Origin of the sequence: Exiguobacterium sp. UBA3968, assembly GCF_002385115.1 — a bacterium.
Taxonomy (GTDB): domain Bacteria; phylum Bacillota; class Bacilli; order Exiguobacteriales; family Exiguobacteriaceae; genus Exiguobacterium_A.
The window spans coordinates 197475-312126 of the sequence record NZ_DGCW01000005.1 but is presented as its reverse complement, the minus strand read 5'-3'; the positions used below and the strand labels follow the sequence as shown (position 1 = coordinate 312126).

Sequence of the window (114652 nt, the reverse complement as noted above, 5' to 3'; positions counted from 1 at the left end):
TATATCGTCTCCCTGATCGCGATGATCTATCAAACGACAGGGCAAGCGAGTCTCGCTGCCCTGTTTCCTGTTCTCGTCACAGCAGGCATGACAGGAAGCGGCTTCTTATTCGCCCAAGTCGCTCAACGTGTTCCCCATGCCTCGTTGTTGTTCGGCAGTCAACTCCTCAAGACGATTCTCTTAGGCATCATCTGGGGACTTGATTTACCACTGCCACTTATCCTCGCACTCGTTGGATGTATCGCTTTCTTCGACGGATTTGCTCGTCCGATCGAAAGTGCCTTCATCCCTCGACTGTGTCAGGATGTCCAAAAGGCTAACAGTCTCGTACAAGGTTCGAATCAAGTGATTCAGCTCATCATGTGGCCGCTCGGCGCCATTCTGGTCAGCCTGTTATCGCCGCTTTCCGTCTTGTCCGTCTCGGCCGGTCTGTTTTTAGGTGCGAGTCTCATCAGCTATCTGTTCTATCGAAGCGTCCGCTCTCTACCCGACCCTTCGATGGAAGGGGAAGACGTTTCCTTCCGGTCGAGTATTCGCTACACGCGAGCGCATCCATTCGCGAAAGCCAACACGTATCTCGTCGGAATCGATGCGTTCGTCAGTACGGCTTGGATTTCTGCTCTGTTCCTCGTCTACATCGATACACATTTCCAGCTATCGGAACGCTGGTGGGGCATTCTAAATGCCTTCTATCTGCTGAGCATGATCGCCGGTAGTTACATGATGTTACGTCATCGTGGAACGCGTTCGTTGCTTTATCGCAGCATCGGCTTTTCGATTGTTGCGACCTTCTTGTTTGCTTTCGCTCCAATCGTCACACTTGCCGTGATCGCTTGTCTGATCCAAGGGTTTGCGAGTCAAGTCCGGGCGATTGAGCTGAATACGTTGTTGCAAAAGACGACACCACTCGAACGGTTACCGTATGTCTATAGCGTGCAACAAACCGTTTATGCACTCTGTTTCTGCCTCGGCAGTCTATTGTTCGGATGGCTTGCCGATGTGTTTGCGATCGAGCTTGTCTATGCGCTCGCAGGAGCCCTCTCCTTGTTGATGTGGCAACCGGCTCGCCAGCTATTGGCACATTCCTCTCAGGAGCAACGACACGTGTCGTAATAAATGACAGTCAAAAGGACAAAGGTCAATGCACCTTTGTCCTTTTTTTGATTCAGTTCTGACGCGTGCGCGTCACACTATACAACAGAAGCAACATAAGTGAGACGAGTCCGAGCGCGGCATAGGTCATCTGAAGCGAGAAGACACGTTCGACGAAGACGAACAGCGTACCGGTTCCAAGCACAGCTAAACGTTCAATGACTGAGATCAGCGACGTAAACGTTGCGCGCCCATTTGTCGGCGCAACATCTTGGATAACCGTGGTCACATAAGGCTCAGCCCAACCATAGCACAAGTACAGCATACCGAGTAAACCGATACTGACGAGCGGAGAGGCAACCGACAATCCGGCAAGACACACGATATAGATCATCGCCCATCCGACCGGCGATCGGAACCGAGATAAGGACGCACCAATCGCCTGCATGATTTGGAATAACACGAAGACGAATCCGAAATGGACCATCGGTATCGTTTGATCCCGTAGATAGAGTTGCCAAAACTCATCGACGAAATCAATCGTCGCCCCGTATAACAAGACAAGACAAAGAATTCGGACGTAGACGCGTCGAAACGAGAGTCCTATTAGCAATGTCTTCAACGAACTCGTCTCTCCGTCTTGTTCTCGCGCTGCTTCCTTTAAGAAAAACGTCAGGAGTACTGTTCCGAGCAAAACCCACCAAGACACGTGATAGTGCCAAATCAAGTCTACCGATCGCACGGCGTAACTCCCGACGAGTGCCGCAAGTCCAGACGTCAACAAACCACCGATTGAAATCACTCGCCAGACCGTCTCGAATCGCTCTTCTCTCCTATGCATTCGTAACGTTTCATAGACGTGGGCTTCAAGCGCTCCACTAAGTGCTGCGCCACCGATGCCGGCAAGGACCATCGCCAAGAGGAAAGCAGGTAATGAGTAGGCTTCAAGCAACACCGTAAACGATAACCACTCACATACGAAACCAGCCAGAATGAACGTCTTTCTGCCCCACCGGTCGGATAACAAACCGAACGGGACCTCACCAATCAACATGACCCAAGCAAAGACGATTTCTGCGATGACGACGTCGGCAATGCTCATTCCCCGGTCTTCCCAGTAAAAGCGTTCAATCACATAAGCTGGAATGAACGAACTACTGGCTTCGATCAGGATCCAAAGAATGAGTGATCGTCGGACTTAACAAGGCCATCTGCTTCGCCGCATCTCCTCACTTCCTTTCTATTTGGTAGTAGTTAATTCCCGTTTTGCAGATGAAACCAACAAAAAAACGCCCTTTGATTAAAAAATCAAAGAACGCTTTTGACATTAACATTCATCTGCCGATTCCGTGACCGGTACGACGGACTGGACGATCGGTAGTTCGACGATGAACGCGGACCCGACACCTTCCGTTGATTCGACATGAATCATTCCTTCGTGCGAACGAACGATTTCCTGACAAATCGCAAGACCAAGTCCGGTACCACCGATTTTTCGACTATCCGAATTATCGACTCGGTAAAACTTACTAAACAGTTGTGGTAACGCGTGACGCGGAATGCCGATTCCCTCATCTTCAATCTTCAGCTGGACACGATCTTCGACTTGACGCATCGTGATCGTGATTTGACCACCATCCGGTGAATACTTGATTGCATTGTTGATCAGGTTCGTGAACAGCTGACGCATTTTTTGTTCATCAGCATGAATCCGCCCCGTCGTCGTTTCTTCAAAATCAAGGACTAGCTCGTGATCTTTTGCCGAAGCCGTATGGAACTCGACCGTTTCCTGAATGACTTTCGTCAAATCAAGCGGTTTGAAGTCATACTGCTGCTGACTCGATTCCATGCGCTGGACATCGAGGAAGTCGTTGACGAGGTTCGTCAACCGTTCGGTTTCCGCATGAATCGTCTCGAGATACCGTTGACGTTTTGATTCCTGGACGTCGCGCGCGAGCATCAGTTCCGTATAGCCGTAAATCGAGGCAAGCGGTGTCCGCAACTCATGCGAGACGGTCGAGACGAATTCCGATTTCATCCGGTCGATCGCAGTCTCTGCCGTCACGTCACGTAAGACGAGCATCGTACCGCGGAAACAACCACCGTAATGAATTTCCTCTGCATACAGCGTGACGAATCGCTCTTCCTTGTTCAAGGACAACGCCAAGCTCTCCGTCGGAATTTCCTGACTGCAGACATGATCCATGTAGGTTAAGAACGCCTCATGTTGATCGACTTGCACTGCCAACTCTTCGATTTTGACGTCGAGCGTCATCAATCCTTCTTCCGCCACTTGATCGTGCGCCGGATGATGGAATAAAGCGAGCAATGGTTTATTGGCAAAAATCGTCTCTCCTTCGATATAGATGACCGCTTCCCGAATCGAATGGAGAAGTTTGGACGTCTTTTCCCGTTCTCGTTCGACTTCTTCAAAGACACGCATCCGGAGCAAGGAGAGTGCCAATTGACGGGAGAACGACCAGATTTCGTTCGTCTGCTCTTCCGTAAAGGCATCCCGGTAACGGACGAGATAAATGCTTGCAATCATTGTGTTCGTCGCTGGATCCATCACCGGTACGACGATTTCGTACATCGCGTACGGATATGGGAGCGGATGATGACTCGCGACTTGTTTCGTCGAGCGAACAGCACGCTTGTTTTGACGTGTGCGTTCGAGTAATGACGTCGAAGCATGTAATAACTGGTGCTCCTGAGCTGCCGTCATCCCGTAAGAGACGAGATCCGTATAGCGGTCTTGCTCTAGGAAGACGATTGCTCCGAACTCCGCATCGGTGATCGTAATCAATTTTTCGATGATCGCCGGATACGCCGTCAACGTTTCGCGAGACGCAAGTGTCTCGGTCAACTCATTGCGATAACGCAAATGGGTCTCATTACGTAACGTGATGTCGAGTGCTTCTTCGAGTTCTTCCTGTTGCGATTGAAGTTCTTCTTGCTGGGCAATTAATTCTTCCTGTTGACTTTGTAGTTCGTCGTTACTTGCGACGAGTTGATGTTTTTGCCCGGAAATGGCGGCTGCCATCTGGTTGAACGTCGTCGTCAACTCACCAATCTCATCTTGACGATTCGTGATGACGATCGGTGTCGCATCCTCACCTTTAGCGAGTCGTCCACTTTCCCGGTTCAACTGACGCAACTGACGCGTCAAGCGGCGGACGAATGGTCGGACGAAAACGAGAGTAATCAATAAGAGGATTGCAATATTGACGGCTCCGAGAATTTGCGACGAGTTGACTTGTTTACCAAGCTGCTCTTGCGCCGCCATCTCTTGATCGTTTAAGGAATTACGATATTTTGTGAAGACCGTCTCCATATCAACGATACTTGAACTCATATCAGCCGCACTCTTCGTCTTGATGTTGAACTTCCGCTGTGGATCGAGTGGTTTTGATTTCGTGACCTTTCCAAGCGTCGGCATCTTCAAGAACGGTTCCGTCACTTTGCCGTCTTTTTTCGCCGCGACATAATTGACGAGGCTCGGCATGACGCGTTGGGTATACGCTGTATAGAGTTCCCGTGCGTCCGTTGCATACTGCCGTTCTTCTTTGAAGCGTGCATTGCGCTCGAACCATGTCGTTTGTCGATTGATGCCATTTTTCTTTGCTTCGATTTCTTTTAACATCTCTTCGTCACCAAGCAAGACGAAGCCACGCATCTCGTACTGCATGCTTTGCCATGATTCGTACAAATCGGTCGCCCGTGTCCGATGTTCGTTTAACATCTTTAATTCTTGGCGTGATTCATCCACCTGTTGTTTCGTATATAGGTAGACACCACCTGTCGTTAGCAGCAGTGTCAGAAAAATCACATAAAACGCAGACATGATTTGCCGTCCAATCGTTCGATTCAGCCATGTTTTCATTAAAGGAATTCAACTCCTTTCCCTTTATCTTTCTCCAGCAATAAAGGTATTCCCGTCCATTCATTGTAAACTTTTTTCAATCGATACACAGCATTCTGCTCAAAAAGATTTCAATTTCATACAACTTTAATCTAAATCGTTGTATATGACAATTAGATGTCACGATTCAATCGTTTCCAACAAAAAAAGAGCCCAGCAGGACTCTTTTCAATGATGATGGTGGTGACTATGGCTCCGAACTGGCTGTTCATCCGCTAAATGATCCGCATCCAAAATGCCAAGTCGTAAATACTGGGCTAAGACTTGTTTTTCAGTCGTTTCAGAAATCTGATCTGCTCCTTGAATGAGCCTTAAAATACCGGTCGCAATCCGTAACGGTTCAAGGTTCGTCTTTTCGACCGGAAAACTTGTCAACGTTTCTAAGTAAGCGACGTAATTCAGTGCATCCGATTCATTCGGACTGACGAGACGCGCCGCATGCTCGCGCAGTTGTTGCGTCAATGAATTCGTTGAGATTCCCTTTGAGGCTGCAGAGATAACTCCGAACAGAATGAACCCGATGATGAGAACAAAAAATCCGACCATGAAAATCGGCATGCCCGAGAAGAAGCCGTCGCCTCCCAATTCGCTTTCCATGAATGCTACTGTGAACATGATGAGCCCTCCAAATGAATAGAATAATAACGATCACTTATCCTACGTTATCCTCTTCAAGAAAGTTTCACCTAGTTAGGTAGTTTTTGTAATTCGGCTTGGAACCAGTCTTCAACGAAGAACCGTTCCGTCTCCGTCTCGATTTGATACGAATACAACACCTCAAAGTCACCCTCTGTCAACATCGGTAACGTCAATTCGCGTACGAGTTGACGTAACTCCTCCGTCAGTTCAGCTTCATAGCGGATGAATCCATCTTCCCGGTGCTCGACTTCCGTCAAGTATGGGAGGAGGATATGCTTGCCGAATGATTGTGGATCATCGATGACTTCTGCTGTCACACCGAATAGTTCTTCTGCTTCTTCGACGAGTCCTTCTGCTGACTGCACCTCAATATGATCCGGAAACCAGACCGTTAAGCGGTGCCCTTCCTGTAAAAGTCGTTCAAAGACAGGACGAAACGTTTGATTTTGAATCAGTTCGTATTGCATCAGTCTTCCCCTTTCGTGAATTCAAATTTTAATTGATCGCGTTCGAGATAAAGCATCGCCTTGAACTGGCGGGCATTCTTCTTCATCTCGAGTGGCTTCGTTTTTTGTCCAGCGAGTACCTTTTTGACTTCCGTTTGTGTCAATCGAGCACCAAGGATCGTTTTCGGTAACGTAAAGCCGCAGTTGTTTTTTTGATACCCACTACAACCATAGAACTTCCCACGATCAAGAACCGCTGATTGGCACAGCGGGCATGGCCCGACCGGACGATTCGTCGCACCACGCGGGGACTTACTCTTGACTTGCGTCGGATCAACAGCGAGTTGTTCGATCCGTTGCTTGGCATCAACGACGAGATGCTCCGACAGTTTCTTCGCCTGTTCAATGAACTGGGCGGCAGACGCTTCCCCTTTACCGATTTGCTCGAGACGGCTCTCCCACTTCGCTGTCATCTCTGGCGAAGCAAGAATACTCCCCGTCACGGCATCGATCAAGATCCGACCTTTTGGCGTCGGATGAATCTCTTTTTTGACGAGTTTGATGTATTCCCGCCGTTTTAGTCCGTCGATGATCCCGGCACGGGTCGCTTCCGTCCCGAGTCCCTCGACTTCCTTCATAATCGCTTGCAGCTCATCTTCGAGTAATTTACCAGCTGTTTTCATGCCGAGGATGAGTGTCCCTTCCGTATAGCGTTTCGGCGGCTCCGTTTGTTTCTCAAGCAGACGACAGCCTTTGATCGGCATCTCTTGTCCTCGTTCGACGGCTGGCAATTCGACTTCCTTTGATTCGATTTGTAAGACTTGTTTAAAGCCCGGATCAATCGTCCGACTGCCGCGTGTCAAAAAACGGTCCATCTCACGCGTCGTCACGATTTCCGTTTTCTCCGAGACGGCGTCCGGTGCAAAGGCAGCAAGGAAACGGCGAACGATTAAATCGTAGACTTGCGCATCTCGTCCAGAGAGCTTCGCGACGGCACCCGCCTCTTCTGTGGGAATGATCGCATAGTGGTCGCTGACCTTTGCCGGATTGACGTAGCGTTTATCGTTTGCCGGATTGTTCGTCAGGACATCCTTGATTGGACTATATTCCGCTTGTTTTAATAACCGATCAAGAATGACTGGGAACTGTCCCGCTTCCTCTTTGGTCACGAAGGACGAGTCTGTTCGCGGATAACTGATCCAACCACGAATATACAGTTTTTGCGCAATATCGAGTGTTTCTTTCGCACCGAGACCAAACCGTCGGCTCGCTTCGGTTTGTAGGAGCGATAAACTGAACCAAAATGGCGGTCGTTCCGTCTGCCGTTTTTTCTCGATGGAGGCGACGATTCCGATTCCTTTCGTCCGATCCACGATTGCTTGTGCCTGTTCCCGATCACTCAGCTTCGTCTGTTTCTGCGTATTGATATATTTTCCTTTGTATCGCGTAAAATCCGCCTCGACTTCATAATATGTCTCCGGTCGGAAATCCTCGATCTGTTTTTCCCGTTCGACGATCAGTGCAAGCGTCGGTGTCTGGACTCGTCCGAGGGAAAAGACGTCGGCGATGCCCTTCTTCTTCAGTAACGTCGTATAGGCACGGGACGCATTCATCCCGATCAGCCAATCGGCGCAAGCGCGACTCATCGCCTCATGGAAGATGTTCTCTGTTTCCTTTCCATCAAGCAGATTCGCAAACCCATGGTCAACGGCTTGCGGCGTCAGACTCGAAATCCAGAGTCGTTGCAGTGGTTTTGCGTTGTTCGCGAGACGTAAGATCAATCGGACGATTGCCTCTCCCTCTCGCTCGGCATCCGATGCTATAATGATGGAAGTCGTCGTCCGCTCATTCAATAATTTTTTGATGACTTGGTACGGTTTACTTTTACCTTTTGCCAGTCGGTAATCAAATCGTTCCGGGATAATTGGCAAATGGTCATAGTTCCATCGTTTCCATTTGGCGTCATAATGCGCCGGCTCCTGCAGTTCGCATAAATGTCCGACCGCGTAGGCGAGTTTTGCCCCTTGTGGAAACCGATCACACGGTTTGATTTCGATGTAGCCGTCCCGCTTCACTGACGGATACGGAGCTGCCAGTTTTTCAGCTTGTTTTGGTTTTTCAGCAATGATCAATTGCACACGCTTCACCCTCATTTCCTTACTTCAGACATGTGGAGGTACCCATGCCCTATTTTACGTTATTCATGGCTTTATTCTTTATTTCAACATCGGCAATCTTCGTCAAATGGGCGGAGACCCCGATCGAGGCTGTCGCCTTTTACCGCATGCTGTTCTCGACCTTATTGTTGCTCCCACTCATTCGCTTGAAGGAACTTTTGCAACTCAGTTCGTCGACGATTCGGCATATGCTATTAAGTGGCATTTTGCTCGCCGGGCATTTTTGGCTGTGGTTTCTCTCTCTTGATTATACGACAGTTGCGAGCTCAACGCTCTTCGTGACCGCAAGTCCGATTTTTGTCCTTGCCGGTAACGCGTTATTTTTCAAACAACACCCGTCGCGCAAGGCACTCCTGTTCGTCGCTGTCGCCTTGTTCGGTGGCGGTCTCGTCGCTTACGGAGATATCGCCGTCGGCATGCGCGCCTTGATCGGGGACGGTCTTGCTTTGCTCGCAACGATTTTAGTCGCTGGTTACTGGTTGCTCGGTCAACACGTCCGCACAAGCGTTTCGACGAATCTCTATTCGTTCGGTGTCTACGCTGTCGCGTCGCTCGTCTTGCTTTTGTTATCATTGATTCAATCAACGAATCTCGTCGCTGCGTTCCAACAAGACTGGTGGCTGTATATTCTTCTTGCCGTCTTCCCAACGTTACTCGGTCACAATTTATTCAACTGGGCGCTCGCTCGTGTCAGCGCTAGCATCGTCAGCATCACGATCCTTGGCGAAGCGGTTTGGGGCATGATCTTTGGGTATTATCTGTTTAATGAGAAGTTAACATGGATTCAAATCACCGGTGCTGCTTTACTCTTGATTGGAATTGGATTGTTCCTCCGACGCAATGAACGTGATATTCGTGAACAGCTCGCCCATCGTGAAAGTGCCACTAGTCAATCTTCCTCATGACAAAAGCGAACCAGGATGATGATCATCCTGGTTCGCTTTTTCGTTACGATCGTGGATCGTCAGGTCGAACTTTCGGTAAACGCCATGTCATCGCGAACGCGAGAATGGCACAAACGACTCCACCGATGAAGACGTAACGTAATCCATGTGATAACGCGAGTTCTGCCGCATACTGCACGTCCTGTCCGAACGTTTTTGCCGTACTCGATTGGAAGAATGGATCAATCGCGTACCCTGAAAGCGTGTCCGACGCTGCAAACGAGCGAAGGATTGATAGGTTGAAGATCGTACCGAAAATCGCAACACCGAGCGTCTGTCCCGTCGTACTCAAGAACGAGTTGACGGCCGTCGCTGAACCACGAAGTGACCAATCGACGGATGTCTGCAAGACGACCATGAAGACGGGTTGCGAGAGACCAAAACCAATTCCGATCAGCGAAACGGCAAGATAGATGAAAACATCACTTGATTCGCGCGTGATCAACGATAAAATTACTGTACCGACGATCAGCAGCCCCATTCCTGTCATCGTCCGGTACCGGGGTGAGGCGACACCAATCGTCCGTCCACCGATGATGGCGGTCAGCGTCCAAAAAAGCGACAGTGGCATCAACATGAAACCAGCTTCGGTCGGACTCTTCCCGAGTACCCCTTGGGCAAAAATCGGAATATACGCTGACATCGAGACGAGCACCCAGGCGGAAAAGAAGACCGCTAAGTTGATCACGAGAATGACCGGATGGCGAATGACTGCTGGTGGCAAGAGTGGATCGCTCGCCTTTTTCTCGACCCGATAAAACGTGAACAATAATACGAAACTAATGAAAAAGCTCGCTAGAATGATCGGCCGCAAGAACGTCTCCGACTCACTGCCCGACAATAAACCGTACAGAAACGCACTCATCCCGAGCGCAAACAATAAGGCACCCCGGTAATCGATTTTCCGCTCCGTTTCCCTGACCGTCTCTTTGTAGTAAACGACGATCATGAAAAACGATAATAAGGCAAACGGTACGTTTAGTAAGAAAATATACCGCCACGAAAGCGATTCGACGAGGAATCCACCGACAAGTGGTCCCGCGACACCCGAAATCCCCCACACGGCACTGAGCACTCCTTGGATTTTCCCTCGTTCCTCATATGTATACAAATCACCGATGATCGTCATCGCGATCGGCAATACAGCTCCTGCCCCGATTCCTTGAACGGCGCGGAAGACGATCAACATCTCCATCGATTGAGCGAGTCCACAGGCTAACGAAGCGACGGTGAAGACGCCGATCCCGAATAACAGAACCCGTTTTCGACCATATAAATCTGCCATCTTGCCGTAAATCGGTGTTGATACCGCCATGAACAACAAGAATCCGGCAAAGATCCAACTGACTAATTTCGCCCCGTTCAATTCACTCGCCATGACAGGTGTTGCTGTTGCAACGATCGTCCCCTCGATCGCGGCTAAAAACGTCGCGAGCAACAAGGCGACGGTTACTTTTTTCCTCATTTGTTCCACTTCCCCTCTACTGTTCTATCATACTGGTTGAACCAGTGATAAGAAAAGTAAATGCTTATGAAACAGGATTCGCGGGAACGGTATGGAATGGTATACACTAGACTCAGATTCACGATTTCGAATGGAGGAATGTCCTATGTTACGAAAAACGGCACTGATTACCGGTGCATCAGGTGGAATCGGACTCGATCTAGCTGTCCTTGCAGCGCGAGATGGCTTCGATTGTGTACTCGTTGCCCGCAATGAGAAAAAATTGAAGGAGCTTCAACAGGTCCTTGAAAAACGCTATCAGATCAAGGTCTATGTATTCGCTGCTGATTTATCACTAAGCGACAGCGTTGATCGTCTCGTGCAATACTTAGAGGAACAAGAATTGACAGTCGATCTATTGTTCAATAACGCCGGATTCGCCACGTCGGGACGCTTTGCGGAAATCGATCCAACAGAAGACATTAACTCGATCCAGGTCAACGTCGTCGCCTTGACGGATTTGACGAAACGTCTCTTACCAGGAATGGTTGAACGTGGCTTCGGACGCATCCTGAATGTCGCGTCGGTCGCTGCCTTCATGCCAGGACCTTACATGAGTGTCTACTACGCAACGAAAGCCTATGTCCTGTCGTTCTCGGAAGCACTTGCGACAGAAGTCGACGGCTCGGGTGTCAGTGTGACTTGTCTCTGCCCGGGACCGACCGATACGAACTTCTTCGACCGGGCGAACATCACGCTACCGTTTAAGAGTATGCCGTCACACCTCGTCGCATTCGCCGGGTACCGTGGCATGCTCAAAGGACGCCGCGTCGTCGTTCCAGGTGTAAGCAACCGGGCCATGGTTTCCTTGTCTCGTCTCCTGCCGCGTCGTCTCCTAACGGAAGTAACAGGACGAATCCAAAATCCTGCACGTCAGCAAGAATCCTCGACAGAAGAAGATCTCCTGTACGCGAATTCATGAAAAAACGGAAGAGCCAGATAGCTGGTTCTTCCGTTTTTGTATTTACGCTTCGCGATGACGAAAGCGTCGCGTCACATAACGTTTGACGCGATCAAATGTCATCGTATAATGATACAGATAACGAACGACGAGCGCACCCGTGATTGAGACGAGGTACCCCGTCGATAAGACGAGTAACCAGGAAACAATCGCGAGGAACCATGAACTCTCGAATCGTAAATATTGCCATTGTAATCCTTCTGATGAGGTAATCAACATGGCGCCCGGGAAAACGGAGGCAGCGAGTAGGTAACAAGCGGCGTAGCGTCCTCTAATGGTACCTTTCATCAACAAAATACTACCAAACACTAAGCCGACGCTCGAGACGATGAGTAACATGATGACATAAGCAAGCGAAATCGATGATCCCAGCATATGCCTTCCCTCCTGTTCGGTATGTTACTATTCTGTACCCCTCTTTTCATCGAATGAATGCAAAATTCGTAAAAAAATCGGAAACAATATCCAGATGAATACCGCGTTACTGAATCCATGAAGTAAGTCAAACGTTCCCCCGGTCACAAGTAATGTCAAAAAGGCTTGCCACGAGAATCCCGTCAATACCAAGAACCCGAGATTGCTCACCCATCCATATAAGAAACCAGCGAGAAATCCATACCCAGTCAATACGATCCGGGATCGAAGAAACGGAACGAATCCTAAACTGGCAATCGTTGCATACGCCAGCGCCTGAAAGAGGACGAACGGACCGCTTCCTAAAAATAAACTCGTCAATACGACGATGAGCATCCCAGAGATAGCACCGGCGATTGGATGAACGAAGACGGCTACTAATAAGACGAGTGCCGTTGCCGGCTGGACGTTCGGCAAACTGGAGAACAACAATCGTCCGACGATTGCCGCTGCCGTCATGATGGCGATGAACCGTAATCGTTGATCCGTCATCTGAAGTCTCTCGAACATGACTAAAAACAGACAGACGATCAGAACCGTTGCGACGATCATACGAACAACCGACTTTCTTGTAAAAAGTGCTTCGTTGGTCCATCGAAAGCCACTTCTCCGTGCACGAGATAGATGATCCGCTGTGCTGCCCGAATTAGAACTGGATCATGCGTCGCCATAACGATCAGATTCGTTGGATTCTTCTTCCACGATGCGACAAAATCCATTCGTGCGCTGTCATCAAGTCCAGCCGTCGGTTCATCAAAGTAATAGCTGTCTTTACTCCATTCGATACCGTCCAAGAGACGTTTTTTTTGCGTCGTAAAACTACCGCTTCGATCGTCTAATGGCGCAAGCATCGGATGCGCTGGTACATAATGCGTCTCCCCCGACCGCCGGACTTTTCCGTATAGCGGTCGCTCGACACCGAGCGCGAGCCGGAGTAACGTCGATTTCCCACTACCATTTGCACCAATGATCGCAATCCGTTCGCCTTGATGAAACGACAATTTTTCTGTCACGAGTGCATAGCGTGTCTGTAACGGATAACGGTGTTGGACGTTTTCGATCCGATTCAGGACACGACCTGTCATTTCAGTGGCGCGACTCGTGATCGCCAAGTCGGATTGGATCGTCATCGAGCAATGGATCTGACAATCGAACCGTCGTTCGATTTCTTCAAGCAATCCCATTAATCGCTTGCGTCTGACATGATCAAGAAAGAGAAACGGTTCCGACAAAAAAAGTGTCTTCGGTGACGAAGACAAGGCATGACCGAGTCCGACGAGCTGTTGTTCCCCAGCCGAAAGTTCACTCGACTCCGCTTCAAAAAAGGCTTCTAAGCCAAGTAAGGTCGCGAGTTCTCCGGCTCGAAACAAGGAGACGGTCGCAAGCAAGTCCCGGACACGTCCATGTAGGAGGCGCTCTGGTGTCAAGACTGATTGATCATGCTCGATTGCCTGATGTCGCAGTCGCTCTTCTCGATCGTTGTCGGTATACATGATAGGCATCCCGCATTCCTCCCTTTGTAACTAATAATGATATTGGTAGCAACAGAGCCGAAGCGATTGCCCATGATGTGAAACAAAGCAGGACTCCCATTGTTAGCAGGACTCCGGTCTGAACATCCCGTCGCGCGAACGGTCGTAAACGAGACGGTGCCGCTTCGATCGGGATGATATGATAGGCCGCCATCCGTTCCAGACGAATGCCAAGCGACGCATCAGGATGACTCATCTTAACCTCCGGCCAAGTCCGTAAAAACGAGGGAATTAGTGCCAGGACCATACCCGTCAATCGTGTTAGTCGGGGTAGGAAACGAAACAACGGTCCCATCTGATCAAGTCGAACTAACGTGAAGATCCATTGACTTGAGGTGACGAATAATGTCACCTGGATCGTCGTTTCATATATGGCAAACGAATCGATGCTTGCTCCATATAAGAGTGGTACACACATCATGACGGCATAGAGAGCAGGAAGTAAGAGATATCGAAAAATAGTCCGCTCTTGAACGAATAAGAACAAGAGTAGATGATAGACCACGATGATCGTTTGATCGTGTGTGAGGACGAATGGAATCGTAATCATCCCGATGAAAAAGAGAGCGACGTTCACTGGGTGAAGTCGCTCCCGTTCTGGTTTACTCAAAATAAGCCATTGCATCTTTTTCAAACCGCCATTCGAGACGGTCTCCTTTTTTCAGTTCATAACTCCCGGCACCGACTTCCCCGGGTTTCCCGTTGACACCGAAGACCCAGCCACTCCCTGCTCCAGCTGACTTTTCACGAATCCCATCGACTGCCGTTACATATGCCATCTCACCTTTACCTGTTTTAACGACATCAAGCGTTGTATCTTCAAGCGCATCCAGTGCTGTATCTTTTTTATTTAAACACACGTCTTTATCGAATAACGTCTTATCCTTGACATGATCCACGACCGACACCTTGACTTCGGTCTCACAAGACGCTGTTTGTTGTTCCTCTTTTGCTTCTGCGCAACCGGCAAGTAACACGATACTTGCAGCAAATAACCATTTTTTCATCGTACGACTCCTTTTCGCCTTGAGGTCTCAAAGCTGTAATTGTATAACAGAATGGTTTTGTCTCGTAATGATTGACCGTCAGACCGCAGATAGGTCAGGCGAATCGCATTCGCTAAGACATCGTCCCCTGTATTAACATACGGAATAAGTTTCCCTTTGTCATCAATCAAAAATACTGTCGCATCCTGCAGACTAAACGTTTCGTAGAGCCCATCGAGATCCATCTCGACATAGGGGGTTTTGGAATCATGTAAAATCTCATGCATCGAGAGTTTTCGTAACGTCTCAAACGATTGGTTCGCATCAATCAGTTTTTGATAATACGATATCAATGATTTCGTTGCCAACTCTTCACGTGGTCGATAGGAAATCGTTCCGGTCAACTCTTGATAACTGACATCATAACGAATGAACCGTTTCGGAGTTTGGACGAGCATCTCAAACGAAGCATTCCGTAGATTCCCGCCTCGATCGAACATTAGCTGGCTTTGTTCCAACCGTAATCCGTCTTCTCCTACACGGCGTTCGACTTGTGCGAGAAAGCGATCGAACGAATCATCCGTGATGGTCACGCGACCAATCTGTTGAGTTTCTTCCCGCAACGTTCCAGCATCAAACGGTCCGAGGAACAGTTGAAACAGGAAGAACAAGAACCCGAATAATGCCATGTATCGTTTATAACGTGAATTCTTTTTCGGATGCAACACGATCAAAAAGATGATGATGCCGAGCGGTAATTGAATATCATAGACTGGAAACGACACGGCGCCGAGACACGCATAAAAAATGAACTTCATATACAAGTATGTTTCTTTTTCCGTTCGCCGTTCAAGTAAAAACGCTAAGCCACTAGCAGCCAGTAAAAAGAGTGCCCATAAAATGAGAAAGTCCATCTTTTACCCTTTGACCGGGACGACCCGGTGATCAAACATGAGATGGCTGTTTGCAAATACTTCTCGTGCCTCTTGTTCCAGTACTTCTTCTTGATCGACATAACGCGCAGATACGTGCGTCAAGAGGAGCTTTTTTACCTGCGCCGTATCCGCGATGACAGCTGCCTGTCGAGCGGTCGAGTGACCGAAGCGTCCCGCATGTTCGACTTCTCGATCGGCAAACGTCGCTTCATGGACTAATACATCGACATCTCGCGCGAGCTCTATCGACGCCTCGCACGGCATCGTATCGCCAAGAACCGCTAGCTTGACACCTGGTTTGGGAGATTCTAAAAAGTCAGACGATGCGTAGACCGTGCCATCGAATTCAAAGGTTTCTTCCAGTGTGATTCGGCGATAGAGTGGACCGGAAGGAACTCCAAGTGCCTTCAGTGCATCGACACGCAATGCCCCACGCTCTTCTGGTCCTTCTAGGCGGTACCCGAACGCCGGAAAACGGTGTTCAAGTGACCGCACCGTCACGCGGAAACCATCTTGTTCGTATGTTTGACCATCTTCGACTTCAACGATCTGGAGTGGATAACGTAAATATGTTCCTGTAATCCTTAATGTCGCATCCATCCATTCCTTAATCCCTGTCGGTCCATAGATCGTTAGCGGTGTCGTTCCTTCTAAGGCAGCTCGCGTACTGATAAATCCTGGTAATCCAAAAATATGATCCCCATGTAAATGGGTGATGAAGATCGCGTTGACTTTTCGTGGTTTAATCGGACTGTGTAAGATTTGATGTTGCGTCGCCTCTCCACAATCGAACAACCAGGTCATTTTGGGGTGTAACAAGGCAATCGAAGTAACGTTCCGTTGTTTTGACGGCATACCGGCTCCTGTCCCTAAAAAATAAAATTCCATCTTTTTCCCCTTTTCGTAAAATTAGCATTTTTTATACACAAAATACACCTTTCGTCTGTTGAAGCATGGTAAACTGTACCTATTCAGATTTGGAAGGTGGTTTTTCCATGACTAAGATTGAACGGACATATGCCCGGATCGTCCGGGAAGCCCGTAAACTAAACGAGAGTTATCGGCAAAAATACGGAAAGTCGATTCAAATCGATGAAATCGCTTCGACCTTATTATGTACAGAAGAACTCGTTTTAGAGTCTATGGAATATGTGGATCGTCCTCAAGTAGTTTAATCGTACAATGATAAAGAGTGTATCGCAATGTCGCGATACACTCTTTTTGTGTTCCATCAGCTTATTTGTTCGTGATGTAATCGACTAACGTCACACAAAGTTCCGCTGTTTTGACGAGTTCTTCGATTGGCATCTTCTCATTCGTCGTATGGATATCTTCATATCCGACCGCCAAGTTGACCGTTGGGATACCGAAACCAGCGATGACATTGGCATCTGATCCGCCACCAGAATGCAAGAGACGTGGTGTACGTCCAAGTTGTGTGATGGCTGCTTTTGCGACTTCGACAACTTGATCTCCATCTTCGAACTTGAAGCCTGGGTACATGACTTTGACTTCCACTTCGGCACGACCACCGAGTTCTGCCGCTGCTTCTTCAAACGCCGCTTTCATCTTCTCAGTCTGCGCTTCCATCTTCGGAGCAACAAGTGAACGTGCTTCCGCGAAAATTTCTACATAATCACAAACGATGTTCGTTGATGGACCACCACCGCTGAACCGTCCGATGTTAGCTGTCGTCTCTTCATCAATCCGACCGAGTGGCATCTTCGCGATGGCTTTTGAAGCAATCGTAATCGCCGAGACCCCTTTTTCTGGTGCGACACCAGCGTGAGCTGTTTTTCCAAAAATCTTCGCATTGACTTTTGCTTGGGTTGGAGCAGCGGTGATGATGTCCCCTACTTTTCCATCTGAATCGAGTGCGAAACCGTAATCCGCATCAATTTTCGATGAATCAAGGACCATCGCCCCAACAAGTCCAGATTCTTCACCGACTGTAATGACGAACTGGATTTTTCCGTGTGGTTGTTTTGTCTCATTGAGTACATGAACGAGTTCAATTAGTGAAGCGAGTCCCGTTTTATCATCTGCTCCAAGAATCGTCGTGCCGTCCGTCTTGACATAACCGTCCTCGATGATTGGTTTGATTCCTTGACCCGGGAATACTGTATCCATATGGGAAGTGAAATAAATTTTATCGACCCCGTCTTTTGTTGCCGGAAGCGTGACGATCAAGTTATTTCCTTTGTGTTCCGTCTTAGACGAAGCGTCATCCTCAAAAACGTCACATCCGAGATCCTCAAACGTTTTTTTCAAGTGAGCACAAATCCGTGCTTCCTCTTTTGATTCCGAATCGATCTGGACAAGCTCTAAAAACGTATCCAATACGCGTTGTTCATTGACCATGACAAAAACCTCCTCTAATATACTTCAATCCAATAGCGCTTTATTAGTATACCATCCTGACAGCCATTTGCACTTCTGAAAGGTTGTTTGTACAATGGCAGTAATCAGTCGATATGAGAGAGGAGGACATGACGATATGGCAAGACCATCGAAACAACAACGGATCATTAAATGGACGACGATCGGAATCTTAGCGATTTTCCTACTCGGAACATTCGCTTCAACGATGTTCTATTTCTTTTGATTGACGTAGCGTTGTTTGAGACGCAAATATTGCTCTGCTTCCTGCAGCATATGCAACAAGGCAGATCGAACCTCGAACTCCTCCCGCGTGACGGGTAAGGCAGAGGCACGAAAACGCGTCAATAGCGCTTCTAGTTCTAAAATGTATACCATTGCGTCGGCTTCAGGTCGGACATTGTCGCCAATCGTCCGAAAGAAGGCGGCGACTTTTTTTCCTTCTTCGACGACGAGAACAAGTTCCTCCGCATGATGGACGATGCCACGTAGGAGCTCGAATTGTTGTTCGCGCATCCGGAAATAGGCATAGTCCTCATCGTCATTACGTCGACCGATCGCATTCCCCATCCGTTTTAAGGCAGCATCTTTTCCCTCATGTAACAGACGTTCCGTCTCGTCAAGCGTCAACGCATGATGATTGACTCGCCCTGTCTCGATCGCGGCCGCGACTTCATAGAATAAGGACGCGATCCGTTGATCAATTTTCTCCCGTCGGTCGTCGATCAACAAATCAAGACTTGGCATGTACATGTTGACAAGCATTCCGACACCAACACCAATTCCGAGCAATAAGGATTCATTCAACAGGATGTGTGCGTTGAGCTGACGTTCCGTATACAAATGTGTCAGTATGACGACACTCGTGATGAAACCGTCCTGAAGTCGGAGGCGTTGAACGGATGGAAGGAATAAAATGAAATAGATCAATAACGTAACCGGACGATAACCGATGACTTCGAACAGAATGAATCCAAGTACGATGGCAAGTAATGACGCCATGATCCGTTCGTAAGACGACCGAAACGTCTTCTTTCGTGTCGATTGGATACTCAAGATCGCAATGATCGCAGCGAAGACGTAATAATCGAGCTTAAGTCGCTCCGCAATCCACATCGCGAGCGCGGCAGCGACTGCCGTCTTCAGCGTTCGATAACCGATTTGCATCAGGTTCACCTCCCTTTTGTTTTTCTTTGTTAGACTACCTACGTTGGACACGAATGTCCATTGCTTTTTAAAGGACGTGATTTTCTTTGACGACACGCACTATCCGTCCTGGTCGCCCCGTGCGCCGGACTAGCTCACTGAAAGGGTTACTCTTCTTTTTCCTCATCGGCATTCTCTTGTTCTTTTGGCTTCGTGAGGAACCGAAGACAGTTTTATCCCCACCGGCTCCTTATACAGCTGAGCGCTATGAGAAAGGTACAATCAACGAACAAGACTTTCAGACGTTCGCCGAGGCAAAGGAGTATGCGGGTCAGCGTGGTGCGGTAAAGCGCGCTTCCGATGACCGCTACGTCTATCTCGGTGGACAAGGTACCGGAATCGTCGATGATCGCGGTATTCTGTCGATTCATCATGACGCCGATTTAAAGAAACGGCTTACCTATGTCGCTTCCGGCACACGCGTCCAATTGCTTCAGTTCGGTGAACAGACGAGTCGCGTCAGCGTCGCAGGCGCAACTGGTTATGTTCCAACGGATCGCTTACGTCCGTTCCCGGCAGAACGTGTCTCGAATCCGTCGTACTATCAGACGAAGGGAAATCGACTCCTTCACTACATCGTTGCTGACGGTGGACTTGGTGGATTGATTGTCGCTGGTGAAGCGACGAACGCGACGTCTCGGACGAGCAAATACGTCGAATCGAAGACACTGACACGTGATTTGACGAAACCGACGCGCCTGAGTGCCAAACAACTCGATGCGTTCATCAAGGAGCAAGCGCCGGACAGCCCTTTGGTCGGGAAAGGAAAAGTCTTTAAGTCCGTTGAAAAGAAATACCGGGTCAACGCGGCCTACCTGCTTGCACACGCCATCCACGAATCCGACTATGGACGGTCTGAGATTGCCCGCGAAAAAAATAATCTATTCGGCGTCAATGCGACGGATTCTGCCCCGGGAGAAGATGCAACTGCTTATAAATCCTTGACGGATTCAATCGAGCAGACCGGCCGATTCATCGCAAAGGATTATCTCGATCGGGATGGACGTTATTTCCGTGGGGCGTACCTCGGGAACAAACAAAAAGGCATGAACGTCTTTTACGCGTCAGACCCCTTCTGGAGTGAAAAAATCGCTGGTATCCTAGTGAAAATGAACGCCTTCTAAATCCGAGATATGATACACTATAGGGCGAGACAACAATCATTGAGGAGTGAACACGTCATGGAAAAAGTTTTAGTATTTGGTCATAAAAATCCTGATACCGATACGATCACATCGGCAATCGCTTATGCAGAATTAAAGAAAGCGCTCGGTGTCAATGCCGAAGCAATCCGTCTTGGTGAGATGAATGATGAAACGTTATTCGCGCTCGATACGTTCAAAGTTTCAGCACCACGTCTAGTGACAGAAGTCGCGACAGAAGCGTCACACGTCATCTTAGTCGACCACAACGAACGTCAGCAAAGTGCGAACGATATCGACGCTGTTACCGTAACAGAAGTCATCGACCATCACCGAATCGCAAACTTCGAGACATCGGATCCTGTCTATTACCGGGCAGAACCAGTCGGTTGTACAGCAACGATCCTTAACAAGCTCTACAAAGAGCATGGTGTTGCAATCAAACCAGAAATCGCTGGTCTGATGCTATCAGCGATCATTTCTGACTCGCTTCTGTTCAAATCACCGACTTGCACAGAGCAAGATATCATCGCAGCTCGTGAACTCGCAGAAATCGCTGGTGTCGATGCGAACGTCTACGGTCTTGAGATGCTCAAAGCTGGAGCTGATCTCTCGAAAAAATCCGTTCCTGAATTGATCTCACTTGACGCAAAAGAATTCACGATGGGAACACTCAAAGTCGAAATCGCTCAAGTCAACACGGTCGATACAGCTGAAGTCTTGCTTCGCCAAGAAGAACTCGAAACAGCGATCAACGAAGTCATCCTTGCAAAAGGACTTGATCTGTTCGTTTTCATCGTCACGGATATCTTGACGAACAACTCTGTCGGACTCGTCCTCGGGAAAGAAGCGAATCTCGTCGAACGTGCTTACGGTCTTGAAGCGACGAACAACCTCGTCTACCTCGAAGGTGTCGTTTCACGTAAGAAACAAGTCGTTCCTGTCTTAACAGATACAGCTCTTGCAACACAATAAGTCAGAAAAAGAAGGAGTTCGCTCCTTCTTTTTTGAATAAAGAATATGAATGGCTGTTCATTCATTACATAAAGGAGGAAGCAATATGACACAAACGATCATGGTGACGGGTGGAACGAACGGAATGGGGAAAGCGATGGCGCTCGCCTTAAAGGAAACCGGCTGGAACGTCGTTGTCACAGGACGCGACGCGGAACGCTTGCGACTCATGGATGAAGCATTGGGTCAGATTCAAGGCGAGCATCTGACGATTCAGATGGATGTCCGTGACGCGGACGCTTGTCTTGATGCTGTCAAGCAAGCACGCGAACGGTTCGGTCGTCTCGAGGCATTAATCAACAATGCTGCCGGGAACTTCATCTGTCCGACCGACGAATTATCGCCGAATGGATGGAAGACGGTCATCGATATCGTCCTCAACGGGACATTTAACTGCTGTCACGCTCTTGTCAAGGGTTGGCAGGAAGATCAAGTCGCTGGCGGTCAAATCGTCAATATCGTCGCTTCTTATGCATGGCAGGCCGGCGCTGGTGTCGCTCCGAGTGCTGCTGCAAAAGCCGGCGTGCTGAACTTGACGCGGACGCTTGCCGTCGAATGGGGCTATAAATATCAAGCCCGTGTCAACGCGATCAGTCCGGGACCGATCGAACGAACGGGTGGTGCCGACAAACTCGCTTTATCACCAGAACACGCGGAACGAATTCGCCGCAACGTCCCACTCGGTCGATTCGGAACACCGGAAGAGATCGCGACGCTCGCAACCTGGATGGTATCAGATCAAGCCCGCTACTTGAACGGAGAATGCATCGCTCTTGACGGTGGTCATTGGTTAAATAAACAACCATTCTGATGATTGAGATTTAATTACTTAAGAAGTCGTTCTCCACAAAGATAAGAATGACGCGTTTCACGCCACTCCTACAGGAAAAAGCGCATTTTTGCGCTGTCAGAGACGAACAAGATCTGCTTTCCTGCTTGAATGAAGCAGGAAAACTAGCTTGTGTCTCGCCTGAGGAAAGAGCGTGAAAAGACGCGGCATTCTTTTTTGGAGTCAGCCCCTTACATTCGTCTCGAACTATTTTTCTTTCTTTTCGCTATGTTTATGAATTATATAGAACAGGTAGAAAGTACAAGAAGGAGGCGATCATATGTGGGGTGCGTTCGGTTGGGGTGCGTTAGCAGGTGGCGCCGTTGTCATTGGCGCCTTGTTTGGACTGTACTTACCCTTAAAACAACGACTGATCGGTTACATCATGTCGTTTGGAACAGGAATCTTGATTGGAGCAGCGACATTTGAGTTGCTCGATGAGGCATTAAAGAAATCAACAACGTTCGTCGTCGCGATTTCCTTTATCATCGGGGCACTTGTCTTTACGGGCTTTGACTTGTTCGTCTCTTCACGCGGCGCGAGTAAACGGAAACGCTCGTCTGGTGGGAATGAAGGCACGGGGACGGCGATTTTCTTTGGGACGATTCTTGATGCCATCCCAGAATCAATCATGATCGGTGCCAGTCTGTTATCTGGAAATGTCAGCGCGGCACTCGTCGCGGCAATTTTCGTCAGTAACATCCCGGAAGGTTTATCGAGTACGACGGGGTTACGAAAAGATGGCTTTTCGAAGAAAAAAGTCTTGCTGATGTGGGGAGTCGTCTGGTTAATCTCCGCCCTCGCCTCACTCGCCGGCTATACGGTTCTCGCAGAACTACCAGACATGCAGTTCGCCATGATCGGTGGCTTCGCAAGTGGTGGGATCATCGCGATGCTCGCTTCGACGATGATGCCGGAAGCTCACGAGGAAGGCGGCGCGATCGTTGGTCTGTTCGCAGCACTTGGGTTAATTACTGCCATCATCCTTAGTTAAATACAACATAAGGCGCGTTGTCCGGGAAACGAACCGGACAACACGCCTTATGTGTTAAACAATTTAAAACTCACCTGTTCCTCACGTAACCCCCTCCCATTCCTCCTTAAAACGAGCCACGAACTCTTCCATGTAGCGATGCCGTTCCTCCGCTAAATGATGGGCCGTCTTCGTATTCATTAAATCTTTTAGTCGGAACAACTTTTCTTCAAAATGATTCAGGGCACTTGTCTCGCCTGTTCGATCACCCGGCTTTCGTGGTGTTAGTCCTGGCACATGCATTGGCTCCCCGAACCGACCAGCAAACTGAAACGTTCGCGCAATCCCGATTGCGCCGATCGCATCGAGACGGTCGGCGTCTTGGACGACTTGTCCTTCGATCGTTCGCATTGGTGGACGTGTGCCATCTTTATAGGACAGGCTCGTGATAATGTTTAAAATCTGTTCCTGTTCCTCCTCTGTCACCTTTCCTTGCAAAAAGGTGGCGACCGTCTCTGCCGTTCCCCCGAGTTTGCTATCTGCTACGTCATGAAGTAAGGCTGCTAATTCGATGATCCGGGTATTCCCGCCTTCCTGTTTTGCAATATGTAACGCTAAACGGCGAACTCGTTCAATGTGAGCATAATCATGACCTGAAAAGTCCGTCGCATGAAACGACCGGACGAACGCTTCCGTTTCTTGAATCATTGTCGACCCCTCCATTCCGGTTCAAGTAATCCATACAGTAACATGTCATGCCGCTCTCCGTCTCGTCGTAAAAAAGCACGGTATCTTCCTTCCTGCACGAACCCAAGTCGCTCGTATAATTTAATTGCACGCAAATTATAATCAAAGACCGTCAATTGAATCCGGTACAGATTCAGCTCCAAGAAGGCGTATTCGAGGATCGTCTGTAGCGCATCCGTCGCATACCCTTGCCCTTCACAATCCGGATCGATGCCGATCATCAACCACGCCGTTCCGTGTGTCGGTAAAATATCTTCTAATGCAACGACTCCAATCATCCGTTCATCTTCAAAGTTCCGGATCGCAAATCGAAACGTCTCCGGTGCATCCGTCGCCATCATCTTTTCAATCTTATCCATGGATAAATGACGATATGGCGTTGCACTAAAATGACGGGCGAATGTCGCATCGTCAAGCAATCGTTGCATCACTTCGGTATCTTCCGGTTGAAAACGTGTCAGACGAGTATGATGACCTTCCAGTAGTTTTTTCATTCTTATCCCCCTCTATATTAAAAATCGAAAAACGCTAACCCATTCTCAGAGTTAGCGTACGGTGATCATAAAACTTTTTCGAGGAATTTTTTTGCCCGGTCCGTCTTCGGATTGTCGAAGAGTTCGACTGGTGAACCTTCTTCCATTAAAATTCCTTCATCGAGGAACAAGACACGATCGGCGACTTCTTTTGCGAAGCCCATCTCGTGCGTCACGATGACCATCGTCATTCCACTCTCAGCAAGCTGCTTCATGACGTCTAGCACTTCGTTGACCATCTCTGGGTCAAGGGCTGATGTCGGTTCATCGAACAGCATGACGTTCGGTTCCATCGCAAGTGCGCGGGCGATCGCGACCCGTTGTTTTTGTCCACCTGACAACTGATTCGGGTAATTATCGCGTTTTTCCGCTAAACCGACACGTTCCAGTAACGTCTCCGCTCGTTTAATCGCCTCGTCCTTTGAAATCCCGAGGACGTTGATTGGTGCGTACGTCAGATTATCAAGGACAGACTTATGCGGGAACAAGTTGAACTGTTGGAAAACCATGCCGATGTTCTGACGTGCTTTCGAGATGTTCGCCTTTGGTTTTGTCAGTTCAAAACCATCGACGATGATCGTCCCACTCGTTGGTTGTTCAAGTAAATTGATACACCGTAGAAATGTTGATTTACCAGATCCCGACGGTCCGATGACAGCGACGACTTCACCGCGTGTAACCGTCGTCGAGATACCTTTTAATACTTCTAATTTTCCGAACTGCTTATGCAAATCGGTGACTTGGATCATAGGTTCCATCTGATTACCCACTCTTTCTCATAGCTTTTTCGACTTGTTGGCCTATCAAGCTCAATCCCATGACAAGAACAAAATATACGAATCCGGCAAACAATAACGGTTCGAAATAGATTGCCTTTTCTCCTCCGACGATTTGCGCCCGGCGCATGACATCAAGCACGCCGACCGTCGAGACAAGCGCCGACTCCTTCGTCAACGTGATCAATTCGTTCATGATCGCTGGGAGGATATTTTTAAAGGCTTGCGGCAAAATGATCGAACGCAGTTGTTTGAAATACGAAATACCGAGCGCGTCTGCTGCTTCCCATTGTCCACGATCAACAGCCTGAATCCCTGCCCGAATGATTTCCGAAATATACGCTCCGGAGTTCAAAGAGAAGGCGATGATTGCTGATTGGTATCCTGTCGTGACATATCCAGTTAGTTGCGGTAATCCGAAGTGAACGATTGCCAGTTGCAAAATCAGTGGTGTACCCCGGAAAATCGCTGTGTAGGCATGACCGATAAAACGGAGGATTCGACTTTTTGTGATTTTTAGTGCCGCGACGACGATTCCGATCAGCATCCCGGCAATGGCTGCTACGATGACGACTTGGAAGAGGACCGGAATGCCCTCGAGAATATATGGAATTGAATCTTGAATCTTTGTAAAGTCTATCATAATCAATCTCCTAACGTCGCACAAAAGGGATGAGGTTACCCCCACCCCCATGCACTTGACTTATTTTGCTTCTTTTTGGAACCACTCTTCTGCTAATTTATCGATTTCACCACTGTCGATCATTTTCTTCAGCTCTTTGTTGAAATCGTCACGCATCTTATCCCCTTTTTTGAAGGCGATTGCTGAACCAGCTGGACCATCTTCTTTAATCTGGTACGTTTTCAGGGAGGCATCTTGATCCATGTATTTGACGGCGACTGCATCCTCGATAATGAGGGCATCGATCCGACCTGTATTCAATTCTTGAATGATTTCTGGAATTTTGTTCAATGGAACCGTTTCGCTGTCCTTAAAGCGGTCTTTCGCGAGTCCCTCTTGAATCGAACCAAGCTGGACACCGATTTTTTTACCTTTGAGTTCATCTTCTGAACTGATCGCTTTATCCTTCGTCATGACTAAGTTTTTCGATTCGAAGTAAATGTCCGTGAAGTCAGCATTTTTCTTCCGTTCTTCCGTTGGTGTCATGCCCGCCATGACGAAATCCACACGACCTGAGCTAAGCGCACCAAGTAGACTACCGAATTCCATATCTTCGATTTTTAATTTATATCCAAGATTTTTCGTAACTTCTTTGGCGATCGCAACGTCGAAGCCGACGATGTCTTCTCCTTTTTTCGTATCGATGTATTCAAATGGGAAGTAATCCGCTGATGTTCCCATCGTCAATACTTTATCATCCTTACTTGATCCACCTGTTGATTCTTCCGACGCGCCACATGCTGCCATTGTGACTGCCAGAATGCCTGCCATTGCCGTTGCTAATAATTTTTTCATTCGAGTTTTCCCCTTCCAACGCTCAATTGTCAGAACTTTAACAATAGTATGACTTATGTGTATGTCCAATTCAATACCGAAAAGCCTGACCTGTTCTATTGCTTTTAGGATATACGAATATTTATTCACTGTAAAGCATAAATATATAAATTTTTTTGACTTTCTATTCATAAATCATGCATAAATGACTGTTTATACAATTTTGCAAACGTTTTCAAAATTAAAATTTATTATTTTAGTCTTATGAATACACAAAAAAAGACTCCTTTTTCAGGAGTCTTCTTCGCTTAGGCGTAGATTTCAATTAATGATTCAAGTTTCTCGACGACTTCTTCCGCCGTGAACGATTCGATGTCGAAGCGCTCGACCATCGAGAGGATGTTTCCATCTTGCATTAACGCAAAGGATGGAGATGAAGGTGGATAACCTTCGAAATATTCACGCGCACGGTCTGTCGCTTCGCGATCTTGTCCAGCGAATACCGTGACGAAATGATCGGGCTTGATGCCCTCTTTCCGATTGACGTACGCTGCTGCAGGACGGGCGATCCCGCCAGCACATCCACAAACAGAATTGACAAGGACAAGTGTCAGACCTTCCCGTTTCATTGCTTCATCCACGCTCTCTGGCGTCGTTAATTCTTCAAATCCAGCAGCTTGCGCTTCTTTGCGGGCTGTTTGGACGACATCTTCAAAATACATTTGGAAATCCATCGTATTGCCTCCTTTGATTCGTTCTCCTTCTTATTGTACGAGTTTCGGTGAAATCTGTCCAAGTCTGCCGCTTAATTCATTTTCTAAAAATGGTCGTGCCTGCAACAGATCACGGAATGCGATGTACCGGTCGATTTTTTCTTCCGTTGGTCGCTTGTTTTGTTTGTACGCACGGATCAAGATGTTCTTCGGTGTGTGCTCAAGATCGATGAATTCAAGCAATTGCGCTTCATATCCTACAAGCGTCAATAACTCGGCACGAATCGAGTCCGTCGCAAGTGATGCGAATTTTTCTTTGATCAGTCCGTGCTGGAGCATGACATCAAGCGGAGCGCAGTCCAATTGACGGTTCAGTTCCTTTTGACAACACGGTACACTTAGGATGACTGATGCATTCCAGTCGACAGCTCGCGCGAGTGCGACGTCCGTCGCAACATCACAAGCGTGAAGCGTCACCATCAGGTCGACTTCCGTCTCCCCTGTATAATCATGAACGTCTCCGACGCGGAATGTCAGATCGGTATAATCCAGATCACGTGCAATTTGCGTACATTCTTCGATAACTTCTTTCTTTAAATCAAGACCTGTCACTTCAAGGTCGAATCCTTTGACGACTTTTAAATAATGGTAGAGAGCGAACGTCAAATACGATTTCCCGCAACCAAAGTCTAAAATCCGCAGTTTTTTTCCTGTTGGTAAGGCGGCGATGCTATCCTCGACGAATTCAAGGAAGCGATTGATTTGCTTGAACTTATCGTACTTCTGTTTTTTGACTTGCCCTGCTTCCGTCATCACACCTAGACGAATCAGAAACGGAACCGGTACACCGTCTTCTAATAGATAGGTTTTTTTTCGGTCATGCGATAAGAGTGCTTTCATCGGTTCCTTTTGGGATGTCTTGATCGCGACTTTCATCTTTTTCGAGAGCTGGAACTGCCATTCTTCTTCTTCAAAACGGAAGAGGAATTGCCGGAATTCCGTGAACCAGTCATCGAGTCGACCGATGAAATCCTCCACTAAAATATTTTCATGCTTCATGACGCGTTCAAATTGAAACTCAACCTGCATCATCACCGTATCTCTTAATAGAATCGGTTTTACCTTGATTCGTCGGAGATCATTGGATTTTTGACGCGGATTGCTCATCGTTGCATGGATCAGTACTCCTTGCGTGATTTTCGAAGCAAGGCTCGCTTTTAATTCATGTAGTTCCACTAGTCGTCCCGTCCTTTTCTAATGTTCTTTCGAAACTGTAGCAAATTCGTACCTGTTCGACAAGTTTACACGCTTCATCATTCTTACGTAATCAAAAGGAGGAATGCATCATGTTCAAAAAAATTCTCTCACAAATCGGAATCGGTGCTGCAACGGTCGACACACGGTTGACGGATGATCGCTGTGAACCAGGCGGTCAAATCCACGGTGTCGTCCATATCAAAGGTGGAAACGTCGATCAAGAAATTGACCGGATTTATCTTGAATTCAACACGCAGTACAAACAAGAAGTCAATGATAGTACGACGTTTACGACCTTTACGCTCGACCGGTTTGCCTTAAATGAAGCGAAGTTCACGATCGAAGCGGGTGTCGAGCGGGAAATTCCATTCACATTACGTGTGCCACTAAATACGCCACTCTCCGTCAGCCAATCGAAATCATGGATCGAGACCGGACTTGACATCGCACAATCCGTTGATCCGTCGGACCGTGACGCTGTCATCGTCGAAGCAAACCGTTACCAAACGACGGTCTTAGATGCCATGGAGTCACTTGGCTTCCGGTTAAAGAAAGCCGATACAGAAAAATTACCTGGACGATTCCGTAAAGATTTACCGATTGCTCAGGAACTTGAATACTCAGCACGCAATACACACTACGCTCATAAACTGGATGAGATCGAAATCATCATGCTCCAAGACAGCTCAGGGATTGATTTAATCGTCCAAGTCGATCGTCGTGCGCATAGTCTCGGATCATTGTTCAGTGAAATGGCTGGAGCGGATGAGTCGATGATCAAACTACGCCTATCCAATAGTGAACTGCAGGATCAGTCATTTGTCGAACGCCAGCTGACAAACATCGTGGAGCGCTATAGCTGATCGATCGAATGACTAAAAAGTGATTCCTCTTCAAGGGGAGTCATTTTTTTTGTTCAAATCGGAATGCACAAAAACATTATTAAAACTTATTTGCTAATGTAATCGTTTTCAAATAAAATATTGTTTTAAAACAAGCACCTTGCTATACTGTCCGTATTGAAAAGAATTCCAGTCGTGGTTTGACTAGAGGAGGATGTACATCATGAAAAGGATCGGGCAATTCACGTTAACAGCAGGACTCGCAGCAGTACTCGTTTCAAGTAGTTTGCCTGTCATGGCAGAGGCAGGATCTTCAGCAGATCGGATCAGTCAAAAAATCGACACGATGACGCTCGAACAAAAAATTGGACAGATGATCATGCCGGACTTCCGGCAGTGGAATGGCAGTAACCATACGTCGCTTGCTCCGGAAGTCGCGAACATCATCGACCGCTATGATTTAGGTGGCGTCATTTTGTTTGCTGAGAACGTTAGTGAAACCGAACAGACGACAAAACTCGTTCATGATCTGCAAGAAGTGGTCAAACAAGATGACAGCAACGATATTCCGCTCTTCGTCACGATCGACCAAGAAGGTGGCATCGTCACTCGGCTCGGAACAGGAACGAACTTACCCGGCAATATGGCGTTAGGTGCGACCCGTAGTAGCGCGTATGCCAATGATGCCGGTCATATCATCGGTTCTGAACTGCATGCGCTTGGCATCAATGTCAACTTCGGTCCGGTTCTTGACGTCAACAGTAACCCTGGAAATCCCGTCATCGGTGTTCGCTCGTTCTCAAGTGACCCGGAGCTCGTCGGAACGCTCGGTTCCGCTTTGATGAAGGGTATTCAAACTGAAGGCGTCGCAGCGACCGCGAAACACTTCCCGGGTCACGGCGATACCGCGACCGATTCCCATTATGGCTTGCCGGTTGTCAACCGGTCCCTGGAGGAGCTGGAACAAGTCGAGCTCGTCCCGTTCAAGCGAGCCATCGCCGAAGACATCGATATGATCATGACAGGACACATCGGAATGCCGCAAATCGAGTCTGAAGTCGTCACGTCAAAAAACGGCACTTTCCCTTTACCTGCGACATTGTCGGATGACGTCATCACGGGCGTACTGCGCGAAAAACTCGGCTACGATGGCATCGTCATCACGGATGCTTTGAATATGCAGGCGATCGCCGACAATTTTACGGAATCAGAAGCCGTTCTGAAAACATTTGACGCCGGTGTCGACATCGCGCTCATGCCGACGATTCTTCGTTCCGAGCAGGATGTCACAAAACTCGACCAGATTTTTAAGGACGTGATTGCGGCAGTCAAAGACGGACGTCTGTCAGAGGAACGGATTGATCAATCGGTCGAGCGGATCCTGACGCTGAAGGCAGAACGCGGAATATGGAATGGCACGACGGATACGACATCCTTAGCAGATAAACTCGCGCAAGCGAACCAAATCGTCGGTAGTCCCGAACATAAAGCAAAAGAACGCGCGATGACGGAAGCCGCGGTCACACTCGTGAAAAATGATCAGCGGACGTTACCCTTCAAGCCGAAAAAGAATGCAAACGTTCTTGTGATCGCCCCTGCGACGGATCAAACGGACAGCATGAAAAAGACGATTGCTTCCCTGCCTAAGAACCGGAACTGGCACGTAACGACAGCGAATTACTCGGCTACTACGCTACCGCTCGACCAAAACCCGACACTACGGGCACAACTCGATGCAGCAGATTACATCATCGTCGGTTCAAACGTCAATACGAGTGCCAAACTACTGCCTACTGCACCAGAACAAGCGATTCCGGCTTCAATCTTCCGGTATGCGAAACAAACAGATATACCATCCGTCTTGCTTAGCCTCCGCAATCCATACGATGTCGCCGTTCAACCGGACGCACCGGCACACGTCCTCGTCTATGGTTTTAAAGGGGATCCGAACGGACCGGACTCCGAAGCAGGCAATCTGAAATCAGCGGGACCAAATCTTCCTGCCGGTATTCGAGCCATCTTCGGAACGCTCAAACCGCAAGGCACCTTACCAGTTGATGTGCCGGTCTTTCAGAACGGTATCTTTACCGATCAACTGCATCTCGAATTCGGTGACGGCTTTAAAAATTGGAAAAAATGAGAACATGATACACCAAAAGACCGAGACTCCTTTAAAGGATGCCTCGGTCTTTTAATAATTGATATGAAGATTCAGTTTCTGCTTTCGCACGCTCGTAGACACGATGAAGTGAATAAGTCAACGAAGCATAGAGGACGACGACCAGGACAGTTGCGATAGTTCTCCCCGTTGTAAAACCAAACTGAAGCAACACCTGAAAATTCTGAATCGTAGCATATGTGCCGTACACCGCCATCAATATGGGAATGATGTACCCAACAAATCTCACTTTCACTTTTCCGAGCACCTGTTGCACGACATATGCCGCGAGGATCACGAGTGCGATGACTATGATTTCCATTCCAATCCCTACTTTCACTAGATGGTATTCCTAATTCTACCATCTACTGGTTTAAGAAGATACCGGGCGAGCTGGAATCGTTTCGTAGACCGACGTGAACGTCTCTTCCGTCCACCCCATGTGCCAGAAGAGTAACTCATAGTAACAACTAGTCACGAAATGCCGTTTCATCCGCTCTCGTTCAGTCGGACTTGCTTGTTCCGCCAACGCATCAAGCCGTGCAATCTGTTCAAAGACGACCTTTTCGAACCATTCCGAACTATATGTGTCGATCCATTGCTGATAGATTTTTTCATCCGGTGTACACGTCAATAATTGTTGTCCAACTTCATAATACAACCAGTAACATGGCAAGATAGCAGCAATTGTCTCACCAAGCGTCCCTTCACTCGCATGATGCATGTGTGAGACGTAAGCATATGCCGTTGGTGCCGGTTCAAATGCTTCAAGGTCTGCTTCCGTGATACCGAGCGGCTCGAAAAATGATTGATGCAAGCTCAGTTCTGCCTCATATGTCGAAGTCGCGTGCTCGGCAAGTGTCGCGATCGTCGCAAAGTCATCTGCTTTTGACGCTGCCTTCGCTTGAATCTTCGCAAAGTGTTTTAAGTAATACGCATCCTGCATGACATAATGTCGAAATTTCGAGAGCGGTAACGTTCCCTCGCCGATTCCTTGAACGAATGGGTGCGTAAAACTACTGTCCCAATACGCTTGTGCTGCTTGTTTGATTTCTTGTGTGAATGTCATGATCTCATCCTCCTTGTTTTTATGAAACGAAAAAACACCACCCCGAAACACACGGGCATGGCGCAAGAAGAACAAGACTTGACGCCACTTCCCTCCGTAAGTACGAACTTAATCAGGTTCAAAGGGTCCGAACGTCTTCGTTCGTCTCAGTCGGCCTACCGACTCCCCTAGTGGTCATTATTCGATTCAAATCCACTATAGCATGCTGAAAATGGAAGTCAAGTTGTCCTCTTTTCGCTATACTATGGAGTGTCAGAAGGCGGATATCGTCTCCATCTACAGACCGATTCCGAACTTCTTTCGTTCTCGTACACTAATTTTAGTACCTGATACTATAATTCATTCTGTTACTTACAATTGGAGGATTTCATTATGCATACACCAACAAAAATCATGGCGTCAGCCGTTATCGCTTCTGCTTTATTACTTCCGACAGCCGCATCCGCCGAGCAGGTCGTCGATAAGACGATCGTCACTCTCGGTGAGTCACTCGGCGCAAAAGATAAGGCTTGGGTGCTTTCACGTCTCAATGCACCGGAAGGTATCACACCGATCATCGCAACCTCTGCAGACGAAGAAAAATACCTCGGGAAAAACATCCCCCAGTCACAAAAGGGCGGCAACATGTATTCATCCGCTAAGATCGAATTGACGGAAAAAGGTGACGGACTTTCCGTTGCGACGGAAAACATCACGTGGGTGACGAAGGATATGTATCTCAACGCTCTCGTCACGGCAGGTGTCAAAGATGCCGACATCACGATCACTTCTCCTTATAAAGTGACTGGAACATCGGCACTGACAGGAATCATGAAAGCCTATGATCAAACTTCGGCTGAGACCGGAATCAAGCTGAGTGACGAACGGAAAGATTTAGCACAGCAAGAATTATCGGTCACATCAGACGTCGGGAAGACAGTCGGGACAGATAAAGTCGCTGATTTGATGAATGAGATCAAGGCCGAAATCGCGAATCAAAAACCGGAAACAAAAGTCGAGATCGAAAACCTGATCGTCCAAGTCATTCAAAACAACAACATCCAACTGTCTGATGCACAGATGGATCGGTTGACGAATCTATTCAATCAAATGGAGCAAGCGAACATCAACTGGGGGCAAATCGAGAGTGGACTGAAAAATGCTGGTCAAGACATCCATGCGTTTGCAACGTCCGAGGAGACAAAAGGATTCTTCGCTAAATTATTTGATGGTCTGAGTGACTTCTTCAGCTCGATTGCTGGTGTGTTCAAATAATTCAGACTTCCGCAATTAACAAGATAATGGTAAACTGGTTGTATCTGAAACGAAAGGTGGTGTGAAATGATGGACTTTGCTGCGTGCAAACATTGGTTAATGGAACAATTGTATCTGTTGCGCGCGATTTTTCATGGAATGGCGTTCTAAGGCACCCGTCTGCCCTTTTTAGAACTTCATGATTGAAAAATACAGCAAAGCGCATCTTTCACACACTAGGGAGAGTGCTATTTGCGCTCTCCCTTTTTTTAATGCGCGCGAAAGGATCAACTTATTATGATGATTTGCGACATTCAACATCTGACAAAACAATTCGGAGGCGAAACGATTTTAACGGACGTTTCCCTCTTCTTAAACGAACACGATCGTGTCGGTCTGATTGGACGAAATGGGAGTGGTAAAACGACATTACTCCGCTTACTTGCTCGCCTTGACCAACCGGACGGTGGCGTCATCTATCAAAAGAACGGTTTGACGATTGGCTACTTGGAACAACTTCCCACTTATGCCGAGACAATGACCGGACTCGACGTCCTTTGGACGGCGTTTGAAGAGATCCTCGCAATCCGTTCTCGGATGCAACAGTTGGAGCTTTTGATGGCGACAGCGCCAGATGATCTGGATGCACTACTCGTTCGATATGCGGAAGCGACAAATGCATTCGAACAAAAAGATGGCTATCTACTCGACTCGAAGATCGAGCGCATGGTGAACGGATTACATTTACGTCCGTTACTCACTCGCCCTTTCCATCAGTTGAGCGGCGGTGAGCAAACGAAGATTTGCCTCGGTCGCATGTTGCTGATGGAACCACACCTCCTAATCCTTGATGAGCCGACGAACCATCTTGATTTAGCTGCCGTTGAATGGTTAGAACAATTCTTACGGGACTACACTGGAACTATCCTGCTCGTCTCTCACGACCGGGTCTTCTTAGACGCCGTCGTCACCTCGATCGTCGAGCTTGAAGATGGTGAACTGACCTCCTACCTAGGGAACTACAGCGCGTTCGTCGTCGAACGAGAACGTCGCTTGATGGAACAGTTCCACGCCTATCAGGAACAACAGAAAAAAATCAAGAAGATGAAGGAAGCGATTCGTCGACTACGGCAGTGGGCAAACGAAGCATCTCCACCGAGTGAGAAATTATTCCGTAAAGCAAAATCGATGGAGCGGGCACTCGAGCGAATCGAACGGATCAAACGACCGCAACTCGAAGCCAAAACCGCTGATGTCTCTTTTTCTTCTACCGATCATACGAGTCAAGTCGTCTTTCGCGCTGAAGAGCTCTCTTTCGCTTACGATTCCCGTCGCATTTTCGATGTTGTCTCGTTCGAAATCATGGCTCAAGATCGGGTTGCAATCGTCGGAACGAATGGGAGCGGGAAATCGACGTTGCTCGCACTGTTGCTTGATGAATTGTCACCAGACGCAGGCACGCTCACGCGTGGACCATCGAACCGGATCGGTTACTTGTCCCAGCATGCCCATTTCGAGGAGGATGCTCGCTTAATCGACTGGTTTAGAGACCGCATTGCCGTTCCAGAAGCGGAAGCCCGCCATATTCTTGCCCGGTTCCTGTTTTTTGGACCGACTGTCTTTCGGTCTATTTTGTCACTAAGCGGAGGAGAACGTGTTCGATTGCAGCTTGCCGTACTCGTTCATTCGTCGATCAACGTTTTGATTCTCGATGAGCCGACGAATCATCTAGATATTGAATCAAGAGAGACGCTTGAAGAAGCACTCGAGAATTTTTCTGGTACATTGATCGCCGTCTCACACGACCGCTATTTCTTGAATCGTCTTTTTTCAAAAATCATTTGGCTTGACCATCAAATTACTTCGTATACTGGAAACTATGCTTACGCAGTGGAGAAACGACAAGCCAGTCATGACACACCACCTCAGATAAATCATGAGAAGAAATCGAAAATTTCAAAGCGTTCGAAAGCACCTGCGAAAGAACAGTCCATTGAACAGCAAATAGAAGAGCTGGAACTTCAAGTCGTACATCTTGATGCCGTTCTTTCTCATGTATCCGCGGAAGAAGAATGGATGACGGTCGAGATGGAAAAAGAAGCATTGTTACGAAAAATTGAAGGTTTGTATGAACGTTTAATTTTAGAAACTTGAACTAAAATGATTAGTCCTTCTTTGACTCGGGAAAATAGGAACAGATACGTCAAAGGAGGAATTCATCTTGTCTCAAGCTATGTTGATCATCAACCCGTCTTCTGGTAAAGAACTCGGAAAAAAACACGCGACGCTCGCTGAAGAGACGCTTGCTACTCGCTTTCAAACCGTCGACGTTCGATTCACGGAAAAAGAACACGATGCAACGGAATTCGCACGTCATGCCGCCCAGTCTAATTACGACGCCGTCATCGCCATGGGTGGTGATGGAACGGTCAATGAAGTCATTACTGGAATTGCCGAGCAACCACATCGTCCAACACTTGGGATCGTACCGCTTGGGACGGTCAATGATTTATCACGCGCGTTACACATCCCGACGGACCCCGAAGAGGCGATTCAGATATTAGCTGATGCCCCTGCCCGCCCGCTTGATATCGGTAAATATGATGATCATTACTTCATGAACGTCATTGCGGTTGGTCTGATTGCGGAAGCCGTCGAAGAAGTGAGCATCGAACAGAAAACGTCACTTGGATCGGTCGCTTATTTCATTGAAGGTCTGAAAGCCTTTAAGGATCATAGTCCTTATCCAATCGAAATCAACTCTGCCGAAAAACAATTTGATGGAGAAGCCCACTTGTTAATCATCGCCTTGACGAATTCCGTTGGTGGATTCGAATCGTTTGCGGAAGAAGCAAAAGTCGACGATGGATTACTGCATGGATTCATCATTACGAAGCTCGGATTCTTTGATGCGCTTCAAGCATTACCTAAACTCATCACGGGTGGGTTATCAAAGGCGGATCAAATCGAACACTTCACGACGACACGTGTCGAGATTCGTTCGAAAGAAGAGTTACCAATCAATGCCGATGGTGATACGGCAGGTCATGTTCCTGTGACTGTCGAGGTACTCCCTCAACATCTCACTGTATATTCACCATTCTCTGCTGACTAACGTTATACGAGTAAAAAAAGAAATCGACGATTTGTCGGTTTCTTTTTTTACTTTAAAATCCATTACAATATATGTTAACAAAGCGTAATTTTGAAATATATTTGAAATATTTTTGTGTTATTGACGATGCTATAATCATCTCAGGCGAAAAATCATTCTTTAAAATAAATAAATATACATAAAATATTACAATTTTGTAATGATCAGTTCTGGCGCTTCAGATTTTTAAGGAGGAAATACACTTAATGAAACGTTTGCTTACAACAATGACAATGACAGCTTTGGTAGTTTCAGGTTTTGCTACAACGAGTGCTTCGAAAGTTGAGGCCGCAACGACATATAAAGTAAAAGTCATGGCAGACGGACTACGCGTCCGGACAGGTCCATCAACGGCTTATAAAATCGTCGGTAGCGTCAATACAGGACAGACATTCAATTATCTCGGTGTTTCTGGTTCATGGACAAAAATTTCATACGGCGGCGCATCACGCTACGTTTCTTCTACATATGTTAAAAAGTACAGTACGACGACTTCAACAAAAGCAACGACTGGTTTTTCGCGTCCAGCAAGCGGTCCGATCACACAAGGATACGGTGCGGCAAGCGGTGTTTATGGTTACACGTTCCACAATGGTATTGATATCGGTGCTCCGACGGGTACACCCATCTATGCTTCAGCTGCTGGAAAGGTCATCACGTCTCGTTACTACGGTGCATACGGTAATCATGTCATGATGACGCATACGGTTAACGGCATCCAGTACACGACAGTTTACGCACATATGAACAGCCGTGCTGTTTCTGTTGGACAAACGATTGCTAAAGGAACAAAAATCGGGACAATCGGCGCGACAGGAAATGCCTTTGGTGCTCACTTGCATTTTGAAATGCACCGCGGCTCTTACGTCTACAGTGGAACGTCTGCAGCAAACAGCGTTAATCCACTCAATTACTTCAACTGAATCAGATTCGCCGGACTTCTCATCTTGAGAAGTCCGGTTTTTTGTTTCAGATGAAATCTTCTGACAGGAGTGGTACGGTATATTCATGGCTCTCATGCATATAGGAGGCGAATCATATGAAACGAACCATTCCCTTGATTCTATCGGCATCTTTCGGCGTGACTCTGCTTGCCGGTTGCCAAGATCAACCGACACCTGAAGAACGTCTTGATGCCTATATCAAACTTTGGGAGAAACAGGACTACGATAAAATGTATACGTACGCGAGTACAGCTACTAAAAAAGAATACGGTAAAAAAGAATTCATCGAGCGAACGAAACAATTGTCGAAATCACTTGATATTCAAAAGTTATCCGTCGAACGAAAGAAAGCGGAGGAAGCAACGGATGACGAAAAAGCGTCCCTTCCCGTGCGGATTTCCTTTGATACGGTTGCAGGAACCGTTGCCTACGATAAACAAGTTCCACTGACATTTGAGAAACAAGGTGAGACCGAAAACTGGTTCATCGACTGGGATACTTCTTTTGTCCTAAAGGATTTTAAAAAGGATGACAAAGTCCAGCTACAAACCGTTGAAGGCAAACGTGGTGATTTACTCGATTCGAATGAGAAACCGCTCGCAACCTCTGGAAAAGGATTTGCTGTCGGCGCGACAGCCGGACAATTAAAAGACATCGAGAAAGTTGCTGAATTGCTCGACCGCCCGACCTCTTCAGTCGAAGATTCCTTAAAGGCAAGTTGGGTCAAAGATGGACAGTTCGTTCCGCTCAAAACGATGACCGACGAAGCAATGGTTGAAAAATTGCGTGACATTCCTGGAATCAGTGTCCAAGAAACGGAAGTCCGAACGTATCCACTTGGTAAAGCAACCTCTCATTTGATTGGATATATCGGTTCAGCGACAGCAGACGAGATTAAACAATCAAAAAATCAAATCCAAGCTGGCGAGCAAGTCGGGAAACGTGGACTTGAACAAGTACTCGATGAGCGCTTACGTGGTAAAGCCGGTGCGACAATCACTTTACAGAAAAAAGACGGCTCAAACGTTACTGTTGCCGAAACGAAACCGACGGATGGCGAAGATATTGCGTTGACAATTGATGCCACTCTTCAAAAAAAGACTTATGAAACGATGCAGGATGATCCCGGAACAGCATCAGCGATTGATCCGCGGACCGGCGAGACCCGTGTCTTACTCAGCTCTCCTGGCTTTGATCCTTCTGAATTCATGTCAGGAATCTCACAAGCACGACTCGATGAACTGACGCAGGACCCGGACCAGCCATTATTGAACCGATTCACAAGTGCCTTCGCACCCGGTTCGACTCAAAAACCATTGACGGCTGCTGTCGGATTAAAGAGCGAAACGCTCGACCCGGAAAAAGCCTACACAATCAATGGGCTGAAAAATAAGATCGATGGTTTTAACGTCACTCGCATTCATGAGACACCGGCCCCGGTCAATCTGCATAATGCGCTCGTCTATTCCGACAACATCTATTTCGCCCGTTCGACACTCGAACAAGTCGGAACGAAAGCATTTACGTCTGGTCTTGAAGCGCTCGGATACGGTGAAAAGCTACCGTTCACGTATCCATTACGTGCCTCACAGATCTCAAACGACGGCACGATTTCTTCTGATGGACAGCTGATGGACACGTCTTACGGACAAGGTCAGATGTTGACGAATATTCTACACTTAGCATCGATGTATGAAATTTTTCTGACGGATGGAACAATCTATCGTCCGACACTCTTACAAGAGGAAAAAACGAAGCAAGTCTTTAAGAAGGATTTACTCGACGCAGACGACGCGAAGATGATCCGCGATGATTTGTATGATGTCGTTCATAACGGTTATACGCTTCCGGCTGATATCAAAGAAGTCGATGTTGCCGGTAAGACAGGTACGGCAGAATTGAAAAAGGCAGGCGAAACCGACGGCAAAGAGAATGGCTTCTTCGTTGGATACGACAACGACAAAAAAGATCTTCTCGTTGCCATCATGATCGAGTCAGTCGAAAAAGAAGATCGTGGCAGTCCGTACGTGTCGGGACTTGTCGCCGAAGTACTCAAACAAAATCGATGATCGGAGTGATCGCTTCTTGATGATCCGCACTAGCTGTACTTCAGACCTCCCTGCCCTGCTTACACTGACGGCAGAGACATTCGCGCATCACAAGCGGTTGTCGCCTCACTTTCACCCAGATGTAACGACACCATACACGCTAGAGTCTTTAAGTCAGATGATAGAAGCAGAACAACACCTCTGTCTGACAGTGCTCGATGGAGAAACACTCATTGGTTACTTGTTTGGTAAGTGGACGGCACCGGCCCCCGACCGGTTTACGCCTGTCCGAATCTTGAACATCACTGACGTCGGTGTCACCTTTTCCCATCGTTCATCAGGAATCGGTCGCCAGTTGATGCAGGTTGCGGAAGAAGTGGCGCTCGAACGAAAGGTCGATGCTGTTCGCTTGAATGTCTGGACCGTCAACGACCGGGCCGCAACGTTTTATGAAGAACTCGGATTCGAACCGCTGTATACGAACTTGCAGAAGTCACTCGTTCAAAAGTGACATCTATACGAAAAAGAGCGGATGATCGTATGATCATCTGCTCTTTTTCATTAATGTGACGGCGTTGCCGCAAGCCGTGCTGCCATCAACTGTTGAATCGTTTCTCGATCGTTTTGATGGAGTAAGTCGACGATCTTACTGCCGACGATGACACCCGCGACTGGTCGACTCAACTGTTTGACGTGTTCCGGTGTACTGATTCCGAACCCGGCAAGTACCGGTACCGGGCTATGGGCTGCGACATTTGCTAAATGTTCTTCAAGCGCCGTATCAAACGTCGTCTGTCCGCCAGTCGTCCCATTGACCGTAACGGCATAAAGGAACCCTTCGCTTTTATCGGCAATCTTTTGAATCCGTTCCATTGGACTCGTCAAGGAGACGAGTTGAACGAGCGCGATATCCGACTTGTCCTCTCGTTCGAAGAACTGTTCGCTCTGCTCAAGCGGCAGATCAGGAATGATCAATCCGTCGACCCCGACTTCGCGACATGTCGCTAGAAATGCTGCTAATCCATAACGGAAAATCGGGTTTAAGTACGTCATCAAGACGATTGGAACATCGACGGTCTGACGGGCAACGCGAACCGCCTCAAGAACATCCTTCAGTCCGACGTTCGCTTCTAGCGCCCGGAGTCCCGCTTCTTGAATGACTGGACCGTCAGCAACGGGATCCGAAAACGGAACGCCGACTTCAATCGCTGTCGCTCCGGATTCAGCGAGAAACGCTAAGATTTCCGGAAGGCGATCAATCCCTCCATCTCCCCCCATGACGTACGGGATGAAGGCTTTTTCGCCCTTACTTGTAACGTTACGAATCGCTGTTTCTAATCGCATCATTCTTCCCCCTTTAGTGCGTTTCTGACAGTAACGACGTCTTTGTCGCCACGTCCTGATAAGCAGATGACGAGAATCTCTTCCTTGTCCATCTCTGCAGCGAGTTGAGTCGCGTAGGCAATGGCGTGTGCCGACTCAAGTGCCGGGATGATTCCCTCCTTGCGGCTTAACAGCTGAAGTGCTTCGAGTGCTTGTTCATCGGTCACCGCTTCATACTGAACACGACCGATATCTTTTAGCAAGCTATGCTCCGGTCCGACACCCGGGTAATCGAGTCCAGCTGAGATCGAGTGCGCTTCTTGTACTTGACCATGGGCATCCTGTAAGAGATACATCATCGAACCGTGCAAGACACCGACCTCTCCTTTTGTCATCGTCGCTGCGTGTTTTTCTGTGTCGATTCCGCTGCCCGCTGCTTCAATGCCATACAATTTTACATCTGTATCATCGATGAAAGGATGGAACATCCCGATCGCATTACTACCGCCGCCGACACAAGCGACGATCGCCTCTGGCAGACGCCCCTCTTTTTCGATGATTTGACGTCGTGTCTCTTTTCCGATGACCGCTTGGAAATCACGCACGAGTTGTGGGAATGGGTGTGGTCCGAGAACAGAACCCATCAAGTAATGCGTGTCTTCGACATGTTTGACCCAGTAACGGAGTGCTTCATTGACGGCATCTTTGAGTGTCCGACTGCCTTGTGTGACCGGGATGACGGTTGCTCCAAGTAACTCCATCCGGAAGACGTTCAACTCTTGACGACGGACGTCCTCTTCGCCCATGAAGATGACACACTCGAGGTCGAGCAAGGCACAGACCGTCGCTGTCGCGACACCGTGTTGTCCTGCCCCTGTCTCAGCAACGATTTTTCGTTTCCCCATCCGTTCAGCCAGTAACGCTTGACCGATCGTATTGTTGATTTTATGGGCACCGGTATGGTTCAAGTCTTCTCGTTTCAAATAGATCTTTGCGCCACCAATCGTTTGCGTCAAATGTTCGGCAAAGTAAAGTGGTGTTTCACGTCCGACGTATTCTTTCAGCAATTCGTCCATTCGCGCTTGAAATGCTGGATCTTCTTTTACGGTTTCGTATGCTTCTTCAAGTTCGATCACTGCATGCATCAATGTTTCCGGGATGTAGCGTCCTCCGTATTTACCGTATTGCCCGAGTGTGTCCGGTTGTGCGTAGCTCATGCTTATCTCTCCTTTACGGCATCAGCGAATGCCTGCATTTTGATGGGATCTTTCCGTCCGTCCGTCTCGATGCCACTTGAGACATCAACGGCGAACGGGCGATATCGTTTGATTGCTTCTCCGACGTTTCCTGCTGTCAAGCCACCGGCAATGAATAGTGGACGTTCTGCTTGAATGTCTCGTGACCAGTCGAATGTCTCGCCACTTCCAGCAACCGGTGCGTCGACGAGTAAATACTCCGTCTGTTGCTCTACTTCTGCGATGTCCGTCACGGGAATCGCTTGAATGATCGGAACCGGTAGCTTGCCGTCCGGAATCGTCCCATGAATTTGGATGAGGTCCAGTTCGACTTGCTCGACGGCGTCGGTCACCTGCTGGTAAGTCGGGGAGACGAAGACCCCGACGACCTGGACCGTACTTGGAATGTCGCGTCTAAGACGCGCTGCTTCTTCTAGCGTGACCTGTCGTTTACTTTTAGCAAAGACGAAACCGATGTAGTCCGCTAAGCGAACTGCCGCTTCGACATGTTCTCTTTCCCGGAGACCACAGAACTTAATCCGTGTCATACGCGAACGCCACTCACTTCTCGGATGAAGACTTGTGGATCGTCTGCCCGCATCAATGTCTCACCGACGAGGATCCCGTCTGCACCGGCAGCATGTAACAACTGTGCTTCCTCGACCGTCTTGATGCCACTCTCACTAATGTAACGAACGTCCGGTTGTTGCTGTTCTAGTAATCCGACCGATGTCTGTAAATCAACTTCGAACTTTTTCAAGTTCCGGTTGTTGATGCCGATGATTTGCGCACCGATCACCTCTGCCCGGCGTAATTCCTCTTCGTCATGGACTTCGACTAAGACCTCAAGCCCTTCCGCGTAAGCATACGCATACAAGTCAGCAAGCGTCTCCTGCTCGAGAGCGGCGACGATTAAGAGAATCAACCGTGCTCCATGTGCTTTTGCCCGGTCGATCTGAACCCGGTCAATCATGAAATCCTTACAGAGGACGGGGATGTCGACCGCTGCAGCGACTGCCGCTAAATCGTCCATCGATCCTTTGAAGTACGTCTCGTCCGTCAAGACAGAGATGACGGTCGCCCCACTCGCTTCATATTGTTTTGCCTGAGTGACGACATCGACGTCGAGTGCGATGGCACCTTTTGATGGCGACGCTCGTTTGATTTCCGCGATGACGGATAAATCCGCTCCCGCTAGTCGTTGCTTAATCGACGGCTTCAATGCCTCTCGATCAATTCGTTCGACCCCGTTTAATTTTAATTGCAGGACTTCTGCTCGTTTCGTTTCGATGATGCGATCTAAGATATTCATCCGATTGCTTCCTCCCGTGTCATTTGTCGTAATTGGTTCAATCGTTCCATCGCTCGTCCTGAATCGATGCTATCTGCTGCTAAAGCAATCCCTTCCTCAATCGTCTTCGCTCGATTTGCTGCAAAGAGTGCAATTCCGGCATTGAGTAGGACCGTGTCGCGATAAGCACCATGCTCGCCACCAAGGACTTGCAGTAAAATCGTCGCATTCTCTTGTGCACTACCTCCACGGATCGCTTCAAGCGGTGCGGTCTTCAGTCCGACTTCCTCCGGGTGAAGACTGAAGCGGATCAGCTCACCTTCGTCAAGTAAGACGAGTTGGTTCGTTCCGGCAAGGGATGCTTCATCCATTCCATTCGCACCATGCAAGACGATTGCCCGCTTCCGACCGAGTCGATGTAAAGTCAACGCCATCGTCTCGAGCATATCCTCCCGGTAAATTCCTAATAGTTGTGTCTTGAGTGGGACCGGATTCGTCAACGGACCGATCAAGTTAAAGATCGTTGGAATCCGCAGATCGCGTCGAACCTTCATGATTTGCTTGACGCGTGGGTGCATCCGTTGCGCAAACAAGAAGGCGATTCCGTTCGACTCGAGCTGTTCTGCTAAACGTTCTGGTGTCGCATCAAGTGACACCCCGAGTGCTTCGAGCACATCAGCGCTGCCCGTTTTACTCGAGACACTCCGATTTCCGTGCTTCGCGACTTTCATACCGGCACCGGCTAGAACGAAAGCGGCTGTCGTACTGATGTTGAACGATTGTGAGCCGTCGCCTCCTGTACCGCAATTATCCATGAAATCACCGGTGACTGGAATGTCGAGCGCGACTTCGCGCATGATCGAAGCGAGACCGGCTAATTCTTCTGCAGTCTCCCCTTTTGCTTTCAAGGCGACGAGAAAAGCAGCAATTTCGCTATCGGTCACGTCTTCTGCAAACAGTTCGCGTGCTGCCTGTTGCATCTCTTCATATCGTAAATGTTTTGCTTCTGCTAATTTCAATAACGTCTCTTTCATCGTTCGTCACTCCTTCGTCAATTCAATGAATCGTTTAATCATCTGCTGTCCTTGTGGTGTTCCGACGGATTCAGGATGGAACTGGATTCCGAAAGTCGGATGCGTCCGGTGCTCGAGTGCCATAATCGTCCGGTCATCCGTTTCTGCTGTGATGACGAGCTCCGTCGGTAAGTCGTTTCGAGCGACGATCAGCGAATGATAGCGCATGACCTCTAACGTTCCTGTCATTTCGTCGAAGAGTTGTCCCGATTGTCGGATCATCGATGTCTTCCCGTGCATGATGACCGGTGCTTCAACGATGCGTCCTCCGAATGCTTCGCCGATTGCCTGATGTCCGAGGCAGACACCGAGAATTGGTACTTGACCCGATAATTGACGAATTAGATCGATGCAGATTCCAGCATCAGCCGGGCGACCGGGACCGGGTGAGAGGATGATACCGTCCGGTTTCATCTCGCGGAGCTCTTCGATGCTAACCGCATCGTTTCGAATGACGTGGACGGTCGTATAAACCGATGCGTATTGATATAGGTTATAGGTAAAGGAATCATAGTTATCAATCAGGACGATCATTTCCAAACCTCCAGTAGTGATTTCGCTTTGTGTAACGTCTCCTGGTACTCAAGGCGTGGAATCGAGTCGTAGACGATACCAGCCCCTGCTTGAACAGAAGCGACACCATCCTTGATGACCATCGTCCGGATAGCGAGAGCAAAATCCATATTCCCCCGAATGTCGAAATAGCCAACAGCTCCAGCGTATACTTCTCGTTTGACCTGTTCGTACTGGTCAATCAACTGCATCGCTCGAATTTTCGGAGCTCCTGTGACCGTCCCAGCCGGTAGACAAGAGACAAGTGCGTCTGCTCCAGTCTTCCCGTCTGCTAACGTCCCTTCAACGACGGAGACGAGGTGCATGACGTTCTTGAATCGTTCGATTTGCATGAAGCGTGTCACTTCGACGGTACCAATCTGACAAATCCGTCCTAAGTCGTTGCGTCCAAGATCGACGAGCATCCGGTGCTCGGCCCGTTCCTTTTCATCGTGAAGCAACTCTTCTGCTAGCCGTTCATCTTCCTCTGTCGTCTTCCCCCGGCGACGTGTGCCGGCAATCGGATTCGTCGTCACTCGATTCCCTTTGACTTGGACCAAACTTTCCGGGGAGGCCCCAAGTACGATTGCTTCGCCTAAGTCGATATAAAAGAGATAGGGACTCGGATTATCCTTACGGAGTTTTCGGTAAAATTGGAACGGGTCACCCGTAAACGTCGCATCGAGTCGTTGCGAAAGAACCAGTTGGAAGACGTCGCCTTGCCGAATATGTCTCTTCGCTTGTTCGACGAGTCCTTCAAACGTCTCTTGATCCATCAACGGTTCATAAACGACATCCCGGAGTGGACGCTCGATGTCTGTTCGCTCTCGCGATTGTTCGAGTTGCGCTTTCCGATCTACTAGACGTTGACGTAATTCATCACGATCGGTGATGCCACCAAGTGACGTTTGAATTAAATGAACACGATGTTCGAGATGATCAAACAGGATGATTTGGTCGTAGACGGCGAGTAGCGCGTCCGGTAGTTGGCGCGTTCGTTCCGGAATCGCTCTGAGTGTCTCATACGCCCGCATCATATCGTAACCGACATATCCGATCCCGCCTGCTAAAAACGGAAGATCTTCTTCGACGCCCTCCCGGAGGATCAACTGTTGCATCAGTCGTACTGAATCACCTGTTTCTTGTGTCAATCGACCTGTCTTCAACTGTTCCCGTGTCACGGTTCGTCCTTCTGCGCGGATCATTTCCACCGGATCGACACCGATGATCGAATACCGTCCATGATCCGTATGGGCAGAGCTTTCAAGTAAACATTTCTGTGTTCCACTCAGTTGTTGGAAAATCATGATCGGCGTCATCTCGTCGCCGTTTAGTTCAAGTTGTTCAATGATAAGTGTGTCTGTCTGAACCATCTCTGTTCGCCTCCTGGAATAAAAAAAGTCCTCCACACAGCATATGCTGCATGGAGGACGATGATCTCGCGGTGCCACCTCTCGATTGGAACGGTTCGATCGTTCCCACTCTGTCTGATGCGTCTAAATAAGAGACATCATAGCCTACGATAACGGGGGCATCCGTCGTGACCTACTTCTTCGTTCAGCCACGCTCTCATGAGACCATTCACGAAACCTCGCCGTACGGAAGTCGCACCATTCTTCCGCTCTCTGAAACGCCGATGTTGCCTCGCTACTTAACTCACTCTACGATTTATTCGATTCAATTGTATACGAAAAGGGTCTTCTCGCCCATTCATGTAGAACATGAAGGACGGGAAGACCCGCGGTACCACCTTCGTTGACGATGCTGACATCGTCCCCTTTGAAACGAACCGGACCATTGTCCTGATTCGTCGACCCCAATAACGGGAGGAACCCGTCAGAGCCTACTACCCACTTAAAGGATTCGGTCTGAAGCTCGGAAGGCCATTCGCTTGTTACCCGATACTGATTCACACCACCCATCAGCTCTCTTAAATCGTTTCACAAGTTACTTCTCTTCGTCTTTGCTATCGTGTGTTGAATTGTTTCTTATATTACGATGCTTCTACTTCCCTGTCAACTGGAAAATCTCAGTATAAGGAAAGTTGGTTTGGATCGATGGATTCGAGCGCTTGTTTGACAGTTTGTAGGAACTGTCCGGCGACGAGTCCGTCGAGCACCCGGTGATCGATCGACATACAGAGGTTGACCATGTCGCGTGCTGCGAACATGCCGTTCACCCAAACTGGACGTTTGACGATTGATTCAACGGATAGAATCGCTGCTTGCGGGAAGTTAAGGATCGGTGCTGATTGGATTGAACCGAATGAGCCCGTATTGTTGACCGTAAACGTCCCGCCCTGCATCTCTGCAGACGACAACGTGCCGGCTTGTGCCCGTTTCCCGAAGTCATCAATCGCGCGTGCGATCCCCTTGATGCTTAGTTCATCTGCATTCTTGACGACTGGTACGAACAGAGCGTCCTGCGTTGCAACAGCAAGTGATAGATTGATCGCTTTCTTTTGAATGATCTTATCTCCCGCCCATGTCGAGTTCATGATTGGATGTTTCTTCAATCCTTCGACCGTCGCCTTCATGAAGAATGGTAAGAACGTCAATTTGACCCCTTCTTGTTTGAAGAACGCATCTTTATGACGATTACGTGCTTCGACCAAGTTCGTGACATCGACTTCGATCATCAACCAGGCATGTGGCGCTTCGTGTTTCGCGCGTACCATGTTCGAAGCGATTGCTTGACGCACACCGGCAGTCGGAATCTCGATGTCGCCCGTTTCAGTCGCTTGTGGTGCGCTGACCGGACGTTTTGGTGCGGATGGTGCTTCTGTTGGAGGCGCTACCGGAGCCGTTTTCGCTTCCGGTTTTGGTTCAGTTGTTTGTGGTGTAGGAATAGCACCGGACTCAATCAGTTTCAACAAATCTTTCCGAGTAATCCGCCCGCCGGCTCCTGTACCCGTCACTTGTTCGAGATCGATGCCATGCTCACCCGATAGTTTCAAGACTGCTGGTGAATAGCGCTTTTTCATCGAAGTATCAGCCGTCGTTGTCTCTTCGACAGCCGGGACTTCTTGTTCAGTCGCAGCAACTTCCGTTGATCCCCCGTTGACTTGCATCGTGACGATTGCGTCACCGACTTGCAACGTATCGCCTTCTTCTGCAAGAAGTTTTTCGATCACACCATCAAACGAAGACGGGACTTCTGCCGTTACTTTATCAGTAATGACTTCTGCAATCGGATCATATTTTTTAACAGTGTCACCTGGTTTGACCAGCCACATCGAAATCGTTCCTTCAGTAACACTTTCCCCGAGTTGTGGCATCGTAAGTGTTTCAGTCTTCATCGGTCAGTTCCCCCTTAGTATGCGTGTAACGTCCGGATTTTATCTTCAATTTTCTCACTTGAGATGTTGAAGAACTTCTCCATCGTCGGAGCGTATGGCATCGCTGGTACGTCTGGACCACAGAGTCGTTCGATTGGTGCATCAAGATCGAACAAGGCTTCTTCTGCAATGATCGCCGATACTTCACTCATGACGCTACCTTCTTTATTATCTTCCGTGACGAGCAAGACTTTCCCCGTCTTTTTCGCTGCTTCGATGACTGCTTCGCGGTCGATTGGATAAACAGTCCGCAAGTCAAGGATGTGAACATCGATTCCGTCTTTTTCAAGGCGTGTTGCTGCCTCAAGTGCCATATGAACACATAGCCCATAAGTGATGATCGTCACGTCTTCGCCCTCACGCTTGACGTCTGCTTTACCGATTTCGACCGTATAGTCGCCTTCAGGAACATCCCCTTTTAACAGACGATAGCCCCGTTTATGCTCAAAGAACAAGACCGGATCATTCGAACGAATCGCTGCCTTTAGCAATCCTTTTGCGTCATATGGATTCGATGGGATGACAATCTTCAGACCAGGCGTCGAGTTGAACATCGCTTCGACCGACTGAGAATGATAAAGTGCCCCGTGAATACCGCCGCCGAACGGTGCGCGGATGACGATCGGACACGTCCAGTCATTGTTCGAACGGTACCGAATCTTCGCTGCTTCACTGACGATTTGGTTGACCGCTGGCATGATGAAGTCAGCGAATTGCATTTCAGCAATCGGACGCATGCCGTACATCGCAGCTCCAATTCCGACACCGGCAATCGCACTCTCAGCGAGCGGTGCATCGATGACACGTTCTTCTCCGAATTGTTCGAGCAATCCTTGGGTCGCCCGGAAGACACCACCACGGACACCAACGTCTTCGCCGAGGATGAAGACGGACTCGTCGCGTTCCATTTCTTCTTTGATTGCACTATTGATCGCTTCGATTAAACTTAACGTCGTCATTTCGTTTCCTCCTCGTCGTACACGTAACGTAATGCATTTTCTGGTGCATCGTAAGCCGCTACTTCCGCATAAGCCGTTGCTTCATCGACTTCTTTCTCCATCGCTTGTTCGATTTCAGTCGCTGTTTCTTCCGTCAAGACACCCATTTCAATCAGACGCGCACGGAAGAGTTTGATGCCGTCACGTGCTTTTAAGGCATCGAGTTCTTCAGCAGAACGGTATGATTTATCGTCATCATCCGATGAATGTGGCACGAGGCGTTCGACTTCAACTTCAATCAAGGTCGGACCTTCTCCCCGTAATCCGCGCTCACGCGCTTCCTTGACGACCTTATAGACAGCGAGTGGATCGATGCCGTCTACCGTATAACCAGGCATTCCGTAGCCGATCGCACGATCAGCGACGTGTTTCGCTGACAGCTGTTTCGAGAGAGGTGTCGAGATCGCGTATTTATTGTTTTCACAGAACAAGATGACCGGGAGCTTATGAATTCCGGCGAAGTTCGCTCCTTCATGGAAGTCTCCTTGGTTTGAAGAGCCTTCTCCGAACGAGACGTAAGCAACGAGTGGTTCCTTACGCATCTTCGCAGCAAGTGCGATCCCGACAGCATGCGGGACTTGTGTTGTGACCGGACTTGAACCCGTGACGATGTTCAAGGCACGTGAACCGTAGTGTCCTGGCATTTGACGACCACCTGAGTTCGGATCTTCTGCCTTTGCGAATGCCGACAGCATGATATCGCGTGACGTTTGACCGAAGTGCAAGACGACACCTAAATCACGGTAATACGGCAAAATGTAATCTGTTCCTTTTTCGAGTGCGAACGCTGCACCGACTTGAGCCGCTTCTTGTCCTTGACACGAGACGAGGAAGGGAATTTTACCTGCTCGGTTCAACTTCCACATCCGTTCATCGATTTTCCGCGCACGGACCATCGTTTCGAACATGTGAATCGCGTCTTGTTCCGTTAATCCGAGTTCTACCAATTCTTTGAATTCTATCTTTTCCATCCGTAATTCCTCCTTAGGCGTGAACCGCAAGTCCGTCGACTGCAAGTGCTGCTTCTCCAAATGCTTCTGATAAGGCCGGGTGCGGATGCACGAGCTGTCCAACTTCCCATGCCGTTGCATTGAGTACGAGCGCTAACCCACCTTCACTAATCAGTTCCGTTGCTTTTGGTCCGACGATGTGAACGCCGACGAGATCATCTGTCTTTGCATCCGAGACGAGCTTGATGAAGCCTGCTGCTTCTCCTTCAATCCGCGCTTTTCCTAACCCATTGAACGAGAAGCTCCCGACCTTAACGTCCATTCCGGCACGTTTCGCTTCGTCTTCCGTTAAACCGACCGATGCCGCTTCCGGTACGCTGTAGATACAACGTGGTACGAACGCATATTCAAGTGGTGTCGTCGTTCCGTTTACGATCGCCTCGACTGCTTTGACGCCTTCTGCTGACGCGACGTGCGCGAGTTGCAAGCGACCGATGACATCGCCGATTGCATAGATATGTTGATCCTTCGTCCGGAAATGGTCATCCACTTGAATGAAGCCATTTTCGACGACGATATTTGTGTTTTCGATTCCGATACCTTCGACATTCGCCATCCGACCGATGGCGACGAGCAACTTATCCGCTTCAAGCGTCGTCTGTTCTCCGTTACGGTCGATCGCGATCGATACGCCGTCTTCTGACATACGGAACGTATCACTTTGTGCAGCTGCGCCCGTATGAATCTTGACGCCCCGCTTTTTTAGTTGGCGGGCGACTTCACGACTGACTGCCGCATCTTCTGTCGGTAAAATCCGGTCGCTGAATTCAACGACCGTTACTGCGACGTCAAAATCCGTCAACATCGATGCCCATTCGACACCGATGACGCCGCCACCGATGATGACGATTGATTTTGGCAAATCTGCCATATCGAGCGCATCATCCGAACTGAGGACATACTCTGAATCAAAAGCAAGACCGTTCAGTGGACGTGGACGTGATCCTGTCGCGACGATCAATTGGCGTGGAAGAATCAACTCGCCTTCGCCTTCTTCCGGCTCGACACTGATTGTTCCGGGCATCGGTGAAAAGATACTTGGTCCAAGAATCGAACCCCGACCATGAAAGACTTCAATCTTTCCTTTTTTCATCAGGTGCTGAATGCCTGCCTCTAATCCATCTACGATCTCTTGTTTGCGTTGTTTGACCTGTTCGAATCGTAAAAACGATTCCGGGACGTCCACGCCATATGTAGTAGCGTGTTTGACCGTCTGATAGACTGCTGCTGATTTCAAAAAGGCTTTAGAGGGGATGCAGCCACGATGTAAGCATGTCCCGCCTAATTTTCCTTGTTCTACGATTGCTACCGACTTCCCGGCTTGTGCTGCACGAATCGCGGCGACATATCCACCGGGTCCTCCACCTAGGACAACGACGTCGAATTCTCTAGCCATGTTGGTTCGCCTCCATATTCCTTAACTTCCTCTTCCCCACGTAAGACACGCAACACTCCTTCTGCGAGCGCCTGCAACTCATCTTCACCAGGACTACGCACGACTTGACCAAGGTGGGCGACGCGTTCTTCGATCATACGCGTCAACCGATCACTATAAGCAAGTCCGCCTGTTAGAATGATCGCGTCGATCTGACCGAACAAGACAGCACTTTGACCAGCGATTTCTTTCGCGATCCGGTACGCCATCGCTTCATATAACAATGCCGCTTTTTCATCGCCTTCTTCAATCCGGCTCTCGATCTCAACCGCGTCAAACGTACCTAAGTGCGCAACAAGTCCGCCTGACCCAACGACCAGACGCTTCATCTCTTCAAGTTTATACTTGGTACTATAACATAGTTCTACTAGTTGACCAACAGGTAGCGATCCGCTTCGTTCTGGCGAAAACGGTCCTTCTCCATCGAGTCCATTGTTGACATCGATAACACGCCCTTCATGGTGTACGCCGACTGTAATGCCGCCACCCATGTGTGCAATGATCAGGCGCAGTTCCTCGTATGGACGTCCGATTTCCTTAGCGTACCGTTTCGCAACAGCTTTCTGATTCAAGGCATGGAAAATACTTTTTCGTTCAAGTTCAGGTAAGCCTGTAATACGCGCAATCGGTTCTAGTTCGTCAACGACGACCGGATCAACGATGAATGATGGGATGTCGAGTGTCCGAGCAATCTCATCCGCAAGGAGTCCACCGAGGTTCGATGCATGAACGCCAAAAATACCGCTGAGTAAGTCTTCTCGCATTTCTCTGTTGACCGCATACGTACCGCTGACAAGCGGTCGGAGTAACCCACCACGCCCAACGACTGCAGTAAGCGCTCTCAAATCAATCTGCTCTTCAGCTAACACTTCGAGTACTACATGACGACGCATCTCCAGCTGCGCTGGAAGCGGTCCTCTGACCGCTTCCGCTGGATGGCGTAACGTCTTCGTGAACACCGGGTTTGATCCTTCGAAGATACCGATCTTCGTCGAAGTCGAACCGGGATTGATCGTCAAAATACGTTCGCTCATGGATATCCTCCTCTGATCAGCCGCGTGATCCTAGAATGTTTTTATCACGACGTAAGAATTGGCTGCGGGCACTACGCATTGTTGCGATACGCTCTTCTGCCATTTTCTCAGCAGCACGATATGTCGGTAAATGATCGCGTTTTGCGATCTCGAATACTTTTGTGACCGCGTCGTAGACGAGTTCAACTTTTTTCATGGCACGATCACGGTTGTATCCGTCGAGTTCATCGGCAACGTTGATGACACCACCCGCATTGATGACGAAGTCTGGTACGTATAAGATATCGCGTTCTTCGAGCATGTCACCGTGACGGTCTTCTTTAAGTTGGTTATTTGCCGCACCAGCGATGATTTTGACTTTCAATTGTGGAATCGTCTCGTCGTTTAATGTCGCACCGAGGGCACATGGCGCAAAGATGTCCGCTTCGACGCTATAAATGTCTTCTGGTGCGACGATCAAGGCACCGAATGCTTCTTCTGCACGTTGAAGTGCTTCTTGGTTGATGTCCGTGACGATCAACTTTGCACCTTCTTCATGCAAATGACGGCATAGATTGAAGGCAACGTTACCAACTCCTTGGATCGCAATCGTTTTGCCACCAAGTGAATCTGTTCCGTACACTTCTTTTGCCGCTGCTTTCATACCACGGTAGACTCCGTATGCCGTAACTGGTGATGGGTTACCACTTGATCCGAATGCTGGGCTGACACCAGTGACGAAATCTGTCTCCATATGGATATAATCCATGTCTGCAACCGTTGTATTGACATCTTCTGCTGTAATATAACGACCGTTCAGTGACTGGACGTAACGTCCGAATGCCCGGAAGAGTGCTTCTGATTTTTGTGTCTTCGCATCGCCGATGATGACAGCTTTGCCACCACCAAGGTTCAAACCAGCGGCTGCATTCTTATACGTCATCCCTTTTGATAAACGGAGCGCATCAATCAATGCCTCTTCATCAGATGCATAATTCCACATACGAAGTCCACCGAGTGCCGGTCCGAGTGTCGTGTCATGAATCGCGATGATTGCTTTTAATCCAGATACTTTATCGTGGCAAAAAACAACTTGTTCGTAATCTTCCATCTCCATTGTTTCAAAGATACTGAAGCGTGATTCTACATTTGTTTCGACCATTTTAAGTTCCTCCTCAGATTGTTTGTTTTACTTTTTTCGTCTGTTGAGCATTTAATAGCGCAAAGGCTAGTGAGTACATTTTTGCTTCTGCTGTATCGGCGCGGCTTGTCAATACAACTGGAGCCCGCGCTCCGACGAGAATCGCCGCCACCGAGGCATGTGCGAAATACATGAGCGATTTGTAGATAACGTTCCCAACTTCGATTTGCGGAACGACGAGTAAATCCGCCTGCCCTGCTACGTCTCCCGTCAAGCCTTTTTGCTGGGCAGCGACGAGATTCACGGCATTGTCGAGCGCAAGTGGTCCGTCTACAAGGCAATCCTTGATTTGACCACGTCGGTTCATTTGCGTCAGTAGGGCAGCGTCTATCGTTGCCTGCATCGTCGGATTGACGACTTCGACGGCTGCTAAGACTGCGACTTTCGGTAATCCGTATCCAAGCGCTCGTAAGGCGGAGACACCGTTTTCGATAATTTTTACCTTATCTTCGAGTGACGGTTGGATATGAATCGCTGCATCGGTCAATCCGATCGCTGATTCACGCCCTGGCACTTCGAACAACGCGACATGCGACAGGACATTTCCAGAACGCAGACCCGTTTCTTTGTTCAAGACAGCTTTCATGAACATCGCTGTCGGAACAAGACCTTTCATCAAGACACTCGCATCCCCTTTGCGAACGGCATGAGCGGCACGCTCTGCCGCTTCTTGCGATGTAGAGGTGTGGGTGATCACGAACTGCGACTCTCGTAATGTCCGTTTTTGAATCATCTGCTGAATCCGTGTCGCATCCCCGAACAAATGAAAACGCGCTAAATCGTTTTCAATTGCTAATGCGACAGCATCCATCACTTCTTCGTCATCCGCAGCTGCAATCGCAACGACGGAATCTTCGAGTCGAGCTGCCTGCTCGACCATTTCACTGAATCTCACTGTATTCCCCCCTTACCTGTCATACATAAATATTAATAGCAATTTTCGTGCCAATTCAAAAGAGACGGTAGGATAAGCAAGAACGTCTTTAATTTTGCACGCTTTTGCATTTTTTGCAATATATTGCACGCAAAAATTTGCGCTTCATGAATAAATGTTAAATCGTTCCACTTTGTAATAAAGTGCCCGGAGAGAAATCCCAAGTTGTTTTGCGGCTTCTGTTTTGTTGCCATTAAAAGCAGTAAGCGCTTCCCGGATCAATCGTTCTTCGACGTGAGACATCTCGTCGGATAAATGTTTGATTTCCTTTTTCTGTCTCGTCGTGACTTTTGTTGTTTGTGGCACGACAAGTTGAAGATGTCCTTTTCGTAAGACCGTTTCTGTTTTATCCGTAAAAATCAATGCGCGACCGATGACATTTTCAAGCTCGCGGACATTTCCTTTCCACGGTTGCTTCTTCATTGCTTCGAGTACATCATCCGAGATCCGTCCGACCGATCGTCCATAACTTTGATTCAATTTGCGGAGTAGGTGTAAGGTTAACGGTGCGATATCATCCGGTCTCTCACGTAGTGCCGGTATGTGAATCGGTAAACGATTAATCCGGTAGTAGAGATCCTCTCGGAACTCATTCATGATGATTTTTTGCTCTAGATTCGCATTCGTCGCCGCGATGATCCGGACATCGACTGGAATCGCATTCGTGCCACCGACACGGACGACTTCATTCTCCTGTAGCACCCGTAACAGTTTGGCTTGGACGTCGAGTGGCAATTCGCCGATCTCATCTAAAAACAGCGACCCTCCGTGTGCTTCTTCGAAATATCCCCGTTTCCCGCCGCGCCGCGCTCCTGAGAACGCGCCTTCCTCGTACCCGAATAGTTCACTTTCGAGTAACGTCGGTGCAATCGCCGCACAGTTGACGCGGACGAATTGTTCATATTTGCGTTCGCTCGCTGCATGGATCGCATGTGCGAACAGTTCTTTACCGGTTCCGGATTCACCGCGAATCAAGACGTTGACTGGCATCGTTGCCGCAAGCTTCGCTTGATCGACGACGAAGCGCATTGCTTCACTCTCGGCGATGATATCATCGAATGTATATTTAGCTTCGAGTGTCCGGATTTTTTGTCGCGCTGCCTTTAATTCTTTTGCTAGAGCCTTCATTTCCGAAATATCTCGAATGACCCCAACGGAACCGCGGACTTGTCCATCGACGATGACAGGTGCTGCGTTGACGATGATATCGCGTTGATCTTGTCCGATCTTCATACGAACATCTCGCACGTTCTCGCCTGTATTCAAGACTTTCAAATGAACGGATTCTTGCATCCCGATATCGGCGCTAGCCGGTTTTCCGACGACATCTCGTTCTGTGAAACCGGTCATTCGCGTATACGCCGGATTGATCAGCATCGTCTGTCCGTCTTGATCGGCGACGGAAATCGCTTCGCTCGTACAATGAATGATTGCTTCGAGCATTTTCTCTTTTTCAGTCAGACGCTCAAGTAACACTCTGACGAATTCACCCGGTAAGACCGCCGCTCCCGGAAAATCATGGATTAATTGTTCGAGTACGCCACTTTCTCCCGTAGCGTCAATGATGAAATCGACGTCTGCTCCTTCGAATGCTGACCAGTTCGTTTCGATCCGAATGTCTGCGCGCCGTGCAAGCGCTACCCCAGGCGCCTCCATGTTTGGATCAACAAGACCGATGACCGTTAATAGTGGTGAACGTTGAAATGCGTGCAAGACCTCTGTTCCCCCTTGACCTGCTCCGACGACGAGTAGATGATGCATATAAATTCCCCCTTTGAAACTGCTTACATTTCTATCCTACTCGGAATAAAAAAGGGAAGCAAACCCGATTCGCAGAACGGTCGATTTTTTGATACAATACGCTTGGAAAGGAGTGGCGTCCTATGCGTATCATTGGTTTGCTCTCATTATTAATCCCCGGCATCATCGGCGCGATTGGTATTAAGCTCATGCGCGACAGTGTCTTTCTAATTGCGCAAGTGCCGTTTAAATACTTAGGCGATGCGGCTTACGTATATGTATTGCAAGGTCTCGTTGGGTTGATTCTTGCGATGGGTGGTATTGGATTTGTCGCAGGATATGTCTTTTATCGCGATCGAAAACGTGGAAAAGTCTCCGACCGCTATCAAAAAAAATAAACACAGAAAAAGGTCCCCATCTCTTGAACTCATTTCAAGCGCGGGACCTTTTACTCGTATAAAATTGGTTTCACTTACGGATGAACTCCTCTCATAGTTAGAACTATTCGTGTACTCCAAAACCTTAGGTGTTCCTCTTAATGAAGAGGTGGAAAGAAATCAGATCTGGCTATCGAGCTAACGATAGAATGGTATTTCAGTTCCATCATCTGACTGTACTCGGGACCTAGGTGGAGCGTAATGTCATCCGCTTGAAGCAGTCAAACATTCGGTTGCTAACAATCACTGCTAGACAACACTCCTTTTCACGAACTGTACTTTTCATTTTAGACGATCCGTTACCTTCCACTTTTCCCTAGCTTCGAAATCATGGAAGCTCCCATTCATTCGAGATTTCCCATCTAGAATGAACAAGATACCTTGGTACGACTTCTACCAAGAGAATGTCGTCCGGCATTCTTGAGCCATTTACAGTTGGCGTTCTGAGATGATATTCATCAACGGGATTTCCGGAGTCCTCGCCGACTCGACGTTCATCTGACGTCTTGCCAAATCATTTGGTACCTTTATTATAACAAACATTTCAGTTTATGCAATATTTATTTGCAAACGCTTTTATTTTTTTTGACCTCTACGGTATGCTGTAGAAAGAGTGCATTCGAAAGGAGATCTTGTATGCGAAAAATCATCGCATTCGAACATCTATCTTTAGATGGTGTCGTTCAAGCACCGAGTGGAAAGGAGGAGGATGTAAGCAACGATTTCGAACATGGTGGCTGGACCGTTCCTTTTCAACATCCTGAGATCGGTCAAGTCATTCGCGGATGGATGCATGAGGACTGCTCTCTGTTGCTCGGTCGTGCGACTTACGAACAATGGGCAAGTTATTGGCCACTCCACTCAGATGTCTGGCCGATTGCCGATCATGCCATGAAGTATGTCGCCACGCGTCATGCACTACCTGTCCTTTGGCAGCCGACAACTTGTTTGAAGCATCCGACTTCTGAACTAAAGATTTTGAAACAACAGGATGGCCCACCGTTTCATATCTGGGGCAGTAGTGAACTCGTTCATACACTTTATCAAGCGGATTTGATCGATGAGCTTCGCTTGATCCATTATCCTGTCATCATCGGTTCCGGTAAGCGTCTCTTTCCCGATCAAAGAATGGTTCCCCTCACTTGGAACGTCATGGAACAACACACGTTTGATAACGGAGTGTCAATCATTCGCTATGAACGAAATAAGAATCAAATATAAACCGTTATCGTTTAGATTCTGCCTTTTACCAGAAAGAAAGAGGAAAGAAGCGTAGCGATTCGAGATGGACAAAAAAAGTGCAATCTTTCTCGTCAAGAGAAAAACTGCACTTTATCTTCAGTCTGGCGCCTTTTATGAATTAGACGGTATATGGCTTCAACCGGATTGTTCTTGATTCATATGACTCGATACATACGAGATGAATTCCGAGTTCTTTGGACTCTTCTCTTGTTCGATCCGACCGTTAAACAACTCGTGTTGCTGCATTCCTTCGTTCCAGGCGGACTTGATGGCATGACGCATCGCTCGTTCGACGCGAGAAGCTGTTGTTTGATGTTTTTTCGCAATCGTCGGATAGAGTTCCTTTGTGATCAATCCGAGTAGATCTTCCCGTTCAAGCACCATTAAGACAGCGTCTTTTAAATACGTAAACCCTTTGATATGCGGAGCGATCCCCACTTCTCGAAGCGTCGAGCCGACTTTTAGATCAATCGTTTCGATCGCCGGAGCTTGTCCTTGATTCGTCACGAGACGAATTTTTTGAACGAGCTGATCCATGCTGAACGGTTTAAGTAAGAAGTATGATGCTCCAAGGGTGACCGCCTGTTGTGAGACCTCGTCCTTACCGAAAGCACTCAACATGATGACAGCAGGATTCTTCTTTTTCTTCATCAATTCTTCGAGCACACCAAGCCCATCTAAATGAGGCATGATGATGTCGAGGAGCAATACATCCACCTCATGTTCTTTCATGCGTTCGAGACAACTCTCGCCATTGTAGGCGACGCAAACGACTTCCATGTCTTCTTGCGCAGAGATATGCTGGCGAATCAGTTCGACCATTTCGCGATTATCATCTGCTATCCCGACTTTAATCAATCCTTACACCCCATTTTTAAGCGATTCTTTCATCGTCTTCGCCTGATCCATCAATTCCTCGGCATGCCGTAATGTCAAATCCGTCATATGGGCACCGGAAATCATCCGTCCAAGTTCGTTCCCTCGATCTGCTTGAGACAAGACGTTGACTTGGGTCGTCGTACGATCCGTCTCCTCAATCTTTCGAATATAGAGATGTTGATCCGCCATCGAAGCGACTTGTGGTAAGTGCGTAATACAAAGCACTTGTCCGTCTACCGACAAACGATAGATTTTTTCAGCCATCGCTTGTGCAACACGACCCGAGACACCCGTATCGACTTCATCGAATATGATTGAGGCGACTCCGACCGAGCGCGAGAAGATCGACTTCAGTCCGAGCATGATACGAGATAATTCCCCGCCCGACGCAACTTTTCCGAGCGACTTGAATGGCTCACCCGCATTCGTCATGATGAAGAATTCCACATGATCGATCCCGTTCTTGCGTAGCATCGGTGTCTTTCCGTCTTGAAGAAAACGAATTTCAAACCGCGCCTTCTCCATGTAAAGCTCACGCAACTCCAAATGAATCGCTTCACTTAATTGAACTGCCGCTTTGCGACGCTGTTGTGAGAGTCGACCTCCAATTTCAAACAATTCGCTTTCGAGCTGTTCGACTTCGATTTTTAAGCGTTCAATTCGTTCATCTCGATTTGTCATCGTATCGAGTTCAATCCGAATTTTCTCACCGTAAGCGATGACTTCCTCAATCGTCGCCCCGTATTTTCGTTTCAGCTGTTGGAAGACGGACAAACGTTGTTCGATCTCATCGAGTCGATTGGAATCGAACTCAAGTGTTTCGAGTTGATCTCGAATGGCATAACCGACTTCTTCTAGTCCATAAAAGGCGCTTGCGATCGCGTCACTTTGCTGAGAAAACTGTTCGTCGATGCTTGATGCTTGTTGTAGTTCACGCATCGCGTCTCCAACGGAATCGATGCCGCGCATCTCATCGTGTAAGGCGTCATAGGCTGTCTTCAACGACGCATATAACTTCTCGAAGTTCGCAAGACGATTCCGCTCGACGAGTAACTCATCTTCCTCATGTGCTCGAAGTTTTGCGCCCTCGATTTCTTCGGTCTGAAACGATAACAAGTCGATCCGTTGGGCGAGTTCTTGCTCGCTTTGTGCGAGCGATTGTAGCGCCGTCCGTTTTTCTTCATACGTTTGATAACCGGACTGATAGGCTTGAAGGAGTGGCGCGATCGCCTCTTGCGCGAAGTCATCGAGAATCGCTTGATGGTACGTACTGTCCATTAAATGCTGATGTTCATGTTGCCCGTGCATATCGACGAGGACACGTCCGAACTCACGTAAAATCGTCAGTGTGACCAGCTTATTGTTGACGCGACAGACACTTTTTCCTGTCGCGAACAGATCACGTCGCAAGATGATCAATCCGTCTTCGATATCGATGCCATACTCTTCTGCAAGATCATAGACGAGATGGTCGTCTTCAATCAGAAACAATCCTTCTAGTTCCGCCCGATCTTCCCCGTATCGAACGAATTCCGCGGATCCACGTCCACCAATTAATAATCCGATCGCATCGAGAACGATCGATTTACCGGCACCTGTTTCCCCAGTCAAGACGGTCATTCCTTTTTTAAAGTCGATCTGTAGCTCGTCAATGATCGCAAATTGTTTGATCGATAATTCAGCTAGCATCCTGTCAACTCCTTACAGCATTTCTAAAATTCGTTCCGTCACTTCTTTCGCTTGTCCCTCACTTCGTGCAATCAATAGGATCGTATCGTCCCCACACACCGTTCCAAGCAGTTCGCTCCAGCTCAAATGGTCTAGTAAGACAGCGACTGCATTCGCATTTCCCGGCAGGACGTGCATGACAATCAGATTTTGAGCAGAATCAATCGAGATGAAGCTATCTCCGAGCAGACGCCGCAATTTCCCGAGTGGGTTGAAGCGTTGGTCGGCGGGTAAGCTATATTTATAACGTCCATCATTCAACGGGACCTTCACGAGATGGAGTTCCTTGATATCTCGTGATACCGTTGCCTGTGTCACCTTATATCCTGCATTCCGTAATTCCTCTACCAATTCATCCTGGGTTTCTACTTCTGATTGGGTGATGATCTCCCGAATCTTAATCAACCGTTGCCCCTTTGTCATTCCTGCACCTCACAGTATTCTTCGATGTTACTATTGTAATCCAATAAATCATCAAAAGTCCACGTTTCCCATTTTATTATCCGGTTTTCATCGTGCCACACAACAAGGAAGACGGACCCATGAACCGGATCCGTCTTCGTTATCATCTGTTCGTTTAAAGACTAGCATGCGCTAGCTTGACCGTCTCCGTCGCATGAACGGACGGATCAAGCCCTGGTTGACCAAGGCGTGCATGCAACAAGAACTCAATGTTGCCCTCTCCACCGGTAATCGGAGAATAGTCGAGCTGCTTGACATAGAACCCTTGTTGAATGAAGAATTCGATCATCTCATCGAGAACTCGGACATGAATCCGCTCGTCACGCACGATGCCTTTTTTACCGATATCCTCACGACCTGCTTCGAATTGCGGTTTGACGAGCGCCATGACGTCTCCTCCTTCAACGAGGATCATCTTCAATGGCGGAAGCATCAAACGTAATGAAATGAACGAGACATCGATCGTCGCAAACTGCGGCGCGACAGGGAACATGTCTGGTGTCGCATGCCGGAAGTTCGTTTTTTCCATCACCGTCACGCGGTCATCCGAGCGAAGCTTCCAGTCCAGCTGATTGGAACCGACATCAAGTGCATACATATGTGCTGCTCCATTTTGTAAGGAGCAGTCGGTAAAACCACCTGTCGACGATCCGATATCGAGACCTGTTTTACCCGTGACATCAAAATCGAATACTTGAAGTGCCTTTTCCATCTTAAAGCCACCACGCCCCACGTAAGGCATCAACTGACCTTTAACGTGCAACTCGATATCGGACTTGACCTTTTCACCGGCCTTCTCCAATCGTTCCGTGCCACTAAAGACGAGTCCAGCCATGATCGACCGTTTCGCTTTTTCACGCGTTTCAAACAAACCGCGCTCGACGAGAAGAACGTCGAGGCGGATTTTCTTTACATTTTCCATGAATCGTCACACACTCTGTTTCTTTCCTTGATTGACGAAAGCGCGTACTTCTTCTGCGATTTGTCCAGGTAATAGTCCAATTTCTTCCAGCAACTCATTCACACCGCCGTGCTCGATATACCAATCCGGAATACCGAAGCGTTTGACGCGTGGGAATGCTTCCTGCTCGTTCGCATGCTCAAGGACAGCTGATCCGAATCCACCTTTTAGGACGGCTTCTTCCAGTGTCACAAGTGGAATTCCCTCTGCGTAAAGAGCGTTCAGCATCTTCTCATCAAGCGGTTTGATCGTCCGGGCATTGATGACACGAACTGATAATTCGCCTGCTAAGAGATCCGCGATTTTGAGCGCGTCTTGCACTTGTGGTCCGAATGCAAGGATGGCGACATCTGTTCCTTCACGTTCAACTTCCCACGTATCGAGCGAAATTTCATGCAATGTCTCATCCATTGGTACACCAAGTCCTTCGCCACGCGGGAAACGAACGGCGATTGGTCCTTCGTATTTAACAGCTGAATAGAGCAAGTGCTGTAGTTCATTCTCATCCTTTGCCATGACGATTCGAATATTCGGAACGTGGCGCATGAAAGCAATATCGAAGACCCCTTGGTGTGTCTCTCCATCTGCTCCAACAAGACCTGATCGGTCAATCGTAAACGTTACGTCCAGATTTTGACGCGCCACGTCATGCACGAGTTGATCGTATGCGCGCTGGAAGAACGTCGAGTAGATTGATACAACGGGTTTCATGCCTTGCGTCGCTTGACCAGCTGCGAACGTGACAGCATGTTGTTCCGCGATCCCAACGTCAAACATCCGCTCTGGGAATTCTTTTTCAAAACAATCGAGTTTTGAGCCAACACTCATCGCTGGTGTGATCAACGTCAGCTTTTCATCGTCGCGTGCCATCTTCGTCAAGGTATCCGCTACCGTAAAGGAATAACTTGGTGCTTTTGATTTTCCTTTGATGACTTCGCCGGACTCCATCTTGTATGGTCCAAGACCGTGCCATGTACCGACCCCGTCAAACTCTGCCGGACGATAACCTTTCCCTTTTTTCGTGATGACATGAAGCAGGACAGGTCCTTCTTCTTTTTTCACGTAATTGAGCTGTTCGATCAAATCATTAAGATCGTGTCCATCGACCGGACCGTAATAGTTGAAACCAAGTTCTTCAAAGAACATCCCAGGAACGAGCGCTCCCTTGACGGCTTCTTTCAATTTCTCGCTTCCTTTTTCCAAACGTCCGCCAATGACCGGAATCTTTTTGATCAATGCTTCAAGCTCGTCTTGCGCAAAACGTACTTTTCGCGATGAACGAATCCGTCCTAGCATTTGATGCATCGCACCGACGTTTGGTGCAATCGACATCTCGTTATCATTTAAGATGACGATGACGTTTTGTTGCTCTGCTCCGATGTGATTCAATGCTTCGAGGGCCATACCGCCTGTTAACGCCCCGTCACCGATGATCGCGACTGCGCGGTCATCCTTACCGCTCAATTCGTTTGAAACAGCAATCCCCATTGCTGCTGACAAGGACGTCGAGCTATGCCCTGTCTCCCAGACGTCATGCACGCTTTCATTGCGTTTCGGAAATCCACAAAGTCCTTTATGCTGACGGAGCGTATCAAACTGGCTCGCGCGTCCTGTGAGAATCTTGTGCACATAGGCTTGGTGTCCGACGTCCCAGACGAACTTGTCATTTGGACTGTCGAATTCACGATGCAGTGCAAGCGTTAACTCGACGACTCCAAGATTCGGTGCCAAGTGCCCACCTGTCGTCGCTAATTCTTCAATCAAAAAGCGTCGAATATCGCCTGCGAAAACTTCGAGTTCGGAGACCGACATACGCTTTAAAAATGACGGATCCTGTATTTCTGTCAATTTCATACCTTACCGCCTCTTTTCCTTACAATCTTATAGGGTTTGTACCCTACATTGTACTAGAACAATCTATCGAGCGCCATTGTCAGCATAGAAAAAGACGACGCACGATGCGTCGTCCTGCTTAATGGTCACGCTTGACCACGAAGTCTAGCAGTTCCTTAAGTGTCGTCGCTTCGACCGATAGTGCTTCAATCGCCTGTTCTGCTGCTTCCACCTGAGCTGTCAGTGCACGTTTCGCACCTTCAAGACCGAGGAGTTTCGGATACGTCGCTTTTTCATTTTCTTCATCACTACCAACCGGCTTGCCGATTTTTTCAGCATCTCCTGTCACGTCTAAGATGTCATCTTGAATTTGAAAAGCAATGCCGAGATGGCGACCATATTGATGCAGGTGCTCAAGATCTGTCGGACTAACTGCGGCGAGCAACCCGCCTGCTTCGACCGCAAAGACGAGAAGTGCTCCTGTTTTTCGACGATGAATCGATTCTAGCTCCGCTACATCATTTATGCCACCACGCTCACCGAGCATATCATCGAGTTGTCCACCGACCATACCAGAAGCTCCTGCCGCCGCCGCTAATCGTTCGACGAGCGCAAGCTTCACTTCTGGCGAAGCTGGTGTCTCAAGGAGGCAGCTGAATGCGTTCGTGAGCAATGCGTCTCCTGCTAAAATCGCTGTCGCTTCATCAAAAGCAATATGATTCGTCGGACGACCTCTACGGAGATCATCATCGTCCATTGCCGGAAGGTCATCATGAATCAGCGAATATGTATGAATCATCTCAAGTGCCGCAGCAGTAGCATCTCCTTTTGAGCGGTCGATTGAAAAGGCATCGAGTACTGCATAAATCAAGGCCGGACGAATCCGTTTCCCACCGGCATCAAGTGAATACCGCATTGAGTCACGTAAACGGTCGGGTGCATCGAGTCGCTCCATGAACTCTGCCATTTTGTTTTCGACTTGTGTCTTCCATTCATGCAAGGCAATCATTGTGCTCCTCCTTTTTCCCGCAGCGTACCATCTTGCTCCAGGATCTGATCGAGTTTTTTCTCAGCAACGGATAACTTTCCTTGGCAAAGAGCTGTCAATTTGACGCCCTCTTCATAAAGAGCCATCGCTTGTTCTAGCGGAGCTTCGCCCTCTTCGAGTAACGTGACGATCTCTTCTAGTCGTTCTAGTGCTTCTTCAAAAGATTGTTCCGTCTCCATCCTTACTCCCCATCCTCTCGTTTGGCACGAATCGTTCCATCATGGAATCGGATATCGAACGAAGACGCTGTTAATGCCTTCGCGGAACGAACAATTTGTCCATCCTGTTCGACATACGTATAGCCGCGCATCAGGACATGCGTCGGACTGACGGAGTCGAGTCGCGCGAGCACATGACGCACTTGTTGTTGTTTCGATTGCAAAAGCCGACGCACGATTTCGAGTCGACGACGCGACTGTTCAATCGTTGCTCGTTGTTGTACGAATCGATCACGTACTGGTATTCGCATTAAACGTGTGTGAAGACGCTCCACCTGCTGTCGGTTTTGAGTCACGATATACTGCATCTCTTTTTGGAGCAACATTTCCGTCCGGTCCAGTTGTTCCTGCTTTAGTCCGAGTAAAACACGTGGCGATTTAAGACCGTAACTCGCGGCTAGACGTGTCACTTGCTCCTGTTTACTCTTAAGGAGTTGTGTATACGTTCGTTCCAAACGTCGCTCTACATCCTGGACACGACGGACGAGTGCCTCTGCTTCCGGAGTGACAAGTTCTGCCGCCGCTGTTGGTGTAGCAGCACGAACGTCGGCGACGAAATCACTGATCGTAAAATCAGTCTCATGTCCGACAGCAGAGACGATTGGGATACGTGATTCAAACACGGCTGTCACGACAGACATTTCATTGAATGCCCACAACTCTTCGATCGAACCGCCACCACGACCAATGATCAACACATCACAGGCAGCATGCTCGTTCATCAGTTGAATAGCACGACTGATTTGGGGTGCCGCGTCTGCTCCTTGTACAAGAACCGGCGCGAAGACGATGGCTGCTTGCGGATAACGACGCCGGAGTGTCGTTGCAATGTCATGAAGCGCCGCTCCTTTTGGCGATGTGATGATCCCGATCCGATCCGGAAAAGCAGGCAACGGTTGTTTGATCGCAGGATCAAACCAACCACGTTCTTCAAGATCCATTTTCAGGCGAGAAAACGCCTCGTATAACGCGCCAACACCATCTTCCGTCATCCGTTCGACATAGAGTTGCATTTCTCCAGAAGAGACGTAGACAGATAAGCGTGCCGTGACGACGACACGCATGCCGTCGCGTATGTCTGTCTTGACCCGACTCGCATCCCGAGCAAACATGACGGCTTTCATCCGTGACTGTTCGTCCTTCAACGTAAAATAAAGGTGACCGGAAGAGTGTCGTTTAAAGTTCGACACTTCTCCCACCACCTGGACTTGTTGTAGAAGGGCGTCACCTTCTAGTTCACGTTTGACATAGTGGACTAAATCGGAAACGTGAAGAGGTTCACTCATTGCGCGGCCTCGATCGTGTTATGCAGTAACATCGTGATCGTCATTGGACCAACGCCACCCGGAACAGGTGTAATCATCGATGCAACGTCTTGTACCGTATCAAAATCAACATCACCGACGAGTTTACCATCGACACGGTTGACACCGACGTCAATGACGACAGCATCCGGTTTCACCATATCTGCAGTGATCAGCTTCGGTACACCGACTGCGACGATCAAGATATCCGCTTGGCGTGTCATCGCACCGAGGTCTGCAGTTTTTGAATGACAGTATGAAACGGTAGCCGATTCATTCAAGAACAACATACCGACGGGTTTTCCGACGATTTGACTCCGTCCGACGACAACGACGTGCTGACCCGCGATCGGTACATTCATCTCTTTTACGAGATGGAGAATACCATTTGGTGTACATGGTAAAAATGTCGGTTCACCAATCATCATCTTCCCGACAGAGACAGGATGGAAGCCATCGACGTCCTTTTCAGGAGAAATCGCAAAAATGACCTTGCTCTCATCAATATGGTCTGGCAACGGCAATTGAACGAGAATCCCGTGGACACTCGCATCTACGTTCAGGCGTTCAATCAAATGAAGGAGTTCTGATTCCGTTGTTTCTGCCGGAAGTCGGATCAACTCTGAATCCATTCCGATTTCCTTCGCTGCCTTCTCTTTTCCGCGTACATAAGATTGACTAGCTGGATCTTCACCAATCAAGATGACAGTCAATTGCGGTTGAATCCGCTGTTCTTTCAGACGTGCGACTTCTTCTTTCAGCTTCATACGATATGAATGGGCTACCTGTTTTCCATCGATTACTACTGCCATGATTTGTCCACTCCCCCAAAAAGTTCGATTCACTCTTCTGTCTGTTTGTCTCTATTCGGTTTTAAATCGGTTTATGAATTTTCTTTGACGACGCCTTGTGCCACTTTACCAAGAACACCGTTCACAATTTTCGTTGCTTCTTCATCTGCGAACGCCTTCGTCAATTCGATGGCTTCGTTAATCGTTACTCGAACCGGAATGTTCGTTTCGAACAACAATTCATAGACGGCTAAGCGAAGAATCGTCCGCTCGATGTTTCCAAGTCGCTCGAACGACCAGTTGACGAGCGCTTCTCGAATATGCTGATCAATTGTTTCTTTGTTCGTTTCGACACCGTTCACCAATTGCTCGACGAATGTATCGTATTCCTTACCTTCTACCGCGAATTCAATGGCCTCTTGTGCAGTCAGATCCGAAAGTTCCATTTGGAACAAAGATTGGACTGCGAGTTCGCGTGCCATGTGTCGTTTCATCATGATTTTGCGTGCTCCTTTTTTTGTCGTTCTCAATCAGTTAGTTTAGCACATTCCTCTTTTAAAAAACATAGAGAACGCCAAAAAAAGACGGGAGTTCGTCGCACAAACTCCCGTCCTGATTCAGTTTACGATCGTACCTTTTAACTCACGCTCTGCGAATTTCGTCGTAAATGTACCACGACGGAATACCGGGTGACTGAGAACACGTTCGTGGAACGGGATCGTCGTTTTAACACCTTCGATCCAAAATTCAGCTAGCGCACGTTCCATTTTCGCGCATGCTTCTTCCCGTGTTTCTGCATGAACGATCAACTTTGCAACCATCGAGTCATAGTATGGTGGAATCATATACCCTGGATAGACCGCGCTATCGATGCGCACGCCCATTCCGCCCGGTGTCACATATTGTGTGACACGTCCAGCAGACGGACGGAAATCATGGTCTGGATCTTCGGCATTGATCCGGCACTCAATCGAATGACCATGGAACTTGATATCCTTTTGTTTAACGGCAAGTGGATGATCGAGCGCGACTTGGAGTTGTGCTTGAACGAGATCGAACCCTGTGATCATCTCCGTTACTGGATGTTCCACTTGAATGCGCGTGTTCATCTCCATGAAGAAGAATTCTTCCGTCTCTTCGACGAAGATGAATTCGATCGTTCCAGCTCCCGTATACTGAATCGCTTTTGCTGCTTTTACAGCAGCCTCGCCCATCTTCAACCGTGTCGCTTCACTGACCGCAGGAGATGGTGCTTCCTCAATCAGTTTCTGCATCCGGCGTTGAACGGTACAATCTCGTTCCCCGAGGTGAATGACATTGCCATGACGGTCAGCAAGCACCTGTACTTCAACATGGCGGAATTCTTCGATGAAGCGCTCTAAGTATACGTCTCCGTTTCCGAAAGCTTGTTTCGCTTCACGGCGCGTCTCACTTAGACCATTGATCAACTCTTCTTCCGAACGAGCGACCCGAATCCCTTTACCACCGCCACCTGCTGTCGCTTTGATGATGACTGGATAACCGATTTCTTGCGCCAGTGCGACCGCTTCTTCGTCTGTGACCGTTCCATCTGAACCAGGCACGACGGGTACTCCGCATTCGATCATCGTCTTTTTCGCGACATCCTTGATCCCCATCTGACGAATCGCATCCGACGTCGGACCAACGAACTTAATCCCACACGCTTCACACATCTCGGCAAAATCGACGTTCTCAGCTAAGAAACCATAACCCGGGTGGATCATCGTGACTTGACGATTTGTTGCGATCGCAAGAATGTTCGTAACGTTTAAGTAGGATGAAGCAGAACTTGCTTCACCGATGCAGTATGCCTCATCTGCTAAGCGAACATGTAACGCTTCCTTATCCGCCGTCGAGTAGACAGCAACGGTTTGTATTCCAAGTTCCTTTGCCGCTCGAATGATGCGGACGGCAATTTCTCCACGGTTGGCAATCAATAATTTTTCCATGCTGTTCACCCCCGCTTACGGACGGATCCGGAAGAGTGGTTGACCAAATTCAACGAGATCTCCATCGGCGACAAGAATCTCGACGACCGTTCCAGATACTTCCGAGTTTAAGTTATTGAAGAGTTTCATTGCTTCAAGGACACAGACGACTTGACCGACTTCGATCTGATCCCCGACTTTGACGTATGCCGGTTTATCCGGATTTGGACGAGAATAGAACGTCCCGACCATTAACGCATTGATTGTGATCGTATCGTCAGCGACTGCTTCTTCTTCAACAGGTGCCGCTGTTTGTTTCACAGGAGCAGGTGTTGCTACCGGTGCAGCGGGTGCTTGGTGTGAGACCGTTACCGTCTCTCCTTGTTTCTTTAACTCCAATTTATACGTATCCGTCTCAAGTGTGAGTTCGTTTACACTCGACTGATCGAGCATTTCGAGTACTTGTTTCAACTGATCGATTTTCATCTGTCATTCTTCCCCCATCTATGCTGTATTCACAATTATTATACCAGGTGCTAATGCCTACTCAAATACTTATATTAACTGGTCATACCATTGGATGCAAGTCACGCTGGATGAAAAAAGACGCCTCTCGACCTAACAAAAGGTGAAAGACGTCTTGTCGTTTCGTTCTTATCCGTTGTAACGACCTGTGAAATCACCTGTACGTGTATCAACCGTTACTTTTTCGCCCGCTTCGATGAAGAGTGGCACTTGAATGATGTGTCCCGTCTCTACTGTCGCGTTTTTCTTGACGTTCGAAGCTGTATCGCCTTTAACGCCCGGCTCCGCTTCAACGATCGTCATGACGACCGTGTTCGGTAATTCAAGACCGAGGATTTCGCCGTTATAAACAGCGATTTGAACTTCCATGTTTTCAAGCAAGTATGGAAGAGCTGCTTCGACTTGTGCCGTCGTCAATTCCAACTGCTCGTAAGATTCTGTATCCATGAAGACATATGTCTCACCCATTGGGTAGAGGTATTGCATCTTGTTACGCTCGATGTGCGCACGCTCGACACGCTCACCGCCGCGGAATGTCATCTCTTGGATGTTCCCGTTACGGATATTACGCATTTTCGTCCGAACGAACGCTGCCCCTTTACCTGGTTTAACATGTTGGAATTCAAGTACTTGCCAAATCATACCGTCTGAAGTTTTGATCGTTAATCCTGTTTTTAAATCGTTTACTGATACCATGAATGGTTCCTCCTAAAATGTCCCGTCACTCTGAATTAGAGAGTGATCAGTTCTTTTGGTGAAGACGAAAGAATTTCTCGACCTGTTTCCGTGATCAAGACGTCATCTTCAATTCGGCATCCGCCGACTTGTGGCACGTAGATACCTGGTTCGACCGTGACGATCATGCCCGGTTCAAGTTTCGTCTCAGAGCGGAAAGATAGACCAGGTCCTTCATGTACTTCTAGACCAATGCCGTGTCCCGTCGAGTGACCGAAGTACTCGCCGTATCCTGCTTCTTTGATGATATCACGCGTCAATGCGTCCGCTTCGATCCCTGTAATACCTGGTTTTAAACCATCAACACCCGCTAGTTGTGCTTGTAAGACTGTATCGTAGATTTTCTGCAATTCAGCATTGATCGGACCGACTGCTACAGTCCGTGTGATATCTGAAACATAACCGTTCAGAAGCGCCCCAAAATCAAGCGTGACAAGTTCGCCTGTCGCAATGACCTTCGAACTGGCAACACCGTGCGGCAAGGCAGAACGATAGCCCGATGCAACGATCGTATCGAAAGAAGAAGACGTCGCTCCATGCTTACGCATGAAGAATTCTAGTTCATTTGATACTTCAAGTTCCGTCCGTCCTGGTTGAATGTACGTCAAGATATGCTGGAAGGTCGCATCTGCGAGCTCCACCGCTTCCTTAATCATCTTAATCTCTGATGAATCCTTAATCAAGCGTAGGTTTTCGATGATTCCCGTCGTCGGAACGAGTTCGATCGAAGAAGCTTGATCATACGCTTCAAAAGCACCGAGTGTCATCGCATCTTTTTCGACGCCGACCGCGCGAACACGTGCCCCTGCCATCAATTCACCCATTGTCTCTGGAATCGAACGTTCAATTTGGACGATTTCCATTCCTTTGACTTGGTCTGCCGCTTGCTCCGTGTAACGGAAATCCGTCACGAAGTACGCTTGCTCTTCTGTTACGAGACATGCACCGCTTGAACCTGTGAAGCCGGAAATATAACGAATGTTCTCTGCTTTCGTGACGAGTAATCCTGGAAGGTCCCGTTCCTTTAAAGCTGCTTGTAACGCCTCGATCCGTTGTTTCATGATTGATTTCCCCCTTATTCCGATTGTTGTAAAGCTTGGAGTGCTTCTGTTGCCAGACGATATCCCGTCATGCCAAGTCCAGCGATGACCCCCTTGCAGACTGGTGCGATCATCGAATGATGCCGGAAGGATTCACGTGAATGGACATTCGATAGATGGACCTCTATGACGGGTGCTTCGATTGCAGCAATCGCGTCACGTAACGCGATACTCGTATGCGTGTAGGCAGCCGCATTGAAGACGATGCCGTCCGCCCCTCGTTCCTCGTGAAGAACATCAATCAGTCGTCCTTCATGGTTCGATTGCTCGAACCGAAACTGAATGTTCGGAAAATAAGCGCGAAGCTCGTGTTCTAAATCAGCTAACGTTGCCGTTCCGTATGTATCCGGTTCGCGTGTTCCAAGTAAATTCAAGTTTGGTCCGTTTAAAATCAAGACACGCAAAAAAACACCTCCTCGAATTCTTTTTCATTGTATCATAACCCGATTTCCGACTCCTAAAGATTACCTCGTTTTGACGAGTCGAACATAGTTTTTTTGTCGTAAATCAAGTACACTGACGATACACCTAATTTTAATGAAGACGGGATGCGTTCTATTATGAAAACGACTAATCCGCCGGTCGGTGGTCAAGCCATCGTCGAGGGCGTCATGTTCCAAAATGCGACCCATGCGGTCTCTGCGATTCGTCGAAATGATTCGTCGATTGAGACGTTTGCACAACAAAAACCGATTCGACCACGAATCGCCAAAGGAAAACGAATTCCACTCCTGCGCGGTCTCTTTGCATTAATGGAGTCTTCAGCGAATGGCGCAAGTCACATGAATTTCGCAAGTGATCGCTACGGCGTCAAACCCGGTGAAGAACAACCAGAAGAGTCAACGGCTAGTCCATTGACGAAATGGCTCGGAGTGGCTGTCGTCGGAATTCTTTCCTTTTTCTTTGGGAAATTACTCTTTACGCTATTACCTGCTTTCCTTGCGTCTTTGTTTGATGTGTTTCCGCTCTTATCGGGACATGTCGTTCAAAACATCATCGAAGCAGTGATTAAATTAACGTTACTATTTAGTTATCTCTACGTGATTTCTTTGACTCCACTCGTAAAACGACTCTTTCAGTACCATGGCGCTGAGCATAAAGTCATTAACTGTGTCGAGTCCGGACGTCCACTCACCGTCGAAAACGTTCGTGTTAGCAGTCGACTCCATTACCGGTGTGGCTCGAGTTTCTTGATTTTCACCGTCATCGTCGGTTTTTTCGTCTACTTGATCGTCCCAACAGATCCGCTTTGGTTGCGTCTCGTCTGCCGGATTGCTTTATTACCGGTCGTCATTGGCCTCTCATTTGAAGTCTTACAGCTAACGAATAAAGCACAACATATCAAAGGACTTCGTGTTATCGCCTTGCCTGGTCTATGGTTACAGTACTTGACGACGAAAGAACCGGATGATGCTCAAATTGAGGTTGCGATTTATGCGTTTGAAGCCTTAGAAAAACAGGAACATAACCTACATGAGAATGCACTGGGTTAATCGATAACAGGGGTGATATTATGATCAGACAACGCATTGGTTCTACATTCGCACTCGTCGTGTTACTGTTCGCTTTTGTCGGCTTTGGATATAAACTCGTCAATAATCCAAGTAGTCTGTTTTCACAATTGCTGTTCTTCGGCATTACTGCCGGGATCATCTTCTTACTCTTTAAGTTCCTGACTCGTAATCGAAGCGTCGGAAACGGTACGAACGCACAGTACCGTAAATCGGTCGCTCAATCCAAAAAAATGCATGGTCCTTCGAATTCTGTTCGCCGGACAGACTTCAAGAAAAAACCAGTCAAGTCTTCGAAAGCACCTGCATCGAATAAAGTCAGACCGTTACGTGATCGTTCGAAAGCGCCTCATCTGACGGTCATTGAAGGAAAAAAAGGCAAAAAGAAAAAACGTGCTTTTTAATGTTGAAAGCATATTAATTAAGGAGGTTCGTCGCCTATGACGAACCTCCTTATTTTTCACTCCGTTTCGACCCAACCGATGTAAGGAAGATTGCGGTATTCTTCAGCACAATCAATCCCATACCCGACAACAAAGTAATCCGGAATCTCGAACCCGACATAGTCCGCATCGAGTTCTACTTCACGACGTGCCGGTTTATCAAGTAACGTACACACCTTCAGGACGCCTGGCTGATGCAATTTCATATGATCACATAGGAAATGAAGCGTCCGTCCTGTATCAATGATATCTTCGATGACGACGACATATTTTCCTTGAACATCGAGATCGAGGTCCTTCTTCAATTGAACACGACCTGAAGAAACGGTCTTTGTACCATAAGAAGAGCACGCGACCGTATCAATTTGGACGCTTCCTTTGATTTCGCGCATCAAATCCGCAGCAAAAACCATCGATCCTTTCAATACGACGACGAGAACGATTTGACGTCCTGCCGCATCTGCTTCGATCTGCTGTGCTAACTCACGAACTTTTTCTTTCAGTTGTGATTCCGACACTAACTTTTCTTTAATCGTGATTTCCATGACAAGGTGCGAACACCCGTCACCCCCTTCGTCCATTTTCAGGATCAGTATAGCATATCTACCTCATAATGCGTACTTTACCATGAAATTATAATGGATTGTTCGTGTTTAAGTGTATCTAATAAGAAATTATATAAAAAAACAAGCCTCAATCCTCTGGATGGGCTTGTTGATAGCGATGTAACTCTTCTTTCAGACCAGGACGTTCCGAAAAGAACTGAATCATCCCATTGATTTTATCCAATGCTTCGATGCTAATATGGTGTTCGATTCCTTCGACATCCTTGTAAATCAATTCCTCATCCACACCAACAAGACGAAGAAAATCTTCAAGCAATGCATGTCGTTCTACAAGACGCTTCCCAATCTTACGTCCTTTAGGCGTCAACATGAGCCCCCGATATTTTTCATAAACGAGATAGGTCTCGCGGTCGAGCTTTTGTACCATCTTCGTCACAGACGAAGGATGTACACCTAATGACTCCGCAATATCCGATACACGGGCATATCCCTTATCTTCAATCAACTTATAAATTTGTTCCAAATAATCTTCCATACTCGGAGTTGGCACGACATCACCTTCCCATTTCATTCATTAGCGTTTCCAGTTCCACTCATCACTACGGTATTTCTCGGCAAGACGCTCAATCTCCTGCCACTGCTCACTAGTGAATGTCAACGGAACGAACGACAAATCAAGTGCTTCTTCAAACCCTTTCGTGAACGCTCCTCTTACTTCGTCAAATGCTACAGCACGACCTGCTAACTCGTTCAGAGCGACAGCCTTTCCTGAAAAACGAGCCTTCATCCGCTCGCGCGTCGACTCATCATCGTACAAGAAGCAATCAAACAGTTCGCCTTCATCAACAGAGAGTGGAACAGAACCATGCTGTAAGACGACGCCTTGATGACGGACTTGTGCACTTCCGGCGACTTTTCGTTTACCGACAGCGAGTTCATAATACGATGCTGCATCAAAACAGACAGCCGATTTTGGCTTCCGTAATTCTTCTTTTTCCTCTTCCGTCAATGGAACTGAAAATTCGACTGGAATGCCGAGGTGATGGTATCCCTTGCGAATCCCTTCCGTCAACATTCGGTAACTTTCGATGACCGTGCGTGGTAACCCTTCCGTATCTTCAGGGATGACGATACTGTATGTCAACTCGTCTGCATGCAAGACAGCTCGCCCTCCTGTCATCCGACGCACGATCGGAATGCCGAGCTCCGCGATCCGCTTTCGATCGATATCACGGGTTGCTCGTTGGAAATGACCAATACTTAATCCACGTGGTTCCCATGAGTAAAAACGAAGCGTCGGTGCGATCTCCCCCCGCCCGACGAACTGAATTAATGCTTCATCGATTGCCATGTTCATTGCCGGCTCCATTGCCGGCGTCGTCAATACTTGCCACTCTCTGTTCACTTCAGCACCCCCAAAACGTTTCCGTATTAGTGTATCAAACCCTTTCTCGGTCGCGCAATCACGAGTCGATTGCCGAAATCGATTTCGTTGACTATAATGAAACAGAGGTTAAACGAACGAAGGGGTTGGAAGTCGAATATGGAAACTGGAACTATCGTTACGATCGTATTATGGGTCGCGCTGATCGCCTACATCGCTTGGCGTTTCATGCCGGTCAAAGGTATCACGAAATTGTCACAGGAAGAATTCCGTGCGAACTATCGCAAAGCACAAATCGTCGATGTCCGCGAGACACAGGAATTCAAAGGTGGACACATCGTTGGTGCTCGTAATATCCCGGTCAGCCAAATGAAGATGCGCTCGAAGGAATTACGGAAAGATATGCCGATTTACTTGTACTGCCAAGGTAGCATGCGTTCTTCACAGGCTGCAAAAGTTTTGAAAAAAGCAGGCTATACGAATCTGTATCAATTAAAAGGCGGATTCAAGCAGTGGTCAGGAAAAATCAAACGGAGCTGATGCTTCGTTCATCGCAAAAAAAGGATCCCTCCGGAAGGAGAGATCCTTTTTTTATGGTTCTTGCTTATACATGTACTTCTTGTTTTGGTTCATAGCGTAAGACGGGCTTGCGAGCAGCAAGTGTCTCGTCCATCCGTTTGACGACCGTCGTGTGTGGGGCGTTCAAGACGACATCCGGTGTCTCTTCGACCTCTTTTGCAATCTGGAGCATCGCATCACAGAAGGCGTCGAGTGTTTCTTTCGATTCCGTTTCCGTCGGTTCGATCATGATACACTCCTCGACGTTCAACGGGAAGTAGATCGTTGGTGGATGGTATCCAAAGTCAAGCAGACGTTTAGCGATATCAAGCGTCCGGACACCTAATGCTTTTTGACGTTTACCCGACAAGACGAATTCGTGCTTGCAATAGACGTCGTATGGCGCGTCATACGCACCTTTGAGACGAGCCAACATATAGTTCGCATTCAAGACCGCTTCTTTCGAGACGCGAGCGAGACCTGCCCCACCCATCGTCCGAATATAGCTATAGGCACGAACGTTGATGCCGAAGTTACCGTAGAATGGTTTGACGCGACCGATCGCTTCCGGGCGATCGTAGTCGAGGACATAACGCTCTTCTTCTTTGCGGACGATTGGTTTCGGTAAATACGGAATCAAATCTTGTTTGACCCCTACTGGACCCGATCCTGGTCCGCCGCCACCGTGCGGTCCTGTGAACGTCTTATGCAAGTTCAAGTGGACGACATCAAAGCCCATGTCCCCTGGACGAGCAATGCCCATGATCGCATTCGAGTTCGCACCATCATAGTACAGTTTTCCGCCTGCTTCATGAACCGCTTGTGCGATTTCGACGATATCCGACTCAAACAAACCGAGCGTGTTGGGATTCGTCAACATGAGTGCCGCTGTATCGTCACCGACTTTTTTCTTTAAGTCTGCTAGATCAACGAGACCACGTTCATCCGATAAGACCGTCACGGTATCAAATCCAGCGACTGATGCCGATGCCGGGTTCGTTCCGTGTGCCGAGTCCGGTACGAGGACTTTCGTCCGTTTAAAGTCACCACGTGCATGGTGGTAGGCCTTAATCAACATCAAGCCTGTCCACTCACCGTGTGCTCCCGCCGCCGGCTGGAGCGTCACTTCATCCATTCCTGTGATGACCGCGAGTTTTTCTTGCAGATCATACATCAAACCGAGTGCCCCTTGAACACTTTCGACTGGTTGAAGCGGGTGAATGTGTGCAAACCCAGGGAGGCGTGCCATATCTTCATTGATTTTCGGATTGTATTTCATTGTACATGACCCGAGTGGATAGAATCCAGAATCCACACCATGGTTACGGTTCGAGAGTGCCGTGTAGTGACGGACGAGATCCAGTTCAGATACTTCCGGTAGCGCCACGTCTTCCTTCCGTAACATCGAGGTCGGTAACAATTCTTCTACTGCCACCTCATCGACAGTCGGTAACGGTAAGCTATAGGCGATACGACCCGGTTTAGAAATTTCAAAGATCAATGTTTGCTCATTCATGTGTGAGTCCCCCTAACGCTGTCACGAATTGATCCAACTCTTCATTCGTCCGTAATTCCGTTGCACAAACAAGCATTTCATTTTGACGCGCTGCGTCATACGATCCTAACGGTAAACCGCCGATGATTCCGTGATCGAGCAATTGTTGACTCGCACGTGTCGCGTCGATTGGTAGCGTAACGACGAATTCATTGAAGCTCGGTCCATCGTCAACGATCGTAAAGCCAGCCTGTTTCAGCTTTTGTTTTAATGCATGTGCCGTTTGCAAGTTACGTGTCGCGAGTTCCCGGATACCCCGTTTTCCGAGTGCACTCATCGCGATCGAAGCAGCGAGTGCATTCAACGCTTGGTTCGAACAGATGTTAGATGTCGCCTTGTCACGGCGAATGTGTTGTTCACGTGCTTGTAACGTCAGAACGAAACCGCGTTTCCCATTCTCATCGACGGTCTGTCCAACGAGACGTCCCGGAATCTTACGCATCAACGCTTTTGTCGTCGTGAAATAACCACATGTCGGTCCACCAAAGCTTTGTGGAATTCCGAACGGTTGGCAATCTCCGATCGTAATGTCAGCGCCAAGTTTACCTGGCGCTTCTAAGATACCGAGTGCCAGTGGATTCGCAGAGACGATGAACAGCGCACCACGAGCATGAGTCGCATCGGCCAATGCTTGTAGTTCTTCGACACGACCGTAGAAGTTCGGATACTGCACGATGACACAGGCGACGTCTTCGATGGCATCGAGTTGATCGATCCGTGTGACACCTTGCTCAAGCGCCAACGTCTCGACGTTTAGTCCTGGACCGTTCGCATACGTCCGAACGACATCGTGCGCTTCCGGGTGAACGCCATCTGAAAGAACGATCGTTTTTTTCTTCGTATGGGCACAAGCAAGCATGGCCGCTTCCGCTAACGCCGTGATACCGTCATACATCGACGAGTTCGCGACATCCATCCCTGTCAATTCACAAATCATCGATTGGAATTCAAAAATCGCTTGTAGCTCACCTTGCGAAATCTCTGGCTGATATGGTGTATAGGCAGTGTAAAACTCTGAGCGCAGTAACATATGATTGACGACAGCAGGTGCATAGTGATCATAGATGCCTGCGCCAAGGAACGATGGATATTGTTTCGTATTCATGTTTTGGTCGGCAAGCTTCGATAGCGTCCGAATCAAGTCCGTTTCCGGAAGTGGCACACCGACTTCTTCCAATGTACCGTTATCACGGACGGATGCCGGGATATCAGCGAGTAAATCTTCGATCGATGCTGCACCGATCGTCTGTAACATCGCCTGCTCATCTTCTGCTGTCATTGGTAAATAACGAAAATCCATAGAAATATCCCCCTTATTTCGTGCGACGATAAAACGGTGTCGCTGTTCGTTTCGCTGCTAAACGTTTTCCGCGTACTTCCACTTCAAATTGTTCTTGTTCCGCTACTTCTGCAGGAACGAGTGCCCAAGCAATCGCTTTTCCGACTGTCGGCGGCAACGTACCTGTCGTCACGACACCAACGACTTCCCCGTCATGCCAAACCGGTGCATCTTGACGCGCAATCCCTTTATCGAGTAATTCAAGACCGATCAAGCGCCGCGGTGCTCCTTGTTCTTTCTGTTGTAACAAGACTTCCGAACCGACGAACGGTTTGACTTGTGGTTTGACCGCAAAACCCATTCCAGCTTCGATGGGTGAAATCGTTGCTGATAATTCATGTCCATACAGCGGAAGACATGCCTCAAAACGTAATGTGTCACGTGCCCCGAGCCCGCATGGTACGACACCTTGCTCAAGCAGTGCTTGCCAGACAGCAGGTGCGTCACCAGCTGCCATGTAGAGTTCGAATCCATCTTCCCCTGTGTACCCACTGCGTGAGACGATCATTTCCACTCCTGCAACCGTCCCCCGTTGGAACTTGAAAAATCCGATCTCTGATAAGACAAGTGGTGTCATGCCGGAAAGGATGGCTTCCGCACGTGGTCCTTGGACCGCAATTTGACCATATTGTTCCGATTGATTCTCAAGCGTGACGTCCCCTGTTAGATAGTGACGTAAATGTTGTTCGTCTTTTTCAATGTTCGAAGCATTGACGACGAGAAGATAGTCCGTTTCTGCCAAACGATAGACGAGTAAATCATCCACTGTCCCACCGTCTTCTTGGCATAAGACGTTATATTGCGCTTGCCCCACCGCAATCTTCGAAATATCGTTCGATAATGTAGCTTGTAAAAACGTCAGAGCATCCGGTCCGCTGACGAACAGTTCTCCCATGTGCGAGACATCGAACATGCCGACGTTCTCCCTTACTGCAACGTGTTCTTCTTTAATCGAGGAAAACAAAACTGGCATTTCAAATCCCGCAAAATCCACCATCTTACCGGTTTGCGAAACCGTTTCGAATAACGGTGTTCTTTTCAATGTCGTTTGACTCATATAAATCCCCCTATTTACGAACGTTTTCACTCTCTCTTCTCATTAATGTTCTATTTTCAAATTCATCTTACCAATTTAAATCATAATTATCTAGTATTATTCGGAAAAAGGAACACATGAAAAAGAGAGAAAGGACCCTGTCCCTTCTCTCCTATTGTTTCATATTCTTCCCATGAAAGCCATTTCAAAATTGATTGATTCCGGCAGTTCGCTTGATTTCTTCTTGAAGTCGTCGCCCTTCCGTCACCAATTGGCTTGTTCCCTGCTTCACACGATTTCCTTCTTCGGTGATCCGGTTGATGTTCCCTTTGATTTGATCGATTCGGTGCGTTGTATGATCGATGTTCGTCTGCAAGGTTTTCTGACGAATCGTAAAGCGCTCCATCAATTGCTTTAATTGTTGAATATCCTGAGATAGCTTCTTTTTGTAAAGAATGAATCCGAACAACATAAGTCCTACGATGGACAATAAAATAATACCTAACGTAATCCAAATCATGACTTTTCCTCCAATACAGTTTCAATCGCATGAACCAACCCTTCGATTGATGTCGTTCCTTCAATGCGAACAGTGGCAACTCCAGCATACAAAGAATAGCGACGATCGAATAAATGTTTCACCTGTTCCCGTTCTGTCACGAGTGGACGATTCGAGTCAGAAGCAATCCGTTTCCAGATGACATCAAAAGGCGTATCAATCCAAATGACTGTCCCTGCCTTTTTCATGAACAGTCGGTTCTCTTCTCGTTCGACGATTCCACCACCCGTGACGACTACTTCCGCGTTGCTGTTCCTTAACAATTCGCTCTCGTGTGTACGAAACCCTGCTTCGCCATGCTCAGCAAAAAAAGAAGGAATCGTTTGTCCATGTTTCTGTTCGAAGTGTTCATCCAATTCGTCGACCGTGTATCGTCCACGTAATCGATGTCCGACGGCTGATTTACCAGTTCCCATAAAGCCAATCAAATAAACCTTACTCATGTGTAACGACCGCCTCGATTCTTTGACCATTATCTAATCTCGCTTCCATTTTAAAGCCTTTATCGGTCACTGTACAGCTGACTTGCCCGATTGGATAGCGGAGGGTCTCATCCTTCGTACAATCTGCTTTTGCCGCGCGGATGAGAGATTCGAGTTGTAGTGCTTCTTGTTCCAACTGATGATGGCGCATTTCTTCGTCAATTTGCTGACAAGCGATTAAGAGCACGACTCCCATTCCCAGAAGTAACAGTAAGGTCTGAATCAAGATGAATCCGTCTTGACGCATCGGAAGGAACGTTTGCTGTCGTTCAACTGAATTGAGAGGATCTCGGCAGTGCTTGTCACAGTGTATTGTTTGACATCGCGAGCGTATGTCAGTTCACCTCCTTGTTCTTTCTTGAGGCGTAGTTGATCCTGCACACGGACGAGACGCCATTTCTCAGCCGTCTCTCCCGGATTAACGTCCATTCCGCGAATCTCATCTCCAACGCGTTCACACATCGTACTCCGCCACATAAGCCGTTCTACGGTATGAAAGAACAGTTCCTCATTCATTCGATTGACTTCCGGTGGGCGAACGAGTGGTGTCAGCGTCAAAATCGCCAACAGGAGCAACGGACTGATCCACAGGACGAACGATAGTTCGAGGAGGGTCATTCCGGATTCTGCTCGCAAGACATGTCGTTTCATTGCACCACGCTCCTTGCTTCAGAACATAGGACACTGTTCGGTTTTCAACTTGATCCGTCGCCATCTGCTCAAGCTGTTTCGTCTCTTGTTCCCATTTGATTTGTTTCGTTCGTAAATCGAGATAAGGATCGATCGCTAGCATCATGAAGACACCCATCGCAACGATAGAGAGAATCACTTCGAGCAAAGAGAAACCCGCTTGTCGTTTGTCCTGCATACTTCTCACCTCACTTTACGGATTGCCATTTGATAGTTCCCAAGTAAGAATTTAATTTCATACTCGGCTGTTGCCGAACGGCAAGACCACGTCGCTGCATAAATCGAGTGATAGCTCTTAAAGTAGATGATGCGGTTTGACGGGGGAACGGCACATGTATGCCCATTCTGGAACGTTCGTTGCCATAACAGCCGGTCATCCGCAAGTACAAGGTATCCTGTCCCGTCTCCTCGAAATCGAAACTGCATTAATGCTTGATCTTGTTTCGAGTACTGCATGAGCCGAAGCGTCTGAATATCTTGTTCCATTAGACGAACCTCTTGTTCAAGCGGAATCCAGTCCGGTCGTTTTTCAAATAGTGCCGGCAACAACAAAACAAGTAAACAAGCAATGATTGTCAGTACCGCCGTCATCTCAAATAAGGTAAATCCTTGTTCACTTCGTAAGTTCGCCAGTCTTCGGATCATACGTATACGTCTCCTGATCACAGACGAGGGCATTCGGTTTATCGGCGGTTCCCCGATTGATCGTCTGGAGCGATTCTGGGTACTTTTTCTCTTTGGCGTAATACAAATTGACCTCCGAACGAATGACTCGAATGTTCGCCTCACAACTCACACCTTTCGCCTGATCCTTTCCACTTGTCATCGTTGGAATCAAAACGAGCAGTAACAACGAAATGATCAATAAGACGGCTGCCATCTCCAGTAAAGTGAATCCGTCCTGTCGTTTTAAGAATTGTTTCATCGTATCGTCTCCTCTGTTTAAAATGGAAGCTGCTGTATCGCTAGCTGAATCGGATAATATAAGATGAGAAACAACGTTCCTGTCATGATCGTCAATCCCCCGTACAAAATCGGCTCGATCCATAACAACTTTTTCTCTAACTCCTCTTCCATCGACTCATGCAAGAGCGTCGCTTGTTCAAGCAACAACGGACCAAGATCTCCACTTTCTCGCGCTAAATGGACGATTCCAATCGTCTCGGCTTCGATGATCTCATCTTCGCCAAGCGCTTCTGCAAGTGGTTCCCCCGCCTGTTGTTTAGCATGCAAACGAGCGTACAAATGACCTTTTTTATTCGTTTGTCCTTGCTCTAGATGACGAAAGGTCTCTTCGAGCGAAAAGCCAGCATCGATAAACGATCCTACTTCGATCGTGAATAAATAGCTGTAGTAGAGACGAATCAAACGCTGTAACGGTTTCAGTCGTAAAATACGGTTTAATGGAAAGAAGCGAAAGAAGAGGTAACCGGAGGTTAACAAAATAACGGGAATACTTGCGAGCATATATTTCGCAGAAGGGTGAAGAAGAAGATGAAGAAATGAGGGGAGAGTTTTCGGGTCCGACATCTCGAGGAGAGATGGAAATACGTAGAGGGCGTAAAAGAAGAACAGCAGGAATAGACTGGTCGCTAGGACAAGCGGATATCGGATCATCTTCCAAAACTTCGATCGCATTTCTGTTTCGAGGTCGAGCAGTTTCACGATTTGGCGAAGAACAAGCAATGGTCGCTCTGTCCTTTCTCCAACAAAAAGAAGTCGTTTTAAGGTATTCGTTAACGCAAGCGGTTCAAGGGATGCTGCAAAGGAGTCTCCTTTTTCAAGACGTTGCTCCATTTCTCCGACCACTTCCGAGAACGGATGACGCTCGAATCGTTTTAAAATGAGTAGCGTCTCTTTCGCGGAAATTCCTTTTGATAACAAGCGATGATATCGTTTTAAGAACCGACTTTGATCGCGGCTTGTAAGTTTCTGACGGTACAGCGGACATCCTCTCCTTTTCGCTCGAGATGAATGATGCGTTGACAGACAGCTAGCTCTGACTCTTCGATACCTAAACTGCGCAATCGTAATCGCGCTTCATCAATACTTCCAGCGTGTAGCGTAAACAACACGACGTGACCACTAAGGGCAGCATTCATCGTCAAACGTGCTGCCTCCCTTGTCCGCACCTCACCAAAAGCAATCCAATCTGGATCCGCTCGCAGTATTTCCTCAAAACATCGCGTAGCAGTGAAGCCTGCTTTTTCATTTAGTTCCAGTTGTAAGACGTTTGGTACCGTACATTCCACCGGATCTTCAATCGAGATGATTCGTTTTTCTTCCATTGCACTCATCAAGGAATATAACATCGTCGTCTTTCCTGCACCTGTCGATCCGGAAATGACGATACACCCATGTCGTTGTTCAGCTAACCATGCGAAGTCCAATTGATCATGTAACGTTTGTAAAGCCGTTTCTCGAGAGACCGTCGAACGATAAAAACGCCACGACATCGCATCCCCTTGTCGACTCGGTAACAACGAGACACGCATTCCCTTTTTCCCATGTGGATACAAGCCACTTTGCGGAATTCGTTCATTTTGTTCCTTTAAGTTCGCCTCATAGCGAATATGGCTGACAAGCGTCCGGTAACGTGTCAGTTCTACGTCATCTTGTTCACACAGCCCATCGCTCGTTCGACAAACGATTCGGACGCGAGTCTCGTTCGGAACGAAATGAACATCTGTTGCACCGAGTGCTTCGAATCGTTCCATGAGTTGTGTCGTCCATTCCTTCATTTCTACTCACCTCCCTACAGCAAACAATACACAAAAAAAAGAAGCCGACCAAACCGGCTTCTTTACGATACGTGTGCAATTGTCCGATGTTTACGCTTCGCTAATGTCTCAAGACCCGGTTTATCATACCCGATAACGAGTTGTTTTCCATCAGTGATGATTGGGCGGCGTAACAACTTCGGGTTATCACTCATGAGGCGTAATAACTCACTGAGTTTCATGTCTTCAATATCAATGCCGAGATCTTTGAAGGCTTGACTGCGTGTTGCGAGCAAACTTTCAATCCCGTCTGTCGATAATTTTAACAGTTCCATGAGTTCATCAACTGTTGGAGCATTTCTGAACAGATGACGTTCCTCTACATCAACATGTTCCTCTTTTAACCATGATTTCGTTTTACGACATGATGTACAGCTTGGATATGTGAAAAAGACTAACCCATTCGCCATTTTTGCTCCTCCTCTCAAAGTGTGGGGTTTCATTACAGTTACTATAGCACGACATTTTGACTTTGTACACCTTTTGTACAACTATTGTACAACTTTTTTTGAAACTTCATCTTTTGTTCACAGTTATTCCTTAACAATCACTAGAACAGGATAGACGAATGATTGTTTGCTTGGTAAAATAAGTACGTATATTGACTATCTGTCGGATTTAGGGGGTTATAGGAATGGGGAGAATGTACCGCGTACTCGGTTTCTGGACTGGTATCATCGCAGTCATGGCATTTATCGGCGCATTGGGTGGCGATGCAAGCTCAAGTGAGCATACGGATTCATTTTTAGTCATGGGCTTCGTCTTCTTGGCACAAACTGTCTTTTTTGCAGCGCTTGGTTACTTGCGTTTAACTGAAAAAACGTATGTCTATATCTTTGGAGCTTACTTAACTGTATTTTTCATCGTCTTTACGTACTGGTCGAACTTCCAGATGTAATGAAAAAAACTCGTCATCCTCTTGGATGGCGAGTTTTTTTGCTTATAGAAACGGATTGGTTTTCATCTCTTGTCGGATCGTCGTATTTGGACCGTGACCCGGATAGACTGTCGTGTCTGCTGGTAGTTCCGCAATGAGTCGATCAAGCGAACGCATCAATACGTCTTGATTCCCACCATAAAGATCCGTTCGCCCGACGCCTTGTTGGAATAGGAGATCCCCACCGAATGCGATTCGTTCTCCCTTGAAATAGAACGTCACACTTCCTGGTGAGTGTCCTGGCGTCTCAAGTACATGCATTGAAAAGTTACCGATTGCCAATTGTCCTGGTTGTAACAGATGATCGGCTGGCTTCATGCGCATCGGCGGCATGCCGAATTTTGCCGAACCATTCCATTCTGGATTACCAAGCCAGCCTGCCTCTTCCGCATGAACGTAGACAGGAGCTTCCGTGAAGCGTCGTAACATATCCACACCACCAATGTGGTCAAAGTGAGCATGGGTCAAAAGGATTCCTTTTAAGGTTGCTCCTCGACTTTCAATTTCATCGAAAAAACGCATATCTTCTGTTCCTGGATCAATGACGAGACACTCCTTGTCCTTAAATAACAAGTAGCCATTCTCAGATGCCATACCGGAAGTGATCATGACGATTTCCATTCTATAAAACCCCTTTTCAATAGACTCTTCCCCTACTATACACGAAATTGTCGAAAGTTCCTGCAACGCCCTCTCGACTTTATCCCGAGAGTCGGATAAACTAAAAGTGAGATTTAAGTGAAATCTTCGTGAAATTCATAACGTGATTGTTTAAGGGGGAGTACGTCATGCATTTGGATCAACCAATCGGTTGGCTTTTCTTCTTCGTCGCACTCGTCGGTGTTTGGGCCGTCGTTCGTTCACTTAAGAAACGCCAAATGTTTCCACTCGTATTCGCAGCCCTAACTGTCGTCTTATTCGGCTGGTTTGGGATTGCGACATTGATTTACGGCGGTATTCCATCGTAATCAGAGTACGCTAAAAAGAGAGGTGCCTCGAGCATCTCTCTTTTTTGTTATTTTATAAAAAGAGTAGACCTACTAGAACGTAGACCTACTCTCAGTATTATCTTACTTATTTTGAAGTTTGAAGGAAACGTAGCAAGTCGCCATAGATGACTTTATCTGAGAGTCCTAATTCTTTCTCAGATTGTTTCGTAGATTGTTTACACATTTCCGCTTGTTCCCCGTCCTTCACTTCTTCTCCTGTCTTACGGTCATAACATGTTTCTTGCGTGTAGACCGTCTTATCTGTTACGACAGAACCGTCACGGAACAACGCATAGTCTTTATGTTGTTTTGAGAAGAGATCGGTACCGAACAAGATCTCATTCTTGAAATCATGACCTAACAGGTGAAGCAATGTTGGTTTAATATCGATTTGACTCGCAACATTTTCGTGTTTGACACCCTTCGTTTGACCCGGTAAATGAATGACAAACGGTACACGTTGCAGTTGCGCAACATCATACGGAGTCAACTCATCTTTGTTCATGAGTTCTGCCATCGCAGCATTATGGTTTGTTGAAATACCGTAATGGTCACCGTATACCATGAAGATCGTATCATCCCACGTACCATCTTTTTTTAGACCTTCGATGAACTTACCGAGTGCCATATCTTGATACGCTAGCGCCTGAACGTAGTGGTTCAGTGTCGTAGAACTCGTTTCAAGCGGTGGTACGAGTTCATCTTCTGGTTTTGGCATCTCGAATGGATAGTGGTTCGTTAACGTAATGAATTTCGAATAAAACGGACGTGGTAAATCTTTTAACATCGGAAGTGACTGTTCAAAGAACTTGTCATCGAGTAAGCCCCACTCCGTCAAATCTGCTGGATCCCCTAAATCATAATCCGTCTCCGAGAAGAAACGATCTACGCCGAAACTGTTGTAGACGATGTCCCGGTTCCAGAATGACTTGTTATTCGCATGGAAAACAGCTGAGTAATAGCCATCTTCTTTCAACATCTCAGGTGTTGCACGGAATTCGTTCTCTCCGTTCGTAAAGAATGCAGATCCACGACCAAGTGGATAGATCGAATTCTCAAGAATGAACTCAGCATCTGACGTTTTCCCTTGTCCTGTGTTGTGATAGAAGTTATCCCATGAATGGGATTCCTTGATCAATTTATTCAAGTTCGGTGTAATTTCTTGACCGTTTGGTGCTTTTAAACCAACGGCAAATGATTGAGCTGACTCAAACGAGATGACGATGACGTTCTTACCTTTATACTTGCCGAACATCGCCGGATTGGCTGCAGCATGCTTCGAATCGATGAAGTTTTGGACTTCTGATAACTCAGAGCTATCCGCAAGTGCTTTTTGCGCAGATGTCTTCGACTGGATGAGTGCGTCATACATATGGAAGTTAAATGTTCCGATGTTCTTAACGAGTAATTCCCGGTCAAAGGCACGTGTCAATAATTCTGGACGTTCTGTCTCAGCAAGCGTCAAGTTTCCAAGGAAGACGACGACTGCTGCGACGAATGCAAGAATTGCGCGCCCACGTGACGCGACGTTTTTGGACATATCCATTTTCCGTAAGAAAAATGGTAAGATGATCAAATCGCCGACGATCAGTAAATCAGCCCAACTTAAAAGCGATGCGAGTGAAGCTGAAACCGTCTCTGCATTCGAAGTTTGGAACAATACTGGCAACGTCAAGTAATCATTAAAGAAGCGGAAAAAAATGATGTCCGCATATAAAATGATGGTTGCGACGAACAGTGTACCGTAGATGAACCATTTTTGGACATTTCCTCGGAAGAAGAAGCTAAATCCAAACATGAAGAGCGCTGAACTAATTGGATTAATTAGTAGAATGAATGCTTGCGCGGAATTCGTTACGGGAACGTTGAAGAAAAGTGTATACGCTAAATACGTTTTTAACCAAATCAATAAGGTCGCAATCCAAAAAAGCTTATGCTCTTTATAAGTACTGCGAACGCCTTGACCCATCTTTAGGCGCATTCGCGACCAGATGTTTGCGTCTTGCTGCATAAAAACCTGCCTCCTAATTTACATGTGCCTTCTGCTTTCAGTTCACACAACTTACATCATAATGTACATATACCCATATCACGTGAAAATTTTACGCTTAGTTTTACAAAAATGCAACCGGAATCCGGAAGATACTTAACAATCACACAATTACTATACGTTTGTAAACAAAAAAAAGATTCGCCGGAGCGAACCTTTCATTGAAATTGAATATTATCATTTTTTCAAGAACATTTGCTTAGCAAGCCATGCACACCCGATGACTCCAGCATCGTTTCCGAGTTCAGCAATCTTGAACGTCGTTGATCCAAAGACACGGGGTAACGCAAACCGTTCAAATTGCTGACGTAGTGGTGCAAGCAGTGTTTCACCTGCTTTCGAGACACCACCACCGATGACGATGATTTCCGGATTGATACTATTTGCTAGATTTGAAATCGCAAGTCCGAGGTGGAACGTCACTTCCTCTACAACATCCGTTGCGATACGATCGCCTTTCTCATACGCTTCAAATACATCTTTCGCCGTCACTGCTTTAATGTCATTCAGTAGCGATTCTTGTCCTTTACGTTTCTCAAGACCAAGACGGGCGATACCCGTTGCTGAAGCAATCGTCTCAAGGCATCCTTTACGTCCACATCCACACATGACGCCACCTTCAGGCAACATCGTGATATGACCGATTTCTCCTGCCATTCCGACCGTACCGTGAACGATTTGTCCGTTCGTGATCAGACCACCACCGACACCCGTACCAAGTGTGACCGCGAGCAATTCTGTTGCGCCACTACCGGCACCTTTCCACATCTCACCGATCGCTGCTGCGTTCGCATCATTTTCAAGTACTGCCGGTAAACCTGTCAACCGTTCGAATTCACCAACGAGTTCAAAATTATGCCACCCGATGTTGACTGCCTTTTCAACGACACCCGTATTAAAGTCGATGAATCCTGGCGCACCAATACCTGCTCCGACAAAATCCTCTGGTCGTTTGTTGCTTTCTTGACACTTCTCAAAAAATGATTTTGCAATATCTCCTGGAATTTGTGCACCATCATTCAGGATCACCGTCTCAATTTCCCATTTTTCTACGATGATGCCTTGCAAATCCAAAATTGCCATCTTCACTGTCGTTCCACCGATATCAATGCCGAGTAACCATTTCATTGCTCTGTCTCCCCTATGCTCATATAATGTCTACTTGTTCATTTTAACGGACACACTCGCATTGCGCAAAGGGTTGCGCAACCTTAAACATTATCGGATTGTGAACGTTTTAATTCATGTCGTAAGATGAGTTTTGCTGAATCATACTGACGTTGCTCCAAAACGCCTGCTTCTTGCAATTCATCAAGTTCGAGCATCATCATCGCAATATCTGATGCTCGATCTCCTAGATAGATGAATGTTCCATACGTCTTAAGTAACTGTTGTACATCATACAGCGTCTTCATCGACCATCGGCTCCTTTACATACGCATGTAGCAAATCATAGGTCGCTTGTAATGACGTCTCATGTGTTCGTTCGTAAGAATGGCTCGATTCAATCCCCGGACCAAATAGTCCGTGTCGAACATCATGTCCCGCACGCACTGCTGCCGAAGCGTCCGAGCTATAGAACGGATAAATATCAACTTTATATGGGATACTATTGCGTTGTGCTAGACGTGTTAGCTGATGACGTAACGCTAAGTCATACGGACCGGAACCATCTTTTGCACAAATCGAGACCGTGAATTCGTCAGAGTGCTGACCATCTCCTAACGCACCCATGTCGACCGCGATATATTCTGCGACTTCTTCCGTGAATCCAGCATTTCCACCGAACCCAACCTCTTCGTAATTTGAAATCAGGATCTGGACCGTGTGTGGCAGGTCGATGGTTTTCCATTCTTTAATCAATTCAAGCAACAAAGCAACCGATGCTTTATCATCGAGATGGCGCGATTTCACAAACCCAGTTTCCGTATAGAGGAAACGCGGATCAAACGTCACGACGTCTCCTACTTCAATCCCCGCGACGCGCGTCTCTTCGGCTGTCGTCGAACGAATATCAAGTCGGACTTCAATATTATCAGCGGACCGTTCCGTTTTGTTCGTCTCGCGTGACGTATGGACACTCGAATGATGGAAAACAATCGTACCGGAAATTGTTTGACCGTCCATCTTATGCACGAGACAGTTCTCTCCTTCGATCGCTGTCCAAGCATAGCCCCCTAATTGTGATAAACTGAGTCGTCCCGTTGGTAAAATCTCTTTTACCATTGCCCCTAATGTATCGACGTGTGCCGTCAGTAACCGCGTGCGAGTTGAAGCACCAGGCAAAGTCGCTAAGATGGCTCCTTTCTCGAGTTTTCGATACGTGATGCCTTCTGCCATCAATCGCTTTTCTACGTATGTAATCGCTTCTTTCGTCGAACCTGTCGGACTTGGAATCGAGACCAGCTCTTCAATCGTACGTATGACTTCTTTCATGTTCATTCGCTCCCTTTCAATCGGACTACAACGTGCTATCCGCTTTGTTTTCATGATAACAAATATTCATTCTTTGTCGGTACTGATATCCTACATCCACTACGCGAAAAAGCTGTAGCGCTTTTTTGCTACAGCTTTTTGTCCACACCATATAATGAACTTAGACGTATTTTTTCATCCAAATATCATCACGGTATGTGCCATCTTCTAATTTTACGGAGTCTGGATCTTCGGCATATACTTCAAAGCCGAGCGATTCGTAAAGACTTTGCGCTGCTTCATTTCCTGATAATACGGCAAGAATGACTTGCTCAACGTCTGGTAACTTCTTCGCCTCGTCGATCAAGGCCTCCATTAGAGCACGACCGGTCCCTCCACGATATGCAGGCGAAACATATACTCCGGAAATCATCGCTTTGTGCGATTCACGTGACAGTTCATATGGCTTGACCTGACCAAACCCAAACAATACATCGCCGTCGAACATACCGAGCCAAATCTCATCGGAGTCGGGTTCTCCTTCTAGACCTTCTCGTACTTCGCGGAGCGGGGTTTGCTGTTCATCGTCAAACGAATGACCGAACGCATCTGGATGATTCTTTAATCCCTCAAGGCGTAGATTCCAGTATTGTTCTGCATCCTCTTTAGTTAATTTTCGAAAAGTATACATGACTGTCGATTCTCTCCTTTTTTGGGTTTCATGACGTACAAAAAATAACGGAAAAACGCTTCTATCTCTTACTTAACCCTTTTCTAGTAAAATAAAACCTAGATTTTTTTCTCTTTTAATTTCACTTAAATACAGTAGTGATGTTTGCCTCTTTTTTCTCATAACAAAAACTCAAAGGTGGACACTAAGATACAGGATCACCATTTGAGTTTTTAAGCTCTCTATTTAAGCTCTCTATTTATGAGGTTTTCGTCATGCTTTGCGCCGTTAATCTTGCAAGACAGGTTCGAGCGTCTGACGTAATACATCAGCAGAATGATGAAACTTCTTCATTTCTTCTTCCGTCAACGCGACTTCAATGATTTCCCGCACACCTTGACGATTGATGATCGCCGGTACTCCGATGTGAATGCCGGAAATCCCGTACTGCCCATCTACATACGCCCCGACCGTCAACAAACAGTTCTCGTTCCCAAGGATGGCACGCACGATTCGAACAAGTCCAAGTCCAATCGCATAATAAGTTGCTCCTTTACGTTCGATAATATGATAGGCAGCATCCCGAACGTTGATATAGATTTGATCAAGGTCTGCTTGAGAATAACGATCGTCCTCAGCAAGTAGTTCATCAATTGTTTTTCCATAAATACGGCTATTACTCCAGGCAGCGAATTCCGTATCTCCATGTTCTCCAAGAATGTAGGCATGGGCATTGCGAGAATCGATGTGAAAGTATTCTCCAAGCATTTGACGCAGACGTGCTGTATCGAGCACCGTTCCTGATCCAAATACGCGTGATTTTGGAAGACCGGAATATTTCCAAGCCAGATGTGCCATGATATCAACCGGATTGGAAGCCACGACGATGAGACCATCAAAACCAGAATCCATAATCTGACGAATCATTTCTTTCATGATCAATGCATTCTTTGCGACGAGATCGAGTCTCGTCTCTCCTGGTTTTTGAGGAGCTCCCGCCGTGATGACGACGACCTCAGCCTCTCGGCAGTCCATATAATCTCCAGCCCAGATCCGCATCGGTGAAGAACTAAACGGGGTTCCGTGGTTCAAGTCCATCGCTTCACCTTCTGCTTTTGCTTTATTGACGTCAATGATGACAAGTTCCTCACAAAGTCCGGCTGTTGACATCTGATAAGCAAAGCTTGAACCGACCGCACCTGCTCCGATTAACGCCACCCGTGTTACTTTCGCATGTAATTCCATCTCGTTATGTCCACCCTTTCATTCGTTCTAAGAGTTTGTTAACTATCTCACAAATAAATTGTAACATCTTTCACATTCTTTGTAATATGTGAAATTAATCACATTTGTCCATTTTGTGTCATCGATATCCTAACATAAGGAATTACCCTGTCATACTTTGCACTTACCAGAATCGGACGATGATAAACCCGATTCCACTCGCTAGACCACTCGTCATGACGTTTACCGCATCATTTCCAAGAAACCAAATACCCGATACGTAAGCTGTCGGTTGTCCATGATGCTCTCGTTTTTCCGTACGTTCCCCGCAAACTGAACATTCATACACGCGTTGCCACATTGCTCCAAATAGTGTATCGAGCAGACTTCCAAGGACACCGATACCTGTCACAAGTAAGGCCTCTGTCAAAGAAAGAGAAAAGATCCACTGCGCTGCTAAAGCGATGAACGCAGCTCCAGCAATTGTTCCTAACGTTCCGATTAACGACATCGCTCCGCTCGTTCCTGCTGGTACCCGTCGTAATGTTTTCAAAGACCATGGATCACGTCTTGAGAGTGGACCGATTTCCGAAGCCCATGTATCGGCATTCGATGCCGCGATGACGAATAGGAATAACAAGAGATACGCAAAATTCATCGTCATGGCGTAGGCTATAGCAGCGACGAACGCTACTCCTCCATTCGCAAGTACTTGCCATCCGTCACGTGCACCCTCTTTTTCGACGATCGCGTCCACGGATTTTTTTCTAGAACGCCCAATTTTCGATAAAAGACTCGAGCTGCCAAAGAAGAGTAAGAGCACCACTAAACCTTTCAAGCCGAATCCAAATGAGACACCACTACCGACGAGCATTGTCAAGACAGCCCCGCTTGTCGTCAACAAGCGAAAATATCGTCCAGTCCAGGCGAGAATGAGACAAAATAAAATCGTAACACTTAACATCGGATAACCTCTTGGTCCGTGACGATGAGATCAACTGGGATATCGAAGTCTTCCACTTCAAAATCTGGAAAGAGCTGTTCTGAAAAGGCGATGGATACTTTACAACCTGTGTATGTCACGAGTGCACGATCATAATAACCGCCTCCCCACCCTAAGCGATAGCCATCCCGTCGATAGGCGCGTCCCGGAACGAGACAAAATCCCGCTTGATCAAGTGTAGTGCGACGAGCTGAATCCATTGGTTCTGCGATTCCCATCTGATTATGCTGCAATTGATCTTCTGGTCTGTATTCATAAAAGACCATCTCTTCTCCGACTACTTTCGGTATCAAGACCGTCTTGTCCTCTTGCCACGCTTGTTTAATCAATATGCTTGTATCACATTCATTTCGAAATGCTAACGTGATTGCGACACAAGTCGCTTGTTGCCATTCAGGCAATAACAAAACATGTTCGTGTATTAATCGTTCCTTTTCAGCACGGTTCTCCATCACATCTAATCTTTCTTTGATCAGACGGCGTACTTCTTGTTTGTTCATAACTGTCTTCCTTTCCACAAAAAAAGCCATCACACGAAGTGACGGCTTCCATCTCAATTATTTCACTTCACGGTGAAGTGTGTGTTTACGGAGACGTGGGTTGTATTTCTTCAACTCAAGACGCTCTGGGTTGTTACGCTTGTTCTTTTTAGTGATATAAGTACGGTCACCAGTTTCAGTGCAAGCTAATGTGATTTTAACGCGCATGGAATTCCCTCCTATCTAGCTCTCGATGTATCAAGTGATTTTGCTTTACATAAGGTTAAGCATACTCAAGTATCGTACCAAGAAAGGAAAGGAATTGCAACTGTTCATCCGTTCTTTTTCGGATTCGTCACGTGTTGATATGGTTTTTCAAGGTTCTCTTCAAAACGAAGGGGTTTCTTTTCAACGTGATACTCCTGTTCCACCCCGTTGCGTGACTCTTCCCGTTCTAGATAAACGACAGCCGATTGACGCAATGCGTCTCCTTCAAGTCGTTTTAACGCAACGACCAGACCACCTGAACGATCCGGAGAACGCTCACTCTCGACATCATAAACATTACTGACGAGTGGCAACTCTTTCATCTTGGCGATTGCCTGGGCAGCTGACGCTGTTTCCATATTGAAGTTATGAACGACTTGGAAGTCAACGATCTTCGCCAAGGCTTGCGCCTGACGCAAGAAGGCTAGATTTAACGCAGCCAGTTGATTGTATGTTTGAACGAGCGGTAGACCTGTCACTTGTACCCCGTATACATGTACACCCTCCTCGAATCGATACGCTTCAGGATGTTCCGTTACGACGTAGACGTTCTCTCCCGCTGCCGCTAGTCGTCTAGCTACATCACGAACTGGACGGTGAGATTGTTCGTAATCCCGAGTGAACATGAGAATACCATCCTTGTTCAAAGCAGCATCGCGTTTGACCGCAACATAATAGTCATGAGCCGTTAAGAAAACATCTGGTTCAATGTCTTCATCTTGCAAGAACGGATATTGTTGATAACGCCCTTCCAACCAGTCCATCGTTAATTCTTGTGCATCGAGACGACGTTCGGTTTCTTCAAAACGTAAGATATGCTCACGGAACCGGTTCGCAGCGTACTGTGCTGTCGTCTGTCCGTCTAAAATGAACGGCCAGTCACTTGAGACAGCAAGTAGATATTCTCGAATGAGCTGGCGTTTCGCCTTGACAGTCAATGCATCTTGATGACGATTTCGCGCAACGATTCCTGCTAGTCTCTTTTCGAGCTGGTGGAGATGGCGAATCATCCAGTCGTTGCGCTCGTTGATCCAGACTTCCGCATAGCCTTTTCGTCCCCACGTTCCCATCGCGACATGTGCCGTATCGATGTCTTGGAAGTGACGTTCGAGGAACATAGCTGGTGAAATCGACTCAATCGTCTGATCCTCTAGACGTTCCATCGCTTTACCAAGGAAATCAGGTCCTTCGAACCACCAGTGACCAAACAATTCAGCATCAAATGGTGCTGTGACGAGAAATGGCGGGAAGTCTTGTCCTTGATATGCATCTAAATGTTCACCAAGTGCTTGAGCAAAATCTGCTGCATGCTCACTTGTTCGTTGCCATGCCCAGTCACGTACGTAATAGTCTTTTTGATCCGTCTCACCTGTTACACGATGCAATTTCAACCCGGTATCATAACGTAAGCCTTCCGGATGCATGAACTCAGCAATTTGATCCCATTCTCGATCATAAGCGAGATCCCGATAAAACTCACGATAATCAGGATGTCCCGGATACCCGATGACAGAACTCCAGATTTTTCCGGAAATGATTTGATCACGCGGGAAGAGTGCTACGCCGTGTGGAGAATAGACGGGTGCTCCGATTCCGTGTTTTGGTGCTGGATCGGCGTTTAAAATCGAATGTTCATCGACGAACGTATAGCGAATGCCTTCCTCATATAAAATCCGATCAAGTCCTGGCGTATAGGCACATTCCGGCATCCAAAGACCTGATGGACGGAATCCGTAATGGCGTTCAAAACAGTTCAAGCCTGTCTGAATTTCAGAGCGCGCCGCTTGTTCAGACAACATGTGAGGACTGAACCCGTGTGTCGCCGTACAGGTGATCAAATCAAGATAGCCTTGCTCTTTGTAATGGCGGAATGCCCGGTTCAAATCTTTTTCCCAGTGAAGGAACGTATTCAATAAATCTTGATAGCGGTCTTGATAGAATAAAAGAGCATCTCGTTCCTTTTGGTCAAGCTCTCGTTCCAGTTCCTGACGAATCAAACGTAATGTGTCCTCGATATGCTCGATGTAGCGGTCTTGAATCAGTGGATCGGCAAGCATCTCGATGACCGGCGGTGAAATACTGACTGTCCAACCGAGCGGACGTGATAAGCGGTCGACTTCCCACAATAATGGAATGTAGGTTTCTGAAATCGCTTCATACATCCACCGTTCCTCGAGACGATGCGCCTCTTCATGACGGATATATGGTAGGTGTGCATGTAAGACGAGTGAAAAATATCCTTTTCGCATAGCTTCTCTTCCTTTCCTCTCTCTAATTCCATTATCGGACGCGATCGAAATAAGAATACGGGCGTAATACCTCGACCCATTCCGGCTGTTCGACCTCACCGTATTGCCAATGATGCACGACTTCGGCGAAGCGTCCGTCTGTGACTGGTTCGTCACGTGGTGTCTCGACTGGTTTCGAACGTAGTACTGGAACGAAATCTCCATCAATCGTTTGAATGCCCCATTCAATGATGTATGTAGTATTCGGGGCAACTGGTCGAACGAACCAAGCATTCGTCATCTCAGGCAGTTCGAACTGATACGTACGATTCGCTTGTCCTTGTTCGTAATCGACGAGTGTGACGTCAATGATGCGTAACTCTTTACGGAACGAATCAAATGTCGTGTGATAATGCGTTTCTAACAACTGTTTCGACAGTTCAGACAATTCCCAGTAGACATATAACGCAGTCGGTGACTGAACGATCGCATGGAGAATATCATCTTCATAATGCGTCGCCATTCCAAACGCATCACGTTCGAGTGATGGCATCACTTGCACAGACGGTACGACATCTAATACCGGTGCAGTCGACTTTTTGGTCTGTTTGACAGTTTTTGATTTTACTTTCGGTGCTTCTACAGTTGGTTGATCTGTCAATGATTTACGATATTTGGTCCAAGCATATTTAATTTTTCCTTCAGTCGTATCCAATTGTGCTGCGATTTGTTTTGTTGTCAGCCCTTGTTCTTTCATTTTAATGATTTGCTCAAGCATTCCCAATCACCTCTCTGTCATTATTCACTTCTTTCCTATTCTACAAACGTGTTTCGAATCCCTTTACAAAAAAAGTAGGCAGAGGAAATTCCTCCTGCCTACTTAGTTCACCCATTTAAATCATAATGTTTTCCTTTTTCGAGATAGATCAGATGTTCCCCGACGTTCGTCAAGTGGTCACCCATTCGCTCGATATATCGGCAAATGTTCGTGAATTGCATGACTTCATCGACAACGATCGGTTGCAAGGACATATGACGCATATACTGACGGAGCGCCTTGTATGTCGTCTCATCGATGACATTGTCTAGATCAGACAGTGCTTTTGCTTTTTCGACATCTCCATCACGATATGCAACGATTGCGGTTTCCGTCATATCGAGTAATGTCTCAAACGCTTCCTTCAACAAGGAGATATCGATGACGTATGGAAATGTTTCGACACGAAGGACTGCTTTTGAAATATTTCCTGCATAATCCGCAATCCGCTCGAGATCCGATGAAATCTTCATCGCCGTGATGATCCGTCGTAAATCCGTCGCAACTGGTTGTTGCTTCGCGATTAAGAGGATCGCATCATCGTTGATTTCGAGTTCAAGATCATCGAGTTCATTGTCGTTCGCAATGACACCACGTGCGATATCTTGATCATATTTTTCGAGCGCCTCTGCTGTCGTTGCGATTTGTTGCATCGTTTTTCGCGCTAGTAAAAAGACTTTTTGATCGAGTATTGCAAGGTTTTCTCCAAAAATTGTACGGTTCGCTGCCATTCGTCTCGTCTCCCCTTCTTATCCGAATCGTCCTGAAATGTAATCTTCCGTCCGTTTGTCGGTCGGATTTCCAAAGATCCGGTCTGTTTGATCGAACTCGACGACTTCACCATTCAAGAAGAATGCTGTTTTGTCAGATACACGTGCAGCTTGCTGCATGTTGTGCGTGACGATGATAATTGAGTAGTCCGATTTCAACTCTTGGACGAGTTCTTCTACTTTTAATGTAGAAATCGGGTCCAGTGCCGATGTCGGCTCATCCATCAAAATGACATCCGGCTCGATCGCGAGGCAACGCGCGATACAGAGACGTTGTTGTTGACCACCCGAAAGACCGTAGGCATTTTCATTTAAGCGATCTTTGACTTCATCCCAAATCGCTGCTCGGCGTAAACTACGTTCCACGATCTCATCAAGGATTTTTTTGTTTTTAACGCCATGGACACGTGGACCATATGCGATGTTATCGTAAATTGATTTTGGGAATGGATTCGGTTGCTGAAAGACCATTCCGACAGACGTCCGTAATTCTTCAACACCATACTCTTTTTCAAAGATATTACGTCCGTGATACTCAATGACACCATTCGTCCGCACGATCGGAACGAGTTCGACCATCCGGTTCAATGTTTTGATGAATGTCGATTTACCGCATCCTGACGGTCCAATAATTGCCGTAACTTCATTTTTTTTGATATCAAGATTGACATCTTTAAGCGCGTGATCGTCACCGTACCATAAATTTAAATTTTTAACGTTATAGACGCTCTCGCGTGCTACTACTGGTTGGTTCATACGCTCTGCCCCTTCTGTGACGACTGATTTCGTATTCAGCTTCGTATCCATCATCTGTCTTCCTCCTTAAAAGAAATCCCTTCTATCTCGTTCGATTAATAGCGTTTAGAAAATCGGTTCCGAATCCAGATCGCAAGCGAGTTCATCGTCAAGAGAATGACCATCAAGATGATGATTCCTGCTGCTGCAAGACCTTGGAAGTCCGCTTGTGGACGACTTGTCCAGTTATAGATTTGAATCGGTAATGCCGTGAACTCTGAAAAGATCCCTTCTGGCGCACGGGCGATGAAAATGGCAGCTCCGACCATGATCAACGGTGCTGTCTCACCGATCGCTCGGGATACAGCTAAGATGATTCCTGTAATGACTCCCGGAAGTGATGCCGGAAGAACGACTTTGAACGTCGTTTGCCATTTCGATGCACCGAGTGCGAGTGATGCATGGCGCATCGCTTGTGGCACGGCGCGAATTGCTTCTTGAGAAGAAACGATGACGACCGGAAGACTCATCAATGCGAGTGTCAAAGCTCCAGCAATCAACGTCGAACCGAAGCCCATATTACGGACGAAGAACGTTAATCCGAGTAAACCAAAGACGATCGACGGAACACCTGCGAGGTTCGAGATATTGACCTCGATGAACGATGTCATCCGACTCTTTTTTGCATATTCTTCTAAATAAATTGCTGCTCCAACACCAATGATGAAAATCATCGGGATGATCAGGAGCATCAAGAAGATCGATCCCATTAACGCTGGATAGATTCCGGCACGTTCCGCACGACGAGATGGTGCGTTTTGTAGAAATTCAAGTGATAACCACGAAGCACCGTCACGGATGACGCCGAATAGGAGAATACCTAAGACGACGAGACCGAAAAACAGACCGACGAGGAAAATGACTTTCGTTACATTGTTGACGACGAGGCGTTGGCTAATGGATTTCTTAACTGCGACCGGGTCGATGAATTTTTTTGTGACAGGTTGCTTTTCTGGTAAGGCCATCTTAATACTCCTCTCTGAAGCGGCGTGTGATCCAGTTCGCGAGTAAGTTCATCAATAACGTAAAGACGAACAAGAGCGTACCAACCGCATAGATACTGTAATATTCAACTGTTCCAAATCCAGCATCGCCTAAAGCGACCTGAACGATATACGCAGTCATCGTCTGGACCGGCTCGAGTGGATTAACAGCAGCTGTCGGATTCGAACCACCAGCGATCGTCACGATCATCGTCTCACCAATTGCCCGAGACATTCCGAGTACGATTGAAGCAATGATTCCGGACAAGGCAGCGGGAACAACGACTTTTAATGCGACTTCAAGACGTGTCGAACCAAGAGCAAGCGCACCGTCACGAATTTTTTTAGGAACAGAGCTCATCGCATCCTCAGAAATCGAGGCGATCATTGGAATGATCATGATACCGACGACGATCCCCGGACTGAGCGCATTGTAGATTTGAATGCCTGGAATTAATTTAACGAGTAGTGGTGTGACGAACGTCAACGCGAAGAATCCGAAAACGATCGTCGGAACACCAGCTAAGACTTCTAAAATCGGTTTTAAGATACGGCGTGCACGGTCTGACGCATACTCACTTAAATAAATCGCAGACGTGAGGCCGATCGGCACGGCAACTAGCATCGCAATCACGGTAATCTCAAGTGTACCGACGACAAGCGGCCAAATCCCATACTCTGGTTGAGAGTTCAGTGGATACCAGCTCGTACTGCCGAAAAATTCCTTGAACGGAACGACTTCAAAGAAATGCTCGGTTTCAATGACTAACGTGAGAATGATGCCGATGGTCGTAACGACCGAGACGAACGCACACAGAAATAAAACGATCGGCATGATGCGTTCCATGACGTTTTTCACACTGAATTTTTGCTGTCGGTTCTGTTGAATCAGCTCGCGAACCGATTTATTGGGTGTTGAATTCATCCTTCTTCGCTCCCTACTCCTTCTTGACATGAGAACGGGACCCAACCGGTACAGACTTCCCCGGTTGGGCCATCCTCATGACTCGATGATTATTTCATTGCATCTTCGATTGCTTTTGTGTTTTCATCGTAACGATCTTGTGGCATTTTGATATAACCGACTTCTTCAGCTAAATCTCCAGCGTTTTCGTTCGTGAATTTCACGAAGTCTGCCACCTGTTTTTTATCGTTCAATGATTTGTTGTTGACGTACGTGTAGATTTCACGTGACAGCGGGTAAGATAAATCCTTGATTGTTTCTGGTGTTGGATCGACAGCATCTTTTCCTTCAGCTGAAAGTGGTACTTCTTTTAACTTATCTTTATTTTCAGCGTAGTAGGCATAACCGAAGTAACCGATCGCACCTTTCGTTCCTTCAACCCCTTTGACGAGTACATTATCGTCCTCAGACAGTTGAACGTCTTTACGCATGTCTTTCTTCTCAAGTACTTTTTCAGAGAAGAAGTCGAATGTTCCTGAATCTTTCCCTGGGCTGAAGAACTTCAGTGGTTCAGCCGGATAAGAAGAATCAACATCTTTCCAAGTCTTAACGTTTGGGTCGAGCCAAATCTTTTCGAGTTGATCAAGCGAGAGTTCTTTTACCCATGTATTATCTTTGCTGACTGCAACAGTTAGACCATCATATGCAAGTGAAAGTTTTGTATATTCGATGTTGTTCTTTTTCGCTTCAGCTGCTTCTTCTTCTTTAATTTCACGCGATGCGTTCGAAAGATCCGTTTCACCGACGACGAAGCGTTTGAATCCGCCACCCGTACCAGAGACACCGACTGTGACATTTACGTCAGGTTGTTCCGTTGAATATTCTTCACCGACAGCTTCCATGATCGGGAAGACTGTAGAAGAACCGTCGATTGCGATTTTCCCTTTTAAATCAGATGAACTAGCAGAACCGCCTTTATCGTTACCACATGCTGCCCCCACTACTGCGATTGATGCTACCGTTGTAATGAGTGCTGTTTTTTTCATCCAAGACATGATTAATTTTCCTCCTCGAAAGTATGTCGCTGACGATGCTACGACTTTTTATCCGTTTTCCTTACAAGACTTATACTACGGATGAACTATTAAAACGAAATGAATCCAACGTAAAAGAATTGTAAAGGCGTGTTTTTTAGTGTTTACAATTCGAAATCCATTACAAAAAAAGGTCAATACAAACAAAAAAAACGAGAGTGATTGCTCACCCTCGCTTAGTTTCTAGTTAATTTGGCTTAGTCTGCCACGGTACGTCCTTTACGTTGAAGTACGCTTTGACAAGATCATGACCGATTTTCGAGTTGACAGTCTCTTGTTCCATATAAGGAAGGAACACGGCCCACGCCATCTCTGGATTGTCATACGGTGCCCAACCGACAAGATTCGAGTTCAATGAACGAACCGGTTGCCCGCTTCCGTCACGTAAGGCGATTCCGTCATCCCCATAGACGCTGACCTGTGCAGTACCTGTTTTTGCTGCAGCATCGATTCCAGTTTGTGCGATGACTTTGGCTGTACCACGCTCACCTTTTACAACACGGTGCAACCCTTCCCGGACATGATCAATATTATCTTGACTGACTTCAATCCGGTTCAGATAATTCGTTTTAAAGCTGTAATCGACTTTTTTCGTACCCTTTTCAATCGAGTTCGACGCCAATACTTCTTTTAAGAAGTGAGGCTGAACTCGATAACCACCGTTCGCAAGTGTTGAAATGTACTGCGCGACTTGAAGCGGCGTAAAGGCATCGTACTGACCAATGACTCGGTCCATCAACAACGTGACACGGTCTGGCGTCCCTTGAACACCTTTTGCTTCGTAAGGCAAATCAACACCTGTCGTCACCCCAAGACCGAACTGACTATAGTAATTCTGCATGATGGCAGCTGCTCCATCCACGCTCGCACCAGCAATCCCATTGCTCGGATATTTCGCCATCCGCATCGCAATGTTAAACATATAGACGTTCGACGAGCGCTCAAGCGCCGTTAAATCCGTAATCGGTCCCATGTTAACATATGATCCTTTTTTTGTACCTCCGATTGTGATCGGCGCATCGTTGATGACTTCGTTTTGACGAATGACACCTTCCTGTAGTCCCATCGCAACTGTCGCACCCTTGATCGTTGAACCGATTTGAAGAGACGTCAAGACATTATTAATCGCTACATCCGTGAACTTCCCAGTCGAAGGATCAAGCTTTTGACCTGACATCGCTAAAATCTCACCAGTTTGTGGATTCATGACGACGGCATATCCTTCTTTTAAATAACGACTACCCATGCCACGACCCATTTTGATCGCTTGTTGCATGATTTGATCTACTTTTTTGTTGTATTCCGCATCAACGGTTAGAACGAGGTCCTTCCCGGACTCGCCTTCTTCACGTTTTGGATCACCGACCGGTTCTCCATTAAACGTTTCGTACACATCGTATGCCGGTTTCCCGCGCAGAAGATCTTCGTACTGTTGCTCAAGGAACGAAGTCCCGACACGATCATTCAAACTATATCCTTTTGCTTTGAACTCCGCTTGTTGTTCTGCCGGAATCTTCGAGTACTTTCCGAAGATGTTTCGAAGTGTTCCTTCATACGGATAAGAGCGTTCGTAAAACGGTTCAACCGATACACCTTTCAAATCTTCTAAATTTTCATCGATGATTGCCATCTCTTTTGCAGACGCACCGAGCTTGACGAGTTGTGGATCAAGCGCATAACCGACTTCCATGTTATGTTTGATCGCAATGACTTCCATCGTCTTATCATCGTAATCAATATCTTTTTTCGTGATCGCATCCAGGCGGATTTGATCTTGTTCCGCAATCGAAAGCTTACTTTGTGCTTCCGTTGAAGGATACTTCTTTTTCACTGCTGCTTGGTAACGACGATCCGACTCTTTCGTGTTCGTCGCGACCCAAAAATCCTTGATGTCACGTTCCGTGACTTTCCAGTCTTTTTTAGGCAGATCAATGATTGCTGCGAGACGCTGCGCGATTTCAATACGTTCATCTACTTTCGTCGATTGTGCGCGACGATATACAATGGAGTATTTAGAAATTGTATCGACAAGTAGACGACCATCCCGGTCATAAATCTTACCACGTGGTACTTCATACTTTGATGCAGTCATCTCCGTTTTTTGGACTTCCCGCGAAATTTTTTCACCATTGACGATTTGAACGACTCCTAGACGGAAAATCAAAATCGCAAACAATAAAAAAACGACGAAGAACATTAAATTCAGACGAAGCGGCAGATGATTACGCCGTCTTCCTCGTACGGTGATTCGTTTAGCCATGGCGTACTCCCCTATCGTTCAAAAGTCATCTTGTTTCATTATATAGAAGGAAACTTTCCATAACAACCTATCCCATGATTTTCCGCATTAAAAAAAGCGTATCGTTCACAATTGAACGATACGCTTCTTTCCATTACTTCGCGTCAGCGTAAAGCTTCGCTACGTGGTCCCAATCAACGACGTTGAAGAATGCATTGATGTAATCCGGACGACGGTTTTGATAGTTGAGATAGTATGCATGTTCCCAAACATCAAGACCAAGGATTGGCGTTTTGCCTTCCATGACTGGTGTATCTTGGTTTGGAGTCGAAACGACTGCCAATTTCCCACCGTCAACGATCAACCAAGCCCAACCAGAACCGAAACGAGTTGTTGCTGCTTTTGCGAACGCATCTTTAAATGCATCAAATGATCCGAATGCTTCGTCGATTGCTGTTGCAAGTTCCCCTGTTGGAGCAGCGCCATCGTTCTTCTTCAACAATTTCCAGAAGAATGAGTGGTTCCAGTGACCGCCACCGTTGTTACGGACTGCAGTTTGAATGTTTGCTGGGAGAGCATCCAAGTTTTGAAGAAGTTCTTCAAGTGACTTTCCTTCATGTTCTGTACCCTCAAGCGCCGTATTCACGTTCGTGACATACGTGTTGTGGTGTTTCGTGTGGTGAATCTCCATCGTACGAGCATCGATATGTGGCTCAAGCGCATCATAAGCGTAGCCGAGTTCTGGTAATTCAAATTTTGACATGTTCATGTCCCCCTTTGTGCTATTTTCGAAAACTTCAATACCCTTTAAGACTAGCAAAAGTACCTGTGTTGACGCAAGTCAAGACCCTCGGATTTACTCGACTTCTTGCGGAGCAAAAACAGAGACGCCTCCGCCCGGAACCGGGAAGACACCAAATCCTTCTTCGTCAATCACGACTGGATGATCTTGATGGTTTGTATAGTCGAACCATTCTTGACCCGCACGCTCTTCACCGACGAACATGCGTTTCTCGCACATGTCGGCGTTCGAAAGCAACACGGCACAACCTGAGTTCTCGATTTCATCGACACCAAGACGAACCCAGCCTACACAGTGCGGGTCATCAAGATAATCCTGTTGTTCTCCGTATGCTTTATGATAGCGCGTATAGAGCAGGGCATTGATCATCTCTTTTTTTCCTTCGACAGGGGTCGGTCCTTGGACGCCATAGTAATCCCCGTAAAAGACACATGGATATCCGTCCTTACGTAACAAGATCGCTGCATAGGCATGTTGCTTGAACCAGTCATCCACCCATGATTCTAGCGACTCGCCAGGCTGTGAATCGTGATTGTCGACGAACGTCACGGCATTCGTCGGATGCGACTCGACGAGCGTATCCGCAAACAATGTCGTTAAATCAAATTTTTCTCCCTGCTTGGAAGCTTCATGGAATTTATAATGAAGCGGAACATCAAACAAATCAATCGTGTAGTCGACACTGTCTAGGAAATGACGGCAATCGTCGAGATCTGACTTCCAAAACTCGCCGACCATGTAAAAATCGCCTTCGCTGCTTTCCATCATCGATTTCGCGAATTCACGGACAAATTCATAGTTGATATGCTTGATTGCATCAAGACGGAAGCCTTGGCAATCGATCGTGTCCTTGAACCAGTGTCCCCAACGGATCATTTCTTCCCGTACCGTCGGATGATTGTAGTCGATGTTTGCAAACATGAGGTAATCATAATTGCCGAACTCATCATCTACTTGGTTGTTCCAATCTTTATTATTTCCGGAAATCTTAAAGATCCCTGTTTTTTCTTCGCGCGCGTCAAAATCCGTTCCATTGAAGAATTCGTGTGTCCAGACGAAATCCGAATACTTTCCATTACGACCTGGGAAAGTAAACTTCGTCCACGCATCGATTTCAAACTCTTCTGAAATTTCTTTCGATCGGTCTTCTGGATTGACTTCCACTACTTTAATCGTTTCGAGTTCGTCTGCTGCAGCTTTATGGTTCATGACAACATCCGCATAAACAGCGATATCGTTCTCATGGGCAACTTCGATTGCTTCGACCAGTTCATCCTTTGTGCCATATTTCGTCCGGACCGTTCCTTTTTGATCGAACTCGCCTAAGTCATAGACATCATAGATGCCGTATCCTGTATCTTCATCCGACTGACCTTTCGATGCTGGGGGAATCCACACGGACGTGATGCCAGCAGCACGCAATTCAGGCGCTCGTTCTTTCAAACGTTGCCAGTGCTTTCCATCATTCTCTACATGCCACTCGAAAAACTGCATCATCGTATGGTTACGTTCCATCTCTCTTCGCTCTCCCTTAGTTACTATAGTATGAATATTATTACAATACCTTTACTATTCCCCGAGCGAACAAAAATAAACGCTTCCCGTTTGCAACGAGAAGCGTTCAACCAAATGGACCCTGCAGGACTCGAACCTGCGACCGGACGGTTATGAGCCGTCAGCTCTAACCAGCTGAGCTAAGGGTCCTTAAGTAATAGTAGCGGCGGAGGGAGTCGAACCCACGACCTCACGGGTATGAACCGTACGCTCTAGCCAGCTGAGCTACACCGCCATGATGTATGTTTCTTACTCTTATTAGATTACGAGATGTGACGAAACTTGTCAATATGCTATTTCAAAAAAATAAACAGCTGATTTCATTTTTTTCGAAATCAGCTGTTTTAAAATAAGTCTACGCTTAGTTCATTAATGCTGTCCGCTGTTCAAGGACGAGATCCGTGATGTTCACAGCGTGATCGCCGATTCGTTCAAGGTTTGAAAGTAAGTCGACGAAGATCATTCCCGCTTGTCCTGTACATTCACCAGCATTCACGCGAAGTACATGCTGTTTACGGAATGAACGTTCGAATGCATCAAGTTTCCCTTCAAGTTCAAGAACTTTTCGTGCCCGCGTGACATCGTCTTCTTCGACGGCGCGAATCGCACAAGCGACGATTTCTTGTGTCAGGACATACATCTCATCAAGCTCTCGCTTCGCAGATGTGGTGAACTGAATCCGGTTGACGATCTGGAAGTCGATTAATTCAACGATATTCTCAACATGATCACCAATCCGCTCAAAGTCATTGACGGCGTGCATCAATAACGAATGATCGTTTGATTCACGTTCTGATAAATCATGTGCTGCTATTTTAACGAGATAACTCGTCACTTCTGTATTCAGGTAGTTGATCGCATATTCAATCTGCTCGGATTCTGAAACATCTTTTTTATCATGCGATTGCGTGTAACGGTGTGCTTTTGCAAGTGCGTCTTTTGAGAATTCACCCATACGCAAAACTTCAAGTTTCGCTTGGTTTAAGGCAAGCGCAGAAGATTGATTTAAGATGTTTTGATCGAGATGACGCGGTTTTGAATCGATCGTCGTATCCGTACCTGGTACGATTTTTTGAACGAGCCATGCGATTTGTGCGATGAACCAACATTGAATCAATGTGTTGACGACATTGAACGTTCCGTGTGCAAAAGCAATTTGCATTTTCGGTTCTAAACCAAGCGCATCTGTAATCCATGCGATGAAGCTTGAGAACACTGGTAATGCGATCAAGAACAAAATTGTTCCGATGATATTGAAGATGACGTGTGCGGCGGCTGTCCGTTTGGCTGCGATCGACGCACCAAGTGCTGCAAGTACTGCCGTAATCGTTGTTCCAATGTTATCACCGAACAAGACCGGTAGTGCCGCTTTGATATCGATCATGTCACCAGCATACAACTCCTGTAAGATACCAATCGTCGCAGATGACGACTGAACAAGAACTGTAAAGATAGTTCCGACGAATACACCAAGCAATGGGTTATCCGACATCGAGACAGTCAACTCTCGGAACCAGGCACTTGATTCGAGCGGAGCCATCCCGTCCCCCATCAATGTGAGGCCGTAAAACAATGCACCGAAACCAAAGAAAATCTGTCCGATATACTGAACACGTTCTTTATTGAAGAAGAAGATCAAGAAAGCACCAATGGCGATTGCCGGAAGTGCCGCTTCTTTAACATTGAACCCGATGATAAAGGCCGTGATCGTCGTACCGATGTTCGCTCCCATGACGACACCAATTGCTTGTCGTAAATTCATCAGACCTGCACTCACGAGTCCGACGACGATGACAGTCGTACCGGATGACGATTGAATCAATATCGTGACGACGATACCTGCTAAGATACCTAATAGTGGATTCGTCGTATACTTATCGAGGATATAACGTAATCGGTCTCCCGCTGTTTTTTGGAGACCATCTCCCATATACTTAATACCGAAAAGGAAAATCCCAAGTCCACCGATGAAGGTAAAAATCATTTCCTGCAAATCATAGTTCATCTTGCCAGCTCCTTTATTTGATGTGGATTGATGTGTTTGTAAAGTTTATTTTTTCGACCCCCCTATTATGTAAAGGTCTAATGAACTTGTAAACAGTTTTCCCGATATCCAATTGTTAAGGTTTTATTAATCTGTACCACTACAATAATTCCTTTATTTATGAACAAATAGACAAACCAAAAAATCTGTTATAAAACAATGGAAAGAGTGATATTCTTGTCTTTTTTACGTCAACTCATTAATTACTTACAAACTTCATTAATTCCAAACCGCTCGTTTTTACGACTTCGTCTATCAGATGTTTCTTTGTATTTCTGTGGATTGGCTTGGATTTCACTATGGACGACGATCATCGATTCCTTCTTTTTACAAAAAGATATTCCAATCGTGATTTGGTTCGTTCTCCACTTCATCTTCATCGCTATTGCGGTCTTACTGTATTTGCTCTTGATGGCATATTTGACGAAAGGATTCGTTCGTCTGTTACTCCCCCGCCCATGGGCATATCGTCAGACGTTCCCTTACACGGTTGCAACGAATCTATGGACCTTCCCCCTTGGCATGCTTCTTTACCAATTGGGGCATCATCAAATAGGAGTCGCTTTACTTATCCTCGGGCACTTCGTTTACACGTTGGTGCCATTATGGATCGCCCGTTCCCCGAAACCCCGCGCGTCACGTAAATCTCGATGAGTATCAAAATCAGGCGTCCGACGGATTGACGGACGCCTTACTTTCATTAAACAATTGTAAATGTTCGATTTTCGTTCTTGTTTCTCGATTTTTAGGGAATAGTTCGATATGATAGAAAAGGTAAACATAAACAATATGGCGGTATGCCACAAAAGGAGATTTTCGATATGCCGAAAATGGTCCATCGCTCTAAGACTCGTCCCGTTCGTGTAGGGGACCTTGTCATTGGTGGAAATAATGAAGTCATCATCCAAAGTATGACGACAACTAAAACACACGACGTCGAAGCGACAGTCGCTGAAATCCTACGTCTTGAAGAAGCTGGTTGCCAAATCGTCCGCGTCGCTTGTCCAGAAGAACGTGATGCGCTCGCACTTGCAGAAATCAAAAGCCGAATCAACATCCCGCTTGTCGTAGACATCCACTTCAACTATAAACTCGCGCTCATGGCGATCGAAGCTGGCGTCGATAAAATCCGGATCAACCCAGGTAATATCGGTCGCCGCGAAAAAGTCGAAGCCGTCGTGACAGCAGCAAAAGCGAAAAACATCCCAATCCGTATTGGGGTAAACGCTGGTTCACTCGAAAAGCACATTCTCGAAAAATACGGTTATCCAACAGCACGTGGTATGGTCGAAAGTGCTTTGCACCACATCAAGATCCTTGAAGACCTCGACTTCCATGACATCATCGTTTCATTGAAAGCATCAGACGTACAGTTGGCGCTTGAAGCATATCAACTTGCTTCTGAATCGTTTGACTATCCACTTCACGTAGGGATTACGGAATCGGGTCCACTTCGTTCTGGTTCATTAAAATCAGCAGCAGGACTTGGAGCGATCCTCTCACGCGGAATCGGAAATACGGTTCGTGTATCTCTTTCAGCGGACCCTGTCGAAGAAGTAAAAGTCGCAAAAGAAGTCTTGAAATCATTTGGTCTCGCAGCCAACGCTGCGACATTGATCTCATGTCCAACATGTGGTCGGATCGAAATCGATTTGATGTCGATCGCTGCAGAAATCGAAGACTATATCGAAAATATCCAAGCGAACATCAAAGTTGCTGTTCTTGGTTGTGCAGTCAACGGTCCTGGTGAAGCACGTGAAGCCGATATCGGTATCGCCGGCGCTCGCAACGAAGGATTGTTGTTCCGCCACGGAGAAATCATTCGTAAAGTACCAGAAGCAACAATGGTCGAAGAATTGAAAAAAGAGATCGATGCCATCGTCCTCGAAAAACAGGCTGAAAAAGAAGCCGAAAAAGCAAATCACGTATAAGATAGGGCTCCTCTTTGATGAGGAGTCTTTTTTCGTATCTCGATTTCGACTATGTTATACTAAGTGAAGAAAAATTCTTAGAACGTGGGTGACTGTAAATGAAAATTGGAATCGACATCGATGGAACGATCACACATCCATCCTCTTGCTTCACTTACATGAATAAACATCTCGGAACGTCGATTGACTTCAATCAGGCGTCTGAATATGAATTGCATACGTATACGGATATGAATCAAATCGAATTTTGGGACTACATGGTGAACTCCGGTCACGAGTCAGGAATTTATCGTGAGTCCATCCCTCAAGAACATGTTCGCCACCACTTATGGAATTTGCGGAAGCAATATGATCTCCATTACGTGACAGCACGATCGGAACTCGTTCGTCCTGTAACTGAAGAGTGGATCAAACAACATGAACTTCCTCTTGATTCCTTAATCATGACGGGATCACACGACAAAGTACAAGTCGTCCGTGATTTATCACTCGATTTGTTTATGGAAGATCGATTAGAGAATGCTGTGCAGATTGCAGAAGATACATTCATCCCTGTGATTTTGTTCGACGCACCTTATAACCGTAAAGCCGTACCGAATAATGTTATTCGTGTCGCTTCATGGAATGAGGCTGTTCAAGAGATTCAAAAATTTGCACCGATTCGTTAAAACAGCCGATTAGGCTGTTTTTTCCGTTTTTCATGTTATTGAACTCTGAGATATCTTACAATGATTTTCGTTTTAAATTTTAAAATAGGAAGTGCTTCATGATGCTTGCTACAGTGAATATCTTTTTTGTTAATATTTGTATTATTTTTCTCGTTTCTACGTTCGCCTTTTATCTGCTTCGTGATCGTTTACCGATTCAACCCGACTCGATGATATCTACTCGGCTGTATTTTGGTTTTGCTAATGGGATCACCGGTATTCTTCTTATGCATCATGCGATTGATTTAAACGGCGCACTGATTGATTTGCGTTTATTACCTCTCGCTTTATCCGCTTTATTCGGTGGTAACATCAGTATCACAGTGACGGGATTAATGCTTTTGATTTATCGTTTTTTAATCGATAATGGCGATTCTATAAATGCCTTACTTAGTTCTGTCATGACGCTACTCGGTTTTTTGATGCTGTCATTTATTTGTCGTCGGTTCATTACACGGCAAGGATATTTTTTTACCGCCATCGTGACAGTCGGTTCTCTACTTGTTCTTTGGCGACTGATTACGAGTAATTCCCCTGTAGATGCCTGGAGGACGATTTATATTCCTTATTTCATCTTAACGATTGGCGGAGCCTTTTTGTTTTATCGTTTGTCACTACTCCTGCAACAACATTTTGTTCTTTACTCTTATCAATCCTATCTCGCTTCGACCGATCAATTAACAAGGCTTGCGAATCGACATGTCATTTTGGAAAAGGTCACGACGCTTGAAAAAAACAGAGCTTCTTGGGGCGTCATCTTGTTTGACTTAGATCACTTCAAGAGTGTGAATGACACACATGGTCACGCCGGCGGCGACGCCGTCTTGCGCCATTTTTCGATTGTATTGAATGAACATTGTCCCGCACCTATCACGGTTGGTCGATATGGCGGTGAAGAGTTCATCGTCATCATTCCAGATTGTGACCTTTACGAACCTATTCATTTAGCAGAAACAATCGTGGCAGCCGTTCAACAAACGCCATTTGTCATGCAGGATCACGCTGTATCGATCACGGTATCTGCTGGAATTGCTTACGCTCATCATCAACCCGCTGAAACGGTCTTCAAGCAAGCAGATATTGCTTTGTATGAAGCAAAAACACAAGGTCGAAATCAATATCGACTGTACCAATCATAAATACTGTATGAAAAAGCCACTTCTCTCCGAAAGGTTCGGACTGAAGTGGCTTTTTAGGTATTAATGAATCGTTCCTTCATTCGTTTTTTGTAGTAGACAGATGATTTCTTCGAGTGGTACCGGTTTAGCGAAGAAGTAGCCTTGGAACAAATGAATCCCGATTTCTTTGGCAATGCGTACTTCTTCTCCCGTCTCTACCCCCTCGACGATACATTCGACATGCATCGACTGACTCAATTGAAAAATCGACTCAAGGATCGATTGTCGTTTCTCTGATGCTCCGATTTGTTCAATGAATTGCTTTGGAATCTTTAATTGACGTAACGGTAATAAACGTTCGAGGACGTGATACGAGGCATGACCAGTCCCGAAATCATCAAGAGAAACTGGAAAATCGAGTGTTTTGATGCGCTTGAGCGCTCGATGAATCGATTGACTCTCAAAATCAAGCGACTGACTTTCCGTGATCTCGATCTTAATCTGTTGCGGCTTTAGTGCATACTTGAGTAGCGTTCGTTCAATGAATGGCATGAATGACTCACTCGTCAATTGTCGTGGCGATACGTTAACCGATAAGGTAAATTCATCCGGAACGAGACCGATCAATGCTTTACGCGTCTTACACCCTTCCTCAAAAATCCATTCTCCTAGACGAATCATCAAGTCACTTTTTTCAGCAATCGGGATGAAGACGGATGGTCGATCAGCTCCTTGCAAAGAGGTCTTCCAGCGAACCAATGCTTCAAGACCAATGAATTGTTCTGATCGAACATCGTACTGCAATTGATAGACGAGGTGAAAGTCCGTTTCAATATTAGCCTGTGCTAATGATTGTGCTGCTTTGACTCGCAATTCTTGATCCTTTCGCCAGGCTTGGTCAATGCACATCACACGTTCATTTTGTTGAGCGGCTTCCTGTAGCGCAGTCAATAACTGCTGTACTCGACGCTTCCGATTGTCCGTCGCCCCTTCTCCATTATCGATGACGATGGATATGTTGACGTAGACATGATGCCCTTCGATTTCGTAAGGTATGGAAATTTCTTGACTCAATTTTTCCATCGCTTCCTTACATGCCACCTTGTCCGGCTTTTTCATGACGATCAATAACGTTCCTGCTTCGATTCGAGCAAACGCTTGATAAGGAGGTAGTTTTCGCTTGAGCCGTTCAATACATGCTCGTAACACTTGTGACTGAATGTCTTCTCCAAAATACCGTGCCAACTCATAATAATTTTCTAAATGAATCCCGACGAAAATGAGCTGTTTTTCAGGTCTTGGGAAATCGACTTCGTTCAATCCTTGACGATTCAAAACACCTGTTTCTTC

General features: G+C 47.2%; 118 protein-coding genes, 2 tRNA genes, 1 riboswitch and 2 other annotated features (2 of these 123 only partly in view). Of the genes, 27 read left to right on the top strand and 93 right to left on the bottom strand.

Translation table 11 applies throughout. The features are described from left to right. Positions 1–1113: the 3' portion of an MFS transporter gene (locus tag B3S86_RS03240; RefSeq protein ID WP_290749070.1), read on the top strand. Its footprint begins 60 nt before the window's first position; only the last 1113 of its 1173 coding nucleotides appear in the window; its start codon lies beyond the left edge, outside the window; the stop codon is at positions 1111–1113. Between the two features lie 52 nt (positions 1114–1165). Here the strand turns inward: B3S86_RS03240 and B3S86_RS03235 are convergent, their stop codons facing one another. The 5 genes from B3S86_RS03235 to B3S86_RS03215 form a co-directional block, all read right to left on the bottom strand. After that, a complete protein-coding gene (locus tag B3S86_RS03235; RefSeq protein WP_349677887.1) occupies positions 1166–2239 on the bottom strand; it encodes an MFS transporter in 1074 nt (357 codons plus the stop codon). Between the two features lie 180 nt (positions 2240–2419). Further along, entirely contained in the window at positions 2420–4975 is a 2556-nt protein-coding gene (locus B3S86_RS03230; RefSeq protein ID WP_290749066.1) for a sensor histidine kinase, read from the bottom strand. Between the two features lie 207 nt (positions 4976–5182). Further along, positions 5183–5629, bottom strand: coding sequence for a hypothetical protein (locus B3S86_RS03225; RefSeq protein WP_290749063.1), 447 nt, complete (start codon positions 5627–5629; stop codon positions 5183–5185). 71 nt (positions 5630–5700) lie between these two features. Further along, complete coding sequence (locus B3S86_RS03220; protein WP_035408994.1) at positions 5701–6120, bottom strand: hypothetical protein; 420 nt, start codon at positions 6118–6120, stop codon at positions 5701–5703. Beyond that, the gene (locus B3S86_RS03215; RefSeq protein ID WP_290749058.1) at positions 6120–8237 is read right to left on the bottom strand and encodes a type IA DNA topoisomerase; all 2118 of its coding nucleotides are present in this window, start codon (positions 8235–8237) and stop codon (positions 6120–6122) included. The genes B3S86_RS03220 and B3S86_RS03215 overlap by 1 nt, the downstream gene beginning before the upstream one ends. A gap of 44 nt (positions 8238–8281) precedes the next feature. Between B3S86_RS03215 and B3S86_RS03210 the strand changes: the two genes are divergently transcribed. Beyond that, positions 8282–9181 carry a DMT family transporter gene (locus B3S86_RS03210; RefSeq protein ID WP_290749055.1) on the top strand — a complete coding sequence of 300 codons (900 nt, stop codon included), beginning with the start codon at positions 8282–8284 and terminating at the stop codon, positions 9179–9181. Positions 9182–9224: 43 nt separating this feature from the next. On the opposite strand, the gene B3S86_RS03205 is transcribed toward B3S86_RS03210, so the two are convergent. Beyond that, positions 9225–10685: an MDR family MFS transporter gene (locus B3S86_RS03205; protein ID WP_290749052.1), complete on the bottom strand. Its 1461-nt coding sequence runs from the start codon at positions 10683–10685 to the stop codon at positions 9225–9227. A gap of 145 nt (positions 10686–10830) precedes the next feature. On the opposite strand from B3S86_RS03205, the gene B3S86_RS03200 reads away from it, so the two are divergent. After that, positions 10831–11646, top strand: a complete 816-nt coding sequence (locus B3S86_RS03200; protein ID WP_056060320.1) for an SDR family NAD(P)-dependent oxidoreductase — start codon at positions 10831–10833, stop codon at positions 11644–11646. A gap of 42 nt (positions 11647–11688) precedes the next feature. Here B3S86_RS03200 and B3S86_RS03195 read toward each other — a convergent pair whose 3' ends face one another. The 7 genes from B3S86_RS03195 to rnz are packed head-to-tail and all read right to left on the bottom strand — an operon-like array spanning position 11689 to position 16440. Then, entirely contained in the window at positions 11689–12060 is a 372-nt protein-coding gene (locus B3S86_RS03195; protein WP_290749046.1) for a hypothetical protein, read from the bottom strand. A 27-nt stretch (positions 12061–12087) separates the two neighbouring features. Continuing rightward, entirely contained in the window at positions 12088–12651 is a 564-nt protein-coding gene (locus tag B3S86_RS03190; RefSeq protein WP_290749043.1) for an ECF transporter S component, read from the bottom strand. Continuing rightward, positions 12648–13601 (bottom strand): ATP-binding cassette domain-containing protein, encoded by a 954-nt coding sequence (locus B3S86_RS03185; protein WP_290749039.1) that lies wholly within the window; start codon positions 13599–13601, stop codon positions 12648–12650. Before B3S86_RS03185 ends, B3S86_RS03190 begins: the two co-directional genes overlap by 4 nt. Further along, positions 13537–14256, bottom strand: coding sequence for a hypothetical protein (locus tag B3S86_RS03180; protein WP_035409011.1), 720 nt, complete (start codon positions 14254–14256; stop codon positions 13537–13539). The genes B3S86_RS03185 and B3S86_RS03180 overlap by 65 nt, the downstream gene beginning before the upstream one ends. Further along, entirely contained in the window at positions 14234–14638 is a 405-nt protein-coding gene (locus B3S86_RS03175) for a DUF4430 domain-containing protein (RefSeq protein ID WP_035409014.1), read from the bottom strand. Before B3S86_RS03175 ends, B3S86_RS03180 begins: the two co-directional genes overlap by 23 nt. Next, positions 14635–15531 carry a hypothetical protein gene (locus B3S86_RS03170; protein ID WP_035409016.1) on the bottom strand — a complete coding sequence of 299 codons (897 nt, stop codon included), beginning with the start codon at positions 15529–15531 and terminating at the stop codon, positions 14635–14637. The genes B3S86_RS03175 and B3S86_RS03170 overlap by 4 nt, the downstream gene beginning before the upstream one ends. Positions 15532–15534: 3 nt before the next feature. Then, positions 15535–16440 carry a ribonuclease Z gene (gene rnz, locus B3S86_RS03165; RefSeq protein WP_290749033.1) on the bottom strand — a complete coding sequence of 302 codons (906 nt, stop codon included), beginning with the start codon at positions 16438–16440 and terminating at the stop codon, positions 15535–15537. Between the two features lie 107 nt (positions 16441–16547). Between rnz and B3S86_RS03160 the strand changes: the two genes are divergently transcribed. Continuing rightward, positions 16548–16727 (top strand): hypothetical protein, encoded by a 180-nt coding sequence (locus B3S86_RS03160; RefSeq protein WP_023467629.1) that lies wholly within the window; start codon positions 16548–16550, stop codon positions 16725–16727. 61 nt (positions 16728–16788) lie between these two features. On the opposite strand, the gene B3S86_RS03155 is transcribed toward B3S86_RS03160, so the two are convergent. Together B3S86_RS03155 and B3S86_RS03150 are read right to left on the bottom strand one after the other, a co-directional pair. Next, positions 16789–17913 carry a M20/M25/M40 family metallo-hydrolase gene (locus B3S86_RS03155; RefSeq protein ID WP_056060303.1) on the bottom strand — a complete coding sequence of 375 codons (1125 nt, stop codon included), beginning with the start codon at positions 17911–17913 and terminating at the stop codon, positions 16789–16791. A 231-nt stretch (positions 17914–18144) separates the two neighbouring features. Continuing rightward, positions 18145–19098 (bottom strand): aromatic acid exporter family protein, encoded by a 954-nt coding sequence (locus tag B3S86_RS03150; RefSeq protein WP_035409021.1) that lies wholly within the window; start codon positions 19096–19098, stop codon positions 18145–18147. A gap of 86 nt (positions 19099–19184) precedes the next feature. On the opposite strand from B3S86_RS03150, the gene B3S86_RS03145 reads away from it, so the two are divergent. From B3S86_RS03145 to B3S86_RS03130, 4 genes are all read left to right on the top strand, one after another. Beyond that, positions 19185–20261 carry an N-acetylglucosaminidase gene (locus B3S86_RS03145; protein WP_290749026.1) on the top strand — a complete coding sequence of 359 codons (1077 nt, stop codon included), beginning with the start codon at positions 19185–19187 and terminating at the stop codon, positions 20259–20261. A gap of 57 nt (positions 20262–20318) precedes the next feature. After that, on the top strand, positions 20319–21254 hold the full coding sequence (locus tag B3S86_RS03140) for a manganese-dependent inorganic pyrophosphatase (protein WP_023467624.1): 936 nt from the start codon (positions 20319–20321) through the stop codon (positions 21252–21254). Between the two features lie 85 nt (positions 21255–21339). Continuing rightward, entirely contained in the window at positions 21340–22104 is a 765-nt protein-coding gene (gene fadH, locus B3S86_RS03135) for a 2,4-dienoyl-CoA reductase (RefSeq protein WP_290749022.1), read from the top strand. A 298-nt stretch (positions 22105–22402) separates the two neighbouring features. Beyond that, positions 22403–23116 carry a ZIP family metal transporter gene (locus B3S86_RS03130; protein ID WP_290749020.1) on the top strand — a complete coding sequence of 238 codons (714 nt, stop codon included), beginning with the start codon at positions 22403–22405 and terminating at the stop codon, positions 23114–23116. A gap of 81 nt (positions 23117–23197) precedes the next feature. On the opposite strand, the gene B3S86_RS03125 is transcribed toward B3S86_RS03130, so the two are convergent. The 7 genes from B3S86_RS03125 to B3S86_RS03095 all read right to left on the bottom strand — a co-directional run bounded on the left by B3S86_RS03125 (position 23198) and on the right by B3S86_RS03095 (position 28556). After that, on the bottom strand, positions 23198–23818 hold the full coding sequence (locus B3S86_RS03125; RefSeq protein ID WP_414651161.1) for an HD domain-containing protein: 621 nt from the start codon (positions 23816–23818) through the stop codon (positions 23198–23200). Further along, positions 23800–24336 (bottom strand): GNAT family N-acetyltransferase, encoded by a 537-nt coding sequence (locus B3S86_RS03120; protein ID WP_035409031.1) that lies wholly within the window; start codon positions 24334–24336, stop codon positions 23800–23802. Before B3S86_RS03120 ends, B3S86_RS03125 begins: the two co-directional genes overlap by 19 nt. A gap of 65 nt (positions 24337–24401) precedes the next feature. After that, positions 24402–25124 carry an amino acid ABC transporter ATP-binding protein gene (locus B3S86_RS03115; RefSeq protein ID WP_035409728.1) on the bottom strand — a complete coding sequence of 241 codons (723 nt, stop codon included), beginning with the start codon at positions 25122–25124 and terminating at the stop codon, positions 24402–24404. 13 nt (positions 25125–25137) lie between these two features. Continuing rightward, a complete protein-coding gene (locus tag B3S86_RS03110; RefSeq protein ID WP_035409731.1) occupies positions 25138–25797 on the bottom strand; it encodes an amino acid ABC transporter permease in 660 nt (219 codons plus the stop codon). A 57-nt stretch (positions 25798–25854) separates the two neighbouring features. Then, a complete protein-coding gene (locus tag B3S86_RS03105; protein ID WP_035409033.1) occupies positions 25855–26628 on the bottom strand; it encodes a transporter substrate-binding domain-containing protein in 774 nt (257 codons plus the stop codon). A gap of 287 nt (positions 26629–26915) precedes the next feature. Further along, a complete protein-coding gene (locus tag B3S86_RS03100) occupies positions 26916–27341 on the bottom strand; it encodes a BrxA/BrxB family bacilliredoxin (protein ID WP_023467616.1) in 426 nt (141 codons plus the stop codon). A 30-nt stretch (positions 27342–27371) separates the two neighbouring features. Continuing rightward, on the bottom strand, positions 27372–28556 hold the full coding sequence (locus B3S86_RS03095; protein WP_056060286.1) for a class I SAM-dependent methyltransferase: 1185 nt from the start codon (positions 28554–28556) through the stop codon (positions 27372–27374). A 110-nt stretch (positions 28557–28666) separates the two neighbouring features. Between B3S86_RS03095 and B3S86_RS03090 the strand changes: the two genes are divergently transcribed. Further along, the gene (locus B3S86_RS03090) at positions 28667–29440 is read left to right on the top strand and encodes a sporulation protein (RefSeq protein WP_035409037.1); all 774 of its coding nucleotides are present in this window, start codon (positions 28667–28669) and stop codon (positions 29438–29440) included. 202 nt (positions 29441–29642) lie between these two features. Then, positions 29643–31559: a glycoside hydrolase family 3 protein gene (locus B3S86_RS03085; RefSeq protein WP_290749005.1), complete on the top strand. Its 1917-nt coding sequence runs from the start codon at positions 29643–29645 to the stop codon at positions 31557–31559. A gap of 31 nt (positions 31560–31590) precedes the next feature. Here the strand turns inward: B3S86_RS03085 and B3S86_RS03080 are convergent, their stop codons facing one another. Together B3S86_RS03080 and tenA are read right to left on the bottom strand one after the other, a co-directional pair. Then, positions 31591–31899 (bottom strand): hypothetical protein, encoded by a 309-nt coding sequence (locus B3S86_RS03080; protein WP_290749002.1) that lies wholly within the window; start codon positions 31897–31899, stop codon positions 31591–31593. 51 nt (positions 31900–31950) lie between these two features. Beyond that, entirely contained in the window at positions 31951–32646 is a 696-nt protein-coding gene (gene tenA, locus B3S86_RS03075; protein WP_290748999.1) for a thiaminase II, read from the bottom strand. Positions 32647–32718: 72 nt separating this feature from the next. Then, positions 32719–32825: riboswitch (TPP riboswitch) on the bottom strand. 193 nt (positions 32826–33018) lie between these two features. Here tenA and B3S86_RS03070 point away from each other — a divergent pair. The 6 genes from B3S86_RS03070 (at position 33019) to B3S86_RS03045 (ending at position 40536) form a co-directional block, all read left to right on the top strand. Then, on the top strand, positions 33019–33900 hold the full coding sequence (locus B3S86_RS03070; RefSeq protein ID WP_214855133.1) for a DUF1002 domain-containing protein: 882 nt from the start codon (positions 33019–33021) through the stop codon (positions 33898–33900). Between the two features lie 276 nt (positions 33901–34176). After that, positions 34177–36033 carry a ribosomal protection-like ABC-F family protein gene (abc-f, locus tag B3S86_RS03065; RefSeq protein ID WP_290748993.1) on the top strand — a complete coding sequence of 619 codons (1857 nt, stop codon included), beginning with the start codon at positions 34177–34179 and terminating at the stop codon, positions 36031–36033. A gap of 67 nt (positions 36034–36100) precedes the next feature. Further along, positions 36101–36994, top strand: coding sequence for a diacylglycerol/lipid kinase family protein (locus tag B3S86_RS03060; RefSeq protein ID WP_035409044.1), 894 nt, complete (start codon positions 36101–36103; stop codon positions 36992–36994). Positions 36995–37239: 245 nt separating this feature from the next. Beyond that, positions 37240–37956, top strand: coding sequence for a peptidoglycan DD-metalloendopeptidase family protein (locus B3S86_RS03055; protein ID WP_290748988.1), 717 nt, complete (start codon positions 37240–37242; stop codon positions 37954–37956). A 116-nt stretch (positions 37957–38072) separates the two neighbouring features. Then, positions 38073–40046: a penicillin-binding transpeptidase domain-containing protein gene (locus B3S86_RS03050; protein ID WP_035409048.1), complete on the top strand. Its 1974-nt coding sequence runs from the start codon at positions 38073–38075 to the stop codon at positions 40044–40046. A 19-nt stretch (positions 40047–40065) separates the two neighbouring features. Beyond that, the gene (locus B3S86_RS03045; protein WP_290753173.1) at positions 40066–40536 is read left to right on the top strand and encodes a GNAT family N-acetyltransferase; all 471 of its coding nucleotides are present in this window, start codon (positions 40066–40068) and stop codon (positions 40534–40536) included. A 50-nt stretch (positions 40537–40586) separates the two neighbouring features. Here the strand turns inward: B3S86_RS03045 and trpA are convergent, their stop codons facing one another. From trpA to B3S86_RS02970, 15 genes are all read right to left on the bottom strand, one after another. Then, a complete protein-coding gene (gene trpA / locus B3S86_RS03040; protein ID WP_290748983.1) occupies positions 40587–41369 on the bottom strand; it encodes a tryptophan synthase subunit alpha in 783 nt (260 codons plus the stop codon). Then, positions 41369–42565, bottom strand: a complete 1197-nt coding sequence (trpB, locus tag B3S86_RS03035; protein WP_035409053.1) for a tryptophan synthase subunit beta — start codon at positions 42563–42565, stop codon at positions 41369–41371. Before trpB ends, trpA begins: the two co-directional genes overlap by 1 nt. A gap of 2 nt (positions 42566–42567) precedes the next feature. Then, positions 42568–43131 (bottom strand): phosphoribosylanthranilate isomerase, encoded by a 564-nt coding sequence (locus B3S86_RS03030; RefSeq protein ID WP_035409055.1) that lies wholly within the window; start codon positions 43129–43131, stop codon positions 42568–42570. Continuing rightward, positions 43128–43895: an indole-3-glycerol phosphate synthase TrpC gene (gene trpC, locus B3S86_RS03025; RefSeq protein WP_290748976.1), complete on the bottom strand. Its 768-nt coding sequence runs from the start codon at positions 43893–43895 to the stop codon at positions 43128–43130. Before trpC ends, B3S86_RS03030 begins: the two co-directional genes overlap by 4 nt. After that, positions 43892–44908 (bottom strand): anthranilate phosphoribosyltransferase, encoded by a 1017-nt coding sequence (gene trpD / locus B3S86_RS03020; RefSeq protein ID WP_035409058.1) that lies wholly within the window; start codon positions 44906–44908, stop codon positions 43892–43894. Before trpD ends, trpC begins: the two co-directional genes overlap by 4 nt. 6 nt (positions 44909–44914) lie before the next feature. Beyond that, entirely contained in the window at positions 44915–45481 is a 567-nt protein-coding gene (locus B3S86_RS03015) for an anthranilate synthase component II (protein WP_290748972.1), read from the bottom strand. Beyond that, positions 45478–46872, bottom strand: coding sequence for an anthranilate synthase component I (trpE, locus tag B3S86_RS03010; protein WP_290748969.1), 1395 nt, complete (start codon positions 46870–46872; stop codon positions 45478–45480). Before trpE ends, B3S86_RS03015 begins: the two co-directional genes overlap by 4 nt. 50 nt (positions 46873–46922) lie before the next feature. Further along, positions 46923–47172 (bottom strand) — a binding site (T-box leader). A gap of 48 nt (positions 47173–47220) precedes the next feature. Continuing rightward, positions 47221–47472: a binding site (T-box leader), on the bottom strand. 56 nt (positions 47473–47528) lie between these two features. Continuing rightward, positions 47529–48797 (bottom strand): dihydrolipoamide acetyltransferase family protein, encoded by a 1269-nt coding sequence (locus B3S86_RS03005; RefSeq protein WP_035409065.1) that lies wholly within the window; start codon positions 48795–48797, stop codon positions 47529–47531. Positions 48798–48811: 14 nt separating this feature from the next. Then, positions 48812–49795, bottom strand: a complete 984-nt coding sequence (locus tag B3S86_RS03000) for an alpha-ketoacid dehydrogenase subunit beta (protein WP_290748965.1) — start codon at positions 49793–49795, stop codon at positions 48812–48814. Then, positions 49792–50805, bottom strand: coding sequence for a thiamine pyrophosphate-dependent dehydrogenase E1 component subunit alpha (locus tag B3S86_RS02995; RefSeq protein WP_290748963.1), 1014 nt, complete (start codon positions 50803–50805; stop codon positions 49792–49794). Before B3S86_RS02995 ends, B3S86_RS03000 begins: the two co-directional genes overlap by 4 nt. Before the next feature lie 13 nt (positions 50806–50818). Then, positions 50819–52240, bottom strand: a complete 1422-nt coding sequence (gene lpdA / locus B3S86_RS02990) for a dihydrolipoyl dehydrogenase (RefSeq protein WP_035409071.1) — start codon at positions 52238–52240, stop codon at positions 50819–50821. Further along, a complete protein-coding gene (gene buk, locus B3S86_RS02985) occupies positions 52210–53313 on the bottom strand; it encodes a butyrate kinase (protein WP_290748961.1) in 1104 nt (367 codons plus the stop codon). The genes lpdA and buk overlap by 31 nt, the downstream gene beginning before the upstream one ends. Before the next feature lie 16 nt (positions 53314–53329). Next, positions 53330–54454 carry a Leu/Phe/Val dehydrogenase gene (locus B3S86_RS02980; RefSeq protein WP_023467593.1) on the bottom strand — a complete coding sequence of 375 codons (1125 nt, stop codon included), beginning with the start codon at positions 54452–54454 and terminating at the stop codon, positions 53330–53332. Between the two features lie 13 nt (positions 54455–54467). Beyond that, positions 54468–55388, bottom strand: a complete 921-nt coding sequence (yqiS, locus tag B3S86_RS02975) for a phosphate butyryltransferase (protein ID WP_056060232.1) — start codon at positions 55386–55388, stop codon at positions 54468–54470. 144 nt (positions 55389–55532) lie between these two features. Beyond that, positions 55533–57188, bottom strand: a complete 1656-nt coding sequence (locus B3S86_RS02970; protein ID WP_290748957.1) for a sigma 54-interacting transcriptional regulator — start codon at positions 57186–57188, stop codon at positions 55533–55535. A 122-nt stretch (positions 57189–57310) separates the two neighbouring features. Here B3S86_RS02970 and B3S86_RS02965 point away from each other — a divergent pair, with 122 nt between their 5' ends. Together B3S86_RS02965 and B3S86_RS02960 are read left to right on the top strand one after the other, a co-directional pair. Beyond that, complete coding sequence (locus tag B3S86_RS02965; protein ID WP_023467590.1) at positions 57311–57565, top strand: DUF2627 family protein; 255 nt, start codon at positions 57311–57313, stop codon at positions 57563–57565. Between the two features lie 675 nt (positions 57566–58240). Then, positions 58241–58825: a dihydrofolate reductase family protein gene (locus tag B3S86_RS02960; protein ID WP_290748954.1), complete on the top strand. Its 585-nt coding sequence runs from the start codon at positions 58241–58243 to the stop codon at positions 58823–58825. A gap of 156 nt (positions 58826–58981) precedes the next feature. On the opposite strand, the gene spo0A is transcribed toward B3S86_RS02960, so the two are convergent. The 15 genes from spo0A to aroQ form a co-directional block, all read right to left on the bottom strand. Then, on the bottom strand, positions 58982–59704 hold the full coding sequence (gene spo0A, locus B3S86_RS02955; RefSeq protein WP_035409083.1) for a sporulation transcription factor Spo0A: 723 nt from the start codon (positions 59702–59704) through the stop codon (positions 58982–58984). 3 nt (positions 59705–59707) lie between these two features. Continuing rightward, positions 59708–61414 (bottom strand): DNA repair protein RecN, encoded by a 1707-nt coding sequence (recN, locus tag B3S86_RS02950; protein WP_290748949.1) that lies wholly within the window; start codon positions 61412–61414, stop codon positions 59708–59710. A gap of 12 nt (positions 61415–61426) precedes the next feature. Then, a complete protein-coding gene (gene ahrC, locus B3S86_RS02945) occupies positions 61427–61876 on the bottom strand; it encodes a transcriptional regulator AhrC/ArgR (protein ID WP_035409088.1) in 450 nt (149 codons plus the stop codon). 154 nt (positions 61877–62030) lie between these two features. Continuing rightward, positions 62031–62837 (bottom strand): TlyA family RNA methyltransferase, encoded by an 807-nt coding sequence (locus tag B3S86_RS02940; RefSeq protein WP_290748944.1) that lies wholly within the window; start codon positions 62835–62837, stop codon positions 62031–62033. A 6-nt stretch (positions 62838–62843) separates the two neighbouring features. Next, positions 62844–64730 (bottom strand): 1-deoxy-D-xylulose-5-phosphate synthase, encoded by a 1887-nt coding sequence (gene dxs, locus B3S86_RS02935; RefSeq protein ID WP_056060225.1) that lies wholly within the window; start codon positions 64728–64730, stop codon positions 62844–62846. Positions 64731–64848: 118 nt separating this feature from the next. Further along, complete coding sequence (locus B3S86_RS02930; protein WP_056060223.1) at positions 64849–65718, bottom strand: polyprenyl synthetase family protein; 870 nt, start codon at positions 65716–65718, stop codon at positions 64849–64851. Further along, on the bottom strand, positions 65715–65936 hold the full coding sequence (xseB, locus tag B3S86_RS02925) for an exodeoxyribonuclease VII small subunit (protein ID WP_023467583.1): 222 nt from the start codon (positions 65934–65936) through the stop codon (positions 65715–65717). The genes B3S86_RS02930 and xseB overlap by 4 nt, the downstream gene beginning before the upstream one ends. A 2-nt stretch (positions 65937–65938) precedes the next feature. Continuing rightward, the gene (gene xseA, locus B3S86_RS02920; RefSeq protein WP_035409097.1) at positions 65939–67261 is read right to left on the bottom strand and encodes an exodeoxyribonuclease VII large subunit; all 1323 of its coding nucleotides are present in this window, start codon (positions 67259–67261) and stop codon (positions 65939–65941) included. After that, the gene (folD, locus tag B3S86_RS02915) at positions 67258–68091 is read right to left on the bottom strand and encodes a bifunctional methylenetetrahydrofolate dehydrogenase/methenyltetrahydrofolate cyclohydrolase FolD (protein ID WP_081780391.1); all 834 of its coding nucleotides are present in this window, start codon (positions 68089–68091) and stop codon (positions 67258–67260) included. Before folD ends, xseA begins: the two co-directional genes overlap by 4 nt. Positions 68092–68162: 71 nt before the next feature. Further along, positions 68163–68564 carry a transcription antitermination factor NusB gene (nusB, locus tag B3S86_RS02910; protein WP_035409747.1) on the bottom strand — a complete coding sequence of 134 codons (402 nt, stop codon included), beginning with the start codon at positions 68562–68564 and terminating at the stop codon, positions 68163–68165. A gap of 123 nt (positions 68565–68687) precedes the next feature. Beyond that, positions 68688–70040 (bottom strand): acetyl-CoA carboxylase biotin carboxylase subunit, encoded by a 1353-nt coding sequence (gene accC, locus B3S86_RS02905; RefSeq protein WP_035409099.1) that lies wholly within the window; start codon positions 70038–70040, stop codon positions 68688–68690. A gap of 15 nt (positions 70041–70055) precedes the next feature. Next, entirely contained in the window at positions 70056–70505 is a 450-nt protein-coding gene (gene accB, locus B3S86_RS02900) for an acetyl-CoA carboxylase biotin carboxyl carrier protein (RefSeq protein ID WP_035409101.1), read from the bottom strand. A gap of 168 nt (positions 70506–70673) precedes the next feature. Continuing rightward, on the bottom strand, positions 70674–71240 hold the full coding sequence (efp, locus tag B3S86_RS02895; RefSeq protein WP_023467577.1) for an elongation factor P: 567 nt from the start codon (positions 71238–71240) through the stop codon (positions 70674–70676). A gap of 35 nt (positions 71241–71275) precedes the next feature. Continuing rightward, positions 71276–72340: a M24 family metallopeptidase gene (locus B3S86_RS02890; RefSeq protein ID WP_035409103.1), complete on the bottom strand. Its 1065-nt coding sequence runs from the start codon at positions 72338–72340 to the stop codon at positions 71276–71278. A gap of 14 nt (positions 72341–72354) precedes the next feature. Beyond that, positions 72355–72783, bottom strand: coding sequence for a type II 3-dehydroquinate dehydratase (gene aroQ / locus B3S86_RS02885; protein WP_035409105.1), 429 nt, complete (start codon positions 72781–72783; stop codon positions 72355–72357). Positions 72784–72939: 156 nt separating this feature from the next. Between aroQ and B3S86_RS02880 the strand changes: the two genes are divergently transcribed. Together B3S86_RS02880 and B3S86_RS02875 are read left to right on the top strand one after the other, a co-directional pair. Then, complete coding sequence (locus B3S86_RS02880; protein WP_056060219.1) at positions 72940–73872, top strand: DUF1385 domain-containing protein; 933 nt, start codon at positions 72940–72942, stop codon at positions 73870–73872. Positions 73873–73892: 20 nt separating this feature from the next. Continuing rightward, on the top strand, positions 73893–74294 hold the full coding sequence (locus B3S86_RS02875) for an SA1362 family protein (RefSeq protein WP_035409109.1): 402 nt from the start codon (positions 73893–73895) through the stop codon (positions 74292–74294). A 56-nt stretch (positions 74295–74350) separates the two neighbouring features. Here the strand turns inward: B3S86_RS02875 and hpt are convergent, their stop codons facing one another. From hpt to B3S86_RS02860, 3 genes are all read right to left on the bottom strand, one after another. After that, the gene (hpt, locus tag B3S86_RS02870; RefSeq protein WP_035409112.1) at positions 74351–74878 is read right to left on the bottom strand and encodes a hypoxanthine phosphoribosyltransferase; all 528 of its coding nucleotides are present in this window, start codon (positions 74876–74878) and stop codon (positions 74351–74353) included. A 148-nt stretch (positions 74879–75026) separates the two neighbouring features. Next, entirely contained in the window at positions 75027–75449 is a 423-nt protein-coding gene (gene mntR, locus B3S86_RS02865; protein ID WP_290748922.1) for a transcriptional regulator MntR, read from the bottom strand. A gap of 24 nt (positions 75450–75473) precedes the next feature. After that, complete coding sequence (locus B3S86_RS02860; RefSeq protein ID WP_035409114.1) at positions 75474–76304, bottom strand: lipoate--protein ligase family protein; 831 nt, start codon at positions 76302–76304, stop codon at positions 75474–75476. A 138-nt stretch (positions 76305–76442) separates the two neighbouring features. On the opposite strand from B3S86_RS02860, the gene B3S86_RS02855 reads away from it, so the two are divergent. Beyond that, positions 76443–76823, top strand: a complete 381-nt coding sequence (locus B3S86_RS02855) for a rhodanese-like domain-containing protein (protein WP_035409116.1) — start codon at positions 76443–76445, stop codon at positions 76821–76823. 64 nt (positions 76824–76887) lie between these two features. On the opposite strand, the gene gcvPB is transcribed toward B3S86_RS02855, so the two are convergent. The 12 genes from gcvPB to B3S86_RS02795 form a co-directional block, all read right to left on the bottom strand. Further along, a complete protein-coding gene (gcvPB, locus tag B3S86_RS02850; protein ID WP_035409117.1) occupies positions 76888–78357 on the bottom strand; it encodes an aminomethyl-transferring glycine dehydrogenase subunit GcvPB in 1470 nt (489 codons plus the stop codon). Further along, a complete protein-coding gene (gene gcvPA / locus B3S86_RS02845; RefSeq protein WP_056060214.1) occupies positions 78350–79696 on the bottom strand; it encodes an aminomethyl-transferring glycine dehydrogenase subunit GcvPA in 1347 nt (448 codons plus the stop codon). The genes gcvPB and gcvPA overlap by 8 nt, the downstream gene beginning before the upstream one ends. A 13-nt stretch (positions 79697–79709) precedes the next feature. Continuing rightward, the gene (gcvT, locus tag B3S86_RS02840) at positions 79710–80792 is read right to left on the bottom strand and encodes a glycine cleavage system aminomethyltransferase GcvT (protein WP_035409121.1); all 1083 of its coding nucleotides are present in this window, start codon (positions 80790–80792) and stop codon (positions 79710–79712) included. Positions 80793–80976: 184 nt separating this feature from the next. Next, positions 80977–81291 (bottom strand): hypothetical protein, encoded by a 315-nt coding sequence (locus B3S86_RS02835; RefSeq protein ID WP_290748915.1) that lies wholly within the window; start codon positions 81289–81291, stop codon positions 80977–80979. Further along, entirely contained in the window at positions 81288–81773 is a 486-nt protein-coding gene (locus B3S86_RS02830) for a shikimate kinase (protein ID WP_056060203.1), read from the bottom strand. The genes B3S86_RS02835 and B3S86_RS02830 overlap by 4 nt, the downstream gene beginning before the upstream one ends. Then, complete coding sequence (locus B3S86_RS02825) at positions 81766–82038, bottom strand: hypothetical protein (protein WP_231496877.1); 273 nt, start codon at positions 82036–82038, stop codon at positions 81766–81768. The genes B3S86_RS02830 and B3S86_RS02825 overlap by 8 nt, the downstream gene beginning before the upstream one ends. Positions 82039–82320: 282 nt before the next feature. Beyond that, the gene (locus B3S86_RS02820) at positions 82321–82680 is read right to left on the bottom strand and encodes a type II secretion system protein (protein ID WP_290748910.1); all 360 of its coding nucleotides are present in this window, start codon (positions 82678–82680) and stop codon (positions 82321–82323) included. 5 nt (positions 82681–82685) lie between these two features. Further along, positions 82686–83147, bottom strand: a complete 462-nt coding sequence (locus tag B3S86_RS02815) for a prepilin-type N-terminal cleavage/methylation domain-containing protein (protein WP_035409128.1) — start codon at positions 83145–83147, stop codon at positions 82686–82688. Continuing rightward, positions 83116–83427, bottom strand: a complete 312-nt coding sequence (locus B3S86_RS02810) for a competence type IV pilus major pilin ComGC (RefSeq protein WP_023467559.1) — start codon at positions 83425–83427, stop codon at positions 83116–83118. The genes B3S86_RS02815 and B3S86_RS02810 overlap by 32 nt, the downstream gene beginning before the upstream one ends. A 17-nt stretch (positions 83428–83444) precedes the next feature. After that, positions 83445–84386 (bottom strand): type II secretion system F family protein, encoded by a 942-nt coding sequence (locus tag B3S86_RS02805; RefSeq protein ID WP_290748904.1) that lies wholly within the window; start codon positions 84384–84386, stop codon positions 83445–83447. A 14-nt stretch (positions 84387–84400) separates the two neighbouring features. After that, positions 84401–85243 carry an ATPase, T2SS/T4P/T4SS family gene (locus B3S86_RS02800; protein ID WP_056060197.1) on the bottom strand — a complete coding sequence of 281 codons (843 nt, stop codon included), beginning with the start codon at positions 85241–85243 and terminating at the stop codon, positions 84401–84403. A 62-nt stretch (positions 85244–85305) separates the two neighbouring features. Further along, positions 85306–85692, bottom strand: a complete 387-nt coding sequence (locus B3S86_RS02795; protein WP_290748898.1) for a Spx/MgsR family RNA polymerase-binding regulatory protein — start codon at positions 85690–85692, stop codon at positions 85306–85308. A 224-nt stretch (positions 85693–85916) separates the two neighbouring features. Between B3S86_RS02795 and B3S86_RS02790 the strand changes: the two genes are divergently transcribed. Next, on the top strand, positions 85917–86180 hold the full coding sequence (locus B3S86_RS02790) for a DUF2626 family protein (RefSeq protein WP_023467555.1): 264 nt from the start codon (positions 85917–85919) through the stop codon (positions 86178–86180). 42 nt (positions 86181–86222) lie between these two features. On the opposite strand, the gene B3S86_RS02785 is transcribed toward B3S86_RS02790, so the two are convergent. Next, entirely contained in the window at positions 86223–86840 is a 618-nt protein-coding gene (locus B3S86_RS02785) for an MBL fold metallo-hydrolase (RefSeq protein ID WP_035409132.1), read from the bottom strand. A 167-nt stretch (positions 86841–87007) separates the two neighbouring features. On the opposite strand from B3S86_RS02785, the gene B3S86_RS02780 reads away from it, so the two are divergent. Further along, positions 87008–87187, top strand: coding sequence for a DUF2759 domain-containing protein (locus B3S86_RS02780; RefSeq protein WP_035409134.1), 180 nt, complete (start codon positions 87008–87010; stop codon positions 87185–87187). A 106-nt stretch (positions 87188–87293) separates the two neighbouring features. On the opposite strand, the gene B3S86_RS02775 is transcribed toward B3S86_RS02780, so the two are convergent. From B3S86_RS02775 to B3S86_RS02670, 22 genes are all read right to left on the bottom strand, one after another. Further along, entirely contained in the window at positions 87294–89219 is a 1926-nt protein-coding gene (locus B3S86_RS02775) for an LTA synthase family protein (protein ID WP_035409136.1), read from the bottom strand. Positions 89220–89435: 216 nt separating this feature from the next. Further along, a complete protein-coding gene (locus tag B3S86_RS02770) occupies positions 89436–90386 on the bottom strand; it encodes an ROK family glucokinase (RefSeq protein WP_035409137.1) in 951 nt (316 codons plus the stop codon). 83 nt (positions 90387–90469) lie between these two features. Further along, complete coding sequence (locus B3S86_RS02765) at positions 90470–90673, bottom strand: YqgQ family protein (protein WP_035409139.1); 204 nt, start codon at positions 90671–90673, stop codon at positions 90470–90472. Then, positions 90657–91694 (bottom strand): M42 family metallopeptidase, encoded by a 1038-nt coding sequence (locus B3S86_RS02760; RefSeq protein ID WP_290748890.1) that lies wholly within the window; start codon positions 91692–91694, stop codon positions 90657–90659. The genes B3S86_RS02765 and B3S86_RS02760 overlap by 17 nt, the downstream gene beginning before the upstream one ends. Before the next feature lie 160 nt (positions 91695–91854). Then, positions 91855–92364, bottom strand: coding sequence for a GNAT family N-acetyltransferase (locus B3S86_RS02755; RefSeq protein ID WP_035409143.1), 510 nt, complete (start codon positions 92362–92364; stop codon positions 91855–91857). A gap of 267 nt (positions 92365–92631) precedes the next feature. Further along, complete coding sequence (locus tag B3S86_RS02750) at positions 92632–93588, bottom strand: L-lactate dehydrogenase (RefSeq protein WP_035409145.1); 957 nt, start codon at positions 93586–93588, stop codon at positions 92632–92634. A 163-nt stretch (positions 93589–93751) separates the two neighbouring features. After that, on the bottom strand, positions 93752–94531 hold the full coding sequence (locus B3S86_RS02745) for a DUF92 domain-containing protein (RefSeq protein ID WP_056060181.1): 780 nt from the start codon (positions 94529–94531) through the stop codon (positions 93752–93754). Then, positions 94525–95070: a 5-formyltetrahydrofolate cyclo-ligase gene (locus B3S86_RS02740; protein WP_035409149.1), complete on the bottom strand. Its 546-nt coding sequence runs from the start codon at positions 95068–95070 to the stop codon at positions 94525–94527. Before B3S86_RS02740 ends, B3S86_RS02745 begins: the two co-directional genes overlap by 7 nt. Positions 95071–95127: 57 nt before the next feature. After that, a complete protein-coding gene (gene rpmG / locus B3S86_RS02735) occupies positions 95128–95277 on the bottom strand; it encodes a 50S ribosomal protein L33 (protein ID WP_012369771.1) in 150 nt (49 codons plus the stop codon). Positions 95278–95381: 104 nt separating this feature from the next. Beyond that, entirely contained in the window at positions 95382–97565 is a 2184-nt protein-coding gene (locus tag B3S86_RS02730) for a 1,4-alpha-glucan branching protein domain-containing protein (RefSeq protein ID WP_290748882.1), read from the bottom strand. A gap of 31 nt (positions 97566–97596) precedes the next feature. After that, on the bottom strand, positions 97597–98322 hold the full coding sequence (locus tag B3S86_RS02725; RefSeq protein ID WP_290748879.1) for a DUF4912 domain-containing protein: 726 nt from the start codon (positions 98320–98322) through the stop codon (positions 97597–97599). Between the two features lie 107 nt (positions 98323–98429). Beyond that, positions 98430–99092, bottom strand: coding sequence for a phosphate signaling complex protein PhoU (phoU, locus tag B3S86_RS02720; RefSeq protein WP_035409154.1), 663 nt, complete (start codon positions 99090–99092; stop codon positions 98430–98432). 18 nt (positions 99093–99110) lie between these two features. Continuing rightward, positions 99111–99887: a phosphate ABC transporter ATP-binding protein PstB gene (gene pstB / locus B3S86_RS02715; RefSeq protein ID WP_052019099.1), complete on the bottom strand. Its 777-nt coding sequence runs from the start codon at positions 99885–99887 to the stop codon at positions 99111–99113. Positions 99888–99982: 95 nt separating this feature from the next. After that, the gene (pstA, locus tag B3S86_RS02710) at positions 99983–100891 is read right to left on the bottom strand and encodes a phosphate ABC transporter permease PstA (RefSeq protein WP_035409158.1); all 909 of its coding nucleotides are present in this window, start codon (positions 100889–100891) and stop codon (positions 99983–99985) included. A 1-nt stretch (position 100892) separates the two neighbouring features. After that, positions 100893–101834, bottom strand: a complete 942-nt coding sequence (gene pstC / locus B3S86_RS02705; RefSeq protein ID WP_035409160.1) for a phosphate ABC transporter permease subunit PstC — start codon at positions 101832–101834, stop codon at positions 100893–100895. An 89-nt stretch (positions 101835–101923) separates the two neighbouring features. Further along, positions 101924–102868: a PstS family phosphate ABC transporter substrate-binding protein gene (locus tag B3S86_RS02700; RefSeq protein ID WP_035409162.1), complete on the bottom strand. Its 945-nt coding sequence runs from the start codon at positions 102866–102868 to the stop codon at positions 101924–101926. 226 nt (positions 102869–103094) lie between these two features. After that, entirely contained in the window at positions 103095–105167 is a 2073-nt protein-coding gene (locus B3S86_RS02695) for a peptidoglycan D,D-transpeptidase FtsI family protein (RefSeq protein ID WP_035409164.1), read from the bottom strand. A gap of 133 nt (positions 105168–105300) precedes the next feature. Continuing rightward, positions 105301–105909 carry a superoxide dismutase gene (locus B3S86_RS02690; RefSeq protein ID WP_035409166.1) on the bottom strand — a complete coding sequence of 203 codons (609 nt, stop codon included), beginning with the start codon at positions 105907–105909 and terminating at the stop codon, positions 105301–105303. A 93-nt stretch (positions 105910–106002) separates the two neighbouring features. Further along, complete coding sequence (locus tag B3S86_RS02685; protein WP_035409168.1) at positions 106003–107463, bottom strand: alpha-amylase; 1461 nt, start codon at positions 107461–107463, stop codon at positions 106003–106005. A 115-nt stretch (positions 107464–107578) separates the two neighbouring features. Beyond that, positions 107579–107652: transfer RNA gene (locus B3S86_RS02680), tRNA-Ile, on the bottom strand. An 11-nt stretch (positions 107653–107663) separates the two neighbouring features. Then, positions 107664–107737: transfer RNA gene (locus B3S86_RS02675), tRNA-Met, on the bottom strand. A gap of 126 nt (positions 107738–107863) precedes the next feature. Then, positions 107864–109507 (bottom strand): Na/Pi cotransporter family protein, encoded by a 1644-nt coding sequence (locus B3S86_RS02670; RefSeq protein ID WP_035409170.1) that lies wholly within the window; start codon positions 109505–109507, stop codon positions 107864–107866. 207 nt (positions 109508–109714) lie between these two features. Between B3S86_RS02670 and B3S86_RS02665 the strand changes: the two genes are divergently transcribed. From B3S86_RS02665 to B3S86_RS02650, 4 genes are all read left to right on the top strand, one after another. Then, positions 109715–110200, top strand: a complete 486-nt coding sequence (locus tag B3S86_RS02665) for a hypothetical protein (RefSeq protein WP_290748867.1) — start codon at positions 109715–109717, stop codon at positions 110198–110200. A gap of 167 nt (positions 110201–110367) precedes the next feature. Next, on the top strand, positions 110368–111477 hold the full coding sequence (gene ispG / locus B3S86_RS02660; RefSeq protein WP_035409173.1) for a flavodoxin-dependent (E)-4-hydroxy-3-methylbut-2-enyl-diphosphate synthase: 1110 nt from the start codon (positions 110368–110370) through the stop codon (positions 111475–111477). A 98-nt stretch (positions 111478–111575) separates the two neighbouring features. Next, positions 111576–112145 (top strand): 5' nucleotidase, NT5C type, encoded by a 570-nt coding sequence (locus B3S86_RS02655; protein WP_231496878.1) that lies wholly within the window; start codon positions 111576–111578, stop codon positions 112143–112145. A gap of 98 nt (positions 112146–112243) precedes the next feature. After that, a complete protein-coding gene (locus B3S86_RS02650; protein WP_290748863.1) occupies positions 112244–113323 on the top strand; it encodes a GGDEF domain-containing protein in 1080 nt (359 codons plus the stop codon). Between the two features lie 60 nt (positions 113324–113383). Here the strand turns inward: B3S86_RS02650 and B3S86_RS02645 are convergent, their stop codons facing one another. Continuing rightward, a protein-coding gene (locus B3S86_RS02645; protein WP_290748860.1) for a bifunctional diguanylate cyclase/phosphodiesterase crosses the window boundary here: on the bottom strand, positions 113384–114652 show its 3' portion. The gene runs 561 nt beyond the window's last position; the window shows 1269 of its 1830 coding nt (coding positions 562–1830); its start codon lies off the right edge, out of view; the stop codon is at positions 113384–113386.

What these genes read in the sequence shown, in the direction of transcription:
- B3S86_RS03230 (WP_290749066.1), bottom strand. Translation starts at nt 4,975, where the DNA reads ATGAAAACATGGCTGAATCGAACGATTGGACGGCAAATCATGTCTGCG.
- B3S86_RS03225 (WP_290749063.1), bottom strand. Translation starts at nt 5,629, where the DNA reads ATGTTCACAGTAGCATTCATGGAAAGCGAATTGGGAGGCGACGGCTTC.
- B3S86_RS03220 (WP_035408994.1), bottom strand. Translation starts at nt 6,120, where the DNA reads ATGCAATACGAACTGATTCAAAATCAAACGTTTCGTCCTGTCTTTGAA.
- B3S86_RS03210 (WP_290749055.1), top strand. Translation starts at nt 8,282, where the DNA reads ATGCCCTATTTTACGTTATTCATGGCTTTATTCTTTATTTCAACATCG.
- B3S86_RS03205 (WP_290749052.1), bottom strand. Translation starts at nt 10,685, where the DNA reads ATGAGGAAAAAAGTAACCGTCGCCTTGTTGCTCGCGACGTTTTTAGCC.
- B3S86_RS03200 (WP_056060320.1), top strand. Translation starts at nt 10,831, where the DNA reads ATGTTACGAAAAACGGCACTGATTACCGGTGCATCAGGTGGAATCGGA.
- B3S86_RS03195 (WP_290749046.1), bottom strand. Translation starts at nt 12,060, where the DNA reads ATGCTGGGATCATCGATTTCGCTTGCTTATGTCATCATGTTACTCATC.
- B3S86_RS03190 (WP_290749043.1), bottom strand. Translation starts at nt 12,651, where the DNA reads ATGATCGTCGCAACGGTTCTGATCGTCTGTCTGTTTTTAGTCATGTTC.
- B3S86_RS03185 (WP_290749039.1), bottom strand. Translation starts at nt 13,601, where the DNA reads ATGCCTATCATGTATACCGACAACGATCGAGAAGAGCGACTGCGACAT.
- B3S86_RS03180 (WP_035409011.1), bottom strand. Translation starts at nt 14,256, where the DNA reads ATGCAATGGCTTATTTTGAGTAAACCAGAACGGGAGCGACTTCACCCA.
- B3S86_RS03175 (WP_035409014.1), bottom strand. Translation starts at nt 14,638, where the DNA reads ATGAAAAAATGGTTATTTGCTGCAAGTATCGTGTTACTTGCCGGTTGC.
- B3S86_RS03170 (WP_035409016.1), bottom strand. Translation starts at nt 15,531, where the DNA reads ATGGACTTTCTCATTTTATGGGCACTCTTTTTACTGGCTGCTAGTGGC.
- rnz (WP_290749033.1), bottom strand. Translation starts at nt 16,440, where the DNA reads ATGGAATTTTATTTTTTAGGGACAGGAGCCGGTATGCCGTCAAAACAA.
- B3S86_RS03160 (WP_023467629.1), top strand. Translation starts at nt 16,548, where the DNA reads ATGACTAAGATTGAACGGACATATGCCCGGATCGTCCGGGAAGCCCGT.
- B3S86_RS03155 (WP_056060303.1), bottom strand. Translation starts at nt 17,913, where the DNA reads ATGGTCAATGAACAACGCGTATTGGATACGTTTTTAGAGCTTGTCCAG.
- B3S86_RS03150 (WP_035409021.1), bottom strand. Translation starts at nt 19,098, where the DNA reads ATGCAAATCGGTTATCGAACGCTGAAGACGGCAGTCGCTGCCGCGCTC.
- B3S86_RS03140 (WP_023467624.1), top strand. Translation starts at nt 20,319, where the DNA reads ATGGAAAAAGTTTTAGTATTTGGTCATAAAAATCCTGATACCGATACG.
- fadH (WP_290749022.1), top strand. Translation starts at nt 21,340, where the DNA reads ATGACACAAACGATCATGGTGACGGGTGGAACGAACGGAATGGGGAAA.
- B3S86_RS03130 (WP_290749020.1), top strand. Translation starts at nt 22,403, where the DNA reads ATGTGGGGTGCGTTCGGTTGGGGTGCGTTAGCAGGTGGCGCCGTTGTC.
- B3S86_RS03125 (WP_414651161.1), bottom strand. Translation starts at nt 23,818, where the DNA reads ATGGAGGGGTCGACAATGATTCAAGAAACGGAAGCGTTCGTCCGGTCG.
- B3S86_RS03120 (WP_035409031.1), bottom strand. Translation starts at nt 24,336, where the DNA reads ATGAAAAAACTACTGGAAGGTCATCATACTCGTCTGACACGTTTTCAA.
- B3S86_RS03115 (WP_035409728.1), bottom strand. Translation starts at nt 25,124, where the DNA reads ATGATCCAAGTCACCGATTTGCATAAGCAGTTCGGAAAATTAGAAGTA.
- B3S86_RS03105 (WP_035409033.1), bottom strand. Translation starts at nt 26,628, where the DNA reads ATGAAAAAATTATTAGCAACGGCAATGGCAGGCATTCTGGCAGTCACA.
- B3S86_RS03100 (WP_023467616.1), bottom strand. Translation starts at nt 27,341, where the DNA reads ATGGATTTCCAAATGTATTTTGAAGATGTCGTCCAAACAGCCCGCAAA.
- B3S86_RS03090 (WP_035409037.1), top strand. Translation starts at nt 28,667, where the DNA reads ATGTTCAAAAAAATTCTCTCACAAATCGGAATCGGTGCTGCAACGGTC.
- B3S86_RS03085 (WP_290749005.1), top strand. Translation starts at nt 29,643, where the DNA reads ATGAAAAGGATCGGGCAATTCACGTTAACAGCAGGACTCGCAGCAGTA.
- B3S86_RS03080 (WP_290749002.1), bottom strand. Translation starts at nt 31,899, where the DNA reads ATGGAAATCATAGTCATCGCACTCGTGATCCTCGCGGCATATGTCGTG.
- tenA (WP_290748999.1), bottom strand. Translation starts at nt 32,646, where the DNA reads ATGACATTCACACAAGAAATCAAACAAGCAGCACAAGCGTATTGGGAC.
- B3S86_RS03070 (WP_214855133.1), top strand. Translation starts at nt 33,019, where the DNA reads ATGCATACACCAACAAAAATCATGGCGTCAGCCGTTATCGCTTCTGCT.
- abc-f (WP_290748993.1), top strand. Translation starts at nt 34,177, where the DNA reads ATGATGATTTGCGACATTCAACATCTGACAAAACAATTCGGAGGCGAA.
- B3S86_RS03055 (WP_290748988.1), top strand. Translation starts at nt 37,240, where the DNA reads ATGAAACGTTTGCTTACAACAATGACAATGACAGCTTTGGTAGTTTCA.
- B3S86_RS03050 (WP_035409048.1), top strand. Translation starts at nt 38,073, where the DNA reads ATGAAACGAACCATTCCCTTGATTCTATCGGCATCTTTCGGCGTGACT.
- B3S86_RS03045 (WP_290753173.1), top strand. Translation starts at nt 40,066, where the DNA reads ATGATCCGCACTAGCTGTACTTCAGACCTCCCTGCCCTGCTTACACTG.
- trpA (WP_290748983.1), bottom strand. Translation starts at nt 41,369, where the DNA reads ATGCGATTAGAAACAGCGATTCGTAACGTTACAAGTAAGGGCGAAAAA.
- trpB (WP_035409053.1), bottom strand. Translation starts at nt 42,565, where the DNA reads ATGAGCTACGCACAACCGGACACACTCGGGCAATACGGTAAATACGGA.
- B3S86_RS03030 (WP_035409055.1), bottom strand. Translation starts at nt 43,131, where the DNA reads ATGACACGGATTAAGTTCTGTGGTCTCCGGGAAAGAGAACATGTCGAA.
- trpC (WP_290748976.1), bottom strand. Translation starts at nt 43,895, where the DNA reads ATGAATATCTTAGATCGCATCATCGAAACGAAACGAGCAGAAGTCCTG.
- trpD (WP_035409058.1), bottom strand. Translation starts at nt 44,908, where the DNA reads ATGAAAGAGACGTTATTGAAATTAGCAGAAGCAAAACATTTACGATAT.
- B3S86_RS03015 (WP_290748972.1), bottom strand. Translation starts at nt 45,481, where the DNA reads ATGATCGTCCTGATTGATAACTATGATTCCTTTACCTATAACCTATAT.
- trpE (WP_290748969.1), bottom strand. Translation starts at nt 46,872, where the DNA reads ATGGTTCAGACAGACACACTTATCATTGAACAACTTGAACTAAACGGC.
- B3S86_RS03005 (WP_035409065.1), bottom strand. Translation starts at nt 48,797, where the DNA reads ATGAAGACTGAAACACTTACGATGCCACAACTCGGGGAAAGTGTTACT.
- B3S86_RS03000 (WP_290748965.1), bottom strand. Translation starts at nt 49,795, where the DNA reads ATGACGACGTTAAGTTTAATCGAAGCGATCAATAGTGCAATCAAAGAA.
- B3S86_RS02995 (WP_290748963.1), bottom strand. Translation starts at nt 50,805, where the DNA reads ATGGAAAAGATAGAATTCAAAGAATTGGTAGAACTCGGATTAACGGAA.
- lpdA (WP_035409071.1), bottom strand. Translation starts at nt 52,240, where the DNA reads ATGGCTAGAGAATTCGACGTCGTTGTCCTAGGTGGAGGACCCGGTGGA.
- buk (WP_290748961.1), bottom strand. Translation starts at nt 53,313, where the DNA reads ATGAGCGAACGTATTTTGACGATCAATCCCGGTTCGACTTCGACGAAG.
- B3S86_RS02980 (WP_023467593.1), bottom strand. Translation starts at nt 54,454, where the DNA reads ATGGTCGAAACAAATGTAGAATCACGCTTCAGTATCTTTGAAACAATG.
- B3S86_RS02970 (WP_290748957.1), bottom strand. Translation starts at nt 57,188, where the DNA reads ATGCATCATCTACTCGTCGTCGGAGCAGGTCAAGGGGGAACAGAGGTC.
- B3S86_RS02965 (WP_023467590.1), top strand. Translation starts at nt 57,311, where the DNA reads ATGCGTATCATTGGTTTGCTCTCATTATTAATCCCCGGCATCATCGGC.
- B3S86_RS02960 (WP_290748954.1), top strand. Translation starts at nt 58,241, where the DNA reads ATGCGAAAAATCATCGCATTCGAACATCTATCTTTAGATGGTGTCGTT.
- recN (WP_290748949.1), bottom strand. Translation starts at nt 61,414, where the DNA reads ATGCTAGCTGAATTATCGATCAAACAATTTGCGATCATTGACGAGCTA.
- ahrC (WP_035409088.1), bottom strand. Translation starts at nt 61,876, where the DNA reads ATGACAAAGGGGCAACGGTTGATTAAGATTCGGGAGATCATCACCCAA.
- B3S86_RS02940 (WP_290748944.1), bottom strand. Translation starts at nt 62,837, where the DNA reads ATGGAAAATGTAAAGAAAATCCGCCTCGACGTTCTTCTCGTCGAGCGC.
- dxs (WP_056060225.1), bottom strand. Translation starts at nt 64,730, where the DNA reads ATGAAATTGACAGAAATACAGGATCCGTCATTTTTAAAGCGTATGTCG.
- B3S86_RS02930 (WP_056060223.1), bottom strand. Translation starts at nt 65,718, where the DNA reads ATGATTGCCTTGCATGAATGGAAGACACAAGTCGAAAACAAAATGGCA.
- xseB (WP_023467583.1), bottom strand. Translation starts at nt 65,936, where the DNA reads ATGGAGACGGAACAATCTTTTGAAGAAGCACTAGAACGACTAGAAGAG.
- xseA (WP_035409097.1), bottom strand. Translation starts at nt 67,261, where the DNA reads ATGAGTGAACCTCTTCACGTTTCCGATTTAGTCCACTATGTCAAACGT.
- folD (WP_081780391.1), bottom strand. Translation starts at nt 68,091, where the DNA reads ATGGCAGTAGTAATCGATGGAAAACAGGTAGCCCATTCATATCGTATG.
- nusB (WP_035409747.1), bottom strand. Translation starts at nt 68,564, where the DNA reads ATGAAACGACACATGGCACGCGAACTCGCAGTCCAATCTTTGTTCCAA.
- accC (WP_035409099.1), bottom strand. Translation starts at nt 70,040, where the DNA reads ATGGAAAAATTATTGATTGCCAACCGTGGAGAAATTGCCGTCCGCATC.
- accB (WP_035409101.1), bottom strand. Translation starts at nt 70,505, where the DNA reads ATGAAAATCGATCAGTTGAAACAAGTACTCGAAATGCTCGATCAGTCG.
- efp (WP_023467577.1), bottom strand. Translation starts at nt 71,240, where the DNA reads ATGGTATCAGTAAACGATTTAAAAACAGGATTAACGATCAAAACTTCA.
- B3S86_RS02890 (WP_035409103.1), bottom strand. Translation starts at nt 72,340, where the DNA reads ATGAAACAACGGATCGAGGCGTTACAAGCAGCTTTAAAGGAACGGGAC.
- B3S86_RS02880 (WP_056060219.1), top strand. Translation starts at nt 72,940, where the DNA reads ATGAAAACGACTAATCCGCCGGTCGGTGGTCAAGCCATCGTCGAGGGC.
- B3S86_RS02875 (WP_035409109.1), top strand. Translation starts at nt 73,893, where the DNA reads ATGATCAGACAACGCATTGGTTCTACATTCGCACTCGTCGTGTTACTG.
- hpt (WP_035409112.1), bottom strand. Translation starts at nt 74,878, where the DNA reads ATGGAAATCACGATTAAAGAAAAGTTAGTGTCGGAATCACAACTGAAA.
- B3S86_RS02855 (WP_035409116.1), top strand. Translation starts at nt 76,443, where the DNA reads ATGGAAACTGGAACTATCGTTACGATCGTATTATGGGTCGCGCTGATC.
- gcvPB (WP_035409117.1), bottom strand. Translation starts at nt 78,357, where the DNA reads ATGAATGAGCAAACATTGATCTTTGAAATTTCTAAACCGGGTCGTATC.
- gcvPA (WP_056060214.1), bottom strand. Translation starts at nt 79,696, where the DNA reads ATGGATTTTCGTTATTTACCAATGACAGCAGAAGATGAGCAGGCGATG.
- gcvT (WP_035409121.1), bottom strand. Translation starts at nt 80,792, where the DNA reads ATGAGTCAAACGACATTGAAAAGAACACCGTTATTCGAAACGGTTTCG.
- B3S86_RS02835 (WP_290748915.1), bottom strand. Translation starts at nt 81,291, where the DNA reads ATGATTTGGATTACGTTAGGTATTATTTTATTGTCCATCGTAGGACTT.
- B3S86_RS02830 (WP_056060203.1), bottom strand. Translation starts at nt 81,773, where the DNA reads ATGAGTAAGGTTTATTTGATTGGCTTTATGGGAACTGGTAAATCAGCC.
- B3S86_RS02820 (WP_290748910.1), bottom strand. Translation starts at nt 82,680, where the DNA reads ATGCAGGACAAACGACAAGCGGGTTTCTCTTTGCTCGAAGTGATTCTC.
- B3S86_RS02815 (WP_035409128.1), bottom strand. Translation starts at nt 83,147, where the DNA reads ATGATCCGAAGACTGGCGAACTTACGAAGTGAACAAGGATTTACCTTA.
- B3S86_RS02810 (WP_023467559.1), bottom strand. Translation starts at nt 83,427, where the DNA reads ATGAAACAATTCTTAAAACGACAGGACGGATTCACTTTACTGGAGATG.
- B3S86_RS02800 (WP_056060197.1), bottom strand. Translation starts at nt 85,243, where the DNA reads ATGAAGGAATGGACGACACAACTCATGGAACGATTCGAAGCACTCGGT.
- B3S86_RS02795 (WP_290748898.1), bottom strand. Translation starts at nt 85,692, where the DNA reads ATGGCGAATGGGTTAGTCTTTTTCACATATCCAAGCTGTACATCATGT.
- B3S86_RS02790 (WP_023467555.1), top strand. Translation starts at nt 85,917, where the DNA reads ATGGGGAGAATGTACCGCGTACTCGGTTTCTGGACTGGTATCATCGCA.
- B3S86_RS02785 (WP_035409132.1), bottom strand. Translation starts at nt 86,840, where the DNA reads ATGGAAATCGTCATGATCACTTCCGGTATGGCATCTGAGAATGGCTAC.
- B3S86_RS02780 (WP_035409134.1), top strand. Translation starts at nt 87,008, where the DNA reads ATGCATTTGGATCAACCAATCGGTTGGCTTTTCTTCTTCGTCGCACTC.
- B3S86_RS02775 (WP_035409136.1), bottom strand. Translation starts at nt 89,219, where the DNA reads ATGCAGCAAGACGCAAACATCTGGTCGCGAATGCGCCTAAAGATGGGT.
- B3S86_RS02770 (WP_035409137.1), bottom strand. Translation starts at nt 90,386, where the DNA reads ATGAAATGGTTACTCGGCATTGATATCGGTGGAACGACAGTGAAGATG.
- B3S86_RS02765 (WP_035409139.1), bottom strand. Translation starts at nt 90,673, where the DNA reads ATGAAGACGCTGTATGATGTACAACAGTTACTTAAGACGTATGGAACA.
- B3S86_RS02760 (WP_290748890.1), bottom strand. Translation starts at nt 91,694, where the DNA reads ATGAAAGAAGTCATACGTACGATTGAAGAGCTGGTCTCGATTCCAAGT.
- B3S86_RS02755 (WP_035409143.1), bottom strand. Translation starts at nt 92,364, where the DNA reads ATGTATACTTTTCGAAAATTAACTAAAGAGGATGCAGAACAATACTGG.
- B3S86_RS02750 (WP_035409145.1), bottom strand. Translation starts at nt 93,588, where the DNA reads ATGGAATTACATGCGAAAGTAACACGGGTGGCGTTAATCGGAGCAGGT.
- B3S86_RS02745 (WP_056060181.1), bottom strand. Translation starts at nt 94,531, where the DNA reads ATGTTAAGTGTTACGATTTTATTTTGTCTCATTCTCGCCTGGACTGGA.
- B3S86_RS02740 (WP_035409149.1), bottom strand. Translation starts at nt 95,070, where the DNA reads ATGAACAAACAAGAAGTACGCCGTCTGATCAAAGAAAGATTAGATGTG.
- rpmG (WP_012369771.1), bottom strand. Translation starts at nt 95,277, where the DNA reads ATGCGCGTTAAAATCACATTAGCTTGCACTGAAACTGGTGACCGTACT.
- B3S86_RS02730 (WP_290748882.1), bottom strand. Translation starts at nt 97,565, where the DNA reads ATGCGAAAAGGATATTTTTCACTCGTCTTACATGCACACCTACCATAT.
- B3S86_RS02725 (WP_290748879.1), bottom strand. Translation starts at nt 98,322, where the DNA reads ATGCTTGAGCAAATCATTAAAATGAAAGAACAAGGGCTGACAACAAAA.
- phoU (WP_035409154.1), bottom strand. Translation starts at nt 99,092, where the DNA reads ATGGCAGCGAACCGTACAATTTTTGGAGAAAACCTTGCAATACTCGAT.
- pstB (WP_052019099.1), bottom strand. Translation starts at nt 99,887, where the DNA reads ATGAACCAACCAGTAGTAGCACGCGAGAGCGTCTATAACGTTAAAAAT.
- pstA (WP_035409158.1), bottom strand. Translation starts at nt 100,891, where the DNA reads ATGGCCTTACCAGAAAAGCAACCTGTCACAAAAAAATTCATCGACCCG.
- pstC (WP_035409160.1), bottom strand. Translation starts at nt 101,834, where the DNA reads ATGAATTCAACACCCAATAAATCGGTTCGCGAGCTGATTCAACAGAAC.
- B3S86_RS02700 (WP_035409162.1), bottom strand. Translation starts at nt 102,868, where the DNA reads ATGTCTTGGATGAAAAAAACAGCACTCATTACAACGGTAGCATCAATC.
- B3S86_RS02695 (WP_035409164.1), bottom strand. Translation starts at nt 105,167, where the DNA reads ATGGCTAAACGAATCACCGTACGAGGAAGACGGCGTAATCATCTGCCG.
- B3S86_RS02690 (WP_035409166.1), bottom strand. Translation starts at nt 105,909, where the DNA reads ATGTCAAAATTTGAATTACCAGAACTCGGCTACGCTTATGATGCGCTT.
- B3S86_RS02685 (WP_035409168.1), bottom strand. Translation starts at nt 107,463, where the DNA reads ATGGAACGTAACCATACGATGATGCAGTTTTTCGAGTGGCATGTAGAG.
- B3S86_RS02670 (WP_035409170.1), bottom strand. Translation starts at nt 109,507, where the DNA reads ATGAACTATGATTTGCAGGAAATGATTTTTACCTTCATCGGTGGACTT.
- ispG (WP_035409173.1), top strand. Translation starts at nt 110,368, where the DNA reads ATGCCGAAAATGGTCCATCGCTCTAAGACTCGTCCCGTTCGTGTAGGG.
- B3S86_RS02655 (WP_231496878.1), top strand. Translation starts at nt 111,576, where the DNA reads ATGAAAATTGGAATCGACATCGATGGAACGATCACACATCCATCCTCT.
- B3S86_RS02650 (WP_290748863.1), top strand. Translation starts at nt 112,244, where the DNA reads ATGATGCTTGCTACAGTGAATATCTTTTTTGTTAATATTTGTATTATT.